Source organism: Stenotrophomonas sp. HMSC10F07, assembly GCF_001807895.1.
Taxonomy (GTDB): Bacteria; Pseudomonadota; Gammaproteobacteria; order Xanthomonadales; family Xanthomonadaceae; genus Stenotrophomonas; species Stenotrophomonas sepilia.
In genome coordinates this window covers 127,015-212,372 of record NZ_KV791341.1, presented here as the reverse complement: position 1 = coordinate 212,372, position 85,358 = coordinate 127,015, and the positions used below count along the sequence as shown (strand labels likewise).

Sequence of the window (85,358 nt, the reverse complement as noted above, 5' to 3'; positions counted from 1 at the left end):
TGCGCGAACCGGAGGACAGGCGCTGGATGGTGGTAGCCAGCGAGCTGCCGCTGGTGCTCAGGTTACGCTGAGCATTCAACGACATCGTATTGGTGTTGATGACTTGTGCCATGAGGAGAGGTCCTTGAGCGGTTGCACGTGAGTTGGGTCAGACGCCCCCGACGTGCCCCGGGGGCGGCTCATGTCAGCGCTGCAACAGGCTGAGCACGTTCTGCGGCACCTGGTTGGCCTGGGCCAGCATGGCCGTACCGGCCTGCTGCAGGATCTGGGTGCGGGTCAGTTCGGCGGTTTCCTTGGCGAAGTCGGTATCGCGGATGCGGCTGCGCGATGCGGACAGGTTCTCCGAGGAGGTCTGCAGGTTGGCGACCACCGAGGTGAAGCGGTTCTGGATCGCGCCGAGGTCGGCGCGGACGCTGTTGACCGATTCCAGGGCCTTGTCGACGATCGACATCGCCTTCTGTGCGCCTTCGGCGGTGGTGACGTTCAGGTCCTTGACGAAGCTGGCCGCTGCACCGGTCAGGGTGCCGCCGTTGGTGCTGGTCTCGGTCAGGCCCAGGCCGGCGATGGTCGCGGCGGTGACGCCGGCCGGCGGGGTTGCCGCGCTGACGCCCAGGGCGAAGGTCTGGCCATCCTTGACCGAAGCCAGGCTGATGACGCCGGCATTGACCGAGGCCACCACGCCGGTTTCACCCAGCTTGTTGTTGATCGCCGCAGCGGTGGCCGAGGTGATCGACTCGCCAGCCTTCACGGTGAAGTCGCTGATGGTGACCGTGGTGGCGGTGCCGCCCGGCGGGGTGACCGAGACCTGCAGGCCGGAGTAGGTGGTGTCGGCCGTGGCCTTGTCCACCGCCAGCGCGGTGCCGGTGTAGCCGTTGGCGAAGGTGGCAGCCCCCAGCGAATCGGCCTTGGCGTTGACCACGCTGTTGATGGCAATGGCCTGGCCGGCGTTGGCGCCCACCTGGAACAGCTGGCTGGTGAAGCTGCCGTCCAGCAGCTTGGTACCGTTGAAGTCGGCCTGCTTGGCCACACGATCGATTTCCGAGACCAGCTGGGTCACTTCGGCCTGCAGGGCCTTGCGGTCGCTGGCCGAGTTGGTGGCGTTGGAGGCCTGCACACCCAGTTCGCGGATGCGCTGCAGGTTGTTGCCGACTTCGTTCAGCGAACCCTCGGCGACCTGGGCCAGCGAGATGCCGTCGTTGGCGTTGCGGATGGCCACGTCCAGACCGCGGATCTGGGTGGTGAAGCGCTCGCTGATGGCCAGGCCGGCCGCGTCGTCCTTCGCGCTGTTGATGCGCAGGCCGGACGAGAGGCGCTGGATGGTGGTGGCGAGCGAGCTGCCGCTGGTGCTCAGGTTGCGCTGAGCGTTGAGCGACATCGTATTGGTGTTGATTACCTGTGCCATGGGGTCGTCTCCTCTTATATGGAACCCGTTGGTGAATGAAACGAAGCGCCGCCTGTTTTTTTGTGTGGCTGTGTGCTTCGCCGTTGCCAAATGAATAACGGCGCTTTGTCAACAACCTTTAGCCGTGAATTCCGCTGAAGCCAGAATTCGTTGCCTGAAGCTGTTTTCCCGGGGTTTTCAGCCCTGTTGCCAGGATGGAAGCGAGCCCGGGAGGGGCGGTCGGGCAGGGCCTGACCAGCGCTGATGAAGGTATCGGCGGGGTGCGACCCGGCTTGATGGGCAATCACGGAGAATCGGCCGGAGATGGCCAGAGGGCCGCGTGGTGGCGGGCAGGCGCGCAAACGAAAAAGGCCGCGATGCAGGGCATCGCGGCCTTTCAGGGGTGACGCAGGAGAGGCGTCAGCGCAGCTTGTTGAACAGCGACATCGACTGCATCTGCGAGAAGATCGTCTGCGCCGCCTGCAGTGCGGTGCTCTGCAGCTGGTACTGGCTCAGTGCATCGGCGTAATCCAGGTCGCGCATCTGCGACAGCGTGGTCTTCAGGGTCACGCCATTGGCCTCGCGCATCTCCGCCGCGTTGTCCAGCGCCTTCAACTGCGCACCACCGGCAGCGCGCGAATCGATCATCCGCTCCGAGGCGCGCGCGACGTCGCGCAGTGCGCTCTGCAGCTGATTCTGCTGCGCAGTCATCTGCGCGGTGGTACCGGTGTCGGCACCCAGCGCGGCGACCAGGTTGTCCATGGTGGCGAAGATGTCGCGGCTGCTGGCGGCCTGTACGCTGAAGCTGTCGCCCGCTGCAGGTGCGCCGGTGATGCGCAGGCGCACACCGTTCACTTCCAGGTCGTCGCCAGCCTTGTAGGTGCCGGTGCCGGTCACGTTGCCCGCACCATCCACCACCTCGTACTGGGTGCCGGTGGTGAAGCGCACGCTGAAGCCCTGGCCGTTCCAGCTGTCGCTGCCGTCGCGGGTGATGTTGGTCAGCACGCCGTTGCCGGTGTTGCCGGCCGCGGCGCTGCCGTCAACGAAGCCGTCGCCGGTGGGGATGCGCATGAAGATCTCGCTGCCGGGCAGGGCGTCGCGCACATAGGTATCGGGGCCGACTTCAACCTGGCGCTGGGTCTGGTCGCCGCGATAGACGACCTTGCCGTTGATCTTGGCAAACGGCGGGTCACCGTCGTTGGTGCCACCGAACACGTAGCGGCCGGTACCATCGTCGGCGTTGGCCAGCGACAGCAGGCCATCGCGGATCTGGTTGACCTCGGTGATCAGCGTCTTCTTGTCGGCCGCGCTCAGTGCCGGATTGCTGGCCTGGATGGTCAGATCGTTGACGCGCGCCATCAGGTCGTTGACCTGCGCCAGGGTGTTTTCCTGCACGCCCAGGCGGTTCTGCACATTGCCGGCGTTGAGCTTCATGCGGTCCAGTGCGGCCAGGCTGCGGTCAAGCCCGACTGCAGTGCCGGCGGCAACCGGATCGTCCTTGGCGCTGACGATCTTGCTGCCAGTAGCAATCTGCTGCTCCAGGTGGCTGAGCTTGGCCTGCTTGGCCATCATCAGCGACACCGACTGGTTGAACATCATGCTGGTGGAGATGCGGCTGCTCATCGGCGGACGGCCCCCAGGATGGTCTGGAACATGCTGTCGGCGGTGGAAATCAGCTGTGAGGCAGCCTGGTAGGCCTGCTGCAGGCGCAGCATGTCGGCGGCCTCTTCGTCCAGATTCACGCCGGAGACCTCGTCGCGGGCTTCCTGTGCCTTGTCATTGATCACCAGCTGCGCATCGAGCGAGTACTCGGCCGAGCGGGCGGCGGCGCCGACCTGGGTGGTCAGGCCACCCAGTGCACCGTTCAGTGTCACCGTTCCGGCGTTGAAGGCCTTCGTGCTTTCCACCTTGGCCAGCCTGGAGGCATTGCTGTTGTCCGACGAACCGGCCGGGGTCGGGGTGATGTTGAAGGTATCGCCCACCTTCGGCGCACCGTCCAGTACGAAGCTCCAGCCGTTGGCACTGATGGTCTGGCCAGGCGTATAGGTCTGAGGCGGGCCACCGTCGATGGTGTAGGTGGTCGCCGAGGTGAACACGATCGCCGACGGATTGCGCAGGTTCGCGTTGGCCGAATCGGTGACGGTGACGCCGCTCAGCTTGCCGGTACCGGTGTTGGCGGTGGCGGCTGCGCCCTTGACTGCGGCGGCCGCGGCAATGCGCGACGGATCGGTGATGGCCATCTCCAGGCTGCCGGCCACGCCGGCGGTGGGCTGCAGCAGGAAGCGGTCATTGGCCGCGGGGGTGCCGCCGACGACCAGGTTCACGCCGTTGATCACCAGCGGATCGGCGGCGGTGCCGGTACCGGTCAGGGGAATGCTGGCGCCGGTGTCGGCGCGGCTGGCCTTCCAGGTGGTGCCATCGAACTGCAGCACCACGTTCTGCGCGTCCAGTTTGCCCAGGTCGCCATAGGTGGCGCTGAGGCTGGCGGTTCCGGTATTGCTGTTGTTGCCGGTCACGCGCGGGCTGCCGATGTTGAAGAAGTCCCCGCCCATCTGGCCATACAGATCCACACCCTGGTGGTGGACCTGGTTGAAGCTCTCGGCCAGGCCCACCGCCAGCTTGCCCAGTTCGGCCTGCGCAGGCGTCAGCACGGTGTCGCGGAATTCCAGCAGGCCACCGATCTGGCCACCGACCGCCTTCGGGTCGAGACGGATGGTGTTGCCCTGGGTCTCCAGTGCCAGCTGCAGGCGCTCGGGCTGGTAAGGATCGGCCACGGTGGTGACCTTGGTCGCCGTGGTACCCACCACCAGCGCGTTGCCGCCGGCAGTGTAGACATTCATGATGCCGCCGTCCTGGATCACCGCGGTGCCACCGGTGTAGCCGATCAGCTGGGTGATCAGCTGATCGCGGCGGTCGAGCAGGTCCGGTGCAGCCGAGGCAATGTTGGTGCCGATGGCACCGTTGATCTGCGCGATCTCCTGCGCAAGGCGGTTGACCTCGGTCGCACCGGCCAGCAGGCCGTTGTTGACCTCGCTGTTGAGATTGTTCAGGTGCGTGTTGAGCTGCACGAAGCGGTTGGCCAGCGCCTTGCCACCGTCGAGCATGTTCTGGCGGTCGGCGGTGCCGGCCGCGTTGGACGACAGGCCACTGACCGAGTCGAAGAAGTTCGACCAGACGCCGGCCACGTTGGTGGCGGCATCGGAGAACAGGGCGTTGACCCGGTCGGCCATGCCCGAAAGCTGCTTCAGGCGCGCCAGCTCACCGCTGCTGTCGAGCAGGCGCGAGATCGCCAGCTGGTCGGCCGTGCGACGGATGTCGGTGATGCGGGTGCCGTTGCCGACCGTGCCGTAGCCATAGTTCTGTGGATCGGCGGTGGCGAAGTTGACCTTCTGCCGGCTGTAGCCGGGTGTATTGAGGTTGGCCACGTTGTGGCTGGTGGTCGCCAACGCTCGCTGGAAGGCGAGCAGGGCACCGGTACCGGTGGAAAGTACGCTGGACATGGTGTTCCTCAACGACGGGTGATACCCAGCGCCGCGGTCGCGGTGCTGGCGAAGGTCTGGCCAAGGCGCGAGCCGGCGTCGGCCACGGCGGCTACGGCGCGCTCGATGGTCGGGCCGCCGGCGATCGCAGCGATCTTGGCGGCGTAGCGCGGATCGGTGGCGTAACCGGCGCGCTGGAGGCCACGGGCGAAGCCCTGCACGTCGGTGCCGGCCTGCAGGGCCTGCTGGTAGCGCGGGCTGGTCTTCAGCAGGCGCACGTAGTCGGCAAAGCTCTCGGCCGCTGAACCGTAGGCGCGGAAGCTGGCGGTTTCGTTGCGGCGCACGCCATCGACATATTCATGGGTGCCGGCCGTGGCGCGCTGGCCGTTCCAGCCAGTGGCCTTGATGCCGAACAGGTTGTGCGAGGTGCTGCCATCGGCACGCTTGATGTGGCGCTTGCCCCAGCCAGTCTCCAGCGCGGCCTGGGCGACCAGGGCGCGGGCATCCACGCCCAGTTCCCTGGCCGCGCTCTGTGCGTGCTGCCAGATACTGGCGACGAAGCCCTCCGGGGTATGCTCGCCGAGCTGGGCGACCGCGGTGCGCGTGGCCAGGGCATCGGCCGGGCTCACGGCCGTGCCGCGATTGCTGGCCGTCGCCGTCCACTGGTCGCTGTTGGCGGCCCAGTCCTCGCCCTGCAGGCTGCCGATGTACGGATCCTCGGTGCCCAGCGAGCGGTGCAGGCCGCTGCTCTCACGGCCGGCGATCAGGTCCAGTGCCTGCTCCATCGGTGCCAGCGCGGCCTGCGCACCGTGCTGCGCGCCTGCGGCCATCTGCTGCAGCATGCGCACGGCCTGGCTGCCATCTTCCAGGGGCAGCGACGGTGCCGGCCTGGCCGGCGCGTTGAGCTGGTACGCGCGGCTGGCCTTGGCCGGATCCACGCGGGTATCCAGTGCCGGACCTTCGGCGGCCTGGCCGGACAGCTGGCGGGTGATCATGCCGGACAGGCCCAGGCCCTTGCCGCGGGTCATCGCCTCGGCAATCTTCTGGTCGTACATGTCGCGGAACATCTTGTTCTCGCCGGGAAACAGCGAGTCGCCGAAGCTGGCATCGCGCATGCTCTTGACCAGCATCTGTGCGAACTGGCCTTCCAGCTGGCGAGCGACCTTGTCGATCTTCGCCGGATCGTTCTGCTGCGCCGGGTGCAGGTCGAATGCGGGATTGATGCGCATGTCAGATCACCTCAAGCTCGGCACTCAGTGCGCCGGCCTGCTTCAGGGCTTCCAGGATCGCGATCAGGTCGCCCGGTGCCGCGCCCACGGCGTTCACCGCATGCACGATTTCGTCCAGGGTGGTGCCGCCGCTGAACTTGAACATGCGGCTGCCGTCGTTGGTGGCGGTGATGGTGGACTGCGGGCTGGCAACGGTACGGCCGCCCGACAGCGCATTGGGCTGGCTGACGTTGGTGTTTTCCTGGATGGTCACGGTCAGCGAACCATGCGATATCGCGGCCGGCCCCACGCGCACCTGCTGGCCGATGACCACGGTGCCGGTGCGTGAATTGACCACCACCTTGGCCGGGGCGCTGCCCGGGGTCAGTTCCAGGTTCTCGATGCGCGCCAGCAGGCCGATGCGTGCGCCCGGATCGGTCGGTGCGGTGACGGCGACGGTCACGCCATCGATCGCGCGTGCCGCGCCTTCGCCGAATGCGTTGTTGAGCGCGGCGACCATGCGCGAGACCGTGGTGAAATCGTTGTTGTGCAGGTTCAGGGTGATGTCGCCGCCGTTGGCCAGCGGATCGGGCAGGGCACGCTCCACGGTGGCGCCGTTGGGAATACGGCCGACGCTGGGCACGTTCACCGAGACACGGGAGCCGTCCTTGCCCTGCGCGCCAAAGCCACCCACGATCAGATTGCCCTGGGCGATGGCATAGATCTGGCCATCGGCGCCGCGCAACGGGGCCATCAGCAGCGAGCCGCCGCGCAGCGACACCGCGTTGCCGATCGAAGACACCGTGATGTCGATCGGCTGGCCCGGCTTGGCGAACGGCGGCAGTTCGGCGTGGATCGCCACGGCGGCCACGTTCTTCAGCTGCGGATTGACGTTCGGCGGCACGTTCACGCCCAGCTCGCCAAGCAGGTTTTTCAGGCTCTGCACGGTAAAGGGCGCCTGGCTGGTACGGTCGCCGCTGCCATCCAGGCCGACCACCAGGCCATAGCCCACCAGCGCATTGCCGCGCACGCCGCCGACCTGGGCGAGGTCCTTGATGCGCTCAGCGCTGGCCGGGGCGGCCACGATCAGCAGCATCAGCGACGCGATCAACGCCACGCGTCGCTGCCAGGAAGGAGAGAAGGAGAAGTTCATGGCCATACTCAGAACGGCGTCAGGCCGGAATTGAAGAAGCGGCTCAGCCAGCCCATCGCGTTGGACTGCGCGACCGGGCCGCGGCCGCCGTAGACGATGCGGGCCTCGGCCACGCGGCTGGAAGGGATGGTGTTGTCCTGGCTGATGTCGCCCGGGCGCACGATGCCCTGCACCTGCACCAGTTCATCGCCCTGGTTCAGCCGCAGGTTCTTCTGCCCCTGCACCACCAGGTTGCCGTTGGGCAGGCGCTGGATCACCGTGACCGTGACGCTGCCCTGCAGGCGGTTGCTCTGCGCGCTGTTGCCCTTGCCGGTGAAGTCACGCGCGCCCTTGGCGGTGGCACTGAGGATGTCCTTGCCGCCCAGGGTGACCGGCGCACCAAGGATGGACGGCGTGCCCAGGCTCAGGTTGGATTCCTTGTTGGTGGCTGTGTTGGCGCTGGTCTGCGCGGTGGTGTTTTCCAGCAGGGTGATCGTCAGCAGGTCGCCGACATCGCGTGCGCGGCGGTCCGAATACAGCTGCAGGGTCGGGCCAGCGGCGTAGATCGCACCGGCGGTGGGCGCGGCCTGCGGCGGCATGATCGGCTGGATCGGTGCCATCGCCGGATAGGGGCGCACGTCGCCCGCGATCACGCAGCCACCGAGCAGGGCGACCACGGTGCAGGCGAGGGCAGTACGGGCGAGGTTGGAAATGGGCGACATGGCGGTTTCCCGGTTGGGCCGGTCAGATCTTGTTGTTGAGATAGCCGAGCATCGAGTCGGTGGTGGAGATCGCCTTGGCATTCATTTCGTAGGCGCGCTGGGTTTCGATCATTGACACCAGCTCTTCCACGACATTGACGTTGCTGCCTTCCAGCGCACCCTGCACCACGGTGCCGAGACCGTTCAGGCCGGGATTGCCGTTCTGTGCCGGGCCCGAGGCCGTGGTTTCCAGGAACAGGTTCTCGCCGCGCGCCTGCAGGCCGGCCGGATTGACGAAGTCGGTCAGGGTCAGCGCACCGACTTCCACCGACGCGGCGTTGTCGGCCATCTTCACGCTGATGGTGCCGTCGCTGCCGATGGTGACCGACTGCGCGCCCTCGGGAATCTGGATGCCCGGCTGCACCGGGTAGCCGCTGTTGGTGACCAGCTCGCTGTCCTGGTTGATCTTGAACGAGCCATCACGGGTGTAGGCCGAGCTGCCGTCGGGCATCTGCACTTCGAAGAAGCCGCGTCCGTTGACCATCACGTCCAGCGCGCGGCCGGTCTGCTGCTGGCCACCCTGCTCGAAGTTCTTGGCGGTGGCGACCACGCGCACGCCGGTACCCAGCTGCAGGCCGGTCGGCAGCTGGGTCTGCGCCGACGAAGAGCCGCCCGGCTGCCGCACCTGCTGGTACAGCAGGTCCTCGAAGCTGGCGCGGTCCTGCTTGAAGCCGGTGGTGTTGGTGTTGGCGAGGTTGTTGGAAACCACCGACATGCGCATCTGCTGCGCATCCAGTCCGGTTTTCGCGATCCACAATGCCTGGTTCATCTTCGGAGTCCTGTCTGGGTGAAGCCGGCCGCGCAATGCGGCCCTTGGTAGCGGGTGTGCAAGCGGTGTGCCAGCGCCGCGCCCGGGCAGCGCCGGAAATCCGTCAGCTGCCCAGGCGGAGCAGGCTGTTGGCGCTGCGCGCGTTGTCGTCGCCGTGCTTGATCACCTGAACCTGCATTTCGTACTGGCGCTGCAGCTGGATCATCTGCACCAGCGCACCGGCGGCATCGACGTTGCTGCCCTCCAGTTGCCCGCTGTGCACGGCGGTGCCCTGTGCCGGTGCGAACGGCTGGCGCGGGTCGGTGTTGCGGAACAGGCCATCCAGGCCGCGCTCGAGGCGCTCGTCCGGCGCCTGCACCACCTTGATCCGGCCGATCTGCGCCATCGTCTGCGGGCCTTCGCCCTGCGGGATGATCGAGATCGTGCCGTCGGCGCCGATCTCCATCGCCTGGTAGGGCGGAATGGCGATCGGGTTGTTGTTGTCATCCAGTACCGGACGGCCGCTGGAGGTCACCAGCTGGCCGTTCGGCGTCACCGACAGGGCTGCGCCACGCGTATACGCTTCGCTGCCATCGCTCGCCTGCACCGCCAGCCAGGTGCCGCTCTGCAGTGCAAGGTCCAGCGGTTTGCCGGTGATGTGCTGCGCGCCGGGCCGGCGGTTGAAGCCGGCGTCGACGTGCAGCGCATCCACCCGCGAGGCAAAGCCCGGACCCTTGATCGGGAAGGCTTCGGTGTTGGCCAGCGCTTCCTTGAAGCCAGGAGTGTCCGAGTTGGCGAGGTTGTGGCTGAGCGTTCCCTGCGCCTGCAGGGAGGCGCGGGCACCGGTCATCGCCACGTAAAGGGCTTTATCCATGCGGGGAGTTCCGTGACAGGGTCAGCAGCTCATCAACGGATGTTGATGACGGTCTGGGTGATCTGGTCCTGCGTGGTGATCATCTGCGCGTTGGCCTGGAAGTTGCGCTGCGCGGTGATCATGTTGACCAGCTGCTCGGTGAGATCGACGGTGGACGCTTCCAGCGAGCCGGCCTGGATCTTGCCGAGGTTGGAGGTGTCCGGCATGCCGGTGCGCGGCGTGCCTGATTCGAAGGTCTCCACCCACAGGTTGTTGCCCTTCGATTCCAGGCCCTGCGTGTTGTTGAAGGTGGTCAGTGCGACCTGGCCCAGCGGCTTGTCGTCGCCGTTGGAATAGCGGGCGTAGACCACGCCGGATTCGGACACGGTCACTTCGTTGAGCTTGCCGGCGGCATAGCCGTCCTGCTGGGTGTTGCGCAGCGCGAATTTTTCGCCGTACTGGGTCGAGCCGCTCACATCCAGCGTCATGTTCAGCACGCCGGCACCGGTGGTCGGGGTGAAGGTGCCGAGGCTGACCTTGCCGTTGGCCGGCGCGGTGAGCTTGCCGCTGTTGTCGAAGGTGACCGGGGTCGGCGCGCCGGCCGGCTGGCCATCCACGTAGTTGCGTACGGTCCACTCGTTCGGGTTGGCACCCTTCACGAAATACGACACCTGGATGTGGCTCACGCCCAGCGAGTCGTACACGGTGATGCCGCCGCTGGAGTGGTTGTAGCTGTTCGAATCGGCCGGGTCGAAGGTCGCCACCGTCGGCTGCTTGGCGTTGGCCGGCAGGGTGAAGCCCACCTTCACTTCGCTGGTCTGCTTCGGCGGGCTGTCGGTGGTCAGCAACTGCAGGTCGACCAGGCGGCCGGCATCGAAGTTGGTGCCATCGGCATTCGGCGCGAACACCTGCAGGCGCGCGCCCTGCGGATTGACCACGTAACCGGCCGAATCGGTCTGGAAGTTGCCGGCACGCGAGTACACGCGCGAACCATTCATGTTCATGGTGAAGAAGCCTTCACCGGAAATGGCCATGTCCAGGCTGCGCCCGGTCTGCTCGTTGTGGCCCTGGATGAACTGCTGGGCGACGTTGGAGACGCGCACGCCCGAGCCGGTCTGGTTCTTCGACAGGCCGTAGCTGGTGGAGGCGAACAGATCGGCGAACTCGGCGCGCGACTGCTTGAAGCCGGTGGTGTTGACGTTGGCGACGTTGTTGGCGGTGACGCTCAGGTCGGTGTTGGCGGCATTGATGCCGGACAGCGAGACATTGAAGCCCATGGGATGCTCCTGGTTGATGCGGGATGTGCGGCTCAGCTGACGCGGAGCACGTAGTCGATCGGGGCCGTGCCCAGGCCCTTGAGGTTCAGGTACAGGCCGTCGGATCCGACGGTCACGCTTTCCACCGGCGCCTGCACATAGGTGGACAGCTTGGTGCTCTTGCCGGCGGTATCGACATGGTTGGCAACGATGGAATACTTGCCCGGTTCCATGCGCTTGCCGTTGGCGTCCTTGCCGTCCCACTGGAAGGCGGTTTCGCCTGCTGCCTTGGCTTCCACGCTCAGCGAGGTGACCTTGGCGCCGGTGGCATCGGTGATATCCACGGTGATGATGCCGGCCGACGGCGCGGCCACCGTGCCCTCGACGCTGCCTTCCTTCTCCAGCACCAGCTTTTCCGATGGCACCAGCACCTCGTGGCCGACCAGCGCCGCGCCACGCAGCACCTGGTCGCTGGCCATCGATTCCTGGAAGCCCTTCACCGTCTTGTTCAGATCGGTGATGCCCTGCACGGTGGACATCTGCGCCATCTGCGCGACCATCTGCGTGTTGTCCATCGGCTTCAGCGGATCCTGGTGCTGCAGCTGCTCGGTCATCAGGCGCAGGAAGTCGGCCTGGTCGAGCGTGTTCTTCTTTTTCGTGGCGTTGCTGTTGGGGGCGTTAAGGCCCAGCGCGGAATAGACGTCCTGGCTGGTCTGGTTGTTGACGGCGGTGGTCATGGCGGTATCCGGTGCTGCGGGCCTCAGCGGCCCATGGTCAAGGTGGCCAGGGCCAGTTCCTTGGCGGTGGTCAACATTTCCACGCCGGCCTGGTAATTGCGCGAGGTCGAGATCAGGTTGACCATCTGCGCCACCGGATCGACGTCGGGCTGGTAGATGTAGCCATCGGCGTCTGCCAGTGGGTGGCCCGGCTCGTAGCGCTTGATCGGCGCCGCCTCGCTCTGGGTGATCTCCTTCACCTTCACCGAGGTGATGTTGGGATCGTTCTTGCTGGTGACGGCCTGGAAGATCGGCTCCAGCGGCTTGTACACGGCGTCGGCAGAACCGGCGACGGTGTCGGCATTGGAGAGGTTGGAGGCGATGGTGCTCATGCGCACCGACTGCGCCTGCAGCGCGGAGCCGGCGATATCGAAGATCGGCAGGTTGCTCATGGCTTATTGCCCCGTGATCGCGGTCAGCATGGAACGCACCTTGCTCTCGACGAAGCTGAGCGAGGCGCGGTACTCGAGCGCGGCTCGGCCATAGGCGGCACGCTCGGCATCGGGATCGACGGTGTTGCCGTCCAGGCTGGGCTGCACGCCCTCGCGCGCGATCTGGAACGGGTTCAGGCCACTACTGATTTCGTAGTGCTGCTCATGGGTGGTGGCCATCAGGCCGTTGGCATCCTGCCCCTGGGCATGGCGCAGGGCGGCATCGAAGTCCAGGTCCTGGGCCTTGTAGCCGGGCGTGTCGGCATTGCCGAGGTTGCTGGCGATCAGCTTCATCCGCTGTTCGCGCAACGGCATGGCCTGGGCGTGGACGCCCAGGTAGTCGGTAATCAGGTTGCGCACGGTGCACTCCCACGGGAACGTTGCCCGGGAAGCTGCAAGGGGTGTGCCAAAGCACGCGCGACATCGCGTCCGCCGGGCATGGCCCGGCGCTACCCCAGGGGTCGGGGAGGTTGTGGTAGCGCCGGGCCATGCCCGGCGGAGACCCGTGACGCGGCCTTACGCCGCCATCGCCACCTTGCGCAGGCGGTCCAGCACGAAGTCAGCCAGCTCGTGCGGCGAGTACTTGGCGACGAAGGCGTTGGCGCCGACACGCTCGACCATGGCGTTGTTGAAGACACCCGACAGCGAGGTGTGCAGCAGCACGTAGAGGCCGGCCAGGCCCGGATGGCGCCGGATTTCCGTCGTCAGCGTGTACCCGTCCATGGCCGGCATCTCGATGTCGGAGATGACCATGGCATAGCGTTCGGCGGGGTTTTCGCCCGAGGCTTGGATCTGCAACAGGTGGTCGAGAGCCTGCTTGCCATCGGAAAGCAGGGTGGCACCCACGCCCAGCTGATCCAGCACGCTGCGGATCTGCTGGCGGGCCACGCGCGAGTCGTCCACCACCAGCACCTGCAGCTGGGGGCCATCGGCAGGCATTGCCATCGCCGGATCGAGTACGGCGTCACCGCGGACCTGGGCGATATCGGCCAGCACGCTTTCAACGTCGATCACCTGGATCAGCTCACCCTGGAAGCGGGTTACCGCGGTCAGGTAGCTCGACTCGGCGCCAAGCTCCGGCGGCGGGTGGATGTCTTCCACCGCGATGTTGACGATACGTTCGACGCCGCTGACCAGGAACCCCTGGATCGAGCGGTTGAATTCGGTGACGACCAGGTAACCCGGCGAGGTATCGGCATCGGGCTCACGTTCGGGGTGGCCGATGGCCAGGCCCAGGTCCAGCACCGGCACCGAGCGGCCGCGCACGTCGGCCACGCCGGCGAACTGGCTGGGCAGGCCGGGTACCTGGAACAGCTCCGGGCGCCGCAGGACTTCCTGCACCTTGAAGACATTGACGCCAAAAAGCTGACGTCCGCCGAGACGGAACAGCAGCAGCGCCAGGCGGTTGTGGCCGGCCAGGCGGGTCCGCTGGTCGATCCGGTTGAGCAGGTCATGGGACATGGCTGCTGTATCGGCGCGTTGGGCGCCAAACTTGAGGGCGCTCTGCCACTGCGCGCTCCACACCGCAATTGTGGTGTCGCGCCATGTTCGACCGAGGCAGCTCTGCCCCTCTGGCACACCCCTTGCACGCACCTGGGCCAGCTCTTGCCGATTGAAGGAGGCGCCATGTGCCGGGTCACATCTCTATTCGCCATCGCGCTGGCCGTGGCCTCGCCGTGGGCGGCTGCCGCCGACTGGCAGCCGGTGGCAAGCATCCGCGCGGCGGCCTTGTCGACGCTGCCGGCGGGCAGCGAGGGCGAGGCCCAGGTGGCCGATGCGCTGCGCCTGCCGAAGTGCGGGGGGGCGTTACAGGTGCAGCCCACCGCCAACACCACGGTGGAAGTCAGCTGTCCGGATGCGGGCGGCTGGCGCCTGTTCGTGCCGGTAAAGGTGCGGCGCAACCAGACCGTACTGGTGCTCAACCGCGGAATCGGTACTGGAGAAACCCTCACTGCCGCCGATATCACCACTGCCCAGCGTGACGCTGCCCGGATTGCCGGCGCGGTGCTGTCCGATCCCAATGCAGCGATCGGCCGCGTCGCCCGCCGTCCGTTGCAGGCCGGAGCCCTGCTGTCGAACAACGATCTGGTGGTGCAGCGTCTCATCAAGCGAGGAGACAATGTGGCCCTGGTGTCGCGTCGCGGCTCGGTCGAGGTCCGCATTGCCGGCCGTGCGATGGGTGATGCCGGTGAGAACGAACGGGTCTCGGTCGAGAACCTGTCCTCGCGGCGGATCGTGCAAGGCACGGTCGACGCCGCAGGTGACGTAATCGTGGCGCGTTGAATTACCGCAAAATATCCCTAAAGATCACGGCCCTGCGGCCGTTATCCCTTGTGAACGGCAACTCCAGGACACCCCATGAGCCAGAAAATCGACGGCAACCTGCAGGTCCCCCAGGCACTGCGCAGCGTGACGACCCCGGCCAACAAGCCCGGTGTCAGCACCGATGCGGCGGCGAGCCCGGTCGAGGCGGCCGACAGCCTGCGCCTGACCGGCGAGGCCACCAATCTGCAGGCCATCGAGCGCGAGCTGACCACCGCCCCGGCGATCGACGCCCAGCGCGTGGCCGCCGTGCGCGAGTCGCTGCAGAACGGCACCTACAAGATCAATCCGGACGCGATCGCATCGCGCATGCTCGATCTGGACCAGCAGCTGCACGGATGACTGCGGCGATGAGCGAGCCGCTGCAGCGTCTCGCCCAGGCCCTGGACGTTGAACGCCAGGCCCTGGTCGAGCACGACGTGCACGCCCTGATCCGGGCTACCGGCGCCAAGCTGGAAGCGTTGCGTGCGCTGGAAGGCGCGCCACCGGTGGGCGAGGGCGAACAGCTGCAGGAACTGGCCGAGCGCAACCGGGCCAACGGCGTGCTGCTGTCGCGCCGCCGCCGCGAGGTGAACTGGGCGCTGCGCCAGCTCGGCCGCACCGAAGACGCCTCGGCCTACGATGCCAAGGGCCAGTCGCACACGGTCAGCATCGGCCGGCCCCTCGCCGTCGCCTGAGGCGACGGCGGTCGCATAACCCCTCCCGGCGGGCTGAAGCCCGCTGCATGACCGCGTATATTGGGCGCCTGTTCGAACGTCCCGAGTCGCCGTGTCCGCTGCCAACGCCCTGGTTACCGCCCCCCTTCCGCCGCAGCCGGTGCTGCAGGCCCTGCTTGAGCGCCTGCGCGAAGGCCTGCTGCTGTTCACCGATGACGGGCGGGTGGCCCTGGCCAATCCGGCCGCACAGAACCTGCTGGCCAGTGGCGAGGACGGCGGGTTGCCGCCGCCGCAGCGCCTGCGCGAACTGCTGCCGCCCGATGCGCTGGAACAGGCTCGCCAGCATGGTCACTGGAATGGCAGCCTGCCGCTGGGCGAGGGCGTGGTCATCGCCCATCTGTACCACCATGGTCCGGTCGGCCAGGGGCATTTCCTCGCCCTGTTCCGCCACATCGAAGGGCAGGAAGACTACGAACGCGAGCTGCAGCAGCGCCATGCCGAACTGCGCCAGGCCTACCTGCGCCTCAATGGCACCCAGGAAAAGCTGCTGCAGTCGGAGAAGATGGCGTCGATCGGCCAGCTGGCCGCCGGCGTCGCGCACGAGATCAACAACCCGATCGGTTACGTGCACTCCAACCTGGGCAGCCTGCAGGAATACCTGCGCAGCCTGTTCACCGTGATCGAAGCCTACGAGCGCGCCCTGCGCGCGCCGGACCCGAAAGCGCTGATTCCGGAAATCGATGATATCCGTGACCGTCTGGATATCGATTTCATCAGCCGCGACCTGCCGCAGCTGATGGCGGAATCGCGCGAAGGCATCGAGCGGGTCACCCGCATCGTGCGCGACCTGAAGGATTTCTCGTATTCCGGCCGCGACGAGTCGTGGAAGCTGGTCGACCTGCACGCGGGCCTGGAATCGACCATCAACATCATCTGGAACGAACTCAAGTACAAGGTCACCCTGGTGCGCGAGTTCGGCCAGTTGCCCCTGGTGGAGTGCCTGCCATCGGAGTTGAACCAGGTCTACATGAACCTGTTGCTCAACGCCGGCCATGCCATCGCCGAGCGCGGCACGATCACGGTGCGTACCGGCGTTGATGGCGATCACGTTTGGGTCGAGTTCGAAGATACCGGCGGTGGCATCTCGCCGGAACTGCGCCAGCGCATCTTCGATCCGTTCTTCACCACCAAGCCGGTTGGCAGTGGCACCGGCCTGGGCCTGTCGATCTCCTACAGCATCATCAACAAGCACCACGGCCGCATCGACCTGGACAGCACGCCCGGCGTGGGCTCGCGCTTCCGTGTGGTGCTGCCGGTCAAGCAGCCGCGCTGACCGCTTCTGGCAGTGCCGGCCGCTGGCCGGCAACCTCATTGAACCCGATATCCAGAGCAGCCGGCCAGCGGCCGGCTCTACCAGAGGGGAGGGTTACCGCAATGGGCGATCCTCGCCGCCATCTCCGCTCTCCACCGGCGCCGGGCCGGCATTGCTGCGGCGCTGTTCCTCGTACGTGCGGAACGCCTGGTGGATGTGCTTGCGCAGCTCGTCGTCGTTCCACGGTTTGGTCAGGAAGCGATAGATCGCGCCGCGGTTGATCGCATCGGTCACCGTGTTCAGATCGGTGTAGCCCGACAGCACCAGGCGGATCGTATCCGGGTACAGCATCTTCACCCGGCCCAGGAACTCGGTGCCGCTCATGTCGCTCATTCGCTGGTCGGACAGGATCACCTGCACGTCGTTGATCGCCAGCAGGTCGAACGCATCGCGCACGTTGCCGGCGGCCAGGATGCGGTAGCCGTCGCGGCGGAACAGGCGCACCAGCGAGCGCAGCACGTTCTCCTCGTCATCCAGCAGCAGCAGCGTCCGGTCCGGGCGCGTCTCGGCGAAGGCTTCCGGGCGCAGGTAGCGGCGGCGCAGGGTCATGCCGGCGGCATCGGCCGACATCGGTTCGCCGAACAGGTAGCCCTGGAACACGTCGCAGTCGTTGCGGCGCAGGAAGCCCAGCTGCGCCTGCGATTCCACGCCGTTGGCAATCACGGTCATGCCCAGCTGGTGGCCCATGGCGATGATCGCGCGGGCGATGGCCGCTTCACGATTGCCGGCCGGCGCGCTCTTGATGAAACTGCGGTCGATCTTCAGCTTGTCCACCGGGTAGCGCACCAGCGCGCTGAGGCTGGAGTCGCCGGTACCGAAGTTGTCCAGGCTCAGGCTGATGCCTTCGTTGCGCAGGTTGGCCAGCGTTTCGTGGACGAAATTGACGTTGTTGGTCAGCGCACTCTCGTTGATCTCCAGCGTCAGCATGTGCGCCGGTACGCCCGCCGCCTGCAGCAGTGACATCACTTCGGCGAAGAAATTCGGCCGCAGCAGCTGCAGGGTGGACACGTTCACTGCGATGGTGAAGTCATCGAAGCCCTGGTCGCGCCACAGCCGCGCCTGCTTCAAGGCGCCTTCCAGCACCCAGGTGCCGATCTGCACGATGATCCCCAGGCGTTCGGCGGTGCGCATGAAGCGCTCCGGCACCAGCATGCCCAGGGTCGGCGACTGCCAACGCAGCAGCGCTTCCATGCCCACCACGTGGCCGTCGCGCGCGCTTACCAGTGGCTGGTAGCGCAGCTTCAGCTCGCCATTGGGAATGGCATCGACGATCTGGCGCGCGATGATGCTCTCGCTGTGCGCGCTTGGCGGGGTGTCCACCGCATGGATGCGCACGGCATTGCCGCCTTCGCGGGCGGCCTGGTACAGCGCATCCTCGGCATGGTCGAGCAGGCGCGAGGTGCTGCTGGCATGTTCCGGGCACAGGCTCACGCCCAGCTTGCCGGTCATGAACAACGTGTACGGCAGCACCGACAGTGGCAGCTCCATCTGTTGGCGGATCTCCTCGGCGAAATCCTCCGGCAACGGCAGATCGGCGGTGCGCGGCACCGCGATCAGGAACTCGTCGCTGCCATGTCGCCACAACTTGCCGCGCCCGCGCAGGTAGGACTGCAGGCGCTGTGCCACCAGCACCAGCGCCTGGTCGCCCACTTCGGCACTCATGTTTTCATTGACCGATGCGAAATGGTCGATGTCCACGTGCATCAGCATCAGTGCGATGCCGCCTGAGGCTGCCTCGGCAACCATTGCCTGCAGCTCGGGGTTGCCGGCGCCAAGGCGGTCGGGAGCGTCATCGATGCTGACCGGGGGCAGGTTGGGATTCCACATGGTTCAGTATTCCGGTGAATCGACGGCAGCCCTGCTGGCCGCCTGGTAGGGGAGGTGGACATCGACCAGGGTGCCTTCGCCATGCGCGGATTCAATCCGCACGTGACCACCGACGCTCTGTGCGCGCTCGCGCATCACGATGAGGCCCAGGCCGCGCGGGCCGTCCGGATCGAAGCCTTCGCCGTCATCGCGGATCTGCAGGTGCAGGCCGCGCTGGCCGACATCGCGCAGCTGCAGCAGGACCTGGCTGGCGCGCGCATGGCGCAGCGCATTGGTCAGGCTTTCCTGTGCGATGCGGAAGCAGGCCTGTTCGATGCTGTTGTCGGGGCGATGCGGCAGCGGCTCGATCTCGGCCAGCAGCTCCACCGGCGAGGAGCGGAACAGAACCCGCGCCTGCCAGCTGAGCGCTGCCTCCAGGCCCAGCGCATCCAGCTGCGGGGGGCGCAGCAGGGTGGAGATGTCGCGCAGTTTGGCCACGGTGGTGTCGGCCAGGCTGACGATCTGCGCCAGATCCTGCCCACGCCGCTGCGGATCGTCCTCTTCCAGCGCGGCGTGCGCCGACAGCTTGATCGCGGTGATGGCCTGGCCGATGTCATCGTGCAGGTCGCGCGAAATCGCACGACGTTCGTCCTCCTGCAGCGAGAACAGCCGCCCGGCCATCGCCTGCAGTTCGCGGTTGCTGGTTTCCAGCGCGCTGCGGATGCGCTCGGAATCACTGAGGTCGCGCACGATCAGCAGCTTGCAGTCGCGGCCACCGTAGCGCACGTCGCCCACCGCCAGGCCGGCATGGAAGCTGCGGCCGTCGCCGCGCTGCATGGCCACCACGCTGCTGTGGCCCGGTCCCAGGTGCGGCTGGCCGGCACGCAGCTGGCTGCGCACCCGTGGCAGGTCTGCGGCAGCGACCAGCGCCGACAAGGGCTCGCCCAGCAGGGTATGGCTGCCGTAGCCGAACAGGCCGGCGGCCCAGGCGTTGGCGTACAACACATGCTCGTCGGAGAGGATCACCACGCCGTCGGGCAGTACCCGCACCAGCTCGCGGAACTGCTCCTCGCGCTCGCGCAGCAGTCGCCGCGACTGCTCGCGTTCGGTCACGTCCTGCAGCGTGCCCAGCACGCGGTTGCGGCCAGCCTCATCGAGACCACTGGCGGCGCGCAGGTGCACCATCAGCGCGCGCCCGTCCATCGACAGCAGCGGCAGCAGCACGTCCACCTGTACCGGCTCGCCGGAGCACAGCCCGGCCAGCAGCTGCTCGGTCTGGGTGGCGGTGGCCGGGTCGGCCGGCACCAGCAGTTCGTCGAAGCGGTGCCAGCGGCGGGCTTCGGGCGGGCGGCGGCCGAGCAGGCGATAGACCTGGTTGGAATAGCGGCCCAGCCCGGTGGACGGGTCCAGCTCCCAGGCGCCGATGCGGGCCAGTTCGTGGGCTTCTTCCACCCGTGCCAGCGCCTGGTCGCGACGCAGCTGGGCCAGGTCCTCGGCAGTGCGATCGATGGCGATCAGCAGGCGCGCATTGTGACCGTCGTAACTGATCGCGTTGGAGCGCAGTTCCATCTGCCGCAGCGCGCCATCGCGCAGCTGCAGCTGCGCGCGCAGGATGCACAGCTCGTCGGGCGCCTCGCGGATCGCCTCCAGCTTGGCCTGCAGCGCCTGGCCCTGGCCGGGTGGCCACAAGGCGTCGATGGTCTGTTCCAGCAGCTCATCGCGCTCCCAGCCGAAAGCGGTGCAGGCGGCTGGGTTGGCGTCGAGGATCGCCAATGTATCCAGGTCATAGACGAGGATCGGGCCGGGGTTGCCCTCGAACATCTGCCGCAGGCGCAGCTCCGAGGCCTGCTGGCGGGCGTGGGTATGCAGCACGTGCTCGGCCAGCGGGCGCAGCAGCAGGTACAGCAGGCCCGCGCTGGCCAGGGCGAAGAACGAGCCCTTCAGGCCCTGCCACAGGGCCGCCTGCTGCGGATCGGGCACCAGCGCCTGCACCACGCTGTCGGTGGAGATCATCCAGGCCAGCGCCATCACCAGGTAGCTCAACACCACCCGCCGCCGGTCACGGCTCAGTGCCTGCGCCATCCGCGGGTCGGGAACTGGGGCGTTGCCGGTCGGTTCTGCGGGCATGGACGGGGTGGGTGAAAGGGGCGCCGGTCATCTTACCCCGCAGCGTGCCGTCACCACTCAATTATCCGCCGCAGGCGCCGTTAACCACTGCGTGCCCCGCTGACGGGCGAGTCATCCGGAGCAAGATCGCGTGGACCAAGGGATCATCGCCAGCCTGCTGCAGCACCCGCTTGCGTCGGCGCTGGTCATCGTCGACCGTACCGGGCGCCCGCTGGCGGCCAATCCGGCCGCGCGCGAGCATGGCCTGCCGGCCACCGTGGCTGCCTATGCGCCAATGCTGGAAGATCTACGCCTGATGGCCGCCGATGGCGGCATCGTGCCCTGCACGCTGCCAGGCGGCCCGCGCGGCCACTACGACGGCCACCTGCGCGCCGTGCATGACGGTGCCGGCAACCTGCTGGCGTTCACCCTGAGCATTCCCGAGCCGGTGCCGGTCGATGGGGGTGGGCGCTGGGAACTGGCACTGGACAGCGCCGGCCATAGCCTGTGGGACTGGGACATCCCCAGTGACCGGGTGGCGCGCACGCCGGCGCTGGGCGACGAGACGGCCACCGAACTGCTGTCGCGCGTGCACAGCGAGGACATCGACCAGGTGCGTGCCGCGCTCGACGAGCACCTGCGCGGGCGCAGCGAGCAGTACAGCGCACAGTTCCGCTTCCGCCAGGCCGATGGCCAGTGGCGTTGGGTGCTGGATCGCGGCCGCGTGGTCGCGCGCACCGCCGATGGCCAGCCGCTGCGCATGGTCGGCACGCATACCGATATCGAGCAGCAGAAGCAGCTCGAATCGCTGCTGCAGGAGCAGCAGCTGCACCTGAGCGAGGCCCAGCGCATCGCCAGCATGGGCAGCTGGTCGTTCGACCCCAACAGCGGGCACTTCTGGTGGTCGCCGGAACTGCGCTCGCTGCTGGCGCTGGAGCACGGCGCCGTGCCCGGCCAGCGGCGCTGGCTGAAGCAGCTGCATCCGCGCTCGCGTGGCGCGTTGCGTGCGGCATGGCGGCGGCTGTGGCGCGATGGTCGTGCCGCCAATCTCGAGCTGGAGCTGACCCGTGGCCATGAGCCATCGCAGCACCTGCGGCTGTGGATGCAGCCGCTGCTGGACATGGACGGGCAGCCCAAGCGCCTGCTCGGCCAGGTGCAGAACATCACCGAACAGCACCAGACCGACGCGTTGATTCGCTGGCGCACCGAACTGCTGAACCGGGTTTCCGCGCTGGGCCGCATCGGCGGCTGCGAGATCGAGGTGCAGACCCGGAGCATGCAATGGACCGAGGAATGCTATCGCATCCACGGCCTGCGCAAGGAGCCGATCACCCTCGATCAGGCGATGGCGCTGTATACCGAAGACTCGCGCGATGCGTTCGAGGCGGCACTGGCCCGCATCGCCAACGGCGGCCTGCCCGAGCAGCTGGACCTGTGCTTCTACCGCCAGTCCGGCCTGCGTGTCTGGGTGCAGGTGCTGATCGAGCTGGATCGTCGTGACGGACTGCCGCCGCGCTTCGTGGTGCTTTTCCGTGACATCACCCGCGAGCGCGAGGCCAACGAGCGCATTGAACTGCTGGCCCACTACGACCTGCTGACCGGCCTGCCCAATCGCGTGCTGCTCGGCGAACAGACCGCCGAGGCCATCGAGGAGGCGCGTGATCGCGGCACCTCGTTGGCGATGCTGTTCATCGACCTGGACGGCTTCAAGACCATCAACGACAGCTTCGGCCACGCCACGGGTGATGCGCTGCTGAAGGCTGCCGCCACCCGCCTGCACCAGAACCTGCGCAACAATGATCTGTTTGGCCGTTTCAGCGGCGACGAGTTCATCGTCGTACTGCGCGACCTGGCTGAGCCCGAGGATGCGGGACATGTCGCCCGCAAGCTGATCGCCTCGCTGGCCGAGCCGCTGCGCCGTGGCGAGACCACGCTGAAGGTCGGTGCCAGTGTCGGCATCGCGATGCTGGGCGATGCGCAGACCGATTTCGATTCACTGCTGCGCGCTGCCGACGCTGCGATGTACGCGGCCAAGGAAGCCGGACGCAACACCTACCAGTATTACAGCCAGGACGCACTGGCCCGCATCCAGCGCAGGCTGGAGCTCGAGCACGCGCTGCACGGTGCGATCGAGCGCGAGGAGTTCAGCCTGGCCTATCAGCCGCTGCTGCATGCCCACCAGGGCGAGCCGCCGGCAATCGAAGCACTGCTGCGCTGGCATCGCCCCGGCATCGGCTATTGCAGCCCGGCCGAGTTCATTCCCATCGCCGAGAAATGCGGCGAGATCGTACGCATCGGCGACTGGGTACTGAACGAAGCCTGCCGTCAGGCAACCGCCTGGGACCGGGCTGGACTGCACTTCGACCGCATCGCGGTCAACGTATCGGCGGTGCAGCTGCGCGACCGTGGCTTCGCCGAACGTGTGATCGAGATCTGCCATGCCCACGGCTGGCCGCCGCAGCGGCTGGAGCTGGAGCTGACCGAATCGGCGCTGATCCGTGACACCGACATCCTGCGCCACTGCTTCGACGTGCTCGAACGGCACGGCGTGCCGCTGGCGGTGGACGACTTCGGTACCGGCTTTTCCAACCTCAACTACCTCAACCGCTTCCCGGTGGGACGCCTGAAGATCGACCGCAGTTTCGTGCAGGGCATGCTGCACGACTCCGGCACGGCCGAAGTGACCCAGGCCATCGTGCACCTGGGCCACGCGCTGGGCATGAAGGTGGTGGCCGAGGGCGTGGAGACGCACCAGGAAGAAGACATGCTGCGCCGCCAGGGCTGCGACGAGATCCAGGGCTACCTGTACTCGCGCCCGCTCAGCCCGCGTGACCTGGCGCAATGGCTGCGGCAGCAGCGTCCGCTACCGATGCGCACCGACGCCAGCAGCGAAGCGGTGCTGGTGCGCTGACCACCCGACGCTGGTAGGTGCCGACCGTTGGTCGGCACGGATGCCTGCGCTCGGCGTAACCCCAGCCTGTGGGCGCGGATCTTGGTCGGCACCAATGCCTGCACATGCGACCCTCCACGCATGGCGTGGATCTACCTCGGAAAATCCGCCTTCAACTGCATGCGCAGCGCCTCGACGATGGCGGCATAGCGGCGCTTCTGGACCAGATAGCTGGCCAGGAACAGCGGCAGGACCAGCAGCATCGGCGCCACCGTCGGACGCATCGCCACCAGCGGCAACAGCAGCAGCGACAGGATCGCCACGAACCAGCTGCACAGGCCCGTCACCCGCACCTCGTGCCGTCGCGCGTTGAGTACGATGCGACCGCGCATCACCGGGAAGTAGCGCAGGCCGAAGCTCGGCGCGAAGCTCTCGCGGAACGCCATGCTGCCATCGGGCAGCGCATGGAAGGCCAGTCGCAGCCACTTGTCCTGTGGCAGGTCACGTTCCAGGCTGCCCAGCGAGAGGCGGGCCTGCATGGCCGGTGACGCCGCAATGCGCTCGTTGAACAGGGTGATGCCCCAGCTGAAATAGCCGGCCACCCAGGCCATCAGAAGGACCGTTTCGATCAGGAGTACTGCGATCAGAGCGATGGCCATCGGTCTTCCATGAACGGGACCGGCGGATCATGCCACTGCCCGAACAGTAGATCCACGCCATGCGTGGATGGCAGGCGGTCCGAGCCACCATCCGGGTGGGCCGCCCAGCGACTCAAGCAGCCTCTTGGCGTCAGTCCTCTTCCACCAGATCGCTGAGATCCAGAATCTGTGGAGCAACACTGTGCGCTACGATGCCTCGGATCATTCCGGGCTTGGCCCGAAGTGAATAGGCTCGTATCGTATGGATGGGATTGAATTCCAACCACGGGCAGGATGAGTGCCCCACGATAACGGGCATGTTGAAACTGATGTCCTTTGGGTCATCAAGTGGCAGGGTCCACTTCCCACCGTGTGCCAGCCTGACGGTCTCCCCTAGATATCGGGCGAACACGACCCTCAGAGAGTCCCGCTCATCCTCAGACAGCGTGGCTGCCATCAAGTCATGGAGGTGTTCCAGCCTGTCGAGGCTTTCGAGGCTGCAATCCAGTTCATTGCCATGCATTTGAGCCTGCGCGACCAGCCATTCAATCTGGCCGTCCATCAACATCAGGAAGTGCTCAAAAGCCTCGCGGGCTTCTTCCAGATTGAACGTCATTCAGAGGCCAGAGAGACGGGGGAGGGCGGCAGTATGTCCTCTTCCCCTTCCTCAGCCTATACAACAAATCCTAAAGGGCGACAGGCAAAGCAGAGGTTGCAGGTATCGCGTCGTCCATCCACGCATGGCGTGGATCTACTTCAGCGCTTCGCCATCCAACCCCAGGTCCCACGCCAGCCCCAGCAGTTCCTCGTCCGCCGGCGACGGCGCCGGGCGCGCGTCCGCCAGCTGCTGCAGCTCGCAGATTTCCTCGCGGGCGACCTCTTCCAGCTTTTGCAGCTGCTCACGCACGCTCGCGTTGCGCGGGCGCTCGGTGTCGGTGAGGGAGGGCAGGGCGCGGATCAGGGTCATGGTGCGCGTACAGGATGCGTCCAGCGGCGGGTCACAGGCAAAGGCCCCGGACGGACCGAGGCCTTGCGGGCTGCCAGCGAGGGCAGCGGACATCAGGATCAGAACAGCTCGACGGTGCCGGCACCCATGCTCTGCTGGGCAACCGGCTTGTGCGGCGGGCGTTCCCATTCGCTGCGCAGTTCGCGCAGGCGGTTGCCGGTGCGCTGCAGGGCCGTGGCGATCTCTTCGTCGAACACGCCGCCATTGCGGTGCAGCAGTTCCTGCAGGGCCACCGCTTCACGGTTGATCGCGGTCAGGCGGTCCAGGTGGGTGTGCACGCCGCCCAGCGCCTGGGTGGCGATGTCTTCGAACTGCAGGGCGCGCACGGCTTCGGCCACGCTGCCATCGATCGCACGTGCGCACTCGGAGACTTCGCGCATGCCGTCGCCGAGCGAGGCATTGATCTGCGCGACATTGTCGAGCATTGCCGCCGCTTCCTGGCGTGCTTCGCGGGAGCGGTCCATGTCACGCGAGGCCATGTGCGAGACCGTCTCGCGCACCTTGGCGATGGCGTCCTTGGAGCTGTGCGCCAGCTTGCGGATCTGCTCGTTGAAGGTGGTCGAGCGCTCGGACAGGTTGCGCACTTCGTCGGCGACCACCGCGAAGCCTCGTCCGGCTTCACCGGCACGCGCGGCTTCGATGGCGGCGTTCAGCGCCAGCAGGTTGGTCTGGTCGGCGATCGACTTGACGTCTTCCAGCAGCGCGAAGATGCCATCCAGGTGCTGTGCCATCTGGTCGATGTGCTGCACGGTGGTGCTGCTCTGGCCGCTCACCTGTTCCAGCGCTTCCACCAGCTGTTCCATGCGGTGGCTGGCGTGCTGGGCGAAACGGGCAACGTCGAGGCCGGCATTGCCTTCATCGCCGGCGCGGTCGACGATGCGCGACAGCGCCTGGCTCTGCTGGCGCGACTTGCGGTTCATCGCATCGAAGCTGCCGCCCAGGCTGGAGACCGCCTGGCGGATCAGGTCGCGGGCGCGTTCCACTTCACCACGCGAACCGTCGATTTCGTTGCCGACGAAGTTGCGCAGTTCGGTCAGCAGCTGGTCCTGCTCACGCAGGACACGGGCATGTTCCGGGGAACGATGCGCCTGGGCGCGGGTGGTCCACCACGCAAAGCCGAGCCAGCTCAGCGTCATCGTGGTCAGGATCGCCCAGCGCAGGGCGGCCGGCCATTCGAAACCGATGGCGAAGGGGAGCAGCAGGGTCAGAGCCAGGGGGGCGGCCAGACGGATGAAAATGCGTGAGTACATGGACGTTCTCGGGAGGTGCACGGAGGATGTATCGGCCGTACCCCCTTTCTCTTTAACGTCGATGTGCTTGCAAGTGCATTCTGAATGCGCCGGTTTTCCGGCGCTTGGCGGCTTCGGGGTCAGAGCCCTTTCCGTGCCGGAAAGAGATCCGACCCCTGGGTAGGCAGCGGCGGGGTCGGATCCCTTTTCATGGAAAAGGGCTCTGACCCCACACCCTTACGCCAGCTGCCGGTCCACGGCCTCGATCATCGCCTTGCGGCCGAACAGGAAGTCCCAGTAGCTGCCGCCCAGCTGGCGCCACAGCACTGCCGAGCGCACCGCGGCCAACAGCAGGGCACGGATCTCGGCCACCACGCCGGCCTGGCCCAGGTAGTGCGGGTTGCCCTGCACCATCACCCGCGGCTTGAGGTGGCTGATGGTGTCCGCGTACAGGCTTCCCAGGCTGGCCAGCACATCCGGGTGGCCGCTGTCGCCCAGTTCGGTGGCCTGGCGCTGGGCACGCTCGATGCCCGAAGCGACCTTGTTCACGGTGGCGCCATCCTGAACAAAGCGGCGCTCCAGCTGCAGCACCGACAGCGCCAGTTTCGGCAGGATCGGATCCTGGCCCTGGTTGCGGAAATAGTTGTGCAGCAGGCGCAGCCCGGCCTTCAGTGCATGGCGGTCACCGAACACCGCCTGCGGCGAGGACGCATCGACACGGAACACGCTGTCCACGGCGGTGCGCACGGCGGCGGCGTCGGAATGGCCGGTATCGGCGATGCGGCGTACCTGCTGCAGGGCCTGGGCAATGCCGGCCAAGGCCAGGACGCGGTCGTCGACAGTGAAACTCATGCAGCGATTACCTCAAAAGGGGAGGGGGTGGTGCGCAGGCGCTGTTCCAGCGGCGCATCGGTGGCGGCGATCACCGCGCCACCCAGGCACACATCACCGTCATACAGCACCAGCGATTGACCGGGGGTAACGGCACGCTGCGGGCGCGCGAAGGTGACCAGCACGCTGCCATCGTCCAGCACGTCGACCGTACACGGCTCATCGGGCTGGCGGTAGCGGGTCTGGGCGGTGCATTCGAAGCGTCGCGCGGGTGGCGAGCCCGAGATCCAATGCGCCGGCTCCGATCGCAGGCGCTCGGACAGCATCCATGGGCTGTCGCGGTCCTGGTCGACGTACAGCACGTTGCTGGCCACATCCTTGCCGACCACGTACCACGGTGCGGCCGGGCGGCCGCGTACGCCGCCGATGTTCAGGCCCTCGCGCTGGCCCAGGGTGAAATAGAACACGCCCGGATGTTCGGCGATCACGCTGCCGTCGGCCGGGTCAAGGATCTGGCCGGGCCTGGCCGGCAGGTAGCGGCCGAGGAATTCGCGGAAATCCCGCTCGCCGATGAAGCAGATGCCGGTGGAATCCTTCTTGGCGTGGGTCGGCAGGCCGACGTCGCGCGCAATCCGTCGCAGGTCGGTCTTCTCCAGGTCGCCGATCGGGAACAGGGTGGCCGCCAGCTGCTCCTGGCCCAGCTGGTGCAGGAAGTAGCTCTGGTCCTTGGAGCGGTCGGCACCGCGCAGCAGCAGCCACTGGTGGCCGCGCTGGGTGACCCGCGCATAGTGGCCGGTGGCGATGCGCTCGGCGCCCAGCTCGCGGGCGGCATCCAGGAAATGCTTGAACTTCACTTCACGGTTGCACAGCACGTCCGGGTTCGGCGTGCGGCCAGCGGCGTATTCGGCCAGGAAGTGCTCGAACACGCCCTGCCAGTACTCGCTGGAAAAGTCCCGGAAGTGGAAAGGGATACCGAGCAGGCCGCATACGGCGACCGCATCGCGGCGGTCATCCTCGGCACGGCAGTCACCGCTGCCGTCGTCGGCCCAGTTCTGCATGAACAGGCCGGCCACGGCCTCGCCCTGCTGGACCAGGCGCCAGGCGGCGACCGAAGAGTCGACACCACCCGAGACGCCCACCATCACGCGCGGCGTGCTCATGCGACCTCCCGGACCAGCGAAAGCGGATGGCGCTGGCCACCCAGGTAATCCGCCACCACCTGCCAGACCAGCGGGCTGCGCTGGCGCTCGCCGGCGGCCTGCAGCTCGGCCGGGGTCAGCCACAACGCGCGGTCGATGCCGGTGTCCAGCGGTTGGGCCGGGTCGTGCGAGACCGGGTGTGCTGCGTAGCAGAAGCGCAGGAAGGCGGTGCCGTCGCCGGCAGTCCACTGGTAGCAGCCGATGAAATGGGTCAGCTGCACGGTCCAGCCGGTTTCCTCCCGGGTCTCGCGCAGGGCTGCCTCGGCCAGGCTTTCGCCTGGCTCGAGGTGGCCGGCCGGCTGGTTCAGCACCTGGCGGCCTTCAATGGTCTCTTCGACCAGCAGCACGCGGCCGCCGTCAACCACTACCGTGGCGACGGTGGCGTGCGGTGCCCAGCGCGGGTCCGGCGTGGCGTTCAACTCAGAACTCGTCCTTCTTGGTCAGCTCCAGCTCCATCGCGTCGGCGGTGCGGATGGCCGCATCGATGGCGTCGCTGAGCTGGTCCGGGGTGGCATCGGCGTCGATCTTCACCACGAACATGGCGGTGGTGTCCTGCTTTACCCAGCCCCCCATCTTGGCGTCCTGCGAATCCTCCAGCAGGCGGTTGGCCACGGCCACCGGGAACTGCTTGGTCTTGGCGTTGTAGGCCGGCGACCAGATCTCACGGATGTTGTGGCTGCCGAAATCCTCCACCGCCGAGCGCACGTAGACCATCTGGGTGCGGTCACCCTCGACGTCGAACACCATGCGGTAGTCGCCATCCTCGTCGACTTCGTAGGTATAGCCCAGCTTGTCCAGATGGCGGGCCACGGACTTGTCGGCGCTGGTTGCGGCAGTGGCAGAGCCGGCAGCGGCCAGCGCGATCAGCAGGGCGGGAAGAAGGGTCCTTTTCATGAAGATCCTGTGAAACAGTGTTGGGAGAGGGTGCAATTGTGACGGTGGGCGTGCGTGCCGTCCAATCTGCGGCGGGCCGACGCAGGCCTGCCCGAGCCCCTATAATGGATGGATGCCCCATGAGTCCTCCCCCGATTCCCAGCACGAGCACGGCGTTGCCGTAGAGCCCGCGCGCCCGGAAGTGGCGCCGCCGCCGTTCTACCAGGTGATGCTGCTCAACGACGACTACACCCCGATGGATTTCGTGGTGGATGTGCTGCAGCAGTTCTTCAGCATGGACCTGGACAAGGCCACCCAGGTGATGCTGCACGTTCATACCCGCGGCCGCGGCGTCTGCGGTGTCTTCACCCGCGAAGTGGCCGAGACCAAGGTTGCCCAGGTCAACGAGTACTCGCGGATGAACCAGCATCCGCTGCTGTGCACGATGGAAAAGGCCTGACCGCCCCCGACCTGTAGAGCCGAGCCCACGCTCGGCTGCTGTTCACCCAGGCATCCAGATCTCTGCCAGCAGCAGCCGAGCGCAGGCTCGGCTCTACAGCTGGATCAGGCCTCCGCCAGCGCCTCCAGCGCCATCCGCGCCACCGCCTCGTCCACGTCGGCCGGGTCGCCGTCATCCCTGAACCACACTGCCGACAGCGCCATGCTGGCCGCGATCCAGCGCAGCAGGCGCGTGCGCTCCAGGCCGGCCAGTGCGCTGACCTGTTCCAGCCGGGCAGCAAACCGCTCCGGCCGCGTGGCCACGTGGATGCCCGGGCCACAGAGATCCGGATTGCTGAACATCGTCGTGTAGTCGAACGCACGGTCGCCCAGCAGCCGCTTCGGATCGATCGCCAGCCAGCCGCGCCTGCCGAAATCCAGCACGTTGTCGTGGTGCAGGTCACCGTGCAGGGGCCGGACCTCGCGTTCTTCCATCAGTAACACCTCCGCCAGTGATCTGCACTGTTCCAGCAGTGGCGGCAGCGCGGCCCTTGGCTGCAGCAGATCGGCGAACCATGTACGCAGGCAGGCCAGTTCCGCTGGCGGCGCGCTCCGTGGTCGGTGCAGCCGTTGCAGGACCTGGCACAGGATCGTGGTGCAGGCCTCGTCGTCGCCCTCGATCGAGCGTTGCCTCAGCGAGTCGCCGCCGGCACGTTCGATCAGGATCGCCGGCCCGGCGTGGGCCAGCAGGCGGGCAGCGCCGTCGCCGTCCCACCAGCGCAGGAGGCGGTGGCTGTTCTGCTCCTCGGTTTCGCTGCTGATCTTCAGCATCGCCGGCGTGCCGGCAGCGGTCAGCACCGGCCAGAGCCGGGCATGGGGCGTTTCGATGGCCGGGCCATCACGCCGCAATCGCCAGCGGCTCAGGTAGGGTTCGCTCATGCCGGTTGAGGTCTTCTGGAGTGAACGAAGATCAAGCGTTCTGCAGTGCTAACGCCATCTGAACGCAGCAATCCGCTAGGGTGATGGAAATCGCGTAGTCAGGCCGCATATTGTTCCCATCTGCCGCCGGAGTAATCCATGTTCAGCAAAGACCTCGAACACACCATCGGCCAGTGCTACAAGCGCGCCCGTGAGGCCCGGCATGAGTTCATGACGGTCGAACACCTGCTGTTGGCACTGCTCGACAACCCGTCCGCCCAGGCCGTACTGAAGGCCTGTGGTGCCGACGCCGAACGCCTGCGCCAGGAGCTGGAGCAGGCCATCGAGGCCTCCGTGTCGCGCCTGGCCGAAGATGACGGCCGCGATACACAGCCGACCCTGGGCTTCCAGCGCGTGCTGCAGCGGGCCGTGTACCACGTGCAGTCCTCGGGCAAGAAGGAGGTCACCGGCGCCAACGTGCTGGTCGCCATCTTCGGCGAGAAGGACTCCCACGCCGTCTACTACCTCAACCAGCAGGATGTGACCCGGCTGGATGTGGTCAATTACCTGTCCCACGGCATCGCCAAGCTGGGCGAGGAAGGCGAGCAGCCGTCCTCCTCCTCCGACGGCGAGGGCCGCATGGAAGGCGGGGAGGGTGAGCCGAAGGGTGATGCCCTGACCGAGTTCGCCAGCAACCTCAACGAACAGGCCCGGTCCGGCCGCATCGATCCCCTGGTCGGTCGTGGTGACGAGATCGAGCGCACCATCCAGGTCCTGTGCCGTCGCCGCAAGAACAACCCGCTGTACGTGGGCGAGGCCGGCGTGGGCAAGACCGCCATCGCCGAGGGCCTGGCCCGCCGCATCGTCGAGGGCTCGGTGCCCGACGTGCTTGCCGACGCGGTGATCTATTCGCTCGACCTGGGCGCGCTGGTGGCCGGCACCAAGTACCGTGGCGACTTCGAGAAGCGCCTGAAGAGCGTGCTTACCGCACTGAAGAAGGTGCCCAACGCGGTGCTGTTCATCGACGAGATCCACACCATCATCGGTGCCGGTTCGGCGTCGGGCGGCACCATGGATGCGTCCAACCTGATCAAGCCGGCCCTGGCCTCCGGCGAGCTGCGCTGCATCGGTTCGACCACTTTCCAGGAATACCGCGGCATCTTCGAGAAGGACCGGGCACTGGCCCGCCGCTTCCAGAAGATCGACATCGTCGAGCCGACCGTTGGCGAGACCTACGAGATCCTGCAGGGCCTGAAGTCCAAGTACGAGCTGCACCACGGCGTGACCTACTCCGACGAGGCGCTGCAGGCGGCGGTTGACCTGTCGGTGAAGCACATCGGCGACCGCCTGCTGCCGGACAAGGCCATCGATGTGATCGACGAGGCCGGTGCCCGCCAGCGCCTGCTGCCGGAAGGGCAGCGCAAGGAGCTGATCGACGTCGAGGAAGTGGAGGCGATCGTCGCCAAGATGGCGCGCATCCCGACCAAGCAGGTCAGTGCCACCGACAAGGATGTGCTGCAGCATCTGGAGCGCAACCTGAAGATGGTGATCTTCGGCCAGGACCCGGCCATCGAGACGCTGTCCTCGGCGATCAAGCTGGCCCGCTCGGGCCTGGGCAATCCGGAAAAGCCGATCGGCAACTTCCTGTTCGCCGGCCCGACCGGTGTCGGCAAGACCGAGGTGACCAAGCAGCTGGCGCTGCAGCTGGGCATCGAGCTGGTCCGCTTCGACATGTCCGAATACATGGAGCCGCATTCGATCAGCCGCCTGATCGGTGCCCCTCCAGGCTACGTCGGCTTCGATCAGGGCGGCCTGCTGACCGAGAAGATCGTCAAGACACCGCACTGCGTGCTGCTGCTGGACGAAATCGAGAAGGCGCACCCGGACATCTTCAACATCCTGTTGCAGGTAATGGATCGCGGCGTGCTGACCGATACCAACGGTCGCGAGGCCAACTTCAAGAACGTGGTGCTGGTGATGACCACCAATGCAGGTGCGGCGCAGGCCTCGCGGCGCTCGATCGGCTTCACCAAGCAGGACCACGCCACCGACGCGATGGAGACCATCCGCCGCAGCTTCACTCCGGAATTCCGCAACCGCCTCGACGCGGTGGTGCAGTTCCAGGCGCTGGGCTTCGAGCACATCCTGCGCGTAGTCGACAAGTTCCTGATCGAGCTGGAGATGCTGCTGCAGGACAAGCACGTCAGCCTGTCGGCCACGCCAACCGCGCGCGACTGGCTGGCCCACCACGGCTTCGACCCGCTGATGGGTGCGCGTCCGATGGCCCGCGTGATCCAGGACAGGATCAAGCGTCCGCTGGCCGACGAGCTGCTGTTCGGCAAGCTGGTCAACGGCGGCAAGGTGAGCATCGATGTGCGCGACGACGAGCTGGTGGTCGAAACCCAGGCCGAACCGGAGCGCCTGCTGCCGGTCACCGTGGAATGAACTGACCCCCGGCCGGTTTCGGCGGACCTGACATGACAAGGGCGGCTTCGGCCGCCCTTGTCATGTGCCCCGTCAGCGGCTGCGCTGGCGGGCCTTCTTCTTGAAGGTGGCCTCGTCGACTGGCTCGATCTGCGACACGATGCAGCGACTGGAATCGGTGAGCAGCTGGCTGCGGCCGGCAGCGCACAGCAGACCCTGCTGGCCGTCCGTGGCGAAGCTCAGTTTCCGCGAGTAGCCTGCCGCCGAGCAGTCGTCCTGGAAATGCACGACGTAGTGGTCCTGGCCATTGCGCAGCAGGATGTTGCGCGAAGCGCCGGCGCGCACCAGTTGCTGGTCGCTGCCCAGCTGGACGCAGTCACTGGAGGTGGAAAGAGTGTCGGCGGCGCGCACGGGCGCTGCGCTGGCGGACACGGCAAGGGCGACGAGCAGAGCGGTCAGCGGGAGCATGTTCATGGCGGGGCAGGGGGATGGCGATCCGGACTGGATCGGGTCCCACGATGCCGCCACCGATGCAGATGCGAATCTGCCGCAAGCAGGGCTGACCGACGTCACGGTGAGTTCGGTCACGATGACCTCCGGCAGGGCCGGATTGCAGGCATGACAAAAGGCCAGCAACCAGGGCTGGCCTTGTCGAAGTGGCGCAGCGCGCCGACCGCTTACTTCATGCGGTAGGTGATACGACCCTTGGTCAGGTCGTACGGGGTCATTTCAACCTTGACCCGGTCACCGGTGAGGATGCGGATGTAGTTCTTGCGCATGCGGCCGGAGATGTGGGCGATGATTTCGTGCCCATTTTCCAGACGAACGCGGAAAGTGGTGTTCGGCAGCGTCTCGCTGACGGTGCCCTCGAACTCGATGGAATCGTCTTTCGACATGTAGTCCTGTGCGGTTCAGAAAACGGCCACGCTGGGCCTAAGGCGCGGTATTTTACGCGTGACCGGCCCAGCTTGCAAAGTTTGTGTTAACTGCCGGCCAAATGCTGGGCTGGCAAGCGTCCGACGGCCTGTGTCCACGAGCCTTCACGGCTGTCACGGCGCACGGCCTGGCGCACGTGCTGCAGGAATTCCGCGCGCGGCAGGTGTTCGGCGCCCATCCGCAGCAGGTGCGGATTTTCCACCTGGGCGTCGATCAGCTCCCAGCCCCAGCCGTGAAGCGTGGACGCCAGTGCCGCCAGCGCGATCTTGGAACCACCACTGGCGCCACTGAACATGCTCTCGCCGAAGAACATTGACCCGATGGCCACCCCGTAGATGCCGCCGACCAGCGACTGACCGTCCCAGACTTCGAAGGAATGGGCGAAACCGAGGTCGTGCAACTGGCTGTAGGCCTCGACCATGGCCGGGCTGATCCAGGTGCCGTCCTGGCCGGGCCGAGGTGCCGCCGCACAGGCGCGCATCACCTGGCTGAAGGCGGTGTCCGCGCTGACCTCCCACGTACTGCTGCGCAGCTGGCGGCGGAAGCGGCTGGACAGGTGCACGCCGTCGGTGCGGAACACCATACGCGGATCAGGCGACCACCACAGGATCGGCTCGCCCTCGCTGAACCACGGAAAGATGCCGCCTGAGTAGGCGTTGAGCAGACGCGCTGGATGCAGGTCGCCACCCACCGCGAGCAGGCCGTCGGGCTGGCGCAGGGCGGTCTCGGCCGGAGGGAAGGGGGCGTCCGGCGCATCGGCCAGGCGCCAGGGCAGCTGGCGGGTCATGCCGGCATTGTAGTTGTCGCGGCCCCGCGCGAATGCCGCGGTAGATGCCAACCCTGGTTGGCTGGTCACCCGTCCGCGCGAAATGGGCTGTGCCCCAGCAGCTCCTGCCGGTACCGCCGCACATCGCGCCGCTCCTGCCTGCACCACTCCTGCAACGCCTCGGCGAAATCCGCGTCGGCCACCCAGTGCCGGCTGCGTACCAGCGTCGGCAGGAAGCCTCGCGCCAGTTTGTGCTCGCCCTGTGCGCCCGGCTCGAAACGGCTCAGCCCTTCGCGCAGGCAGTATTCGATGCCCTGGTAGTAGCAGGCTTCGAAATGCAGGCCGGGCAATGTGGCGCCACCCCAGTAGCGACCGTACAGCGTGTCACCACCGCGCAGGCAAAGTGCGCCGGCGATTGGCTGGCCTTCCTGCTCGGCCAGGAACAGCACCAGCCCACGTCCCAATGAAATGGCCAGATGGCGCAGGAAAGCCTCGGTCAGCGCCGGGGCATTGCCGTACTCAAGGAAGGTCTGCAGGTAGAAGCGATACATCGCCTGCAGGTCGGCGCGGCTGGCCTCGTCGCCATGCACCACGCGGAACGTGATGCCCTGGCGGGTGACCTTGGCCCGTTCCTGGCGGATGTTCTTGCGGTGCTTGTGGTTCATCGCGCCGAGGAACTGGTCGAATGTCGCCCAGTCACCCGGGTTCTGCCACTGGAACTGCACGTCCTCGCGCAGCAGCCAGTCATCGACGAACAGCGCCTCGTCCGCTGCGGTGTGGAAATTGATATGGGCCGATGACACTTCCAGTGCTGGCAGTGCATCACGCAACACCGAAAGCAACGCGGTGCGATCTGAATCGTGACGGGCCAGCAGGCGCGGCCCGGTGACCGGCGAGTACGGCACCGCGCCCAGCCACTTCGGGTAGTAGTCGCGGCCATGCCGGGCATAGGCGTTGGCCCAGGCATGGTCGAACACGAATTCGCCGTGGGAGTTGGTCTTCAGGTAGCCCGGAATGGCGCCGATCAGGCGCTCGCCCTCCCACAGCGTGAAGTGCCGGGGCTGCCAGCCCCAGTCCTCGCGCAGGCAGCCGTGCTGTTCCAGGCCTGAGAGGAAGGCGTGGCTGACGAACGGATTCTGGCCTTCGTGCAGGGCGTCCCAGTCGGTGGCGGGAATGGACTGCAGGGAGTCGAGGAAGCGGGCGGAGGGCATGGTTGGCAAGGATAGGCCAGGTGGATCACGAATGGTGTTGGCGGGGCTGGGTTGGTTTGTTCTGCGGGGGCATGAGGAAAGTTTGAATTCTCCAACCGTGTGCATCTGGTGCGGAATCACCGGCGTACGGCTCGGCAGGGTGGCGGGGCGCCGCATGAGTGGCGCGCATCCCACCACATGGAGAAATCAACAATGAAGGGATTGAAGCTTGCAACTGCCGTGGTCGCGTGTGGCTTGATCTTTGTGTCACCTGTTTGGGCTTCTGGAGATCAGCCAGCAAAAGTGCTTGAGGATCCGGGTGCCTACGCGGAGGTGGTTGCGCTGTTGGAGCGTGAAGTTGGGAGCCAGTTGACGCGTCATTTGCAGGAGAGGGGTGAGCTGCGACATGTCAGCGTCAGCATCCGTCTCAATGCGAAGGCAAGATCAATGGTGATCAGCTTTGGGCCTGGATATCTTCCTGGCCCCGATCGGGGTTATGACGAGCTCTTCCTGATTCCGATGGCGTCCTCGTTGAGGTTCTATGCCGAAAAGTCAGGACTGATTGTGAACGACATTGATTTCCTATTCGACGGAAAAACCCTTGAGGAGTACTACCCGGAGGATCTCGCCGTTCCGCCGCAGGCGCGGGCGAGATCGACGCATACGTCAGCTTTGGTATCAGCAAGCCATGGCTACATCAGCTTGCATCCCAGCAGAGAATGGAAGTTTCAGCGTCCAGCGCCTCTCGGCATTCAGGAAGACACGCTGAGTCCACTGTTTGGTGACGAACTGCAAGTATTGATGGAACAACGTAGCGGCTTGACGGTGCACCGGGCACGGAGCCGCTCCACGGAACTCCATCCGGAGTCCGGGAAGCCATGGGAGCACATGTCATCCCGCTACCACCTCAAAGCGCTTTTCCCCGAACGCACCGACATGTGGAATGAGTTTCCGAACAGCCCGGAGTCTGCTCGCGAAAAGGAAGAGGACATACGGGCTCGGCCCAACTATGCAAACCATCTGGGTGTGGATGTGATGCTGAGCCTGCACACCAATGGCAGCGATTCAGCCAGTACGCGTGGCACCGAGGTCTATTACCATCAGGCGAAACCGCAGGATAAGGCCTTGGCGGACAGCATCCTGTGTTCGATGCGGGAAGTCATACGCGCGCAGCCTGGCTATCAGGATTTCCCGATTCGCGAGAGTTCGACTTCGGCTAGGCACGGCGAGAACCGCATCGGAAAGATGCCCTCGGTGATCATCGAAACCGCCTACCACTCCAATCCTGACGATGTGGCTGCCTTGCAGGACCCCGTCTTCCGCTCGGCGTCGATGAAAGGCGTGGAGAAGGGCTATCGCCTTTGGGCAGCAGGCAAGGCCTGCGAGCCGCTGGTCTTGCATCCGATCCCAGATACCAATGTGCCGGTTCAATCGGCCCGTGACATCGAAGTCCGCTATGCCGGGAATCCCCAATACCCGCTGTCGGTGGAGCTCTCGCTGACGACCTGTTCCGAGGCGGGTGCGTGCTCTTCGTCGACGCAGACTTTTGACGATCCGATGCAGCCGGTGGTGATCAATCTTGCCTGCAATGGCATCGGCACGGGCGTCGCGCGCTGGAGTGCGCTCCTAAGGGACGCAGACGGGGTTGCGTCGGCACCTGTCGAGTTTTCGCAGGCGTGCGTACGGACGTGAGAGCAGGCTTCGGTCTGCCAGGCATGGCCTGGCACTACTGAAAGCACAAAGGCCGGCGCTCTCGCGCCGGCCTTTGGTCGGGGTCGAGCATGGCTCGACTCAGCTGGCCTTGCCCTGCGCGTCCAGATAACGCTCGGCGTCCAGAGCGGCCATGCAGCCGAAGCCGGCCGAGGTGATCGCCTGGCGGTAGTGCTGGTCGGCTACGTCGCCGGCGGCGAACACGCCTTCCACCGAGGTCTGGGTAGCGTTGCCGCCCAGGCCCGAGCGGATTTCCAGGTAGCCGTTGTTCATCGCCAGCTGGCCGTCGAACAGGGTCGTGTTCGGGTGGTGGCCGATGGCCACGAAGAAGCCGTGTGCGTCGATGTCGCGGGTGCTGCCGTCCAGGGTGGACTTCACGCGAACGCCGGTCACGCCGGCATCGTTGCCCAGCACTTCCTCCACCTGGTGGTGCCAGACGGTCTCGATCTTGCCTTCGGCGACCTTCCTGAACAGCTTGTCCTGCATGATCTTCTCCGCCTTCAGGGTGTCGCGGCGGTGGACCAGGTAGACCTTGCGGGCGATGTTGGACAGGTACAGCGCCTCTTCGACGGCGGTGTTGCCGCCGCCGACCACGACCACGTCCTGGTCGCGATAGAAGAAGCCGTCACAGGTGGCGCAGGCGGAGACGCCGCGGCCCTTGAAGGTCTCTTCGGTCGGGATGCCCAGGTACTTGGCGGTGGCGCCAGTGGCGATGATCAGTGCGTCGCAGGTGTACTCGTGACTGTCGCCGATCAGCTTGAACGGGCGCTGCGACAGGTCGGCGGTGTGGATATGGTCGAAGATGACCTCGGTCTCGAAGCGCTCGGCGTGCGCCTGCATGCGCGCCATCAGGTCCGGGCCCATCAGGCCGTGGGCGTCACCCGGCCAGTTGTCCACCTCGGTGGTGGTCATCAGCTGGCCACCCTGCTGCAGGCCGGTGATGACGACCGGCTTCAGGTTGGCACGGGCGGCGTAGACGGCGGCGGTCCAACCGGCCGGGCCGGAACCGAGGATGACGAGGCGCTGGTGGCGGGAGGGCAGGCTGGTGCTCATGTAAACTCGCGAAAAGGTAGATGGGACAAGGCGCTGGCGATGTTTGCGCAGCATCCATGGCTGCCCATAGAGTGGCGGCTGGGGCAGGGCGATTCAAGCCGATGAACAGAACGCCGTCATCCAGCGGTGGTTCCGGGCCTCGGATTGCCTTGCCGGACGTCGCATAACTGAAAACTGACGCCGTCTCATTTATTATCAATCACTAACAGCGCATTCCAAAGGTATGGTCTAAGGTGGCGAAGCAGGTCCCTGAACGCTCCAAGTCGGACGACAGCAAGGCGTCACGTCGCACGGCCGCGGCGGCGACGACCGACAATCCACGCCGCCAGCGCCTCTGGCGCGATCTGGGCCTGATCGCCATCGCGCCGGCCCTGCTGTACCTGGCAGCCAGTCTGTTCACCTATTCAGCCACGGATCCTGGCTGGTCGCATACTGGCAGCGTGGTCGCGCCGGTGCATAACCTCGGCGGCCGCGCCGGGGCCTGGATTGCCGACGTGCTGCTGCAGCTGTTCGGCTACATCGCTTTCCTGTTGCCGGTGGTGCTCGGCGCACTGGCGTGGATCGCCATGTTCGGCCTCAAGCGCGAGAGCAAGGGCGAGAACGATCTGGACCCGGCGCTGCGCCTGGTCGGTCTGGTCGGTTTCCTGATCGCCGGCACCGGCTTCCTGCACGTGCGCCTGTTCAGTGGCGATGTCGCCAGTGCCGGCGGCATTCTCGGCAAGCTGGTGGGCAATTCGCTCACGGTGGGCTTCGGTGCGCTGGGGGCGAACCTGTTCGTGCTGGTATTGCTGCTGGCCTCGATCACCCTGGCCACCGGGCTGTCCTGGTTCACGGTGATGGAGAAGATCGGCCGTGGCGTGATGTCGCTGGCACCGCTGCTGGAGCGCAAGAAGGAAGAAGTCAGCGAGTGGAAGCAGACCCGGGTGATGCGCGAGGAGCGCCAGGAAGTGCGCAAGGCCGACGCCGAGGTGCGCGCCAAGCGCGAGCCGGTAAAGATCGAACCGCGCCCTGAGCCGGTGATCGAGAAGAGTGATCGCGCCAAGCGCGATACCCAGATTCCGATGTTCCGTGGCGTCAACGGCGATGGTTCCGACCTGCCGCCACTGGCGCTGCTGGATGATCCCAAGCCGCAGCCGAAGGGCTACGACGAAGAGACACTGGAGACCCTGTCGCGGCAGATCGAGTTCAAGCTGAAGGACTTCCGCATCGATGCGCAGGTGGTCGGCGCCAACCCTGGCCCGGTGATCACCCGCTTCGAGATCGAGCCGGCACCGGGCATCAAGGTCAGCCAGATCAGTTCGCTGGACAAGGACATCGCGCGCGGCCTGTCGGTGAAGTCGGTGCGCGTGGTCGACGTCATTCCGGGCAAGTCGGTGATCGGCCTGGAAATTCCCAACGTCACCCGCGAGATGATCTTCCTGTCCGAGCTGCTGCGCTCGAAGGAATATGACAAATCGGCCAGCGTGCTGACCCTGGCGCTGGGCAAGGACATCGCCGGCCGCCCGACCGTGGCCGACCTGGCGCGCATGCCGCACCTGCTGGTGGCCGGTACGACCGGTTCGGGCAAGTCGGTGGCGGTCAACGCGATGGTGTTGAGCCTGCTGTTCAAGGCGTCGCCGAAAGACCTGCGGATGCTGATGATCGACCCGAAGATGCTCGAGCTGAGCGTCTACCAGGGCATTCCGCACCTGCTGGCGCCGGTGGTTACCGACATGAAGGAGGCCGCCAACGGCCTGCGCTGGTGCGTGGCCGAGATGGAGCGCCGCTACAAGCTGATGAGCGCGGTGGGTGTGCGCAACCTGGCTGGCTTCAACAAGAAGGTGAAGGAAGCCCAGGACGCCGGCCAGCCGCTGATGGATCCGCTGTTCAAGCCGAACCCGGAGCTGGGCGAGGCGCCGCGTCCGCTGGAAACGCTGCCGTTCATCGTCATCTTCATCGACGAATTCGCCGACATGATGATGATCGTCGGCAAGAAGGTGGAAGAGCTGATCGCGCGCCTGGCACAGAAGGCGCGTGCGGCTGGCATCCACCTGATCCTGGCCACGCAGCGCCCGTCGGTGGATGTGATCACCGGCCTGATCAAGGCCAACATCCCGACCCGCATCGCCTTCCAGGTCAGCTCCAAGATCGACTCGCGCACCATTCTCGACCAGTCCGGCGCGGAGACCCTGCTCGGCCACGGTGACATGCTGTACCTGCCGCCGGGCACCGCGCTGCCCGAGCGCGTGCATGGTGCGTTCGTGTCCGACGACGAAGTGCATCGCGTGGTCGAGCACCTCAAGGCGATGGGCCCGGCCGACTATGTCGACGGCGTGCTGGACGAAGTGCAGACGATGGGCGACGGCGTGGTCGTCGGCGCCACTGGCCTGCCCGAGACCAGTGCGGCCGGCGACGAGTCCGACCCGCTGTATGACGAAGCGCTGCGGGTGGTCACCGAGACCCGCCGTGCCTCGATTTCCGGCGTGCAGCGCCGGCTGAAGATCGGCTACAACCGTGCAGCGCGACTGATCGAGGCCATGGAAGCGGCCGGCGTGGTCAGCCCGCCCGAGCACAACGGCGACCGCACGGTGCTGGCACCGCCGCCGCCGAAGTAAGACCCGACGTATCCCCCACGACGTCCAAGGAACCGACGCATGCTTCACCCCGTACCAAGCGCGCTGGCGCTGGCGCTGGCTGCCCTGATGGCTGCCGGCCCGGCACTGGCAGAAACCGCCACCTCCGCGCCCGCCACGGCGCCGCCTTCCACCAGCGGCGATACCGAAGCCAGCAATAATTTCAGCATTGTCCGTTACCGCGCCGACTACCAGGTCCGGCCGGATGCGGGCAATGTGCAGACCGAAACCTACGAGGTCCTGCTCAAGACCAAGGCCTCGGTCGAGCAGTTCAGCCAGGTGCGGCTGAGCTACAGCGAGAAGATGGAAACGCTGGAGGTGCTTGGCGCCTACACCATCACCGCCGACGGCCAGCGCCGCGACGTGCCGGCCGACCGCATCTACACCCAGGAAAGCTACTCCAGCGCCTCGGCGGCGATGTATGCCGACCGCAAGGTGCGGGTGATCGTGTTCCCGAACCTGGCCCCGGGCACGCGCCTGTACTACCAGGTGCGTCGCACCCAGGCTACGCCGTACTTCCCGGGCTATTTCGGCCTGTGGGAGACCTTCAACGTCTTCACCGAGTACGAGGACGCCGAGGTCACCCTGAGTGCGCCGGCCAACCTGCCGATGCTCGTGGACAGCCGCGGCGTGCAGGGCAGTGACCGGCCGACAGTGAAGAATGGCCAGGCGCAATGGCGCTGGCGCTACCAGCGCCGCGAGGCGATGCCGGCGCAGAACTGGTCGGCGGCGGGCTGGGAGTTCGGCCCGAACATCATGGCCAGCACGTATCGTGACTGGTCGCAGATGGGGCGCGCCTACCAGCTCAAGGCGGGCCCGGCGGCCCAGGTGACCCCGGCGCTGCAGGCGCTCGCTGATGAGATCACCGCCGGCATCAGCGACCGCCGCGAACAGGCTGATGCGCTGTATCGCTGGGTCGCGCAGAACATCCGCTATGTGGCGGTGTACCTGGGCAACGGCGGCCTGGAGCCGAACAGCGCGCAGAGCATCCTCGACAATCACTATGGTGACTGCAAGGACCACGTGACGATCCTCGAGGCGCTGCTGGCGGCCAAGGGTATCGCCAGCTCGCCGGTGCTGATCGGTGCGGGGGGCGGCCCGACGCTGCCGAAGATTCCGGTGCTGGGCCGCTTCAACCACGCCATCACCTATATCCCCGAGTTTGATCTTTACCTGGATTCGACCACCGCGTGGGCACGCTTCGGGCAGCTGCCGGAAGGTGACCTGGGTGCGCCGGTGATGCGTACCCGCGACGCTACGCTGGCGCGTACCCCGGCCAATACGCCGGAGCGCAATGCGACGTCGATGGAAGTGCGTTTTACGTTTGATGCCAACGGCAACCTGCGCGGCGAAACGATTCCGAAGCTGGGCGAGAACGCCGAGATCGGCATGCGCGCGCAGTTCTCACAGCTCAACGCGCAGAACCGTGCGCGCGCTGAGGAGCAGATCATGGCCGCCTCAGGTTTCGATGGGCGAGGGCAGCTGCAGATCCAGGGCGTACCGGTCGACCTGACCCGGCCGTTCGGCTACCGCATGGCCTTCCAGGCCGAGGACTACGCCGACTTCAGCGTGGCCGGTGGCATGGCCGTGCCGGACCCGCCGGGTGGCGAGTCGGTGCGTGGCTTGTACGCCACCGCCTCGGCGCCGGCCAACGAGACGCCGTTCTACTGCAATGCCAGCCTGCGCGAGGAAACCTATCGCCTGCAGTTCCCGGCCAATGCGCCGATCATCGCCATTCCGGCCAGCCAGCGCTTTACCAATGCCGCTGGCGAATACCGGGTGGACTGGAGCCGCGAGGGCCAGGAGGTGATCGTGCACCACCGCTTGCAGCAGAACGCGGTGCGTGGCCCCGAGGCGCTGTGCCAGCCGCAGGACTATCCGGCGTTCCGCGCGCTGTACCGCGAAGTGCGTCGCGGCTTCCGCGGCCAGGTGCTGTACGGCAAGCTGCCGGCATCTGGCGGCTGAATCGCCGATGGACGATCAGGGCGGCATAATGTCGCCCTGATCGCCCATTCATCTTCCCCCGGGCACACTGGCAACCACCTTTCCTGGCGCCCGCGCCCACAGGATTTCCGCATGAACTTCCGCTTCCGCCGTTTCCTTGCCACGACTACCCTGGCCGTCGCCTGTGCCGCTGCCGGCAGTGCCTGGGCCGGTGCCCGCGATGACCTGAAGACTTTCACCAGTGGCCTGAAGGGCCTGGATGGCCAGTTCAGCCAGCAGGTGTTCGACAGCCGCGGCAAGGTGAAGGAATCGACCAGTGGCCGCGTGGCCCTGTCGGCGCCGCGCCTGTTCCGCTGGGAATACGTGCGCCCGCACGAACAGCTGATCGTGGCTGACGGCAGGAAGGTCTGGATGTACGAGCCGGACCTGGAGCAGGTCACCGTGCGCGAGCAGGGCAAGGAAGAGCAGAACAGCCCGCTGACTGCGCTGATCAACCCAGCGCTGCTGGAACAGCAGTACGACGTCAGTGAAGAGGCTGCGCAGCGTGATGGCCTGCAGTGGCTGTCGCTGTCGCCGAAGCGCGAGACCGAAGCCAGCTTCCAGTACGCCGCGCTGGGCTTCAATGCCCAGGGCCTGGCCAAGATGGAGATCACCGACGCGGTCGGACAGCGCACCGTGATCAGCTTCAGTGGCTGGAAGCGCAATCCAGGCTTTGCTGCCGGCACCTTCAGCTTTACGCCGCCCAAGGGCACCGACGTTATCGGTAATTGATTCAGCCCGTGCCCTGGTGGGTGCCAACCGTTGGTTGGCACGCTCTTGATCTGCCGGCCAGCGGCCGGCACTACCGGAATCGTCGTCACCTTGTCGCGGTACAATGAGCGGGTGGCAAGACATCGTTCAACTTCCTTCCCCGGCCCCGATCTGCTGAGCGTTGATCGGGAACATCTGCGCCCGCTGGCCGAGCGCATGCGCCCGCGCACCCTCGACGAAATGGTCGGGCAGAAGCGCCTGCTGGCGCCGGACAGCGCGCTGCGTCGCGCGGTCGAATCCGGGCGCGTGCATTCGATGATCCTGTGGGGCCCGCCGGGCTGCGGCAAGACCACGCTGTCACTGCTGCTGGCCGAGTACTCCGATGCCGAGTTCCGTGCCATCTCCGCCGTCCTGTCCGGCTTGCCGGAGGTGCGCCAGGTGCTGGCCGAGGCTGCGCAACGGTTCGCCGAAGGCCGGCGCACCGTGCTGTTCGTGGACGAGGTGCATCGCTTCAACAAGGCGCAGCAGGATGCCTTCCTGCCGCACATCGAGCGCGGCACGATCCTGTTCGTCGGTGCCACCACCGAGAATCCGTCGTTCGAGCTGAACTCGGCGCTGCTGTCGCGTTGCCGCGTACATGTGCTGGAAGCGGTATCGCCAACCGATATCGTCGAGGCGCTGGAACGCGCGCTGGGCGACCGCGAACGCGGCCTGGGCGAGGAGGGTATCGAGGTTGCGCCCGAGCTGCTGCTGGAAATCGCCACCGCTGCCGATGGTGACGTGCGCCGCGCACTGACCCTTCTTGAAATCGCCGCCGAACTGGCGGGTGGGGAAGGGGGTCGCATCACCCCGCAGACCCTGACCCAGGTGCTGGCCGATCGTACCCGCCGCTTCGACAAGGGCGGCGAGCAGTTCTACGACCAGATCTCAGCGCTGCACAAGTCGGTACGCAGTTCCAATCCGGATGCCGCGCTGTACTGGCTGACCCGCATGCTCGATGGCGGTTGCGATCCATCCTACCTGGCACGTCGACTGACCCGCATGGCGATCGAGGACATCGGCCTGGCCGATCCGCGCGCGCAGAGCATGGCGCTGGAAGCCTGGGACATCTACGAGCGGCTCGGCAGCCCGGAAGGCGAGCTCGCGTTCGCCCAGCTGGTGCTGTACCTGGCCAGCACCGCCAAGTCGAACGCGGGCTATGCCGCGTTCAACCAGGCCAAGGCCGACGTGCGCCAGAGCGGTACCGAAGAGGTGCCGTTGCATCTGCGCAATGCGCCAACCAAGCTGATGAAGGAGCTGGGCTATGGCGCCGAATACCAGTACGACCACGATGCCGAGGGGGGCATCGCGCTGGACCAGACCGGTTTCCCGGATGCGATGGGCGAACGGGTGTACTACAACCCGGTGCCGCGGGGCCTGGAGATCAAGCTGAAGGAAAAGCTTGATCGGCTGCGCGCCGAACGTGAGGCGGCGAGGGCCGCGAAGGGGCGCTGAGCCGGCTTATGCAGCGTCGAGCCATGCTCGACTCCGCTCTTGCCCGGGCTTGCAGGTACCTCCTGGAACAGCAGCCGAGCATGGCTCGGCTCTACAGGGGTAATGGATTGATGCCGTGCAGGAAATGATTCTGCCGTTGAAGCGTTATGCCCAGTTCGAGGGTCGTGCCAACCGTCGCGAGTACTGGATGTTCCAGCTGTTCCTGTTGATCGTCTCGGCCGTCCTGATGGTCCCGCTCATCGCCGGGTTGGTGATGCAGTCCGACGTGCTGGGCATCGCGTCGATCATCCTGTTCGTCGTGTTCTGGCTGGCCACGTTCGTGCCGGTCATCGCCGTCACCGTGCGCCGACTGCACGACTGCAACCAGTCGGGCTGGATGTACCTGCTGGCCTTCGTTCCGTTCGGTGGCCTGGTGATCTTCGTGTTCGCGCTGCTGCCAGGTACACCGCAGGAGAACGTCTACGGCCCGGTGCCTGCGGGGCCGTGAGACTGCGTGAGTCGAGCATGGCTCGACTTCTACAGGGCGGGAAAACGAAGCCGGCGTTTCGCCGGCTTCTTTCTTACTTGATGCTGCAGTCGCCGAAGGACAGGTATTCCGTTCCCGAGCTGAACTGCAGCGTGCAGCTTGCGGTGAAAGTCGCGCCTTCTTCCAGTGCGCCCAGCTTGGCCGCCTGCTGTTCGTCGTCGCTGGTCAGCCGGGCCAGGACATTGCCCTGGTCGTCGCCGGCCTCGATCAGCGGCTCGCCCGCCAGGTTGCTGGAGACACCCAGGGCCACGGCAGTGAATGTCACCGTCTGGTTGAGTTCGTCCATGCCGAGAGACGAATTGCCGGCCTCTTCAAAGGCCTGGTAGAGCGTTGACAGATCCTGTGCGGCATGGGCGGCCAGCGGTGCAATCAGGCCGAGGGAAAGGGCGATCAGGGCGGTGCGCTTCAAGGTGTTCTCGCAGTCACGGGATTCATTCCCGTGGATGGTGGTCAGTAGATCCACGCCATGCGTGGATGGGTTTGGCAAAGGACAGGGCGCGGCCGGCGGCTCGATTGCCCATCCATCCGCAGCCCTGCGAGGGAAGGGCGCTCCTGCGCCCCGCTGTCCGGCAAAATAGTGGATCCGGTGTTTCCGGCGCAACCGGGAAAATGAACGCATCGCGCGCGTGATACACAGCGTGACGTTCGATCGATGTGATAATCATTCGCGTTTAAGGTAGACTGCGGTCCCCTATGAACCGGCGGCCATCGGCCGCTCCTGCCGCCGCTGATGAAGCTTTTCGTCCTGCCTTCGCGCCGTGGCCCATTGGCCCGCGGCCTGGCTGCCATGATGATGGGTCTGCTCCTGGCCACTCCTTACGCCAATGCGCAGCAGCGCAATCCGCTGCAGAAGATCGGCCACACCGTGCTGGACGAGCCGGCGGCCAGCTATCGCTTTGAACGTTTCGTGGTGGACAGCCCGGACCAGCAGCGCCGTTGGCGGGTGAACCTGGCGATTCCGGCCAAGGCCGGCAAGACCCCATCCCCGGTGCTGTACGCGCTGGATGGCAATGCCGTGGCCATGGTGCTGGACCAGCCGCTGCTGGCCGAGCTGGCCGCGCGCAAGGCACCGCCGGTACTGGTGCTGATCGGCTACGACAACGACCTGCGCATCGATTCCAGGGCGCGTACCCGCGACTACACCGCGTGGATCGACCGTGCCGACGACGAGAGCGGCACGACCCAGGTCGTCGGCGGCGGCGCTGCGGCTTTCCTGGATGTGATCGAGCGTCGCATCAAGCCGGAAGTCGAGCGTCGCGCACGCATCGATACGCGGCAGCAGGCGCTGTGGGGCCATTCGCTGGGCGGGTTGTTCGTGCTCAATGCGCTGTACACGCGACCTGCCGCGTTCCAGTCCTATCTGGCAGCCAGTCCGTCGCTGTGGTGGAGCCAGGGCGCGGCGCTGGGTGATCCGGAGCAGCAGTTCGTGCAGAACGTGCACGGCCAGCCGGCCAAGCTCTGGCTGATGCTGGGCGGCGCCGAGCGCGTCGGTGATCGCGGCAAGCGCGATATGAGCAACCCGCGCGTGGTTGCGCACCTGCGCCGGATCAGTGGCGCCACCCCGGATGCGGCGATGCAGTTGTCCGAGCGGCTGGGCAAGGTGCCGGGCCTGAGCGTGCAGTACCGCGAGTTCGATGGCCTCGGCCACGGCCCGATGCTGCCGGCATCGTTCCACGCTGCGCTGCATGAACTGTATGGCGTGTCCGACCGCAGCGCCGGCGATGGCGCGCCCAATGGCGGGGACAGTGCCGCCGAATGAATGCCTTCGCGCGCCATGCCGTGCGACCCCACTACCCAGGCGAGGCTGCCGGCGTGCAGCGGCCCAGGCAACCGATGAATCCCGCGCCACGTGGCGCGGCCTACGTGTGCAAGGAGCCTGCCATGTCGTTCCATCCGTCTTTCCGCCTTACCTCTCTCGCCGCCGGTCTGCTGCTGGCGGTGACCGCCACCGCCCAGCCGGTGTTCGATCAGCCGGCCAACGCCACCTTCAAGGGTGAGGTCGTCTCGCGCGGTGAGAACGTGGTCCCCGGCAGCACTGCCGATGTGGTTGGTCGCGGCTTCGTGCCGGGCCAGAAGGTCAGCCTGCTGCGTGGCGACAGCGTGCTCAATACGCAGCCGCTGGTGGTCGATGCCGACGGCAACTTCAAGACCCAACTGAGCATTCCGGCCGATGCGGTGCCGGGCACCCACCCGGTGGTGGTGCGCGCCAGCCAGCCGGCTGCGGCCACGGTGCTGAAGCTGCGCGTGTCGCCGCAGCTGCCGCTGTCCGGCCAGGCGCAGTTCGCCACCCAGTCCAACAAGCTGGTGCCGGGGCTGTATCAGTCCGCTTACAGCGCCGCCAGCAATGCCGTGTTCGTGACCTCGGCGGTGGGCCGTCCGCCGGTGACCCAGTCGCAGTTGCTGAAGCTGGATCCGAAGTCGCTGAAGGTGATCAAGGCGATCACCCCGGCGCAGGTGCCGGGCAGCACCAACGGCGCGGTCTATGCGGTCTACGGTGTGGGCGTGGATGACGCCAATGGCAATGTCTGGGTCACCAATACCCGGCAGAACTCGATTGCGGTGTACCGCCAGAAGGACCTCTCGCTGGTCCACCAGTTCCCCGTCGACACCGTGCCGCATGCGCGCGACGTGGTGGTCGACGGCACCCACGGCAAGGTGTTCGCTTCGGCCACGGGTGAGGACCACCTGTCGGTGTTTGATGCGAAGACGTTCAAGGAACTGCCGCAGGTGACGCTGGAGTCCGGCGTGGATGATGGCAAGTTCACCCCGATGAGCCTGGTGCTGGACGAGAAGGGCGGCAAGCTGTTCACCGTCAGCATCGGCACGCCGGAAGCGGCGGTGATCGATGTGGCCAGCGGCAAGGTCGACAAGGTCATCGACCTGGGCAATTCGATCAGCGCCTCTGGCGTGGCCTTCGACGCAGCACGCAACCGCCTGTACGTGGCCTCGCAGGGCACCGACAACCTGCTGATCGTCGATGTGGCATCCGGCAAGGTGCTGCATGACGTGCCGGTCGGCGCTGGCGCGCTGAACGTCGCCTTCGATGATGCCTCCTGCCTGGCCTATGTCAGCAATCGTGGCGCCGGTACGGTCACGGTGGTGAACGGCGACGGCAAGGTGGTGGCCAACCTCGATGGCGGCACCCTTCCAAACCATGTGCGTGCCGACGGCAAGGGCAACGTGTTTGCGGTGAACAAGTCACGTGGCGCCGAAGATCCGAAGGGTGACCGCATCACCCGCATCACCCCGAATCAGTAAGTGACAGGGCAGGGCGGCGTGCGCGTCGCCCTGCCAGCAAGGAGAACGTCCATGAACATCGCGTCCCGTCTGCGCCCGTGTGCGCTTCCGTTGGCTGTTTCGCTGGCGCTGGCCGCCTGCAGTGGCTCGTCAACGCCGTCTGATGGCCACAAGACTGCCGAGCCGCCTGCCGCAACAGCTGCTGCCGAAACCGCGTTGCCGGCAGGCTGGCAGCGCGTGGCCGGTGCCGAGATGCCAGCGGTGCATGAACAGAGGGCCGTGCTGCCGGCCAAAGTGCATTCCGATGACGGTGCTGACATTGAAGTGTCCGACGCCAGCCGGATCATTGCCGGTGGTGACGACGTCATCGCGGTGATCGAGGCGCTGGGACTGGGCAAGCAGGTATTCGCTGCGCCAACCAACACCACCACCCAGGCCGGCCTGGCTGCCCCGCACCAGTTCCTGTTCAACCGCACCACGGGCGTGGAAGGCGTGCTGAGCCTGCAGGGCTCGCTGTTCCTCGGCAACAGCCTGCGCCGCCACACCGAGCTGGCGAAAAAGCTGCGCGAGGTGGGCGAGCCGGCGGTGGTCATCGATGACCTGCAGCCGGCGCCGGACAAGGTGCGCAAGGTCGCTGCGGCACTAGGGCTGGCCGAAGCGGGGCAAACACTGGCCACGCAGGTGCAGCGCCAGCTCGACGAGGCTGCAGCGATTGGCAAGGGCCTGGGCCATGCGCCACGACTGATCCACGTATCGGCGACCGGCGCTGGCGGCTCGCCCACCGTTGCGGGTGCCGACAGCGCCTCGGCGCAGCTGATCGCCCTGGCCGGCGGCATCAACATCGGCACCGAGGCCGGGGTGAAGAACTACTCGCAGCTGAGCAACGAGGGCGTTGTCGCGGCGGCACCGGAAGTGATCCTGGTGACCGAGCACGACCTGCAGCTGTTCGGCGGTGCCGATGGCCTGTGGAAGGCGTACCCGACGCTGAAGCAGACCCCGGCCGGGCAGGCCAACCGGGTCTGGGTGATGCCGGATGTGCAGCTGAAGTACACCAGCGTGGGTTCTGGTGCGGGCGCGCTGGCGCTGGCCAAGGCCCTGGCAGCGTTGCCGAAGGCATGAGTCCAGCGGATCAGCGCCGCCGTCGCGGGCGGGTGATGTTGATGGTGGCGTTGCTGGCACTGCTGGGGGCGGTGCTGGCGTCGTTCGCCGTGGGCCCGCTGCGGTTGCCACCGCTGGAGGTGATGCAGGCGCTGGCGGTGAAGCTGGGCCTGCTTGATCCGCAGGCGGTCAGCAGCCGCGATCTGGCGGTGGTCTGGCAGCTGCGTATTCCGCGTGCCCTGTTGGGCGCGATGGTCGGTGCGTCGTTGGCGATGGCCGGTGCCAGCCTGCAGGGCCTGTTCGGCAATCCGTTGGCCGACCCCGGCATCGTCGGTGTCAGCCAGGGTGCTGCGCTGGGTGCAGTGGCTGCCATTGTTCTCGGCGCTGCCGGTGCCGCCGGTTGGCTGGTGCCGGTTGCCGCCTTTGTCGGTGGCGCCCTGGCCATCGGCCTGACCTATGCGCTGGCGCGGCCGGGCAAGGGCAGTGGCAATGCGACGCTGCTGCTGGTCGGTATCGCGATGGCGGCGTTCTGTTCGGCGCTGATCGGTTTTCTCACCTATATCGCAAGCGAAAGCGAACTGCAGTCGCTGGTGTTCTGGCAGATGGGCTCGCTGGCACGTGCCAACTGGGCCGATGTGGTGGCGGTGGTGCCGCTGTTTGCGATTGGCGTGTTCGCGTTGCAACGATTGGCAACGCCGTTGGACATGCTGGCGCTGGGCGAGCGCCAGGCCCAGCATCTGGGGCTGGATGTGACCCGCACGCGGCGCCGACTGGTAGCGTTCAGCGCGCTGCTGGTGGGGGCGGCGGTGGCGTTTGCGGGCTCGATCAGCTTCGTCGGCCTGGTGGTGCCGCACGTGGCGCGCCTGCTGGTGGGTCCCGGCCATCGCTGGTTGCTGCCGTTGTCCGGCCTGCTGGGTGCAGTGCTGATCGTAGTGGCGGATACCGCGGCGCGCACGCTGGATCCGCCCGCGGAGATTCCGCTGGGCCTGTTCTCGGCGGCGCTGGGTGCGCCGTTCTTCCTCTGGCTGGTGCTGCAGCAGCGCCGCAAGGCGGTGCCATGAGTGTGCTGTTGAAGCTGCACGAGGTGGTGGTGCGCCGCCAGCAACGTGAGATCCTGCAGGGCATTTCCTTGGCGTTCGAACCGGGTACGGTGACCGCGCTGGTGGGCCCGAACGGTGCGGGCAAGTCCACGCTGTTGGCGGTCGCGGCCGGCGACCTGCGCGCCGATGCGGGCGAGGTGAGCCTGTTGGGCAGGCCGCTGGCCAGCTACAAGGCAGGGCCGCTGGCGCGCGAGCGCGCGGTGATGCCGCAGGAGCACGGCGTGCGTTTTGCCTTCAGCGTCGAAGAGGTGGTGGCGATGGGGCGATTGCCGCATCCGCCGGATCCGCGTGTGGACGACGCGCAGGTGGAAGCTGCCATCGATGCCGCCGAACTGCAGGCGCTGCGCCTGCGCGAGGTGCAGCAGTTGTCCGGTGGTGAGTCCGCCCGGACCACGTTCGCGCGCGTGCTGGCACAGGACACGCCATTGCTGCTGCTGGATGAGCCTACTGCTGCGCTGGATCTGCGCCATCAGGAGCGCACGCTGCGCAGCGTGCGTGCCTGTGCCCAAGCCGGTGCGTGCGTGATCGTGGTACTGCATGACCTGAATCTGGCGGCCGGCTATGCCGACCGTATCGTGCTGCTGGAGCAGGGTGGCGTGGCGGCCGACGGAACGCCATTGCAGGTGTTGACCGAGGACAACCTGCAGCGCGTGTACCAGCAGGATGTAGTGGTGCTGGAGCATCCGCGTCGTGGGGTGCCGCTGGTGGTGGTGACCTGAGCGAACGTCCGCCAGGTTGCTCCGGGTATCATGGAGGCTTCGTTTTCTTCAATGGACTGATGCCATGTTCCGCACCGTTACCCGCAGCGTGCTGCTTGCCGCGATGATTGCTTCCGTTTGCGCAGCCCATGCAGCTTCGACCTCCCAGGTTTCGCTGACCAACGCGGCCGAGAATGCCTCGCTGATCGAAACCCGGCATTCCAGTGGCGACGGTGCCGCAGTGACGTCGATGAAGACGCAGTACTTTGCCAACGAGGAAATGTCGGTGAGCTGGGACGACCAGCAGGTGCTGGTGCTGTGCAGTGAAGCGGCGTACCTGAAGATTCCTGCCGCCAAACTCAAGGCCGGAGCATTGACCACCGAGCAGCGGCAGATGATCGTCTATCAGGCACTGATGTCCGGCCTGGGGGCCGTCGCGGGCGTTGTCGGGCCGGCAGGCGAGGTGGTAACCGTGGCGGATGACGGTAGCGAGACCCGCAGTGTTGGCGAGAACAGCTGGGCATACGGTATCGAGCGCTACGACGTGATCAGTCAGCGGCTCCCGGACGGCGCACTTCGGGTCCGGACCCGTAAGACGGAAACCGTGAATACCACGCCTCAGGCGGGTCCAGATGACATGTTCAGCACCGAGGACGACCAGGCGGCACGCCTGTCCGAGCTGGCGCCGGTGGGCAGCTGGACCGAAGTGGTGGTCCGCGGTGGCGCGCGCCAGCCGCATGTAGATCCGGCGATGTCGCTGAAGGGCTGGATCTCGATGGGCGATGACCAGGCTGCGACAGTGGCCGAGGCGCGCAAGCTGCACGGCTGCAAGTAAGGGCCGCCAGGGGTCAGATCCCTTTGCCAGGGGCAAAGGGATCTGACCCCGATCTTTGTCGGCCTCATCGTTCTATTTATGTCTGCAATATTCACTTGCGCGCCAGATTGGCAGGTCTAGAATGCGCCCCATGAACCGGATGCCGCTCCTGAAGTTTTTCACCCTGACCCGCGCAAGCGCGGAATGGGCGTGTCTGCCTGGAGCCCCACGGTGCCGCTGAAGCGGCTACCGCTGGATCATCCACAGAGCGCCCCTCGGGGCGCTCTTTTCGTTTCTGCAGTTTCATTTCCGCTAACCCGATGTACCGCAAGGAGAACGTGCCATGCACCAGATCGCCGAGACCGAACGCTAGCCGCGCACCCTGTCGCCAACCGGGGTGCGCGGCCCCCGAAGTTGGCTTTGCAGGAACCTTTCTCATGAACACCCAAGTCCTTTCCCGCCGTCGCAACCTTGGCATCATTGCCCACATCGATGCCGGCAAGACCACGCTGACCGAACGCCTGCTGTGGAAAAGCGGCGAAATCCATCGCGTCGGCGAAGTGCACGACGGCAATGCGACCACCGACTTCTCGGCGATCGAGCGCGAACGTGGCATCACCATTGGCGCGGCTGCCGTGCAGGCGCAGTGGGCACCGCGCGACCTGCCGGCGCATCGATTGACCCTGATCGATACCCCCGGCCACATCGATTTCGCCATCGAAGTCGAACGTTCACTGCGCGTGCTCGACGGTGCCGTGGCCGTCTTCTCGGCCGTGGACGGCGTGCAGCCGCAGTCCGAGACGGTGTGGCGCCAGGCGCGTCGCCATCGCGTGCCGCTGATCGCTTTCGTCAACAAGATGGACCGCATAGGCGCTTCGTTTGAGCGCGTGCTGGAGCAGCTGCAGGACAAGCTGCGCGCGCGGCCGTGGGCGCTGGGCGTGCCGTTGGGCAGCGAAAGCGGCTTCAATGGCTGGGTCGATCTGGTCGATGAGCGCGTGCTGCAGTGGCAGGAGGGCGGCGCAACCACGGTGACCCCGTGGGACGAAGCGGCGCGCGCCCAATGGCAGGCCCAGCGCGATGCGCTGGTCGAAGCTGTGGCCGATCATGACGAAGAACTGGCCGATGCCTGGCTGGAAGGTCGCGTGATTGGTGCCGATATGCTGCGCGCGGCGATCCGGCGGGCGACGCTGGCAGGTGCAGGCGTGCCTGTACTGGCCGGTGCTGCGTTCAAGGACAAGGGCATCGAGACGCTGCTGGATGCCGTGGTCGATTACCTGCCGTCGCCGCTGGATCGCCCTGCTGTCAGCGCCGAAAGCGATGAGGGCGAGGTGATGCTGCCGCCGGATCCGGACGGTCCACTGGCGGGCCTGCTGTTCAAGATCACCCACCAGCAGCACGGCGCGTTGAGCTTTGTGCGGCTGTACTCGGGCACCTTGAAGGTGGGCGACGCGGTGGCCAGTTCGCAGCATCCGCAGGGGCGGCGTGTCAGTCGCCTGGTGCGGGTGCAGGCCGACCAGACCCATGACATCGAGCAGGCCGTGGCCGGTGACATCGTCGCGGTACTGGGCTGGAAGGATGCGGTCAGTGGCGAGACGCTGAGCAGCCGTGCGCAGCCGCTGCGGCTGGAGAACATCCAGGCCCAGGCGCCGGTGCTGGCCTGGCGGTTGGAGCCGGCGCGTGCGGCGGACCTGATCCGGATGGCGCAGGGACTGGCCAGCCTGGCCCAGGAAGACCCCTCGTTCCGTGTGGAAACGGACCGGGAAACGGGTGAAACCCTGGTCTGGGGCATGGGCGAGCTGCACTTGGAAGTGATGGTCGAGCGCCTGCGCAGCGAATGGAAGGTCGACGTGGCCGTAGGTGCGCCACGCGTGGCCTACCAGGAGACGCCGATGCGCCCGATGACCGGTGTCGTCGGGCGGCTGGTCAAGCAGACCGGTGGCCAGGGCCAGTTCGCGCACGTGGTGCTGGATGTGACGCCGCGCGACGACGACCTTGTCGTGTTCAACGACCGCATCGTCGGTGGCGTGGTGCCGCGCAGCTTCATCGCGGCGGTGGAAAAGGGCGTGCGTGCTGCGCTGTCGGAAGGTCCGCAGGGACATCCGGTGGTCGGCATCGAGGTCAGTCTTGTCGATGGCCAGACCCATGCCAAGGACTCTTCGGAGATGGCATTCCATCGCGCAGGCGCCGAGGCGATCAAGGCGGCGCTGGCCGAGGGTGGCACGCAGCTGCTGGAGCCGGTGATGGCGGTGACGGTGCATTCGCCGTCGGCGTCGGTGGGTGATGTGGTCGGCGACCTCAACCGGCGCCATGGCCGCATCGCCCGCATCGAGGACCAGGACGGTCGTGCCGAGGTCAGTGGTTTCGCGCCACTGGCGCAGTTGGTGGGTTACACCACCTCGCTGCGTTCGCTCAGCCAGGGGCGGGCCAGCAGTGAGGCGCACCTGCACGGCTATGAGCCAGTACGCGCGGCATAGGCAAGGTGAGGGGAGCCCGTTCGCGGGCTCCCATTTTTTTGTTCGGGTTTCCGTATCCACGCATGGCGTGGATCTACCGGGTGACCGGGTCGCGAGCTCTGCAGTAGATCCACGCCATGCGTGGATGGATCCGCACCGACACGGCAACATTGGCGCTGCATCGCAACAAATCTGTAGAAAAAGCTGGATTAAAGTGATGCCTCACGATAAATTGCGCACCCCCCGTTGCTCGCCGCCGCCCGCACCCCTCTCATGCGTGATGACAAAGACCCCGGAACCTTGGAGCTGACCCTGCCGCGCAAGCGCGGTCGTCCGCCCAAGTTCGGGTACGCGATGAGCGATGCGCAGCGGGCGGCGCGCTATCGTGCGCGCAGGGCAGGGCAGGCCAATCATGCCGACGTGCGTTCCTGCAGCGACATGGTGCTGCTGGACAAGATCCGTGCGGCGGTCAGTGCCCGCGACACCGAGCTGGCCGGTTTCCTGGTCCACGTGCTCTGGCAGCGCTACCCCCTGCAGCTGAAATAGTTCGCCGATGGGGTGGCCGTTGTCATCGAGCTTGTTGATAATGCGGGATTCAGGTTGTTCCCGCTGGCGTGCCCGGGATGGCAGGCGCGCATGATCGAACGGTTCCCAACATGACCACCACCAGCGACACCACCACCGAAGCGGCGCCGAGCGGCGCCCCCCTGTTCTATACCCGCCCGGTGCCGCTGCAGGCCGATGTGCATGCCGATCTGCGCATCCTGCCGGGCAAGCTGGAGTTTGCCGCCGGCAACAATGCCATTCCGCTGGTGCTGGGCGAGTTCTCGCTGGCCCTGCACCACTTCCCGATCCTGTTTGCCGGCCCGAGCGCGGTTCCGATGGCTGCCGTGGGCGTGTCCGACCAGAACCTGTTCATCAAGGATGGCCTGTGGGAAGACGAGGCCTACATTCCCGCCTACCTGCGCCGCCACCCCTTCATCTTCATCGACACCGGTGCGGAGAATGATTTCCTGCTGGGCATCGACGAAGAGAGCCCGCGCGTGGTCAAGGGGGGCGAGGAAGGCCAGCCGCTGTTCGTTGACGGCAAGGCGACCGAGATGGTGCAGCAGGCCCTGGAATTCTGCGGCCAGTACACCCGCGAACACGAACAGACCCAGGCTTTCTCCAAGGCCCTGGTCGACAACGGCCTGCTGGTGGAGCGCAACGCCACCGTGCGTATCCCGGATGGCCGGGAGTTCAACCTCAACGGCTTCCTGGTCGTGGACGTCGAGAAGTTCGTGGCGCTGCCGGAAGCAACCGTGGTCGAGTGGCACCGCAGTGGCTGGCTGGCACTGATCCACCAGCACCTGATGTCGCTGGGTCGCTTCAATGACCTGACCCGTCGCCAGGTCGAGCGTCTGGCCGCGTGATCAAGGGGTTGGGCAGGGTTCCCGCGACGCGGGCGCCCTGTCCGGCCTGCAGTACGCACAGCAGGCGACGTGCGTCGGTCCAGTCTGGCGTGGCGTCCTGCGCCAGATCGACCAGCTCGGCCGCGACGGCGGCGTGCTCGCATTGACCCAGCATCTGTAGCGCGCCCTGCAATCGGTGCGCGTGATGACCGAGCGCCGATGCGTCCGCATGATCGACAATCCGCTCGATCCTGCTGAGTTCATCGCAGATGTCGGCGCTGTAGGCCGCGTCCATTTCAGTCACCTGCTCAAGTGCGTCCACGCTCTCCGGCGCCGGAATGCCCAGCGCAGCGAGCAGTTCGGCGGCGCGCAGCGGCTTGGCCAGCACCGCGTCGAAACCCGAGCGACGGCAACGTGCGTGGTGACCTCGCCCGGTGCGGGCGGACAAGGCGATCAGGCGGAGCGGATGCCCGTTACGGGCGCGCAGTTCGCGTGCCAATGCGTAGCCATCGATGCCACGCAGCCCGATGTCGATCAACGCGGCAGGGCGGGGGTGGCGTATCTGTTCGGCCAGCGCGCTGGCCGCATCTTCCAGGGCACATACCTCGGCGCCCCAGCGCCGCAACTGTTCAGCAATGACGTGGCGATTGAGTGCGTGGTCCTCCACCAGCAGCAGTTGCAGCCCGGTCAGTGGCGTGCCCTCCACGGGCATGTCCCGGACACTCTCGGCAGAGTCAGCTGTGCACACCGGCAGGCGCAGGATGAAGCGGCTGCCGCGACCGAGGACGCTGTGCACGGTCAGATCGCCTCCCATCGCACGCGCCAGCTCGCGTGCAATGGAAAGCCCGAGGCCACTACCGCCACGCTGATGCCCATCGTTGCCTTGACGGAAAGGCTGGAACAGTTCGGCTACCTGTGCTGGCGCGATCCCGATCCCGCTGTCGATCACCTCCATCAGCAGCTCCTGCGGCCGCGCTGCTGGAAGCAGCCGCAGGCGCAGCTCGATGCCGCCGATATCACTGAACTTCACCGCATTGGCCAGCAGATTGCTGGCAATCTGGCGTAGCGCATCAATGTCCACCAGAATGATCGGCAAAGGTTCGGCCGGGGCATCAAGATGCAGTTGCAGCCCTTTCCGTTGCGCCTGTGGCCGAATGGCCTCCAGTGCCTGCCGGCAAAGCTGGGTCGCATCACAGGCTTGTGCATGCGGCCTGAAAGCGCCGCTGGCGAGACGGGAAAAATCCAGTGCGCGATTCAACAGGCCGCGCAGGGATTGGCTGGCGCTGCTGGCAGCGGCGAGCAGATCGCGCTCGCCTTTCGGCAGTGCCGATTGTCCAAGCAGCTCGATCGAGGCCAGTACGGCCTGCGCAGAATTGCGCATCTCGTGACTGATCATCCCGATGGCCTGCGCGCTGCGGCGGTCGCCCCGTACCCGCAGGTGACGGGTCATGGGCCACAGCAGCAGGGCGACCAGCAGAGGGGTCAGCAACAGCCAGCCGCGCGGGGGCGAGGCCTGCATCCAGTCCAGTGCGTTTCCCGCCGCTGCTGGCAGGGTCTGGCCTGCCCACAGGTGGAGCAGGCTCGCATGTTCCTCCAGTGTGATCTCCCGCAATGCCTGTCCGATGCGTTCAAGCAGCTGCTGGTCTTCCTGGCGGACGAGCAGGTAGAGGTCGGTGGAGAAGTCGCTGTCGAATGGCTGCAGGCGCAGGCTGCCGTTGAAATGGCGTCGAACCAGCGGGCGCAGGGTGGATTCCAGGCCAATCGCCACGTCGGCCACGCCGGATTGCACTGCTGCCAATGCTGCGTACCGATCAGGCAGGGGCTGCAGCCTGATCTGAGGGTGATGCGCGCGCAGCCAGCCGGCGTAGGGTCCGCCTTCAACCACGGCTACGACCCGGCCGTCGAGCTCGCGTATCTCCCGTGGCAGCCATTCGCCGGCGCGCCCTGCCAGCAGAGTGGCGCCACCCCGGAAGCGGCTGGACGCGGCAAGGTCGGGGCAGGGTAGCTTCTGGTGTCTCGCACCGCCAAACACCATGACCAGGTCGGCCTCGTGATGGCACACAGCGAGGATTGATGCGGCGGTCGTCGGGTAGGGCTGTTCCAGGAAGCTGAGTTGGGCGTGACGCGCCACCAGGTTGGCGTAGCCATGGGCGAGCGTCGGCGGTGATGACGGATCGGCCATCGCCGCGGGCGCGGGGCGTAGGGACGGGGCGGTGGAGACCCGCACGCTGCTGCCCGGCAGCCAGCGTGGTGACCGGATATCTTCCGCCGACGCAGCGGGAAGGAGAAGCAGCACCAGCAACCCGAGGATCAGCAGGCACGGGCGCAATGGCGCATGGCGCCTCACGGAGACTCCAGCCGTTCACGCAGCGCATAGATCTCCACATCGCTGCGCAATCCCAGCTTGCGCAGCACCGCGACCTTCTGTGTGCTGACGGTCTTGATGCTGCGGTGCCGGCGCAGCGCGATCTCCGATACGGTCAGGCCTTCCAGCAGCAGCTCCAGTACCTCCCGCTCGTTGCGGCTGAGCTCGCCGCGATCACCGGCCAGCCTGACGTCCGGCGGAATCCGGATCAGGCCCTGGAAGACGCGCACGATGGCGTCGGACAATGCCGCAAGGGGTTCGGCCTTGCTGACGAACCCACCGAGTCCGGCATCGATCAGGCTGTTGAGATTCGTGGTGGGAGAGAGCGTGGCGAAGGCCAGCATTGGTGTGCGCGGGAATTCGCGACAGAGCAGCGTAACCAGCTCGATGCCGCCCAGGTCGCCACGGGCGAGCGTGAGATCGATGATGGCCACATCCACGGGCAAGCGGTGCAGGCTGTCGATCAGCGCACCGCTGCAACCATGGCTGGCGACGATGTCGAACCGGAGATCGCCTGACAGGTGCAGGGCGGTGCCGCGACGGACGACTTCATGATCGTCCAGGAGCGCCAGGCGAAGCCGGCGCGGTGCAGGAAATCCATTCATGCGCGGGAGGTGGTCAGCGCCCGTGGGCGTGGCCGCCATTCTGGCGCCGCTGTCGCGTCGAACATCGAATTTGTTGCGTTTTTACGACTATTCCTAAAGATCGATGTATGAGCTCCATCGATAAGAGCTGATCCATGGGCTGGACGTATCGTCAGGTTGAAAGCCGTGTGGACGCAGTGTCCTGGCGCGCTCTCGCTGGGTACAGGTGACCTGGGTTGCAGGGCTGCCGGCACCCTGCGAGGGGGGTATTAATGTGACGCGTCACTCCGAAGTGCCTGGTCACCCGCGAGCCGAGTGGTGGGCGGTTGGCGATCTATCGCACCGACTGAGGTACGCGCCTGAGCCTGCCGGTGTCGTAGCCCATGGCCGCGATGCGCTCCACGGCGTGCTGGTAGTCGCTGTCCGACACGTGCGGGGTACGCGCCATGTACCAGACATAGTCGCGCTTGCTGCGTGCGACGATGGTCTGGCCATAGTCGTCGTCCAGCCAGGCAATCACATACTCAGCCTGGATCGGCCAGACGAACTGCATGCCCCAGATCGCGCCATTGCCGTTCTTCTCCACCCGCCCAACCGGGTGCATCGACTTCTGCGGGGCGTCGAAACTGCCCTTGCGATAGGTGAAGGTCGTCTGGATGCGCCCGTCTGGCCGCAGCGCATAGCTCTCAACCGCGTCGAAGGCCTCGCGCTCCGGCCATGAGGGTATGTGGGCGATCACATACCAGTCGCCCATGAAGCGCGGCACGTCCACCGAGGGCGGGCGGGGCAGGGGACGGGTATCGCTGGAACTGCAGCCGGAACCGAACAGGCTCAAGGCCAGCAGGGGAAGCAGGGAGCGCATGCGCATGTCACACCTCAACGGGGACGGAACAGATAGTGGGCAACCAGCCACTGCTGGCCATCGTCGTAGCCGAACAGCTCGGCGCAGGCCATCCAGAACATGCGCCAGCGCTGCCACCAGATCTTCGCCGCCGCCTGGCCGTAGGTTGCGACCAGAACCGGCATCACCGCCTCGCGGGCCGCATCCTGGTTGGCCAGCCAATGGTCGGCGGTGCGCTGGTAGTGGGTGCCGTCCAGCAGCCAGCGCTGATCGAGTCGCAGGTCGCGCTGGAAATGCAGCAGGGTGTCAGCGGCCGGCATCAGGCCGCCGGTGAAGAAGTGGCGCCCCATCCAGTTGTCGCCACCCTCGGTCTCGAACGGGTACATCAACGTGCGATGGGCGAAGATGTGCACGAACAGCGCACCGTCGGGCTTCAGCCACTGCGCGATGTGCGCCAGCAGTCGCTGGTAGTTGCGCACATGCTCGAACATTTCCACCGAGACACAGCGATCGAAGCGTGCCGTGGGCAGCTCAAGCTGGTTGACGTCGCGGGTCAGTACCTCGACGTTGTGCAGGCCCCTGGCCTGGCATTGCGCCATGATGTGCTGGCGCTGGCTGTGCGAGTTGGACACCGCAGTGATGTTGGCCTGCCGATAGCGTTCGGCCATCCACAGGGTCAGCGAACCCCAGCCACAGCCCAGTTCGAGAATCTGCTGGCCGTCGGCAAGTCCGGCACGCTGGCCATAGAGTTCCAGCATCGCCTCCTCGGCCTGGTCCAGCGTTTCGCGCCCGGTGGGGTAGTAGCAGCTGCTGTACTTCAGCCGCTTGCCCAGGCAGGCCTGGAAGAATGCCGCGGGAACTTCGTAGTGCTGGCGGTTGGCCGCGTCGGTATGCAATGCGAGCGGACTGTCGGTCAGTTCTGCGATGCGACGGCTGAAGCGCGCGGACTGTGCCTCGATACCTCCCGCCGATTCCTCATGCAGGCGTTGCGCGCACAGGCGCCGGATGCCGGCACGCAGCGCCGCATCGGGAACCAGCCCGCGTTCGGCCCAGGCGATCAGCCCGGTTTCCGCATCTTCGGCCGGATTCAGTGACGGGATCGCGCTCATGCGGAATGCTCCTTGGAAGAACGGGGGAACCAGGGAAAGAACATAGGCGTGCTGCGCTGGTAGGCACGGTAGTCGTCGCCGCGGCTGCGCAACGCCTGCTTCTCGGTGAAGGGGATACCGCTGAGATAGCGCAGGAACAGATACATCAGCAGCGGCCCGGCCCACGCCAGCCACCACAGGGGGGAGCCGACGGCAAGCAGCACATAGGTGAACCAGTGCAGCCACTCGAAGAAGTAGTTGGGGTGGCGTGAATAACGCCAGAGCCCTTCGCGGCAAGTGCGGCCCTTGTTCGCCGGGTCGGCGCGGAAACGCGCGAGTTGGCGGTCGGCCAGGCTCTCGCCGCCGACGCTCAGCAGCCAGGCCAGTGCTGCGGCGACTGTCCACGGTGTCAGGCCAGCATGGGGATTGGCTGCCACCGCAACGAAGGGCAGGGCGAACAGCACGACCAGCAGCGCCTGCGCCATGAAGAAGCCAAAGATCTTGCCCTGGTGGCTCTGCCAGTGTTCGCGCAGATAGCGGTAGCGCCCGTCTTCGGGTTCGCTACGGACCCGGCGCCACAGGTGCAGCGCCAACCGGCTGCCCCACAGGCCGCCGAGCAGGCCCAACGCAATCCGGGGCAACATCGCGCCATCGCCGAGCAGCGCCAGCAGCAGGGCAGAGGCACCCACGCCCTTGGCCCAGAGCACGTCCACGACGCCGATGTTCTGGTGGCGGCGTTGCCAGGCCCAGCCCCAGCTCATCACCAGCACGGCATACAGCAGTACCCACAGCAGATTGATCATGGCGATGCTCCGGCCAGGGAGGGCGGGGTGGTGCGAGAGCCGCGACGAGCGGTGACGCACAGCAGCGAAAGCGCGATGCACCAGCCCGCGCCCAGCACCAGCAGGCCCTGCCACGTGGGTGCGGCGAAGCGGACCGCATCGAAACCGCGCGCTGCGGAGAGGTAGGCCAGCGGTGCCAACAGCAGGCCGAACAGGGCCGGCAAGGCAGGGTGGCGCAGCAGGAAGCGCATCGAGGTGGTCATCGTCATCGCGAACGCGGCCCACAGCGCCATGATCCAGGGAGGCGGCACCCAGCCCAGCGGGGCGGCGGCATAGCGCACGGTGCCGCTGGCGGCAGCACTGGCGTCGACCAGCCATGCGCAGGCCAGTGCCAACACCATCAACCGAAGATCCAGCCGTGGTTGCGGCGACGTCAGCAGCTGGCTGCCGATGTAGAGAGAGGCTGCCAGCAACGCCGGCCACTGCCAGCCGCGCCCGGCGCCGGCCACGGCGCACACCCAGACCAGCTGGTTGCCAAGCAGATTGGGCCAGAATCTGCGCATCTCAGCTGCCTTGGCCCGATGAGGCGCCCGGGCGATGCCCCGGGCGCGCCATCAGCAGATGGGAGACCCCGATCGAGCGCTCCAGGAAGCCGCCCTCGCAGTAGGCCAGGTAGAACTCCCACAGGCGGCAGAAGCGCGTATCGAAGCCTTGCGCCTGCACGTCGGGCAACCGGTCGAGGAAGCGCTGGCGCCAGGCGCGCAGGGTCAGCGCGTAGGAGTGGCCGAAGTCCTGCTGGGCGATCAGCTGCAGGTCGCTGGACCGCGTTTTGGCGGCCATGATCGCGTTGATCGACGGAATGAAGCTGCCGGGGAACACATAGCGTTTGATGTAGTCGACGCTGCGCCGGGCCTGCTCGTAGCGATGGTCCTCGATGGTGATGGCCTGCAGCAGGGCAACGCCATCAGGCTTGAGCAGGCGCTGCAGCGTGCCCATGTAGGTGTCCAGGTATTCCGCGCCGATGGCTTCGATCATCTCGATCGACACCAGCTTGTCGAACTGGCCCTGCAGGTCGCGGTAGTCCTGCATCAGCAGGGTGACCTGGTCCTGCTGGCCCGCTGCCTGCACGCGCTGGGCAGCCAGCGCGTGCTGCTCGGCGGAGATGGTGGTCGTGGTGACGTGGCAGCCGTAGTGCTGCGCGGCGTGCAGCGCAAAACCACCCCAGCCGGTGCCGATCTCCACCACGCGATCGCCCGGCTTGAGCTGGAGCTGCTGGCAGATGCGGTCCAGCTTGCGCCGGGAGGCGGATTCCAGCGACTCGTCTTCTGTGTCGAACAGGGCGGAGGAATACATCAGGTCCGGCGACAGGAACAGGGCAAAGAAGTCGTTGCCGAGGTCGTAGTGCGCGGCAATGTTGCGGCGGCTGCCTTCACGGCTGTTGCGGCGCAGGCGGTTCCAGCCGCGCAGCAGCCAGCCACCCACGCGGGCCGGGCCGCGCTCCATGCCGTCGAGCAGGTCGCGATTGCGCACCAGCAGCCGGATCAGCGCCACCAGGTCATCGCAGTGCCATTCGCCCTGGATGTAGCTTTCACCTGCGCCCACGCTACCTTGCGCTGCAACCTTGCGGTAGAACGCCGGGTCATCGATGGTGACGGTCACCTGCAGTTCGCCATGGGCTTCGCCCAGCCAGACTTCGCCGAGTGCATCACGCACGCACAGGCGGCCGTCGCGCATGGGGGCAAGCTGTTCCAGCAGGCGGCGGCGCAGGAAGGCATCCAAGGCGCCGGGACGCGGCAGGGCGACCAGGGGAGTCATCGAGTTCATCGCGGTTTCTCGGCAAGGGCAGGGTGGTCATGCACGGGGTTGCGCTTCAGCCACAGCCGCAGCGCGTGCCAGTGGATGGCGGCCATCACCTGCAGGGTCATCAAGGGATAGCAGGCCAGGACCCGGGCCAGCCCGCGGCCATCCAGCGCGTGCCGCTGCATTGTCTGGGTGGCATCAAACTGGCGAACGCCTTGGCGCCAGACCTGCATGTGCACGCGCAGATCATCATCCGGGCAGTTGAACCGCCAGTCGTAGTGGCAATCCATCGGCATGAACGGTGAGACATGGAAGCGCTTGTCGAACCGCCAGCGCAGCGAGGCGCCTTCGTGGGTGGCCGTGGCGACTGGCAGCACATAGGCGTGCCGTTCCTTCCAGGGCGTATTGGTGATCTCGGCGACGATGCAGTCCAGGGTGCTGCCATCGGACTGGTAGCAGTAGTAGAAGCTGACCGGGTTGAATACGTGCCCGGCGAAGCGAAGATGGGTGAGCAGGCGTACCGGGCCGGTAGGCCGATAGCCCAGGGTGGACGCGGCACGGTCGCGCACCGCATCGGCCAGTGGTTGTGCGGGATTGCCGAAGTAGTCGCTGCGGCGGAACTCGGCCAGGTTGCGGCGATTGACCGACCACAGCCAGCGCCCAGCGAACACGGTCTCCAGCTCGTCCAGATCGAGCAGCAGCTGCGCGATCGGATAGCGGAATGCGTGGGGCTGCGGATGATGCCGTCGGTGCATCACCTGCCCGAAGTAGAGTGCGCTGGCACTCACGCTGCCACCTCGCCGGGTACAACGCTGTCACGGTGCGCGGTGCACTCGCGCATCGCGTCCACCACGCGGCGGGCGCTGCGGATGCCGTCTTCGTGGAAGCCCCAGCCCCAGTATGCGCCCGCGAACCAGGTGTGGCGGCGGCCCTGCAGCTCTGCCCAGCGCTGCTGGGCACGGATAGCGGCATGATCGTGCACCGGGTGGGCATAGTGCAGCCTGCGCAGCACCTTGGCCGGGTCGATCGCCTCGCTGCGGTTGAGGGTCACGACCAGCGGGGTGTCACCGGGCAGGCCCTGCAGGAGGTTCATGCAATAGCTGACCGTACAGGGCGCGCCTGGATCCCTGGGAACGTGTGCATTCCATGCAGCCCATGCCTTGCGGTTGCGCGGCAGCAACGATGCATCGGTATGCAGTACTGCTTCGTTGGGCTGGTAGCGGATGGCGCCGAGCACTTCGCGTTCGGCCGGATCGGCGTCACGCAGCAGGGCAAGCGCCTGGTCGCTGTGGCATGCCAGGATGACCTCGTCGAAACCCTCCACGCCCGCCGCGCTGTGCACGCGCGCGCCCCACGGCATGCGTTCGACAGAGTGAACCGGGCATTCCAGCCGCTCGCGCACCCGCCAGCGGGCGCGAAGGGCATCGACATAGCGTGCCGAGCCACCGCTGACTACCCGCCAGGGTGCGCGCCCGGTCATCTGCAGCATCTGGTGGTTGGCCATGAACTGGGCCAGGTAGCGGGCCGGGAACTGCATGACCGTGGCGGTCGGTGACGACCACAGTGCCGAAGCCATCGGCAGCAGGTGCTCGTCGATGAAAGCGGTGCCGTAGCGCTGGCTGCGCAGGTACTGGCCCAGTGTCGGGCCTTCGTCTTCCGCCAGCAGCAGCGGCGCATCCCGGTAGAACCGGCGCAGGTCGGCCAGCATTCCCCAGAAACGTGGCGAAACCAGATTGCGACGTTGGCAGAACAGGCCATCCAGCGAAGTGGCGTTGTACTCGACGCCACTTCGCTCGCTGTGCATGGAGAAGCTCATGGTGGTCGGCTGCGAGGCCACACCCAGTTCTTCGAACAGTGCCGTCAGCAGCGGGTAGTGCAGGGGATTGAACACGATGAAACCGGTATCCACCGCCATGCGCGTGCCGTCCACCTGCACGTCATGGGTGTGGGTATGTCCGCCCAGGTAATCGTTGGCCTCGAACAGCGTCACTTCGTGTTCGCCGTCCAGCCACCAGGCACTGGCCAGGCCGGCAATGCCGGAGCCGATGATCGCGATGCGCATGTCAGTACCTCGCCTTGGCCAGTACCCACTCGGGGATGGGCTTGAGCCCCTTCACCAGGCCCATGGCCGCCATTGCGCGCAGCCCGTACCAGGTCAGGTCGATCTCCCACCAGCGGAACCCCTGGCGGACGGTGCCAGGGAAGAAATGGTGGTTGTTGTGCCAGCCCTCGCCGAAGGTAAGCAGCGCCAGCCAGAGGTTGTTGCGGCTGTCGTCGCGGGTCTCGAAGCGCCGCCGGCCAAAACGATGGGCCAGCGAGTTGATGGTGACGGTGGCGTGGAACAGCACCACGGTGGAGATGAAGAAGCCCCACACCAGCAACTGCGGACCAGAGGTGTGCAGCCCGGGCGCCCAGCGCTCCAGGCCGGCGCCGAGTGCGTACAGCGCAGCGGCCAGCAGTACCGGCACCGCCGTATCGAAGCGGTCCAGCCAGCGCAGTTCCGGGAAGCGCGCCAGGTCAGGCACGCGCGATAGATCCGTGGCGAATGCCTCGCGGGTGAGGAACCAGCCCATGTGGCTGCGCCAGAAGCCGCCTTCGCGCGGCGAGTGCGGGTCCAGTGGCTGGTCGGCATGCCGATGGTGATGGCGATGGTGGGCCGCCCACCACAGTGGCCCGCGTTGCACGCTGGACGCGCCGATCACTGCGAACACGAACTGCACCGTTCGCGATGCCTGGAACGTCCGGTGCGAGAAGTAGCGGTGGTAAAAGGCGGTGATCGCAAACATGCGCACTGCGTAGAGGGCTGCGGCGACGATCACTGCGGTCCACGAGATACCTACCCAGATCACCGCGATGCAGGCCAGGTGCATCAACGCGAACGGTACGGCGCGCAGCCAGTCGATGCGTCCGGGCTCGCCAGCGGCGTGGTCCGCAGCGCTGCCGGTGTCGACCCAGCGCTTCAGGGTGCGCAGCAGGCGCCAGCGTCGGCGGGGAAGGGGCGCTACAGAGGCCATGGCGGATCTCGGCGGGTGTCGTGTCTTCCTCTACGCAGCAGTGCGCGCAATGGATGCGGCCGGCTGTGGAGAATTTCGGCTTCACTTGGGCATCACGCTGCAGCGCCCAACCAGGGGTTGCGTCCAGGCCTGTTGCCATTCGTTGGCGGACCGCTCGGCAACCGGCGAGCTGAAGCGCACCGTGACCTGTGGGTAGGTGCCGCGGGTATCGCGCAGGTTGCTGGTTCCGCGGAATTCCAGCAGGCGGCGGTCGGTGCTGGCATAGACCAGCGACAGGCGCGGCGCGATGCCGCCGTACCAGGTGTCCAGACTGACCTCGACGGCCTGGGCGTCGATGCCCTGCCAGCGAACTGGGCCGGTGTGCCGCACCTGCACCGGGAAGAAGCGCTGCCGCCCCGGCACCAGGAAGGGCAGGCTGATGCGTTCACCTCGCAGCAGCGCTGGCCAATGCTGGCGCACCGCGGCGTCGAAGCCCGTGTCGATCACCGCATCCGGTGCCAGCTCAAGCCGACGCTGACGCAGTTCGCTGGCGGCATCTTCTTTCCAGGCGATGGACACCGACTCGCCACTGGCGTCGACGTCAGCGGTTTGCCCACTACGGCTGTCCTGCAGCGAATAGCCCCGGGCCTGCGGGCGGGCGCTGGCCGGCAGATGCTTGCGGGCGAAGGGGCGGCCATCCGGGCACTGATAGAGCACCCAGCGCTCGGCACCCTCCGATGGGCCGCGCCGCCAGTGCACTTCACGATAGAGCAGATCGCCCTGCGCCGAGGTGGCCACGCCCTCGTTGCGCAGCCAGGGCGCCGCCAGCGCGGCATGGGGCAGGCACAGCAGCAGCCAGGCAGTGCGCATGGTGTTCATCCGGTAGGGAGGCTCAGGTCATACGGCGGGCGCGGCTGCTTGGATGCACAGTGCCTGCTGCATCCAATGGCCGCCCCTGCGCGTAGAGAGGACAGACCTTCACCTGCCCGCCGCTCACGCAGATGTACCCTGACGCTGCCAGCACCCTCCTCAACTTCGATACCGCACGCACCGTGTCCAGTTCCCAGCAGCCCAGCAGCGAGCCGACGAACTGGGCCGATGACATGGACAGTGTGGCGCGGCTGCGCGACCGCGACTGTTTCATGCGGATCTATGACTACTTCATGCCGCGGCTGTGCGTGTATCTGCGTGGCCTGGGGGCACCCGACGCCGTGGCCGAGGAAATGGCGCAGGAGTGCCTGCTGCGCCTGTGGTTGCGGGCGGCCGAGTATGATGCGGCCCAAGGCGCGCTGAGTACCTGGCTGTACCGGATCGCGCGAAACCTGCATATCGACCGCATCCGTCGCGAGCGCAGCTGGATGCAGGTGCAGGCAGCGGTGGAAGACGCCGCTGCCGTGGAGATGATCGAGCGCAGCAGCGCCGAGCAGTTCGCCGACCAGGCGCGCCTTCGCCAGCGCATCAACGAGCTGCCTGCCGTGCAGGCGAGGCTGGTGCGGATGTCCTATTTCGAGGCGAAGAGCCACAGCGAGATTGCCCAGGCGCTGGGCATGCCGCTGGGAACGGTAAAGTCACACCTGCGACGTGCGTTCCTGCAACTGCAGGCCAAAGTGGGAGGTGCGCTGTGAATCCGCACCACCACCTGCACGAATCCACGCTGATGAGCTATGCCGCCGGCGCGCTGCCGGCGCCGTTGAGCATCGTGGCCGGTGCCCACCTTGAGCAGTGCCCCCACTGCCGCCAGCGCCTGCGCGATGCCGAGGCGATCGGCTCGGTGCTGCTGGAGCAGACCCAACCGCCCGCAGCCGATGCGCGTCGCGAGCAGTTGCGCGAGGCCATGCTGATGCAGTTGGCCTCGGAAGTGCCGAGCGCCATCGCCGGAACCAGGCGCCCTGTGCCGAGGGAGCGGCCCGAGGCCGATCCGGATCATCTGCCTGCCGCGCTGCATCCTCACTTCGGCGCTTCGCTCAGTGCCCTGCGCTGGCGCTGGATGGCGCCCGGCGTGCACTGCATCAGGGCGGAGCAGATGCCCTCGCTGATCATGCTGAAGATTGCCCCGGGCAAGTGCCTGCCGATGCACAGCCATGGCCGCAGCGAACTGACCCAGATCCTGCGGGGCTCGTACAACGACGCGCTGGGGCTGTTCGCGCCGGGCGACGTGGCGGACCTGGATGAGGAGGTAGAGCATCAACCGGTAACTGCTCCGGGTGTTCCCTGCATCTGCGTTTCAGCGCTGGACGCGCCGTTGGTGTTCAGTGGTTGGCTGGCGCGGAAGATCCAGCGTTTCGTGAAACTCTAGCGTGGGTGCGACCATGGCCGGGAAAGGTGCGTTGAGGATTCTGTTGACCGGTGCCTCGGGCCTGGTCGGGCAGGGCGTGGCGTTGGCCTGCCAGCGCTCGCCGCAGGTCGGCCATCTGGCCGCGCTGGTGCGGCGCCCGGGCAGCCTCAGCGGAGCGGGTAGGGAGCTGGTTGTTCCTGACTTCCTGCATATCCAGGGGCGCTCGGATGAACTGGCCGGGTTCGACGCATGCTTCTACTGTGCCGGTGCGCCACCGGTCGGCACGGCTGAGGCCGAGTATCGACGCGTGACCCGGGACATCACGCTGGCGGTGGCCCGCACCTGGGCAACTGCGAATCCCGAGGGATGTTTCCTGTATGTATCCGGTGCCGGCGCGGATCCACAGAGCAGATTGATGCCGTTGAGGATCAAGGGCGAGACCGAGGTGGCATTGCAGGCCCTGCCGATGCGCTCGGTGATGCTGCGCCCGGGGGGCGTCCGGCCGGTGCCGGGAACCGGCACGCGTCACGGCTTGCTCAAGCCCCTGTACTGGGGTGGCGCGCCGTTGATGAAGATGGCCGGCGCCGTTGCGCCGTCATTGATGACCAGCAATCTGGCGCTGGGCCAGGCGATGATCGCACTGGCCGGGCGGGAGCATCCGCCGGGCACGGTGGAATGCGCGGACATCAACCGGATCGCTGCCGGCGCGCGCGATCCGGCGTCCTGATCTCAGTGTGGCACCGTCTCCAGCGCGGTGCGCACCGCAGTCGCCAGGTCACTGCGGGTAAACGGCTTCGGCAGCAGTGCAACGGCCCGTCCCTGACTGCCCACCTGGTCGTGATCGCGCGGATAGCCCGACGTGAACAGGACGGCGACTTCCGGCCAGCGTTCACGGACTTCACGCACCAGCTCCCAGCCCGACATGCCGGGCATCACCACGTCAGAGAACAGCAGGTCCACTTTGGTATCAGGGCGTTCCAGCAGCCGCAGTGCGGAGGGGCCGTCGTGGGCTTCCAACACCCGGTAGCCCAGCAGCCGCAGTGCATCCACCGTGTGGGCGCGGACATCGTCATTGTCCTCGGTCACCAGGATGGTTTCCTCGCGCGGCGAGTAGCCCGCCAGGCCGGTCTGCGGGGTGCGCGCTTCGGAGGGCAGGGCCAGCGGTGAGCGCGGGAACATCATGGTGATACTGGTGCCGCCGCCTTCCACCGAATCGATCAGTACGTGGCCGCCTGACTGCTTGACGAACCCGTGCACCATCGACAGGCCCAGGCCGGTGCCACGGCCAACCTGCTTGGTAGTGAAAAAGGGTTCGAAGACCCGGGCAAGCGTCGCTGCATCCATGCCGTGGCCGTTGTCACGCACCCGCAGCATCACGTACTCGCCCGGCGTCGCATCCGGGAACAGCGCAGCGTAGTCGTGGTCGAGGTGGCTGTTGTCGACCTCGATCACCAGCCGGCCGCCGTGCGGCATCGCATCGCGGGCATTCACCGCCAGGTTCAGTACGGAGGCCTCCAGCTGGCTGACGTCGATCTCGACACACCAGATGTCCTCGGCGCTGCGGATCTCCAACTGCACCAGCTCACCCAGCGCACGCTGCAGCATGTCGTGCATGTCCAGCAGGCGCTCGTTGAGGTTGGCGGCCTGGCTGCGCAGCGGCTGGCGGCGGGCAAACGCCAGCAGGCGCTGGGTCAGGCTGGCGGCACGGCCCACCCCCTTCAGCGCATTGTCCAGCGCACGGCCCACCAGCGCACCGGCCTCGCCAGCCCTTTCACTGAGCAGCATGGCGTGCTCGACATTGCCGGAAATGACGGTCAGGATGTTGTTGAAATCATGTGCGATGCCGCCGGTGAGCTGGCCGACCGCCTCGATTTTCTGTGACTGGCGCAGCGCATGCTCAGCCTGCACGCGCGCGGTGGTTTCCACGGCCTCGGAGACCACAGCGGTGACCACGCCCTCCGTATCGAGTAGTGGACGGAACGAGAAATCGAAGCTGCGCCGCCCGGTCGGGAGTTCCAGTTCCAGCGCATGCAGTGAACTGCGGCCCTGTACGGCTGCGGCCACGGCCCGATCGATCAGCGCGCTGATGCCCTCGGTGGTGCCGAACCAGACCGATTCGGCGAAGCGTTGCCCAACGACGTCCTTCTTGTCTCCCAGCACCGCGGCCAGTGACGCGTCATTGGCATCGACCACGCGTCCGGACAGATCCAGCAGCACCTGGTGCTGGAAACTGGATTCGAAGATCGCCTGCAGGCGCCGCTTGCTGGCGCGCAACTCGGCCGTGCGTGCCTGTACCTGCTGCTCAAGCAGCTGGTTGTCTTCGCGCAGGGCCAGCTCGGCCTGCTTCAGCAGCGAAACGTCGCTGCCCAGGCAGATATACCCGGCCACGCTGCCATCGGCGGCATGCTCAGGCACGCAGTCCATCTGCACGAATCGTGATTCGCCACTGCGATGGATCAGTTCGACCTGGAAGCGGGTTCGCTCCCCCTGCAGTACGCGTTCCAGGCTGGGCAGGGCGTGCTCGAAGGCGGAAATGCCGCTGACATCCCGAGCCGGCCGACCCAGCAGTTCTGCAAGGCTGAATCCATGCCAGTCCAGGAACGCCTTGTTGGCAAACCGGTAGCGATGGTCCTTGTCCAACTGGGCGATCAGCGCCGGGACGGCATCGGTGACCTGCTGCAGCTGGGCCTGGCTTTCGTTCAGCGCGGCCTGCGCATTGGCCAGCTGGGTGCGCTCTTGCGCCTCCTGGCGAGCGCGGCGGATGGCGTCGGGCAAGCGTTGCAGGCGTTGCTTCACCACGTAGTCGCGGGCGCCGCGCGTGAGTGCCTGTACCGCCAGTTCCTCGGTCAGGGTGCCGGAAACAAAGATGAAAGGCGTCTGCGGCACGCGCTCGCGCGCCAGGGCAAGTGCTGCGTCACCATCGAAGCCTGGCAGGACATGATCGGCGAGGATCACGTCGAACGGGCGGTTTTCGATGGCCTCGATGAACGCGTTTCGGGTCCACAGGCGCTCAGCCTCGAAATCGAGGCCGGCACGCTGCAGCTGGGCGCTGATCAGCTCCGCATCAAGCGCGCTGTCCTCCAGCATGAGGATGCGCAGGCGCTCGCTGCGGCGCGATCCATCACGCATTGCGCTGTCCTGAACCGTTGGGCCGATGGGGTGGTGGCTGGTTGGTGATGCCCCAGAACATGCCCAGGCCCTGGATGGCGTCGAAGAACTCCTTGAAGTCGACCGGCTTGACCACGAATGCGTTGACGCCCAGTTCGTAACTGCGAACCAGATCCTGCTCTTCGCGCGAGGAGGTCAGCATCACCACCGGCGTGCTGCTCAGATTCGCATCGCCGCGCACCTGTTCCAGTACTTCAAGGCCATTGACCTTGGGCAGCTTGAGGTCCAGCAGCACCACCACCGGGCCGCCGTGCATGGCGCCGGCAAACTTGCCTTCGCAGCGCAGGTAGTCCAGCGCTTCGGCGCCGTCGCGTACATGGATGACATCGTTGAGCAGCTGGCAGCGCGCAAGCGCGGCCATCGTCAGCTCTGCATCCTTGGGGCTGTCCTCCACCAGGAGAATCGGCCGCAGGTCCCTCATGGGTGTTCTCCTGTGGAGCGGGGTAGGGTGAAGTGAATGGTGGCGCCCTTGCCGGGCTCGCCCTCGGCCCAGGTACGGCCGCCATGGCGGCCGATGATGCGGCGCACGTTGGCCAGGCCGATGCCGGTGCCTTCGAACTCTTCGACGTGATGCAGGCGCTGGAACACGCCGAACAGCTTGTCGACGTAACGCATGTCGAAGCCGCAGCCGTTGTCGCGCACGAAGAAGTGATCTTCGTCGTCGCTGCGGTCGTGCCCGATCTCGATCATCGCGTGCTCGCGCTCGCGGGTGAACTTGATCGCGTTGCCCAGCAGGTTCTGCCAGACCAGGCGAAGCATCGTCGGGTCGGCTTCCACCTCCGGCAGCGGCGCGAGCGTCCACTGCACGTCGCGGCCGGCGTAATCCAGTGCCAGACTCCGGCGCACGTCCTCGGCCAGCGCAGCCATGTCCAGCCGCACCCGCCCCAGCGTGGAGCGTCCCATCTGCGAGAAGCTGAGCAGGTCATCCACCAGTGTGCCGGCGGACTTTGCCGAATCGACGATCGTATCCAGGAAGCGGCGCTCGGTCTCGTTGAGGCGGTCGCCCGCCGAGCTGCCAAGCAGCTCCGAATAGCCCACGATGTGGCGGAAGGGGGCGCGCAGGTCGTGGCTGACCGAATAGGAAAAGGCTTCCAGTTCCTTGTTGCTGCGCAGGAGCTGCTCGTTCAGTTCCGCCATCTCCTCGGCCTTGCGCAGCACGATATCGACGATGGCCGTGCGCATCTCGTGCGCCGCATCGCAGTCGGCGTCGGTCCACGGCAGGCTGCGCTGCCGCACGGTCTCTTTCCAGGCGTCGAAGGAGCTCCGCGGGGAGAGTGCGACGCCGGGCGCTGCGGTCTTGCGGGGGTCTCCCCCCCAGCGCACGGTTCGCACCACCTCCGGCCGGAACCACATCAGGTAGCTGTCATGCAGCTGCGAAATGGACACCGCCAGCAGGCCGCTGGCTACACCGGCCAGGTGCGCGGCAGGCGACCAGTCGGCGGCAAGGTGGTCGGTGCAGTAGGTTTCCTGGCCGGCCTGCCGGGTAGCCAGCCAATCGGCCAGGGCCAGCACGTCGCTGGCGGGCGGGCACTCACCCACGCGCATGCAGTCGCCCTTGTGCACGATGGCAGCCCCGGCCGCGCCGGTCAGCGACAGCAGGCTGCCTTCGTCCTGGCGCAGGGCCGCCATGAATTCTTCGTCGCCGGCCATGCGGCCCAGCAGCTTGACCAGTATCGAGCGACGCGCGACGCGTTCTTCAATCGCGAACGCGCGCTCCTTCAGTGCAATCTGCAGCGACAGGATCTGGCCCATGAACTCGCAGGCGGTACGCACGTGGTAGGGCAGGCGGCGTGGCTGCACGGTGTGGCAGGACACCAGGCCCCATAACCGCCCCTCATGTACCAGTGACACCGACATCGACGCCCCGGTCCCCATGTTGCGCATGTATTGAAGATGCACGGGGGACACGCTGCGCAGCACGGCCAGGCTCAGGTCGGTCGGTGGCGCCTCGCGGTGGTCTTCGGCCCGCATCAGCGGGGTAGGGGTATAGTTGTTGTCCGCGATCAGGCGCACCCGGTTCCGGCGGTACAGTTCGCGGGCCTGTGCGGGAATGTCCGACTCGGGGAAGCGCAAGTCCAGGTAGGACGGCAACAGGCCATTGCCATCTTCGGCCACCACGATGCCATTCCAGCCGGGATCGAATTGATAGACGAGGGTGCGGTCAAAGCCGGTGAGCCGCCGCATGTGCGCGGCCGCAAGCCTGCACAGGTCTTCCACCGTCGCTGCCGATTCAATGCCGGTCATCAGCTCGCGGATGGCTGGATACAGTTCTTCCAGCGAGCCGGGCTGGCCGGGAACCGGCGCCTCCAGCTCGACCAGAAGATCCGTGGCGGAGCGGTGCACCAGCAGCTGATGGCGGCCGTGCCCATCCAGGTGCACGGCACCGACATGCGCGCTGCTGCCCACCGTCGCCTGTTGCAACACGCCCTGGAACGGTGCCAGCACGCCGCCCAGCACTTCACTGACGTGCTGCATCAACGGTTCGCCGAACTGTTTCAGCAGCCCGGGGTGGCTGATGGCGCGCTCGCGTACCTGCAGGGACTGCGGTTCAACGACCAGAAGCACACCGTAGGGCTGGATCGCGCCGGGTGTGTGGATCGGTTCGCGCGCGCAACGGGACAGGGCAGTGTCGTGCGCGGATTCGGCAGGAGGCGTCAAGGGCGGGACTCATGGTTCGTGGATGGCTGGAACGGCCCAGCACTGCATCCGGTGTGCATGGATGGTGAAGCAAAAGCGTGCCGCCGCATACCACCACGTGAACGTGAAGGGCCTTTCATTCAAACCTGAATTCTTCATCTACGCAGCGACGGATGAACTGGAAGGCGTCTGTCGCGCCCCTGCATGCCTGCGCGCGCTCCTGGCCACTTAAAACGAGGGCATCCAGTTCCTCCCGCTCGCGTCTCCAGTATTCGGCCACACCGAGGTTGGAAGGGCGCAGGTGGCGCGCTCCGTACCCGGCATGAAGCTGCAACGCAGCGGCCATCTTCAACAGCACGGCCGCCCCCAGCGTCGAGCCCTCCGCCACGTAGCGCCAGCCCAGAACGGTCGCTTTCGAGAACACATGCGGCTGCGGTTGCCAGGCATGGGGTGCCGGCATGGAAGCGCCGAGGTCGCGAAGATCCTCCTCGATCAGCGGCAAGCGGGTCGCGCCCGGATCCTGCATCCGGTACAGCGGCGCAACAGCGCTATGGAAGTGCCATTGCACGCGCAGGAAGCAGAGGTAACGCTGGCGCGACGCGAAGATGTGTTGCTGCAACAGGTGCTGGTCGAGGCGATCGTGGGCCGCTCGGGTGTGCGCTTTCAGGGCGGCGCTGAGGGCAATGGTGTGATCGGGTTGTGCTGGCAATGTGGATGTAGGCATCGGCGCGCACCCTAGCAGATTTCGATGCAGAGACCGGTGCAGGTTTCGCGGCCAGCACATCTGCGCTGCACGCCAGCTAGACAGCGGCTGCCCTACGGTGACTGCAATTCCAACAGATGCCACGCCCGTGAACCTGCAGACCGCACCCGCGCCCCAGTACCGTATGCTCCCTGACAGCTGCCAATTTGAATTGCTGGATGTGGATGCACTGCAGGATCCAGCCAGTGGCCGGCTGCTGCACCTGTACTCGCTGGTAGCGCGTTGCCTTTCCTGCGAGACGATCTTCAAGGCAGAAGAAGGGCAGGGCCTGGTCAGCCATACTGCAGCGCGGGTGGTGCGGTGCCCCACCGGTTGCGGGCAGCAGGCGTTCAAGCCGGCCCTGTTGCGGACCTGGCGCCCACAGGCCGTGGCCCAGGCATGAACGCTGGATCCGCGTGTCACAGCAGCCCTGGATTGGCCCGCCAGACGGCGAAGTTGAGCGCCGAGGCGAACAGGATCCAGGCGACGTAGGGAAGCAGCAGCACCGCCGCGGCCGGGCGGATACGCGCAAACGCGACGATCGTCGCGCACACCAACACGATCAATACAAGAATGTCGGCGAAGGCAAGCGCGCCCAGCTTCCAGCCGAAGAACAGCCAGCTCCACAGTGCGTTGACGGCCAACTGCACCAGATAGAGCAGCAGCGCGGGTCGTGCCCCGCGCCAGCCACGTTCGCGCCAGACCAGCCACGCGGCAACCGCCATCATGGCGTAGAGCAGCGTCCACACCGGACCAAAGACGCTGGCCGGTGGCGCCCATGCCGGAAGCGTGAGGGTAGCGTAGAAGCTTGCCGCGGACGTGGACGCCCATGCCCCCAGCGTGGCCGCGACGAAAGTGATTGCCACCCATCCCAGAAATCCGGAAACCTGTGAACTCCGCTTCATAGCGTGCAGCTCCCTGATGCTTGTGCTGCCTGTCTACGCACAGAGGCAGCGAATGGATGCAGGTTGCTGGCCTTCAATCTGAAGAACCGACGGCACCCGCTCCCTGGCTCGCTGGCAGCAGGGAAGGTTGCTGGTCAAACCACTCGCGTGCCCTGGCCAGGTGCCATTGGCGCTGGTCACCGTCCAGCTCGATGCCCGCACCCAGCAGCCCCCAGCGCAGGTAGAGATCACCGCGCTTGCGCTGGTCGAGCAGATCCAGCCGCGCGCGTACCGAAAGCCGATCGTTCTCGGCCTGGAGTCCATCAATGATCAGATGGCCCGGGCGCCAGCGCAGCGTCGCCCGGGCCTGCACCTGGCCGGAATCCAGCAGCGACAGGGTCCAGCGCGGGTAGTCGGTACGCTCTGCGAACAGTGCAAGCAACGGCCGGGCATCGCTGAGATCCAGGTCCGTGGTGGCATCGACCTGGAAGGGCGACTGCGCGTCGATGCGGCCACGCTTGAAGGCCACGCGACCTTTCCATGCGCTTGCCCGCTCTGCGCCCGCCACCTGCACATTGCGAAGTTCGACGGTGGTGCCGGACAGATCGAAATGACGCTGATTGAAGTCACCGCGGCGCAGTGTTGCCTTCACGTCGATGTCGCCGCCCATGTCCAGCCCTGCCACCTTGGCACTGGCATTGCGCCCCAGCAGCCGGGCAGTGCCATGGCCGACGCGTCCATCGGTGTCGAGCGTGGCATCGCCGCTCAGGCTGCCGGTGCCACGGAGCAGCCGCACCTGCGGCGAGCCCAGGTAACGGTTGTAGGCGGCCAGGTCGGGAATGGTTGCCTGGCTGAATCGGAGGTGCGCGCGGACACCCTTGCGCAGCTCTTGCAGGCGACCGTCGCCGCTCAGGTCCAGGGCCAGATCACGGCCGTCGAACAGGCGCACATCCTTGGCATCGGTTGGCCGTGCAGTGAATCGTGGCAGCCGGACAGCCAGCTGTGCCTGGCTGGGGCTGCCGGCCTTCAGTTCGCCATGGGCGCTGGCCGTGCCGGCCAGGCGTACGCCGGCGACTTCGGCCACGGCTTCGGCGGCCGGAATGTCCACGGTGCTGCCTTCGATCAGTTCGCCGTTGCGCACGCGCAGGTCCGCCTTCAGCGTGCCGCCGCCGTCCAGCTGCAGCCACGGCTTGCGAACGAACAGGGCAGGGATCCAGTTGAGCGAAGTGAACGTCCATTCGCCGCGCACGGTACCAGAGCTGCGTTCCAGCAGCTGGGCGGGCTGCTGGAAGGGGATGTCCCGGCCACGGACGTGCAGATCCGCATCCACTTCACTGCCTGAGCCGGGTTTGGGCGGCAGGCGGGCCTGCAGGCGCAGGTCGTTGGACACATTGAGCTGCAGCGCCAGCACGCCGCGATTGGGGGCACCATCACCCAGGTAGAGCGGCACCTGCCAGATCGCGCGGTCCCCGGGCTGCAGCTGGCCGTCGATCAGGTGCAGCGCCAGCTGCAGGCGTCCGGGCACGGGCGCGCTGGAGATCTTCGGCGTTGTGGCATCCGTGTCCATGCGCAGGCCCTGGCTGCGGGCGTCGACCTCAAGCTGGGCATGCAGCAACTTCAACTTGGCCAGACCGGGCGCCTGGTCCCGATAGTGGCGCGGATAGCTGAAGCGCGCTGTGAGATCCATGTCGCCCAACAGCTGCACGCCGTCAAAACTGGTGTCCGCATCGCTGAACGCCACCTCGGATTCGAAGAGCTCCGACGGCCCGCCGCGCAGCTGCTTGAGGAAGCCCACCGTACCCCGGCCCTTGCCAATGATCAGCAACTTGCCAAAGCGTGCGCTGCGGATGCTGTCGCTGTGGATGGCGTCGAAACGGAGCGTCCAGCCGCGGTCGCTGCGCGGCGGTGGCGGGATGGCTTCTTCGACGCGGCTGATCTCGGCGGAAACCCCCGTCGCCTGCAAGCGCGGAACCCGCACCTCGCGCTGGAACAGGGGCAGCACCGCCAACCGGGCGCTGGCGCGCTCGGCATGCAGCACGTAGACCGTGTGGTTCACGTGGCCGCGCATGTGCACGTTCCAGGCGATGACATGGCCGGGCAGCAGCGTGATGGCCGGGCCGGTGGTCATCACGAACTTGTGCGGCTTGCGGTTGGTGACCTGATCGAACAGTGGCGTATTGAGGAAGATGTTGCCGGCCAGCAGATACAGCAGGTAGATGCCCAGCAGGACGTAGGCGGGGACGCGCCACCGTCGAAGCCGGTGCGGGATGTGCACGGAAACAGGAGACATCTACTGCTCTGAGGGCCGGAATTTCCACAACTATTGCGGAGCCGATGGCGGTGGCGCGTGAAGCAGCTACGGGGCGGGTGCTGGATTCTGGTAGTGTCCGGCCTGGTCACGACCACAGATCTGCAGGAGACGCATGGAGATCCGGCCCGCCCGTGCAGGCGATTTCGACGCGATGTGGGGCATGTTCAAGACGGCCATTGCGGCGCAGGATGCGCTGCCCTTTGCCGGCTCTTTTGAAGTCGAAACGTTTCGCGCGCACTGGTTCCTGTCGCAGACACCTTATGTGGCCGTTCTGCAGGGCCGAGTGGTGGGCATGTACAAGATGGGCCCGAACTTCCCTGATCTGGGGGCGCATGTGGCCAGCGCCACGTATGTGGTGGATGTGTTGGCACAGGGGCAGGGCGTGGGCCGGGCCTTGGTGGAACACAGTCTGGAACGGGCGAGGGCGGAAGGGTTCCTGGCCATGCAGTTCAATTACGTGGTCAGCACCAATGGGCCGGCCGTGGCGCTGTATCGGAAGCTGGGGTTCGATGTGGTGGGAACGCTGCCGAAGGCGTTCCGGCATGGGACGCTGGGCTTGGTGGATGTCTTTGTGATGCACAGGTTCCTGTGATGCGATGCGTTGGTCGCACGTGGTCGGCGATATCCAGCCGAGGCTGGCTGCTCAATTCCTGAGGATGTCCCTTGAATCCATTGGTACAGTTTTTGCTGAGTCTGCTGGCGGGCGCGTTCCTCTTTCTGTTGGCTGTGGGGCACGACTACTGGAAGCGCCTGCGTTGGCTCTTCGGATGGGATCCCAATCTGGGCCATGAATCTGCAGACAAGCTCATTTCCATCGCCAACAGGACGGTGCTGGTGACGGCCGCCTTGTTGTTGGTTTGGGCGGTGACAGGCCCATCCCCGTACCGGAGGAACTGGGAGATGGAGGTTTGGGGTTTGGCGGCCGGCACGTTGATTGCGTATGTGGCGCTCATCCTCAGCGCATCGACGCGGGCCCGCGCCTAGATGGCATGGAGCTCGCCGGCATGGAACGGGCCGAATAGCGTGACGCGTCACGACCAGTGAGTGACTACGGCTGGGGGCCAGAACGCGCTCCTGAGGCCTCGGTCGTTGGTGCCGAATCGGCGAAAGCGCTCTTGCCAGGCTGGCGTGCAGCCACGGCAAGATTAGCGGCAAAACTACGCCCGCAAAGCCGTCTTTACCCGCCACTGTCAGATCCGCAAGATCCTTTGCCATTCCTGCAGAGGTTGAGGGAAGCCCAAAGGGCGGTTGGCAGTGATCGAATCACTGACAATCAGGCCGGCGCCTGGAGTGGATCAGGGGCGTGACTGGTGAAGCCTGGATCGGGCAATGGCGTGGTGAACATAATATACATTATGCGAAATGCTAAGTAGCCGGCGCAGGGTCCGCCGCTGGGCCGCTTTCGTCGGTTCTGCTCGGCAATGGCTGCGGCTCTGGCTCGGCTCTTGCCTGCCTGTTCGTTCCCCCGACAAGGACGAGCTCGCAGCATGATCAAGATGGATTCCCACGACCGCATAGATCTAACCGGGCCTTGGGCCGGTTTCGGATTCCAAGGTGGGCACATGTTCACGCCCGAAGATCATCAGCTGGAGCCATGCGACATGGCTTGGTGGTCCCTGACCTGCAACAATGCTCGGGAATGGCGACTGATGATGGCCGAGGCTGCCCCCGGGACTGCGGCCGCCCGGAGAGCTTCCGCCACGGCGAGATCTAGCGTCATCTACCTAGCCGAAGCCCTCAGAATTCGCCGAGAACGGCGGTTTGGCGTGGGCGCCCCCGGTTCCGACGCCGGGGCGTCCAATGTTGTCTACATGAGCCGTGGCCGAGGCCACGCCAGCGCGTGTGAGGCGCTTTCGTAGGGGCGCTGCCCCTACACCCCAAGACCTATTCCGCGCCCTCGCCCGGCGGGAATCTCGCCCGAATGAATGTCACAACCTTATTCATTGCAGGGCTTAACTTGAACCCAGCTTGGCGGCAATTACGCAGCGCCATCGAGAGCGTATAGAACAGCGCTCTGCTGTCCAGTACAACGTGGGTCTCGCCTTGACGGTTGTAGTGCTTTATCGCGTTCTTTTGCCGGTAGATGAAGTCGAACAGCTCCTCTCGGGACACACCCGGTGCCTGTGGGAGCACTTTCCTTGCGAGCTCTGAAATTGCACGATCGTCCCTCCGGCCCTGATGCTCAAGAATGCTTCCAAACGTTTCTTCTGCTATCGCCGCGAGATTCAGAATTGGAAGAGTGTGCATTCCTGAAATGAACATCTTGCAGGCAGTGTCCAGCATGATGAGAGCCACATCAGCCTTTGCCCAGGTCTCCGACTGAGGCTTGGCAACCGGTTCCGCGAAGCCCTCAACACAGTGAGATTCAAGATCCATTGAGGCCTGTCCTGCTCGTAGGCGTTGGAGAAGCGTCAGGTGCCGGAGGACCAAGAATGCGTAAGGAACCCGAGGGGCGCGCGTATCGGCCATCGCGCGTACAGACCGGCAAACCAGCCCACTGCAGAGCAGCCACCTGACGCCCGAACCATACCACGGCGCGGTCCGGATACAATCCGAACAGAGCGAGCGTTTCGAGGGCCTACGACGCGCGGCTGATGCCACCGAAGCGCCTGCGCCCGCGTCAGCCGCGCCCCAGCGCGAATCAATCGCGGGATCGTACTTCTCAGTCTTGCCCCCTACCCGCTCATACTTGCCCGGCGAGGTGGTGTGGAAGAAGGTCACCCGGTAGCGGTTCTTCATGCCTACAGCGGTGAGCTTCTGAAGCTGTCGACCGTTGTCCAGCGCGTGGCCGTGCTGTCCACCGCCCACAAGCTCAAGCGCCTGGCCAATCCTTGCGAGTTGCCTAGTGTCCGCACCCTGCTCAGCCGCGCCCGACGTGCCGCGGTCAAACGCGGTGAGCGGTCGACCAAGAAGACCGCCATTACCCGTGCCGAGCTCGAGGCGATGCTGGCCACTTGCGATGACAGCCTGGAGGGTCTACGCGACCGCGCCCTACTCTGCTTCGGCTTTGCCAGCGGCGGGCGCCGGCGCAGCGAAATCGCCGCTGCGGACATGCGGGATCTGCGGAAGGTTGGCGAGGACGGCTACATCTACCGACTGGAATATTCCAAGACGCAGCAAGCCAGGGTGACGGCCGATTCGACCCCGGACAAGCCTGTTGTTCAGCCAATCAAACTAACATAATCAATGGAGCGTGCAGAAATGCATCTCCAAGATCCTCATCCCCCCCCTGAGCCGAAGTCATCACCTAAAATGGTTCTTCGTGCTCCACGTAGGTGTGTAGAGTCGAATTCTGGCGTCACACTGGCTTACGTCATTTATTGGATTCATCGTGTCCGTACTCTCTCGCAGGCGGATGGCTGCACCTATATCGGAATCATCTGGACCGCGGGTCCGCTTCGGCCAGAAGCGGACGTTGGTTGTCGGCTACCACGTGCCGGTCAAGAGATGAGAAGGAAGCTCTTCCAGCGCACACTGCGGTGCATCCACTTCCCAATACACGAAGCAACAACCGCACCCCTCAAAGTTTTCGGGGCAGGTAGCCATGTTGTCTCGCCAGCGGTCCAACCATTGCTCGACAAGCTCCCACTCGGCATTGAACTTAGCCTCGGATCCGGCGTCGTCACCCTCACCTAGCAGGACAGTTATGACAGCTCGCGGCATCGGAGGAGAATGTCTGCTTTGGGTCGAAAGCGGAGAATAGCACCGGGCTAACGCCTAAGCAGTGCTGATGTCCGCTTCCGGCCAGAAACGGACATTGGCCTGCTAGTTCTCGGGTGGCGGTTTAGCCGCCCCGTCAGGCTCTCGGAGCCCGGCTCGGATTTCCTTCGCGACCCGCTTGGCCGATTCTGGCCAACCAAGCTCCATGGCCCCCACGCAGCCCCAGCAATCTCCGCCGCAGTCGGCAGAGAGCAGATCGGCAGAGACGTCAAGCTTTCGACCGCAAATGTTGCACCGGTTGCTGATCATCGACATGTTCCTCATCAGAGAACCGAGCTGCTAGGGAGACTCACGTCAGCTTCCGGCCAGGAGCGGACGTTCTCCAGTTTGGAATTAAGGAGACTTGGAAGCGACCTCGGCCGAAGCGAATCGTTAGGGAGTATTTGTTGAGTCGATACGCGCCAAAATCGTGTCGATCTTTACGGCCAGCATGGCCTTATGGGCCTTGTGATATTCAATTACCAAGCCCGAAAGAAGTGGGTCCAAAGGTGTCTGCCTGCCAAGATCATCTTTTGAGACGATGCGGCCCAAATCGAAGAATGGTCCGCCGCTAATGCCCTTTGGATTTATGGCGTTCACTATGTTGTAGTCCTCATCAAGGGCTTTTCTGTCGTATGCGATTGAGAGGTGGGTTTCATGGCTTATGCCGAGCTTATCAAACAGCGTCTTGTGCTCTTTGAAAGTTGAATAGTAGGTTGCGCGTTGAGGAACTATCTTGTGGCCCTGCCACGGAACCTTGTTCTTAGAGTTCGGGTATCCGACCGCAAGGTAAACCCTTTTGTCGTGATCAATTCTGTTCTTGGAGATCGACTTCGCCGGAATGACCTTGCAAAATTCGAGCAGGCGCGAATTTGACTCGTCGATTCGGCACCAAGCGAAGTCAAATCTATCCTCTGCCCTGTTCCCATTTGGCGCTAGAGAGTTGAAAAAACTGCCGAGAACTGGAATAAAATTTCCACCAGCTCCAGCGAACAACGGTGTTTCAGTTAGGTGATCTAGGACATGTGCCGCCGTCAGAAAGTACACTCCTTTGCCGTGCTCGATCAGAAATGAAGTGCCGATATGATCCGGCCTACCTTGGTCGGTTCCATAGATGGGTATCGCATACTCTCTGACAATCGATCTGGCGCGCGTGACAGCGGCGGCAATTATCTGCCTGACACCTGCTTCGTAGGTAATGATCATTCCTATGCGCCCTAACTCCTAATGGCCGGATCCGTGGATCCGGTTATACAATGTATCCACGGAGCTGCCACCCTCTTGATACAGCTCGATCTTAGGGCGGCTGGGTCCGGCTAACAAGCCCGCGCATGTCCGGACATGGAAGTAATGCTGCAGACTTCGGCACGTCCCAGCCCAAAGGCAGATGGGTGTCTGCTTTGAGTCGCAACCAAACACAATCACGAGCGCAACGTCCCCGCCCCGGCAGGTCGACTGCTTCCGGTCACAAGCGGACATCCCCCCTCCCCTTGATAAACATCCCTTATCGCGACTGGACTGACTTGGTAGGCAAAACGGGCCTTCCCTGGATCTCCAGCCTGCTCACGTTAGCCACAGGCACGAGAATTGCAGCCTTCTGCTCCGGCTCCCAGAACACATAGCTGTCCCCCAAGCGCCCCACCAAACCCAGGCTACCTTGCACCCTCTCATCAATAGTCACATTGACCGTGTACTTGCTGCTGCCAGAAGTAATCGCCTTGGCGCGTTCGAGGCCAAGCCAGTTTGACGAGATCGGGACATAGACAATCATCACGAGCGCATAGACCAGCCAAGGCGAGTCCTTCACGGCGGCCGGCAACACTGGGGACAGGCGTACTGCCATTGCACATATGCCCGTCAGCACCACACCTATCAAAACGGGCCAGGCATTGGACCACCAAAGCAAGGCACCCATTCCAACAAGACAAAGAGCCAGGGTCAGCCACATCGGCAGATTGGCTTGGGACGTCGTCGCTGTCACCTTCCCCTCGACCCACCCTCCAAACAGCAGCGCAATCAGTATGAAGAACAACACCATGCCGATCCCCGCAAGCCCTGCCAGTGCAAGCTCACTCACCGCAACAAAGTGAAAGGGATCCAGGCCGAAGTGACCCCAGTAAGCCTTCAGATAGAAAGCCCCTTGCACCAAGCCAAACGTAACCAGCGCCGAACCCCACCCAGCAACATCGGCCATCGTCAGTGTCTTTTTCGTACGCTCCATGTATCCCCCTTCCATCGATGCAGCCCCGCCACAAAGTGGCATGCAGCGCTCCGCCCTGCAGAACCCCGCCTATTAACGTGACGCGTCACGCCAAATCGCCCCGCCCATTGGCGCCCCACCCCTCCCCCACTATAGTTCCACCCCTCACAAGGACGAGGCGGCACACATGCCCTATATCGGAATCGGACTCCACGTACTGGCGGCCATCTACTTCGCGGTGCACGCCATCCGCTCGGGCCAGAGCCTCTACTGGCTCATCCTGCTCTTCTCGTTCCCGCTGCTCGGTAGCGTCGTCTACTTCCTGGCGATCTACTTCCCGGAAGTCCGCCATTCGCGCGGCGCCCGGCAGGTTGTCCGTTCCGCCAAGCAGCTCATGGACCCGGGCCAAGACCTGCGCAACGCTCGCACCGAACTGGCCCGCACGCCCACCGTGCAGAACCGGGTTCGCCTGGGCATGACGCTG

Annotated in this window: 79 protein-coding genes and 1 pseudogene (1 of these 80 running past the window's edge); 30 read left to right on the top strand and 50 right to left on the bottom strand. The window is 65.8% G+C overall.

Going from position 1 to position 85,358, the window contains the following annotated elements; genetic code table 11:
• Positions 1-184: 184 nt before the first annotated feature.
• The 13 genes from HMPREF3114_RS04595 to HMPREF3114_RS04535 all read right to left on the bottom strand — a co-directional run bounded on the left by HMPREF3114_RS04595 (position 185) and on the right by HMPREF3114_RS04535 (position 13,486).
• Positions 185-1,402: a flagellin gene (locus HMPREF3114_RS04595; RefSeq protein ID WP_005416451.1), complete on the bottom strand. Its 1,218-nt coding sequence runs from the start codon at positions 1,400-1,402 to the stop codon at positions 185-187.
• 399 nt (positions 1,403-1,801) lie between these two features.
• The gene (gene flgL / locus HMPREF3114_RS04590) at positions 1,802-3,004 is read right to left on the bottom strand and encodes a flagellar hook-associated protein FlgL (RefSeq protein WP_053496687.1); all 1,203 of its coding nucleotides are present in this window, start codon (positions 3,002-3,004) and stop codon (positions 1,802-1,804) included.
• Entirely contained in the window at positions 3,001-4,881 is a 1,881-nt protein-coding gene (gene flgK / locus HMPREF3114_RS04585; RefSeq protein WP_053496686.1) for a flagellar hook-associated protein FlgK, read from the bottom strand. The genes flgL and flgK overlap by 4 nt, the downstream gene beginning before the upstream one ends.
• 8 nt (positions 4,882-4,889) lie before the next feature.
• Positions 4,890-6,089 carry a flagellar assembly peptidoglycan hydrolase FlgJ gene (flgJ, locus tag HMPREF3114_RS04580; protein WP_070489216.1) on the bottom strand — a complete coding sequence of 400 codons (1,200 nt, stop codon included), beginning with the start codon at positions 6,087-6,089 and terminating at the stop codon, positions 4,890-4,892.
• 1 nt (position 6,090) lies between these two features.
• Positions 6,091-7,221, bottom strand: coding sequence for a flagellar basal body P-ring protein FlgI (locus HMPREF3114_RS04575; protein WP_053496702.1), 1,131 nt, complete (start codon positions 7,219-7,221; stop codon positions 6,091-6,093).
• Between the two features lie 8 nt (positions 7,222-7,229).
• The gene (gene flgH / locus HMPREF3114_RS04570; protein WP_005416456.1) at positions 7,230-7,922 is read right to left on the bottom strand and encodes a flagellar basal body L-ring protein FlgH; all 693 of its coding nucleotides are present in this window, start codon (positions 7,920-7,922) and stop codon (positions 7,230-7,232) included.
• 22 nt (positions 7,923-7,944) lie between these two features.
• Complete coding sequence (gene flgG, locus HMPREF3114_RS04565) at positions 7,945-8,730, bottom strand: flagellar basal-body rod protein FlgG (protein WP_005416457.1); 786 nt, start codon at positions 8,728-8,730, stop codon at positions 7,945-7,947.
• Between the two features lie 103 nt (positions 8,731-8,833).
• Complete coding sequence (locus HMPREF3114_RS04560) at positions 8,834-9,583, bottom strand: flagellar basal body rod protein FlgF (RefSeq protein ID WP_053496684.1); 750 nt, start codon at positions 9,581-9,583, stop codon at positions 8,834-8,836.
• A gap of 32 nt (positions 9,584-9,615) precedes the next feature.
• Positions 9,616-10,839: a flagellar hook protein FlgE gene (flgE, locus tag HMPREF3114_RS04555; RefSeq protein WP_053496683.1), complete on the bottom strand. Its 1,224-nt coding sequence runs from the start codon at positions 10,837-10,839 to the stop codon at positions 9,616-9,618.
• A 32-nt stretch (positions 10,840-10,871) separates the two neighbouring features.
• Positions 10,872-11,555 carry a flagellar hook assembly protein FlgD gene (locus HMPREF3114_RS04550; protein ID WP_053496682.1) on the bottom strand — a complete coding sequence of 228 codons (684 nt, stop codon included), beginning with the start codon at positions 11,553-11,555 and terminating at the stop codon, positions 10,872-10,874.
• Positions 11,556-11,578: 23 nt separating this feature from the next.
• The gene (gene flgC / locus HMPREF3114_RS04545) at positions 11,579-11,986 is read right to left on the bottom strand and encodes a flagellar basal body rod protein FlgC (RefSeq protein ID WP_005416461.1); all 408 of its coding nucleotides are present in this window, start codon (positions 11,984-11,986) and stop codon (positions 11,579-11,581) included.
• Between the two features lie 3 nt (positions 11,987-11,989).
• Positions 11,990-12,385 carry a flagellar basal body rod protein FlgB gene (flgB, locus tag HMPREF3114_RS04540; protein ID WP_005409576.1) on the bottom strand — a complete coding sequence of 132 codons (396 nt, stop codon included), beginning with the start codon at positions 12,383-12,385 and terminating at the stop codon, positions 11,990-11,992.
• Between the two features lie 156 nt (positions 12,386-12,541).
• Entirely contained in the window at positions 12,542-13,486 is a 945-nt protein-coding gene (locus HMPREF3114_RS04535; protein ID WP_005416462.1) for a chemotaxis protein, read from the bottom strand.
• A gap of 165 nt (positions 13,487-13,651) precedes the next feature.
• Here HMPREF3114_RS04535 and flgA point away from each other — a divergent pair, with 165 nt between their 5' ends.
• The 4 genes from flgA (at position 13,652) to HMPREF3114_RS04515 (ending at position 16,336) form a co-directional block, all read left to right on the top strand.
• A complete protein-coding gene (gene flgA, locus HMPREF3114_RS04530; RefSeq protein WP_005416463.1) occupies positions 13,652-14,308 on the top strand; it encodes a flagellar basal body P-ring formation chaperone FlgA in 657 nt (218 codons plus the stop codon).
• Positions 14,309-14,383: 75 nt separating this feature from the next.
• Entirely contained in the window at positions 14,384-14,689 is a 306-nt protein-coding gene (gene flgM / locus HMPREF3114_RS04525; RefSeq protein ID WP_053496681.1) for a flagellar biosynthesis anti-sigma factor FlgM, read from the top strand.
• A complete protein-coding gene (locus HMPREF3114_RS04520; RefSeq protein ID WP_014037132.1) occupies positions 14,686-15,024 on the top strand; it encodes a FlgN family protein in 339 nt (112 codons plus the stop codon). The genes flgM and HMPREF3114_RS04520 overlap by 4 nt, the downstream gene beginning before the upstream one ends.
• A 91-nt stretch (positions 15,025-15,115) precedes the next feature.
• Complete coding sequence (locus HMPREF3114_RS04515; protein ID WP_053496680.1) at positions 15,116-16,336, top strand: ATP-binding protein; 1,221 nt, start codon at positions 15,116-15,118, stop codon at positions 16,334-16,336.
• 93 nt (positions 16,337-16,429) lie between these two features.
• Here the strand turns inward: HMPREF3114_RS04515 and HMPREF3114_RS04510 are convergent, their stop codons facing one another.
• Together HMPREF3114_RS04510 and HMPREF3114_RS04505 are read right to left on the bottom strand one after the other, a co-directional pair.
• Positions 16,430-18,202 (bottom strand): EAL domain-containing protein, encoded by a 1,773-nt coding sequence (locus tag HMPREF3114_RS04510; RefSeq protein WP_005416466.1) that lies wholly within the window; start codon positions 18,200-18,202, stop codon positions 16,430-16,432.
• Positions 18,203-18,205: 3 nt separating this feature from the next.
• Positions 18,206-20,308, bottom strand: coding sequence for a sensor histidine kinase (locus tag HMPREF3114_RS04505; protein WP_053496679.1), 2,103 nt, complete (start codon positions 20,306-20,308; stop codon positions 18,206-18,208).
• A 130-nt stretch (positions 20,309-20,438) separates the two neighbouring features.
• Between HMPREF3114_RS04505 and HMPREF3114_RS04500 the strand changes: the two genes are divergently transcribed.
• A complete protein-coding gene (locus tag HMPREF3114_RS04500) occupies positions 20,439-23,198 on the top strand; it encodes a bifunctional diguanylate cyclase/phosphodiesterase (protein WP_049461077.1) in 2,760 nt (919 codons plus the stop codon).
• Positions 23,199-23,329: 131 nt separating this feature from the next.
• Here HMPREF3114_RS04500 and HMPREF3114_RS04495 read toward each other — a convergent pair whose 3' ends face one another.
• The 8 genes from HMPREF3114_RS04495 to HMPREF3114_RS04460 form a co-directional block, all read right to left on the bottom strand.
• The gene (locus HMPREF3114_RS04495; protein WP_053496678.1) at positions 23,330-23,836 is read right to left on the bottom strand and encodes a hypothetical protein; all 507 of its coding nucleotides are present in this window, start codon (positions 23,834-23,836) and stop codon (positions 23,330-23,332) included.
• A 130-nt stretch (positions 23,837-23,966) separates the two neighbouring features.
• Entirely contained in the window at positions 23,967-24,431 is a 465-nt protein-coding gene (locus tag HMPREF3114_RS04490; protein ID WP_053496677.1) for a hypothetical protein, read from the bottom strand.
• Positions 24,432-24,566: 135 nt separating this feature from the next.
• A complete protein-coding gene (locus HMPREF3114_RS04485; protein ID WP_229765972.1) occupies positions 24,567-24,875 on the bottom strand; it encodes a hypothetical protein in 309 nt (102 codons plus the stop codon).
• A gap of 5 nt (positions 24,876-24,880) precedes the next feature.
• Positions 24,881-26,071, bottom strand: a complete 1,191-nt coding sequence (locus HMPREF3114_RS04480; protein ID WP_005416472.1) for a methyl-accepting chemotaxis protein — start codon at positions 26,069-26,071, stop codon at positions 24,881-24,883.
• A gap of 216 nt (positions 26,072-26,287) precedes the next feature.
• Entirely contained in the window at positions 26,288-26,902 is a 615-nt protein-coding gene (gene hflD / locus HMPREF3114_RS04475) for a high frequency lysogenization protein HflD (protein ID WP_005416473.1), read from the bottom strand.
• The gene (gene mnmA / locus HMPREF3114_RS04470) at positions 26,899-28,041 is read right to left on the bottom strand and encodes a tRNA 2-thiouridine(34) synthase MnmA (RefSeq protein ID WP_005416474.1); all 1,143 of its coding nucleotides are present in this window, start codon (positions 28,039-28,041) and stop codon (positions 26,899-26,901) included. The genes hflD and mnmA overlap by 4 nt, the downstream gene beginning before the upstream one ends.
• A complete protein-coding gene (locus HMPREF3114_RS04465; protein ID WP_049460786.1) occupies positions 28,038-28,499 on the bottom strand; it encodes an NUDIX hydrolase in 462 nt (153 codons plus the stop codon). Before HMPREF3114_RS04465 ends, mnmA begins: the two co-directional genes overlap by 4 nt.
• A gap of 1 nt (position 28,500) precedes the next feature.
• On the bottom strand, positions 28,501-28,974 hold the full coding sequence (locus HMPREF3114_RS04460; protein WP_005416476.1) for a hypothetical protein: 474 nt from the start codon (positions 28,972-28,974) through the stop codon (positions 28,501-28,503).
• 112 nt (positions 28,975-29,086) lie between these two features.
• Here HMPREF3114_RS04460 and clpS point away from each other — a divergent pair, with 112 nt between their 5' ends.
• Positions 29,087-29,413 carry an ATP-dependent Clp protease adapter ClpS gene (gene clpS, locus HMPREF3114_RS04455; protein ID WP_005416477.1) on the top strand — a complete coding sequence of 109 codons (327 nt, stop codon included), beginning with the start codon at positions 29,087-29,089 and terminating at the stop codon, positions 29,411-29,413.
• Between the two features lie 104 nt (positions 29,414-29,517).
• On the opposite strand, the gene HMPREF3114_RS04450 is transcribed toward clpS, so the two are convergent.
• Positions 29,518-30,330 carry an APH(6) family putative aminoglycoside O-phosphotransferase gene (locus HMPREF3114_RS04450; RefSeq protein ID WP_053496675.1) on the bottom strand — a complete coding sequence of 271 codons (813 nt, stop codon included), beginning with the start codon at positions 30,328-30,330 and terminating at the stop codon, positions 29,518-29,520.
• 138 nt (positions 30,331-30,468) lie between these two features.
• Between HMPREF3114_RS04450 and clpA the strand changes: the two genes are divergently transcribed.
• Positions 30,469-32,754, top strand: a complete 2,286-nt coding sequence (gene clpA, locus HMPREF3114_RS04445) for an ATP-dependent Clp protease ATP-binding subunit ClpA (protein ID WP_049460782.1) — start codon at positions 30,469-30,471, stop codon at positions 32,752-32,754.
• A 72-nt stretch (positions 32,755-32,826) separates the two neighbouring features.
• Here the strand turns inward: clpA and HMPREF3114_RS04440 are convergent, their stop codons facing one another.
• The 4 genes from HMPREF3114_RS04440 to HMPREF3114_RS04425 all read right to left on the bottom strand — a co-directional run bounded on the left by HMPREF3114_RS04440 (position 32,827) and on the right by HMPREF3114_RS04425 (position 35,646).
• Positions 32,827-33,321, bottom strand: a complete 495-nt coding sequence (locus tag HMPREF3114_RS04440; RefSeq protein WP_229765971.1) for a hypothetical protein — start codon at positions 33,319-33,321, stop codon at positions 32,827-32,829.
• Between the two features lie 89 nt (positions 33,322-33,410).
• Entirely contained in the window at positions 33,411-33,629 is a 219-nt protein-coding gene (infA, locus tag HMPREF3114_RS04435) for a translation initiation factor IF-1 (RefSeq protein WP_005409596.1), read from the bottom strand.
• Positions 33,630-33,715: 86 nt separating this feature from the next.
• Entirely contained in the window at positions 33,716-34,456 is a 741-nt protein-coding gene (gene aat, locus HMPREF3114_RS04430) for a leucyl/phenylalanyl-tRNA--protein transferase (protein ID WP_053496701.1), read from the bottom strand.
• Positions 34,457-34,521: 65 nt separating this feature from the next.
• Complete coding sequence (locus tag HMPREF3114_RS04425; protein WP_053496673.1) at positions 34,522-35,646, bottom strand: GNAT family N-acetyltransferase; 1,125 nt, start codon at positions 35,644-35,646, stop codon at positions 34,522-34,524.
• A gap of 192 nt (positions 35,647-35,838) precedes the next feature.
• Here HMPREF3114_RS04425 and HMPREF3114_RS04420 point away from each other — a divergent pair, with 192 nt between their 5' ends.
• Positions 35,839-37,317, top strand: coding sequence for an N-acetylmuramoyl-L-alanine amidase family protein (locus tag HMPREF3114_RS04420; protein WP_053496672.1), 1,479 nt, complete (start codon positions 35,839-35,841; stop codon positions 37,315-37,317).
• 99 nt (positions 37,318-37,416) lie between these two features.
• On the opposite strand, the gene trxB is transcribed toward HMPREF3114_RS04420, so the two are convergent.
• Positions 37,417-38,388 carry a thioredoxin-disulfide reductase gene (trxB, locus tag HMPREF3114_RS04415; protein ID WP_005416486.1) on the bottom strand — a complete coding sequence of 324 codons (972 nt, stop codon included), beginning with the start codon at positions 38,386-38,388 and terminating at the stop codon, positions 37,417-37,419.
• A 233-nt stretch (positions 38,389-38,621) separates the two neighbouring features.
• Between trxB and HMPREF3114_RS04410 the strand changes: the two genes are divergently transcribed.
• From HMPREF3114_RS04410 to HMPREF3114_RS04390, 5 genes are all read left to right on the top strand, one after another.
• Complete coding sequence (locus HMPREF3114_RS04410) at positions 38,622-40,982, top strand: DNA translocase FtsK (RefSeq protein WP_005416487.1); 2,361 nt, start codon at positions 38,622-38,624, stop codon at positions 40,980-40,982.
• A gap of 39 nt (positions 40,983-41,021) precedes the next feature.
• On the top strand, positions 41,022-42,965 hold the full coding sequence (locus tag HMPREF3114_RS04405; RefSeq protein ID WP_053496671.1) for a DUF3857 domain-containing protein: 1,944 nt from the start codon (positions 41,022-41,024) through the stop codon (positions 42,963-42,965).
• Between the two features lie 111 nt (positions 42,966-43,076).
• Complete coding sequence (gene lolA, locus HMPREF3114_RS04400) at positions 43,077-43,715, top strand: outer membrane lipoprotein periplasmic chaperone LolA (protein WP_005416489.1); 639 nt, start codon at positions 43,077-43,079, stop codon at positions 43,713-43,715.
• A 195-nt stretch (positions 43,716-43,910) separates the two neighbouring features.
• Positions 43,911-45,188 carry a replication-associated recombination protein A gene (locus tag HMPREF3114_RS04395; protein WP_227836677.1) on the top strand — a complete coding sequence of 426 codons (1,278 nt, stop codon included), beginning with the start codon at positions 43,911-43,913 and terminating at the stop codon, positions 45,186-45,188.
• A gap of 115 nt (positions 45,189-45,303) precedes the next feature.
• Positions 45,304-45,675 (top strand): DUF805 domain-containing protein, encoded by a 372-nt coding sequence (locus tag HMPREF3114_RS04390; protein ID WP_026346975.1) that lies wholly within the window; start codon positions 45,304-45,306, stop codon positions 45,673-45,675.
• Between the two features lie 73 nt (positions 45,676-45,748).
• Here the strand turns inward: HMPREF3114_RS04390 and HMPREF3114_RS04385 are convergent, their stop codons facing one another.
• Entirely contained in the window at positions 45,749-46,123 is a 375-nt protein-coding gene (locus HMPREF3114_RS04385; protein ID WP_053496670.1) for a hypothetical protein, read from the bottom strand.
• Between the two features lie 321 nt (positions 46,124-46,444).
• Here HMPREF3114_RS04385 and HMPREF3114_RS04380 point away from each other — a divergent pair, with 321 nt between their 5' ends.
• The 9 genes from HMPREF3114_RS04380 (at position 46,445) to HMPREF3114_RS04340 (ending at position 56,526) form a co-directional block, all read left to right on the top strand.
• Positions 46,445-47,473 carry an alpha/beta hydrolase gene (locus HMPREF3114_RS04380; protein ID WP_053496669.1) on the top strand — a complete coding sequence of 343 codons (1,029 nt, stop codon included), beginning with the start codon at positions 46,445-46,447 and terminating at the stop codon, positions 47,471-47,473.
• A gap of 122 nt (positions 47,474-47,595) precedes the next feature.
• A complete protein-coding gene (locus HMPREF3114_RS04375; protein ID WP_053496668.1) occupies positions 47,596-48,972 on the top strand; it encodes a YncE family protein in 1,377 nt (458 codons plus the stop codon).
• 51 nt (positions 48,973-49,023) lie between these two features.
• Positions 49,024-50,070 (top strand): heme/hemin ABC transporter substrate-binding protein, encoded by a 1,047-nt coding sequence (locus HMPREF3114_RS04370; protein WP_053496667.1) that lies wholly within the window; start codon positions 49,024-49,026, stop codon positions 50,068-50,070.
• Positions 50,067-51,110 carry a FecCD family ABC transporter permease gene (locus HMPREF3114_RS04365; protein ID WP_053496666.1) on the top strand — a complete coding sequence of 348 codons (1,044 nt, stop codon included), beginning with the start codon at positions 50,067-50,069 and terminating at the stop codon, positions 51,108-51,110. The genes HMPREF3114_RS04370 and HMPREF3114_RS04365 overlap by 4 nt, the downstream gene beginning before the upstream one ends.
• On the top strand, positions 51,107-51,868 hold the full coding sequence (locus tag HMPREF3114_RS04360; protein WP_053496665.1) for a heme ABC transporter ATP-binding protein: 762 nt from the start codon (positions 51,107-51,109) through the stop codon (positions 51,866-51,868). Before HMPREF3114_RS04365 ends, HMPREF3114_RS04360 begins: the two co-directional genes overlap by 4 nt.
• A gap of 64 nt (positions 51,869-51,932) precedes the next feature.
• Positions 51,933-52,682 (top strand): hypothetical protein, encoded by a 750-nt coding sequence (locus HMPREF3114_RS04355; protein WP_053496664.1) that lies wholly within the window; start codon positions 51,933-51,935, stop codon positions 52,680-52,682.
• Between the two features lie 416 nt (positions 52,683-53,098).
• Positions 53,099-55,135, top strand: coding sequence for an elongation factor G (gene fusA, locus HMPREF3114_RS04350; protein WP_053496663.1), 2,037 nt, complete (start codon positions 53,099-53,101; stop codon positions 55,133-55,135).
• A gap of 252 nt (positions 55,136-55,387) precedes the next feature.
• Positions 55,388-55,660 carry a hypothetical protein gene (locus HMPREF3114_RS04345; RefSeq protein WP_005409616.1) on the top strand — a complete coding sequence of 91 codons (273 nt, stop codon included), beginning with the start codon at positions 55,388-55,390 and terminating at the stop codon, positions 55,658-55,660.
• Positions 55,661-55,770: 110 nt separating this feature from the next.
• The gene (locus HMPREF3114_RS04340; protein WP_053496662.1) at positions 55,771-56,526 is read left to right on the top strand and encodes a SapC family protein; all 756 of its coding nucleotides are present in this window, start codon (positions 55,771-55,773) and stop codon (positions 56,524-56,526) included.
• Here HMPREF3114_RS04340 and HMPREF3114_RS04335 read toward each other — a convergent pair.
• The 11 genes from HMPREF3114_RS04335 to HMPREF3114_RS04285 all read right to left on the bottom strand — a co-directional run bounded on the left by HMPREF3114_RS04335 (position 56,483) and on the right by HMPREF3114_RS04285 (position 67,828).
• Positions 56,483-58,687 carry an ATP-binding protein gene (locus HMPREF3114_RS04335; protein WP_229765974.1) on the bottom strand — a complete coding sequence of 735 codons (2,205 nt, stop codon included), beginning with the start codon at positions 58,685-58,687 and terminating at the stop codon, positions 56,483-56,485. The genes HMPREF3114_RS04340 and HMPREF3114_RS04335 overlap by 44 nt on opposite strands.
• A gap of 161 nt (positions 58,688-58,848) precedes the next feature.
• A complete protein-coding gene (locus HMPREF3114_RS04330; RefSeq protein WP_053496660.1) occupies positions 58,849-59,475 on the bottom strand; it encodes a response regulator transcription factor in 627 nt (208 codons plus the stop codon).
• 313 nt (positions 59,476-59,788) lie between these two features.
• A complete protein-coding gene (locus HMPREF3114_RS04325) occupies positions 59,789-60,322 on the bottom strand; it encodes a lipocalin family protein (RefSeq protein ID WP_005416504.1) in 534 nt (177 codons plus the stop codon).
• An 8-nt stretch (positions 60,323-60,330) separates the two neighbouring features.
• Positions 60,331-61,404, bottom strand: coding sequence for an SAM-dependent methyltransferase (locus tag HMPREF3114_RS04320; protein ID WP_005416505.1), 1,074 nt, complete (start codon positions 61,402-61,404; stop codon positions 60,331-60,333).
• Positions 61,401-62,186 (bottom strand): DUF1295 domain-containing protein, encoded by a 786-nt coding sequence (locus HMPREF3114_RS04315; RefSeq protein WP_053496659.1) that lies wholly within the window; start codon positions 62,184-62,186, stop codon positions 61,401-61,403. Before HMPREF3114_RS04315 ends, HMPREF3114_RS04320 begins: the two co-directional genes overlap by 4 nt.
• Positions 62,183-62,728: a DUF2878 domain-containing protein gene (locus HMPREF3114_RS04310; RefSeq protein WP_070489214.1), complete on the bottom strand. Its 546-nt coding sequence runs from the start codon at positions 62,726-62,728 to the stop codon at positions 62,183-62,185. The genes HMPREF3114_RS04315 and HMPREF3114_RS04310 overlap by 4 nt, the downstream gene beginning before the upstream one ends.
• A gap of 1 nt (position 62,729) precedes the next feature.
• Positions 62,730-63,989, bottom strand: a complete 1,260-nt coding sequence (locus HMPREF3114_RS04305; protein WP_005416508.1) for an SAM-dependent methyltransferase — start codon at positions 63,987-63,989, stop codon at positions 62,730-62,732.
• Entirely contained in the window at positions 63,986-64,753 is a 768-nt protein-coding gene (locus tag HMPREF3114_RS04300; protein ID WP_053496657.1) for a DUF1365 domain-containing protein, read from the bottom strand. Before HMPREF3114_RS04300 ends, HMPREF3114_RS04305 begins: the two co-directional genes overlap by 4 nt.
• Positions 64,750-66,027 carry an NAD(P)/FAD-dependent oxidoreductase gene (locus HMPREF3114_RS04295; RefSeq protein WP_053496656.1) on the bottom strand — a complete coding sequence of 426 codons (1,278 nt, stop codon included), beginning with the start codon at positions 66,025-66,027 and terminating at the stop codon, positions 64,750-64,752. Before HMPREF3114_RS04295 ends, HMPREF3114_RS04300 begins: the two co-directional genes overlap by 4 nt.
• A gap of 1 nt (position 66,028) precedes the next feature.
• On the bottom strand, positions 66,029-66,979 hold the full coding sequence (locus HMPREF3114_RS04290) for an acyl-CoA desaturase (RefSeq protein WP_053496655.1): 951 nt from the start codon (positions 66,977-66,979) through the stop codon (positions 66,029-66,031).
• Positions 66,980-67,060: 81 nt separating this feature from the next.
• The gene (locus tag HMPREF3114_RS04285; protein ID WP_053496700.1) at positions 67,061-67,828 is read right to left on the bottom strand and encodes a hypothetical protein; all 768 of its coding nucleotides are present in this window, start codon (positions 67,826-67,828) and stop codon (positions 67,061-67,063) included.
• Positions 67,829-67,959: 131 nt separating this feature from the next.
• Between HMPREF3114_RS04285 and HMPREF3114_RS04280 the strand changes: the two genes are divergently transcribed.
• From HMPREF3114_RS04280 to HMPREF3114_RS04270, 3 genes are read left to right on the top strand one after another with little or no spacing between them, the layout of a single operon-like run.
• Positions 67,960-68,583 (top strand): sigma-70 family RNA polymerase sigma factor, encoded by a 624-nt coding sequence (locus HMPREF3114_RS04280; protein WP_053496654.1) that lies wholly within the window; start codon positions 67,960-67,962, stop codon positions 68,581-68,583.
• Entirely contained in the window at positions 68,580-69,254 is a 675-nt protein-coding gene (locus tag HMPREF3114_RS04275) for a ChrR family anti-sigma-E factor (RefSeq protein ID WP_070489213.1), read from the top strand. Before HMPREF3114_RS04280 ends, HMPREF3114_RS04275 begins: the two co-directional genes overlap by 4 nt.
• Positions 69,255-69,267: 13 nt before the next feature.
• Positions 69,268-69,960: a Rossmann-fold NAD(P)-binding domain-containing protein gene (locus HMPREF3114_RS04270; RefSeq protein WP_053496699.1), complete on the top strand. Its 693-nt coding sequence runs from the start codon at positions 69,268-69,270 to the stop codon at positions 69,958-69,960.
• Between the two features lie 2 nt (positions 69,961-69,962).
• Here the strand turns inward: HMPREF3114_RS04270 and HMPREF3114_RS04265 are convergent, their stop codons facing one another.
• The 4 genes from HMPREF3114_RS04265 to HMPREF3114_RS04250 all read right to left on the bottom strand — a co-directional run bounded on the left by HMPREF3114_RS04265 (position 69,963) and on the right by HMPREF3114_RS04250 (position 75,762).
• Positions 69,963-72,362, bottom strand: a complete 2,400-nt coding sequence (locus tag HMPREF3114_RS04265) for a response regulator (RefSeq protein ID WP_053496652.1) — start codon at positions 72,360-72,362, stop codon at positions 69,963-69,965.
• Positions 72,355-72,822, bottom strand: a complete 468-nt coding sequence (locus HMPREF3114_RS04260; RefSeq protein WP_049414761.1) for a response regulator — start codon at positions 72,820-72,822, stop codon at positions 72,355-72,357. Before HMPREF3114_RS04260 ends, HMPREF3114_RS04265 begins: the two co-directional genes overlap by 8 nt.
• The gene (locus tag HMPREF3114_RS04255) at positions 72,819-75,059 is read right to left on the bottom strand and encodes an ATP-binding protein (protein WP_053496651.1); all 2,241 of its coding nucleotides are present in this window, start codon (positions 75,057-75,059) and stop codon (positions 72,819-72,821) included. Before HMPREF3114_RS04255 ends, HMPREF3114_RS04260 begins: the two co-directional genes overlap by 4 nt.
• 115 nt (positions 75,060-75,174) lie before the next feature.
• A complete protein-coding gene (locus HMPREF3114_RS04250) occupies positions 75,175-75,762 on the bottom strand; it encodes a biliverdin-producing heme oxygenase (protein WP_053496650.1) in 588 nt (195 codons plus the stop codon).
• A 127-nt stretch (positions 75,763-75,889) separates the two neighbouring features.
• Between HMPREF3114_RS04250 and HMPREF3114_RS04245 the strand changes: the two genes are divergently transcribed.
• The gene (locus HMPREF3114_RS04245) at positions 75,890-76,183 is read left to right on the top strand and encodes a hypothetical protein (RefSeq protein ID WP_053496649.1); all 294 of its coding nucleotides are present in this window, start codon (positions 75,890-75,892) and stop codon (positions 76,181-76,183) included.
• Between the two features lie 16 nt (positions 76,184-76,199).
• On the opposite strand, the gene HMPREF3114_RS04240 is transcribed toward HMPREF3114_RS04245, so the two are convergent.
• Together HMPREF3114_RS04240 and HMPREF3114_RS04235 are read right to left on the bottom strand one after the other, a co-directional pair.
• Entirely contained in the window at positions 76,200-76,685 is a 486-nt protein-coding gene (locus tag HMPREF3114_RS04240) for a TspO/MBR family protein (protein ID WP_053496648.1), read from the bottom strand.
• A gap of 73 nt (positions 76,686-76,758) precedes the next feature.
• Entirely contained in the window at positions 76,759-78,954 is a 2,196-nt protein-coding gene (locus HMPREF3114_RS04235) for an AsmA family protein (RefSeq protein ID WP_053496647.1), read from the bottom strand.
• Between the two features lie 133 nt (positions 78,955-79,087).
• On the opposite strand from HMPREF3114_RS04235, the gene HMPREF3114_RS04230 reads away from it, so the two are divergent.
• Complete coding sequence (locus HMPREF3114_RS04230) at positions 79,088-79,567, top strand: GNAT family N-acetyltransferase (protein ID WP_053496646.1); 480 nt, start codon at positions 79,088-79,090, stop codon at positions 79,565-79,567.
• Between the two features lie 71 nt (positions 79,568-79,638).
• Positions 79,639-79,959, top strand: a complete 321-nt coding sequence (locus tag HMPREF3114_RS04225) for a hypothetical protein (protein WP_053496645.1) — start codon at positions 79,639-79,641, stop codon at positions 79,957-79,959.
• A 900-nt stretch (positions 79,960-80,859) separates the two neighbouring features.
• Here the strand turns inward: HMPREF3114_RS04225 and HMPREF3114_RS21165 are convergent.
• Positions 80,860-81,351 (bottom strand): hypothetical protein, encoded by a 492-nt coding sequence (locus HMPREF3114_RS21165; RefSeq protein ID WP_053496622.1) that lies wholly within the window; start codon positions 81,349-81,351, stop codon positions 80,860-80,862.
• A gap of 381 nt (positions 81,352-81,732) precedes the next feature.
• Between HMPREF3114_RS21165 and HMPREF3114_RS04210 the strand changes: the two are divergent.
• Positions 81,733-82,137, top strand: a pseudogene (locus HMPREF3114_RS04210) (integrase); the annotation flags it as partial.
• A 930-nt stretch (positions 82,138-83,067) separates the two neighbouring features.
• Here HMPREF3114_RS04210 and HMPREF3114_RS20885 read toward each other — a convergent pair.
• Together HMPREF3114_RS20885 and HMPREF3114_RS04205 are read right to left on the bottom strand one after the other, a co-directional pair.
• Complete coding sequence (locus tag HMPREF3114_RS20885; protein ID WP_141750776.1) at positions 83,068-83,880, bottom strand: hypothetical protein; 813 nt, start codon at positions 83,878-83,880, stop codon at positions 83,068-83,070.
• Between the two features lie 298 nt (positions 83,881-84,178).
• A complete protein-coding gene (locus HMPREF3114_RS04205) occupies positions 84,179-84,895 on the bottom strand; it encodes a hypothetical protein (RefSeq protein WP_053496621.1) in 717 nt (238 codons plus the stop codon).
• 166 nt (positions 84,896-85,061) lie between these two features.
• Here HMPREF3114_RS04205 and HMPREF3114_RS04200 point away from each other — a divergent pair, with 166 nt between their 5' ends.
• Positions 85,062-85,358 carry the start of a tetratricopeptide repeat protein gene (locus HMPREF3114_RS04200; RefSeq protein ID WP_053496620.1) on the top strand. It continues 459 nt past the right edge of the window, so the window shows 297 of its 756 coding nt (coding positions 1-297); its start codon is at positions 85,062-85,064; its stop codon lies beyond the right edge, outside the window.

Bases quoted from the DNA above. Each gene is read 5' to 3' on its own strand.
- trxB (WP_005416486.1), bottom strand. From the start codon at position 38,388: ATGAGCACCAGCCTGCCCTCCCGCCACCAGCGCCTCGTCATCCTCGGT.
- clpS (WP_005416477.1), top strand. From the start codon at position 29,087: ATGCCCCATGAGTCCTCCCCCGATTCCCAGCACGAGCACGGCGTTGCC.
- HMPREF3114_RS04535 (WP_005416462.1), bottom strand. From the start codon at position 13,486: ATGTCCCATGACCTGCTCAACCGGATCGACCAGCGGACCCGCCTGGCC.
- infA (WP_005409596.1), bottom strand. From the start codon at position 33,629: ATGTCGAAAGACGATTCCATCGAGTTCGAGGGCACCGTCAGCGAGACG.
- HMPREF3114_RS04285 (WP_053496700.1), bottom strand. From the start codon at position 67,828: ATGCGCACTGCCTGGCTGCTGCTGTGCCTGCCCCATGCCGCGCTGGCG.
- flgH (WP_005416456.1), bottom strand. From the start codon at position 7,922: ATGTCGCCCATTTCCAACCTCGCCCGTACTGCCCTCGCCTGCACCGTG.
- HMPREF3114_RS04250 (WP_053496650.1), bottom strand. From the start codon at position 75,762: ATGCCTACATCCACATTGCCAGCACAACCCGATCACACCATTGCCCTC.
- HMPREF3114_RS04425 (WP_053496673.1), bottom strand. From the start codon at position 35,646: ATGCCCTCCGCCCGCTTCCTCGACTCCCTGCAGTCCATTCCCGCCACC.
- HMPREF3114_RS04295 (WP_053496656.1), bottom strand. From the start codon at position 66,027: ATGCGCATCGCGATCATCGGCTCCGGCATTGCCGGCCTGGCCAGTGCC.
- mnmA (WP_005416474.1), bottom strand. From the start codon at position 28,041: ATGAGCACGCCGCGCGTGATGGTGGGCGTCTCGGGTGGTGTCGACTCT.
- HMPREF3114_RS04510 (WP_005416466.1), bottom strand. From the start codon at position 18,202: ATGTGGAATCCCAACCTGCCCCCGGTCAGCATCGATGACGCTCCCGAC.
- HMPREF3114_RS04405 (WP_053496671.1), top strand. From the start codon at position 41,022: ATGCTTCACCCCGTACCAAGCGCGCTGGCGCTGGCGCTGGCTGCCCTG.
- HMPREF3114_RS04260 (WP_049414761.1), bottom strand. From the start codon at position 72,822: ATGAGGGACCTGCGGCCGATTCTCCTGGTGGAGGACAGCCCCAAGGAT.
- HMPREF3114_RS04325 (WP_005416504.1), bottom strand. From the start codon at position 60,322: ATGCGCATGCGCTCCCTGCTTCCCCTGCTGGCCTTGAGCCTGTTCGGT.
- HMPREF3114_RS04480 (WP_005416472.1), bottom strand. From the start codon at position 26,071: ATGTACTCACGCATTTTCATCCGTCTGGCCGCCCCCCTGGCTCTGACC.
- HMPREF3114_RS20885 (WP_141750776.1), bottom strand. From the start codon at position 83,880: ATGATCATTACCTACGAAGCAGGTGTCAGGCAGATAATTGCCGCCGCT.
- aat (WP_053496701.1), bottom strand. From the start codon at position 34,456: ATGACCCGCCAGCTGCCCTGGCGCCTGGCCGATGCGCCGGACGCCCCC.
- HMPREF3114_RS04370 (WP_053496667.1), top strand. From the start codon at position 49,024: ATGAACATCGCGTCCCGTCTGCGCCCGTGTGCGCTTCCGTTGGCTGTT.
- HMPREF3114_RS04305 (WP_005416508.1), bottom strand. From the start codon at position 63,989: ATGAACTCGATGACTCCCCTGGTCGCCCTGCCGCGTCCCGGCGCCTTG.
- HMPREF3114_RS04485 (WP_229765972.1), bottom strand. From the start codon at position 24,875: ATGTCCGCTGCCCTCGCTGGCAGCCCGCAAGGCCTCGGTCCGTCCGGG.
- lolA (WP_005416489.1), top strand. From the start codon at position 43,077: ATGAACTTCCGCTTCCGCCGTTTCCTTGCCACGACTACCCTGGCCGTC.
- HMPREF3114_RS04365 (WP_053496666.1), top strand. From the start codon at position 50,067: ATGAGTCCAGCGGATCAGCGCCGCCGTCGCGGGCGGGTGATGTTGATG.
- HMPREF3114_RS04230 (WP_053496646.1), top strand. From the start codon at position 79,088: ATGGAGATCCGGCCCGCCCGTGCAGGCGATTTCGACGCGATGTGGGGC.
- hflD (WP_005416473.1), bottom strand. From the start codon at position 26,902: ATGAGTTTCACTGTCGACGACCGCGTCCTGGCCTTGGCCGGCATTGCC.
- HMPREF3114_RS04310 (WP_070489214.1), bottom strand. From the start codon at position 62,728: ATGCGCAGATTCTGGCCCAATCTGCTTGGCAACCAGCTGGTCTGGGTG.
- HMPREF3114_RS04335 (WP_229765974.1), bottom strand. From the start codon at position 58,687: ATGGCCGATCCGTCATCACCGCCGACGCTCGCCCATGGCTACGCCAAC.
- HMPREF3114_RS04595 (WP_005416451.1), bottom strand. From the start codon at position 1,402: ATGGCACAGGTAATCAACACCAATACGATGTCGCTCAACGCTCAGCGC.
- flgG (WP_005416457.1), bottom strand. From the start codon at position 8,730: ATGAACCAGGCATTGTGGATCGCGAAAACCGGACTGGATGCGCAGCAG.
- flgC (WP_005416461.1), bottom strand. From the start codon at position 11,986: ATGAGCAACCTGCCGATCTTCGATATCGCCGGCTCCGCGCTGCAGGCG.
- HMPREF3114_RS04550 (WP_053496682.1), bottom strand. From the start codon at position 11,555: ATGACCACCGCCGTCAACAACCAGACCAGCCAGGACGTCTATTCCGCG.
- HMPREF3114_RS04380 (WP_053496669.1), top strand. From the start codon at position 46,445: ATGAAGCTTTTCGTCCTGCCTTCGCGCCGTGGCCCATTGGCCCGCGGC.
- HMPREF3114_RS04290 (WP_053496655.1), bottom strand. From the start codon at position 66,979: ATGGCCTCTGTAGCGCCCCTTCCCCGCCGACGCTGGCGCCTGCTGCGC.
- HMPREF3114_RS04240 (WP_053496648.1), bottom strand. From the start codon at position 76,685: ATGAAGCGGAGTTCACAGGTTTCCGGATTTCTGGGATGGGTGGCAATC.
- HMPREF3114_RS04355 (WP_053496664.1), top strand. From the start codon at position 51,933: ATGTTCCGCACCGTTACCCGCAGCGTGCTGCTTGCCGCGATGATTGCT.
- HMPREF3114_RS21165 (WP_053496622.1), bottom strand. From the start codon at position 81,351: ATGGATCTTGAATCTCACTGTGTTGAGGGCTTCGCGGAACCGGTTGCC.
- flgJ (WP_070489216.1), bottom strand. From the start codon at position 6,089: ATGCGCATCAATCCCGCATTCGACCTGCACCCGGCGCAGCAGAACGAT.
- HMPREF3114_RS04520 (WP_014037132.1), top strand. From the start codon at position 14,686: ATGACTGCGGCGATGAGCGAGCCGCTGCAGCGTCTCGCCCAGGCCCTG.
- flgE (WP_053496683.1), bottom strand. From the start codon at position 10,839: ATGGGCTTCAATGTCTCGCTGTCCGGCATCAATGCCGCCAACACCGAC.
- flgM (WP_053496681.1), top strand. From the start codon at position 14,384: ATGAGCCAGAAAATCGACGGCAACCTGCAGGTCCCCCAGGCACTGCGC.
- HMPREF3114_RS04315 (WP_053496659.1), bottom strand. From the start codon at position 62,186: ATGATCAATCTGCTGTGGGTACTGCTGTATGCCGTGCTGGTGATGAGC.
- fusA (WP_053496663.1), top strand. From the start codon at position 53,099: ATGAACACCCAAGTCCTTTCCCGCCGTCGCAACCTTGGCATCATTGCC.
- flgA (WP_005416463.1), top strand. From the start codon at position 13,652: ATGTGCCGGGTCACATCTCTATTCGCCATCGCGCTGGCCGTGGCCTCG.
- HMPREF3114_RS04560 (WP_053496684.1), bottom strand. From the start codon at position 9,583: ATGGATAAAGCCCTTTACGTGGCGATGACCGGTGCCCGCGCCTCCCTG.
- HMPREF3114_RS04330 (WP_053496660.1), bottom strand. From the start codon at position 59,475: ATGAATGGATTTCCTGCACCGCGCCGGCTTCGCCTGGCGCTCCTGGAC.
- HMPREF3114_RS04280 (WP_053496654.1), top strand. From the start codon at position 67,960: ATGTACCCTGACGCTGCCAGCACCCTCCTCAACTTCGATACCGCACGC.
- HMPREF3114_RS04420 (WP_053496672.1), top strand. From the start codon at position 35,839: ATGAAGGGATTGAAGCTTGCAACTGCCGTGGTCGCGTGTGGCTTGATC.
- HMPREF3114_RS04460 (WP_005416476.1), bottom strand. From the start codon at position 28,974: ATGAAAAGGACCCTTCTTCCCGCCCTGCTGATCGCGCTGGCCGCTGCC.
- HMPREF3114_RS04360 (WP_053496665.1), top strand. From the start codon at position 51,107: ATGAGTGTGCTGTTGAAGCTGCACGAGGTGGTGGTGCGCCGCCAGCAA.
- HMPREF3114_RS04575 (WP_053496702.1), bottom strand. From the start codon at position 7,221: ATGAACTTCTCCTTCTCTCCTTCCTGGCAGCGACGCGTGGCGTTGATC.
- HMPREF3114_RS04340 (WP_053496662.1), top strand. From the start codon at position 55,771: ATGACCACCACCAGCGACACCACCACCGAAGCGGCGCCGAGCGGCGCC.
- clpA (WP_049460782.1), top strand. From the start codon at position 30,469: ATGTTCAGCAAAGACCTCGAACACACCATCGGCCAGTGCTACAAGCGC.
- flgK (WP_053496686.1), bottom strand. From the start codon at position 4,881: ATGTCCAGCGTACTTTCCACCGGTACCGGTGCCCTGCTCGCCTTCCAG.
- HMPREF3114_RS04395 (WP_227836677.1), top strand. From the start codon at position 43,911: ATGCGCCCGCGCACCCTCGACGAAATGGTCGGGCAGAAGCGCCTGCTG.
- HMPREF3114_RS04320 (WP_005416505.1), bottom strand. From the start codon at position 61,404: ATGAGCGCGATCCCGTCACTGAATCCGGCCGAAGATGCGGAAACCGGG.
- HMPREF3114_RS04205 (WP_053496621.1), bottom strand. From the start codon at position 84,895: ATGGAGCGTACGAAAAAGACACTGACGATGGCCGATGTTGCTGGGTGG.
- HMPREF3114_RS04505 (WP_053496679.1), bottom strand. From the start codon at position 20,308: ATGCCCGCAGAACCGACCGGCAACGCCCCAGTTCCCGACCCGCGGATG.
- HMPREF3114_RS04490 (WP_053496677.1), bottom strand. From the start codon at position 24,431: ATGACGTTCAATCTGGAAGAAGCCCGCGAGGCTTTTGAGCACTTCCTG.
- HMPREF3114_RS04265 (WP_053496652.1), bottom strand. From the start codon at position 72,362: ATGCGTGATGGATCGCGCCGCAGCGAGCGCCTGCGCATCCTCATGCTG.
- HMPREF3114_RS04375 (WP_053496668.1), top strand. From the start codon at position 47,596: ATGTCGTTCCATCCGTCTTTCCGCCTTACCTCTCTCGCCGCCGGTCTG.
- HMPREF3114_RS04345 (WP_005409616.1), top strand. From the start codon at position 55,388: ATGCGTGATGACAAAGACCCCGGAACCTTGGAGCTGACCCTGCCGCGC.
- HMPREF3114_RS04495 (WP_053496678.1), bottom strand. From the start codon at position 23,836: ATGGCCATCGCTCTGATCGCAGTACTCCTGATCGAAACGGTCCTTCTG.
- flgL (WP_053496687.1), bottom strand. From the start codon at position 3,004: ATGAGCAGCCGCATCTCCACCAGCATGATGTTCAACCAGTCGGTGTCG.
- HMPREF3114_RS04235 (WP_053496647.1), bottom strand. From the start codon at position 78,954: ATGTCTCCTGTTTCCGTGCACATCCCGCACCGGCTTCGACGGTGGCGC.
- HMPREF3114_RS04450 (WP_053496675.1), bottom strand. From the start codon at position 30,330: ATGAGCGAACCCTACCTGAGCCGCTGGCGATTGCGGCGTGATGGCCCG.
- HMPREF3114_RS04270 (WP_053496699.1), top strand. From the start codon at position 69,268: ATGGCCGGGAAAGGTGCGTTGAGGATTCTGTTGACCGGTGCCTCGGGC.